The sequence below is a fragment of the Curtobacterium sp. RM9 genome (assembly GCF_054956955.1).
On the sequence record NZ_CM143271.1, the window covers coordinates 1,018,157 to 1,131,603 of the forward strand.

General features: G+C 72.4%; 101 protein-coding genes and 3 tRNA genes (2 of these 104 running past the window's edge). 61 read left to right on the forward strand and 43 right to left on the reverse strand.

Annotated features, from left to right (window positions below; genetic code table 11):
- Positions 1–325: the 5' portion of a mechanosensitive ion channel family protein gene (locus ACY3FI_RS04845; RefSeq protein WP_462549619.1), read on the reverse strand. 752 nt of this gene lie to the left of the window's left edge; 325 of the gene's 1,077 nt are visible here — the first part of the coding sequence; its start codon is at positions 323–325; its stop codon lies off the left edge, out of view.
- A 77-nt stretch (positions 326–402) separates the two neighbouring features.
- Positions 403–2,982, reverse strand: coding sequence for an aminopeptidase N (gene pepN / locus ACY3FI_RS04850; protein ID WP_462549620.1), 2,580 nt, complete (start codon positions 2,980–2,982; stop codon positions 403–405).
- A 119-nt stretch (positions 2,983–3,101) separates the two neighbouring features.
- Here pepN and ACY3FI_RS04855 point away from each other — a divergent pair, with 119 nt between their 5' ends.
- Positions 3,102–3,746: a mycothiol-dependent nitroreductase Rv2466c family protein gene (locus ACY3FI_RS04855; RefSeq protein WP_462549621.1), complete on the forward strand. Its 645-nt coding sequence runs from the start codon at positions 3,102–3,104 to the stop codon at positions 3,744–3,746.
- A 74-nt stretch (positions 3,747–3,820) separates the two neighbouring features.
- Here the strand turns inward: ACY3FI_RS04855 and ACY3FI_RS04860 are convergent, their stop codons facing one another.
- Entirely contained in the window at positions 3,821–4,348 is a 528-nt protein-coding gene (locus ACY3FI_RS04860) for a GNAT family N-acetyltransferase (protein WP_462549622.1), read from the reverse strand.
- Between ACY3FI_RS04860 and ACY3FI_RS04865 the strand changes: the two genes are divergently transcribed.
- From ACY3FI_RS04865 to ACY3FI_RS04875, 3 genes are read left to right on the forward strand one after another with little or no spacing between them, the layout of a single operon-like run.
- Entirely contained in the window at positions 4,347–4,988 is a 642-nt protein-coding gene (locus ACY3FI_RS04865) for a helix-turn-helix domain-containing protein (protein ID WP_462549623.1), read from the forward strand. The genes ACY3FI_RS04860 and ACY3FI_RS04865 overlap by 2 nt on opposite strands.
- A 10-nt stretch (positions 4,989–4,998) precedes the next feature.
- Positions 4,999–5,487: a ribose-5-phosphate isomerase gene (locus ACY3FI_RS04870; RefSeq protein WP_462549624.1), complete on the forward strand. Its 489-nt coding sequence runs from the start codon at positions 4,999–5,001 to the stop codon at positions 5,485–5,487.
- A gap of 18 nt (positions 5,488–5,505) precedes the next feature.
- Positions 5,506–6,435: an Fpg/Nei family DNA glycosylase gene (locus ACY3FI_RS04875; protein ID WP_462549625.1), complete on the forward strand. Its 930-nt coding sequence runs from the start codon at positions 5,506–5,508 to the stop codon at positions 6,433–6,435.
- A gap of 6 nt (positions 6,436–6,441) precedes the next feature.
- Here ACY3FI_RS04875 and ACY3FI_RS04880 read toward each other — a convergent pair whose 3' ends face one another.
- Positions 6,442–7,881: an amidohydrolase gene (locus ACY3FI_RS04880; RefSeq protein ID WP_462549627.1), complete on the reverse strand. Its 1,440-nt coding sequence runs from the start codon at positions 7,879–7,881 to the stop codon at positions 6,442–6,444.
- Between the two features lie 29 nt (positions 7,882–7,910).
- Positions 7,911–8,543 carry an FMN-binding negative transcriptional regulator gene (locus ACY3FI_RS04885; RefSeq protein ID WP_462549628.1) on the reverse strand — a complete coding sequence of 211 codons (633 nt, stop codon included), beginning with the start codon at positions 8,541–8,543 and terminating at the stop codon, positions 7,911–7,913.
- Positions 8,544–8,576: 33 nt separating this feature from the next.
- Here ACY3FI_RS04885 and ACY3FI_RS04890 point away from each other — a divergent pair, with 33 nt between their 5' ends.
- The 4 genes from ACY3FI_RS04890 to ACY3FI_RS04905 all read left to right on the forward strand — a co-directional run bounded on the left by ACY3FI_RS04890 (position 8,577) and on the right by ACY3FI_RS04905 (position 13,210).
- Complete coding sequence (locus ACY3FI_RS04890) at positions 8,577–9,983, forward strand: serine hydrolase domain-containing protein (protein ID WP_462549629.1); 1,407 nt, start codon at positions 8,577–8,579, stop codon at positions 9,981–9,983.
- Positions 9,984–10,066: 83 nt separating this feature from the next.
- A complete protein-coding gene (locus tag ACY3FI_RS04895; RefSeq protein WP_462549630.1) occupies positions 10,067–11,584 on the forward strand; it encodes a sensor histidine kinase in 1,518 nt (505 codons plus the stop codon).
- A gap of 65 nt (positions 11,585–11,649) precedes the next feature.
- Complete coding sequence (locus ACY3FI_RS04900; RefSeq protein WP_462549631.1) at positions 11,650–12,312, forward strand: response regulator transcription factor; 663 nt, start codon at positions 11,650–11,652, stop codon at positions 12,310–12,312.
- Positions 12,313–12,322: 10 nt separating this feature from the next.
- Positions 12,323–13,210 (forward strand): EamA family transporter, encoded by an 888-nt coding sequence (locus ACY3FI_RS04905; RefSeq protein WP_462549632.1) that lies wholly within the window; start codon positions 12,323–12,325, stop codon positions 13,208–13,210.
- Between the two features lie 35 nt (positions 13,211–13,245).
- Here the strand turns inward: ACY3FI_RS04905 and ACY3FI_RS04910 are convergent, their stop codons facing one another.
- Together ACY3FI_RS04910 and ACY3FI_RS04915 are read right to left on the reverse strand one after the other, a co-directional pair.
- Positions 13,246–13,398, reverse strand: a complete 153-nt coding sequence (locus ACY3FI_RS04910) for a hypothetical protein (RefSeq protein ID WP_462549633.1) — start codon at positions 13,396–13,398, stop codon at positions 13,246–13,248.
- A 104-nt stretch (positions 13,399–13,502) separates the two neighbouring features.
- On the reverse strand, positions 13,503–13,853 hold the full coding sequence (locus ACY3FI_RS04915) for a hypothetical protein (protein WP_462549634.1): 351 nt from the start codon (positions 13,851–13,853) through the stop codon (positions 13,503–13,505).
- Positions 13,854–14,070: 217 nt separating this feature from the next.
- Here ACY3FI_RS04915 and ACY3FI_RS04920 point away from each other — a divergent pair, with 217 nt between their 5' ends.
- Both ACY3FI_RS04920 and ACY3FI_RS04925 read left to right on the forward strand, forming a co-directional pair.
- Positions 14,071–15,240 (forward strand): hypothetical protein, encoded by a 1,170-nt coding sequence (locus tag ACY3FI_RS04920; RefSeq protein WP_462549635.1) that lies wholly within the window; start codon positions 14,071–14,073, stop codon positions 15,238–15,240.
- 107 nt (positions 15,241–15,347) lie between these two features.
- Positions 15,348–16,946 carry a glycosyltransferase gene (locus tag ACY3FI_RS04925; RefSeq protein WP_462549636.1) on the forward strand — a complete coding sequence of 533 codons (1,599 nt, stop codon included), beginning with the start codon at positions 15,348–15,350 and terminating at the stop codon, positions 16,944–16,946.
- Between the two features lie 158 nt (positions 16,947–17,104).
- On the opposite strand, the gene ACY3FI_RS04930 is transcribed toward ACY3FI_RS04925, so the two are convergent.
- Positions 17,105–17,175: transfer RNA gene (locus tag ACY3FI_RS04930), tRNA-Gly, on the reverse strand.
- A gap of 57 nt (positions 17,176–17,232) precedes the next feature.
- On the opposite strand from ACY3FI_RS04930, the gene ACY3FI_RS04935 reads away from it, so the two are divergent.
- The 5 genes from ACY3FI_RS04935 to ACY3FI_RS04955 all read left to right on the forward strand — a co-directional run bounded on the left by ACY3FI_RS04935 (position 17,233) and on the right by ACY3FI_RS04955 (position 20,619).
- Positions 17,233–17,589, forward strand: a complete 357-nt coding sequence (locus ACY3FI_RS04935; RefSeq protein WP_462549637.1) for a hypothetical protein — start codon at positions 17,233–17,235, stop codon at positions 17,587–17,589.
- 57 nt (positions 17,590–17,646) lie between these two features.
- Positions 17,647–17,723, forward strand: a tRNA-Pro gene (locus ACY3FI_RS04940).
- A 51-nt stretch (positions 17,724–17,774) separates the two neighbouring features.
- Positions 17,775–19,082: a trigger factor gene (gene tig, locus ACY3FI_RS04945; protein ID WP_462549638.1), complete on the forward strand. Its 1,308-nt coding sequence runs from the start codon at positions 17,775–17,777 to the stop codon at positions 19,080–19,082.
- Between the two features lie 224 nt (positions 19,083–19,306).
- The gene (locus ACY3FI_RS04950) at positions 19,307–19,933 is read left to right on the forward strand and encodes an ATP-dependent Clp protease proteolytic subunit (RefSeq protein ID WP_462549639.1); all 627 of its coding nucleotides are present in this window, start codon (positions 19,307–19,309) and stop codon (positions 19,931–19,933) included.
- A gap of 26 nt (positions 19,934–19,959) precedes the next feature.
- Positions 19,960–20,619, forward strand: coding sequence for an ATP-dependent Clp protease proteolytic subunit (locus ACY3FI_RS04955; protein ID WP_144711004.1), 660 nt, complete (start codon positions 19,960–19,962; stop codon positions 20,617–20,619).
- A gap of 89 nt (positions 20,620–20,708) precedes the next feature.
- Here the strand turns inward: ACY3FI_RS04955 and ACY3FI_RS04960 are convergent, their stop codons facing one another.
- Both ACY3FI_RS04960 and ACY3FI_RS04965 read right to left on the reverse strand, forming a co-directional pair.
- On the reverse strand, positions 20,709–21,323 hold the full coding sequence (locus ACY3FI_RS04960; protein WP_462549640.1) for a copper resistance CopC family protein: 615 nt from the start codon (positions 21,321–21,323) through the stop codon (positions 20,709–20,711).
- Positions 21,324–21,373: 50 nt separating this feature from the next.
- Positions 21,374–22,096 carry a YcnI family copper-binding membrane protein gene (locus ACY3FI_RS04965; RefSeq protein ID WP_462549641.1) on the reverse strand — a complete coding sequence of 241 codons (723 nt, stop codon included), beginning with the start codon at positions 22,094–22,096 and terminating at the stop codon, positions 21,374–21,376.
- A 202-nt stretch (positions 22,097–22,298) separates the two neighbouring features.
- Between ACY3FI_RS04965 and clpX the strand changes: the two genes are divergently transcribed.
- Positions 22,299–23,579, forward strand: coding sequence for an ATP-dependent Clp protease ATP-binding subunit ClpX (gene clpX, locus ACY3FI_RS04970; RefSeq protein ID WP_462549642.1), 1,281 nt, complete (start codon positions 22,299–22,301; stop codon positions 23,577–23,579).
- A 108-nt stretch (positions 23,580–23,687) separates the two neighbouring features.
- On the opposite strand, the gene ACY3FI_RS04975 is transcribed toward clpX, so the two are convergent.
- From ACY3FI_RS04975 to valS, 4 genes are all read right to left on the reverse strand, one after another.
- Positions 23,688–25,715 (reverse strand): M3 family metallopeptidase, encoded by a 2,028-nt coding sequence (locus ACY3FI_RS04975; RefSeq protein ID WP_462549643.1) that lies wholly within the window; start codon positions 25,713–25,715, stop codon positions 23,688–23,690.
- A gap of 38 nt (positions 25,716–25,753) precedes the next feature.
- Positions 25,754–26,335 (reverse strand): TetR/AcrR family transcriptional regulator, encoded by a 582-nt coding sequence (locus ACY3FI_RS04980; protein WP_462549644.1) that lies wholly within the window; start codon positions 26,333–26,335, stop codon positions 25,754–25,756.
- Between the two features lie 6 nt (positions 26,336–26,341).
- Positions 26,342–26,590, reverse strand: coding sequence for a hypothetical protein (locus ACY3FI_RS04985; RefSeq protein ID WP_462549645.1), 249 nt, complete (start codon positions 26,588–26,590; stop codon positions 26,342–26,344).
- Positions 26,591–26,665: 75 nt separating this feature from the next.
- On the reverse strand, positions 26,666–29,257 hold the full coding sequence (valS, locus tag ACY3FI_RS04990; RefSeq protein ID WP_462549646.1) for a valine--tRNA ligase: 2,592 nt from the start codon (positions 29,255–29,257) through the stop codon (positions 26,666–26,668).
- Between the two features lie 225 nt (positions 29,258–29,482).
- On the opposite strand from valS, the gene proP reads away from it, so the two are divergent.
- Positions 29,483–31,057, forward strand: coding sequence for a glycine betaine/L-proline transporter ProP (proP, locus tag ACY3FI_RS04995; RefSeq protein ID WP_462549647.1), 1,575 nt, complete (start codon positions 29,483–29,485; stop codon positions 31,055–31,057).
- Positions 31,058–31,219: 162 nt separating this feature from the next.
- On the opposite strand, the gene ACY3FI_RS05000 is transcribed toward proP, so the two are convergent.
- The 4 genes from ACY3FI_RS05000 to ACY3FI_RS05015 are packed head-to-tail and all read right to left on the reverse strand — an operon-like array spanning position 31,220 to position 36,643.
- On the reverse strand, positions 31,220–33,067 hold the full coding sequence (locus ACY3FI_RS05000) for an ATP-binding cassette domain-containing protein (protein WP_462549648.1): 1,848 nt from the start codon (positions 33,065–33,067) through the stop codon (positions 31,220–31,222).
- On the reverse strand, positions 33,064–33,945 hold the full coding sequence (locus ACY3FI_RS05005; protein WP_462549649.1) for an ABC transporter permease: 882 nt from the start codon (positions 33,943–33,945) through the stop codon (positions 33,064–33,066). The genes ACY3FI_RS05000 and ACY3FI_RS05005 overlap by 4 nt, the downstream gene beginning before the upstream one ends.
- Positions 33,942–34,970, reverse strand: a complete 1,029-nt coding sequence (locus ACY3FI_RS05010; protein WP_462549650.1) for an ABC transporter permease — start codon at positions 34,968–34,970, stop codon at positions 33,942–33,944. Before ACY3FI_RS05010 ends, ACY3FI_RS05005 begins: the two co-directional genes overlap by 4 nt.
- A gap of 29 nt (positions 34,971–34,999) precedes the next feature.
- Positions 35,000–36,643 (reverse strand): ABC transporter substrate-binding protein, encoded by a 1,644-nt coding sequence (locus tag ACY3FI_RS05015; RefSeq protein ID WP_462549651.1) that lies wholly within the window; start codon positions 36,641–36,643, stop codon positions 35,000–35,002.
- Positions 36,644–36,675: 32 nt separating this feature from the next.
- On the opposite strand from ACY3FI_RS05015, the gene ACY3FI_RS05020 reads away from it, so the two are divergent.
- Entirely contained in the window at positions 36,676–37,275 is a 600-nt protein-coding gene (locus ACY3FI_RS05020; protein WP_462549652.1) for a TetR/AcrR family transcriptional regulator, read from the forward strand.
- 85 nt (positions 37,276–37,360) lie between these two features.
- Positions 37,361–38,941, forward strand: a complete 1,581-nt coding sequence (locus ACY3FI_RS05025; protein ID WP_462549653.1) for an ArnT family glycosyltransferase — start codon at positions 37,361–37,363, stop codon at positions 38,939–38,941.
- Here the strand turns inward: ACY3FI_RS05025 and ACY3FI_RS05030 are convergent.
- Entirely contained in the window at positions 38,927–39,985 is a 1,059-nt protein-coding gene (locus ACY3FI_RS05030; protein WP_462549654.1) for a cation diffusion facilitator family transporter, read from the reverse strand. The genes ACY3FI_RS05025 and ACY3FI_RS05030 overlap by 15 nt on opposite strands.
- A 238-nt stretch (positions 39,986–40,223) precedes the next feature.
- Here ACY3FI_RS05030 and ileS point away from each other — a divergent pair, with 238 nt between their 5' ends.
- The 5 genes from ileS to ACY3FI_RS05055 are packed head-to-tail and all read left to right on the forward strand — an operon-like array spanning position 40,224 to position 46,687.
- The gene (gene ileS, locus ACY3FI_RS05035; protein ID WP_462549655.1) at positions 40,224–43,511 is read left to right on the forward strand and encodes an isoleucine--tRNA ligase; all 3,288 of its coding nucleotides are present in this window, start codon (positions 40,224–40,226) and stop codon (positions 43,509–43,511) included.
- Complete coding sequence (locus ACY3FI_RS05040) at positions 43,508–44,962, forward strand: bifunctional folylpolyglutamate synthase/dihydrofolate synthase (RefSeq protein WP_462549656.1); 1,455 nt, start codon at positions 43,508–43,510, stop codon at positions 44,960–44,962. The genes ileS and ACY3FI_RS05040 overlap by 4 nt, the downstream gene beginning before the upstream one ends.
- The gene (locus ACY3FI_RS05045) at positions 44,959–45,375 is read left to right on the forward strand and encodes a DUF4233 domain-containing protein (RefSeq protein WP_462549658.1); all 417 of its coding nucleotides are present in this window, start codon (positions 44,959–44,961) and stop codon (positions 45,373–45,375) included. The genes ACY3FI_RS05040 and ACY3FI_RS05045 overlap by 4 nt, the downstream gene beginning before the upstream one ends.
- Before the next feature lie 26 nt (positions 45,376–45,401).
- Positions 45,402–45,821: a nucleoside-diphosphate kinase gene (gene ndk / locus ACY3FI_RS05050; protein WP_462549659.1), complete on the forward strand. Its 420-nt coding sequence runs from the start codon at positions 45,402–45,404 to the stop codon at positions 45,819–45,821.
- Positions 45,822–45,838: 17 nt separating this feature from the next.
- Entirely contained in the window at positions 45,839–46,687 is an 849-nt protein-coding gene (locus tag ACY3FI_RS05055) for a DsbA family protein (protein ID WP_462549660.1), read from the forward strand.
- A gap of 83 nt (positions 46,688–46,770) precedes the next feature.
- Here the strand turns inward: ACY3FI_RS05055 and ACY3FI_RS05060 are convergent, their stop codons facing one another.
- Positions 46,771–47,598 carry a DsbA family protein gene (locus ACY3FI_RS05060; protein ID WP_462549662.1) on the reverse strand — a complete coding sequence of 276 codons (828 nt, stop codon included), beginning with the start codon at positions 47,596–47,598 and terminating at the stop codon, positions 46,771–46,773.
- Positions 47,598–48,200 (reverse strand): vitamin K epoxide reductase family protein, encoded by a 603-nt coding sequence (locus ACY3FI_RS05065; protein WP_462549663.1) that lies wholly within the window; start codon positions 48,198–48,200, stop codon positions 47,598–47,600. The genes ACY3FI_RS05060 and ACY3FI_RS05065 overlap by 1 nt, the downstream gene beginning before the upstream one ends.
- A 250-nt stretch (positions 48,201–48,450) precedes the next feature.
- Here ACY3FI_RS05065 and ACY3FI_RS05070 point away from each other — a divergent pair, with 250 nt between their 5' ends.
- Positions 48,451–51,297, forward strand: coding sequence for an Rne/Rng family ribonuclease (locus tag ACY3FI_RS05070; RefSeq protein ID WP_462549665.1), 2,847 nt, complete (start codon positions 48,451–48,453; stop codon positions 51,295–51,297).
- Between the two features lie 2 nt (positions 51,298–51,299).
- Complete coding sequence (locus tag ACY3FI_RS05075; RefSeq protein WP_462549667.1) at positions 51,300–52,130, forward strand: hypothetical protein; 831 nt, start codon at positions 51,300–51,302, stop codon at positions 52,128–52,130.
- Between the two features lie 218 nt (positions 52,131–52,348).
- Here the strand turns inward: ACY3FI_RS05075 and ACY3FI_RS05080 are convergent, their stop codons facing one another.
- Positions 52,349–52,621 (reverse strand): DUF4031 domain-containing protein, encoded by a 273-nt coding sequence (locus tag ACY3FI_RS05080; protein ID WP_462549668.1) that lies wholly within the window; start codon positions 52,619–52,621, stop codon positions 52,349–52,351.
- 178 nt (positions 52,622–52,799) lie between these two features.
- On the opposite strand from ACY3FI_RS05080, the gene rplU reads away from it, so the two are divergent.
- The 15 genes from rplU (at position 52,800) to ACY3FI_RS05155 (ending at position 69,282) form a co-directional block, all read left to right on the forward strand.
- A complete protein-coding gene (gene rplU / locus ACY3FI_RS05085; RefSeq protein ID WP_066653169.1) occupies positions 52,800–53,108 on the forward strand; it encodes a 50S ribosomal protein L21 in 309 nt (102 codons plus the stop codon).
- Positions 53,109–53,122: 14 nt separating this feature from the next.
- Entirely contained in the window at positions 53,123–53,374 is a 252-nt protein-coding gene (gene rpmA / locus ACY3FI_RS05090; RefSeq protein ID WP_022905368.1) for a 50S ribosomal protein L27, read from the forward strand.
- Positions 53,375–53,467: 93 nt separating this feature from the next.
- Positions 53,468–55,018 (forward strand): GTPase ObgE, encoded by a 1,551-nt coding sequence (obgE, locus tag ACY3FI_RS05095; RefSeq protein ID WP_462549670.1) that lies wholly within the window; start codon positions 53,468–53,470, stop codon positions 55,016–55,018.
- A gap of 43 nt (positions 55,019–55,061) precedes the next feature.
- A complete protein-coding gene (gene proB / locus ACY3FI_RS05100; RefSeq protein ID WP_462549672.1) occupies positions 55,062–55,880 on the forward strand; it encodes a glutamate 5-kinase in 819 nt (272 codons plus the stop codon).
- Positions 55,881–56,124: 244 nt separating this feature from the next.
- Positions 56,125–57,390, forward strand: a complete 1,266-nt coding sequence (locus ACY3FI_RS05105) for a glutamate-5-semialdehyde dehydrogenase (RefSeq protein WP_462549673.1) — start codon at positions 56,125–56,127, stop codon at positions 57,388–57,390.
- A gap of 41 nt (positions 57,391–57,431) precedes the next feature.
- Positions 57,432–57,632, forward strand: coding sequence for a hypothetical protein (locus tag ACY3FI_RS05110; RefSeq protein WP_462549674.1), 201 nt, complete (start codon positions 57,432–57,434; stop codon positions 57,630–57,632).
- Positions 57,633–57,643: 11 nt separating this feature from the next.
- Positions 57,644–58,243 (forward strand): nicotinate-nucleotide adenylyltransferase, encoded by a 600-nt coding sequence (gene nadD / locus ACY3FI_RS05115; RefSeq protein ID WP_462549676.1) that lies wholly within the window; start codon positions 57,644–57,646, stop codon positions 58,241–58,243.
- On the forward strand, positions 58,240–59,826 hold the full coding sequence (locus ACY3FI_RS05120; RefSeq protein WP_462549678.1) for a hypothetical protein: 1,587 nt from the start codon (positions 58,240–58,242) through the stop codon (positions 59,824–59,826). Before nadD ends, ACY3FI_RS05120 begins: the two co-directional genes overlap by 4 nt.
- 188 nt (positions 59,827–60,014) lie before the next feature.
- Complete coding sequence (gene rsfS, locus ACY3FI_RS05125; protein ID WP_462549679.1) at positions 60,015–60,389, forward strand: ribosome silencing factor; 375 nt, start codon at positions 60,015–60,017, stop codon at positions 60,387–60,389.
- A gap of 112 nt (positions 60,390–60,501) precedes the next feature.
- Positions 60,502–60,574: transfer RNA gene (locus ACY3FI_RS05130), tRNA-Ala, on the forward strand.
- 102 nt (positions 60,575–60,676) lie between these two features.
- A complete protein-coding gene (locus tag ACY3FI_RS05135) occupies positions 60,677–61,600 on the forward strand; it encodes an aldose 1-epimerase family protein (RefSeq protein ID WP_462549680.1) in 924 nt (307 codons plus the stop codon).
- On the forward strand, positions 61,579–63,129 hold the full coding sequence (locus ACY3FI_RS05140; protein WP_462549682.1) for an anthranilate synthase component I family protein: 1,551 nt from the start codon (positions 61,579–61,581) through the stop codon (positions 63,127–63,129). Before ACY3FI_RS05135 ends, ACY3FI_RS05140 begins: the two co-directional genes overlap by 22 nt.
- A gap of 93 nt (positions 63,130–63,222) precedes the next feature.
- On the forward strand, positions 63,223–64,122 hold the full coding sequence (gene imuA' / locus ACY3FI_RS05145) for a DnaE2-dependent mutagenesis accessory factor ImuA' (RefSeq protein WP_462549684.1): 900 nt from the start codon (positions 63,223–63,225) through the stop codon (positions 64,120–64,122).
- A gap of 116 nt (positions 64,123–64,238) precedes the next feature.
- Positions 64,239–65,849 (forward strand): DNA polymerase Y family protein, encoded by a 1,611-nt coding sequence (locus tag ACY3FI_RS05150; protein ID WP_462549685.1) that lies wholly within the window; start codon positions 64,239–64,241, stop codon positions 65,847–65,849.
- A 10-nt stretch (positions 65,850–65,859) separates the two neighbouring features.
- Positions 65,860–69,282 carry an error-prone DNA polymerase gene (locus tag ACY3FI_RS05155; protein WP_462549687.1) on the forward strand — a complete coding sequence of 1,141 codons (3,423 nt, stop codon included), beginning with the start codon at positions 65,860–65,862 and terminating at the stop codon, positions 69,280–69,282.
- Between the two features lie 69 nt (positions 69,283–69,351).
- Here ACY3FI_RS05155 and ACY3FI_RS05160 read toward each other — a convergent pair whose 3' ends face one another.
- Together ACY3FI_RS05160 and ACY3FI_RS05165 are read right to left on the reverse strand one after the other, a co-directional pair.
- Positions 69,352–70,839: a sensor histidine kinase gene (locus tag ACY3FI_RS05160; RefSeq protein WP_462549689.1), complete on the reverse strand. Its 1,488-nt coding sequence runs from the start codon at positions 70,837–70,839 to the stop codon at positions 69,352–69,354.
- The gene (locus ACY3FI_RS05165) at positions 70,836–71,513 is read right to left on the reverse strand and encodes a response regulator transcription factor (RefSeq protein ID WP_462549691.1); all 678 of its coding nucleotides are present in this window, start codon (positions 71,511–71,513) and stop codon (positions 70,836–70,838) included. The genes ACY3FI_RS05160 and ACY3FI_RS05165 overlap by 4 nt, the downstream gene beginning before the upstream one ends.
- A gap of 251 nt (positions 71,514–71,764) precedes the next feature.
- Here ACY3FI_RS05165 and ACY3FI_RS05170 point away from each other — a divergent pair, with 251 nt between their 5' ends.
- Positions 71,765–72,073, forward strand: coding sequence for a hypothetical protein (locus tag ACY3FI_RS05170; RefSeq protein WP_462549693.1), 309 nt, complete (start codon positions 71,765–71,767; stop codon positions 72,071–72,073).
- Positions 72,074–72,179: 106 nt separating this feature from the next.
- Here ACY3FI_RS05170 and ACY3FI_RS05175 read toward each other — a convergent pair whose 3' ends face one another.
- Complete coding sequence (locus tag ACY3FI_RS05175; protein ID WP_462549695.1) at positions 72,180–73,247, reverse strand: FUSC family protein; 1,068 nt, start codon at positions 73,245–73,247, stop codon at positions 72,180–72,182.
- A gap of 101 nt (positions 73,248–73,348) precedes the next feature.
- On the opposite strand from ACY3FI_RS05175, the gene ACY3FI_RS05180 reads away from it, so the two are divergent.
- Together ACY3FI_RS05180 and ACY3FI_RS05185 are read left to right on the forward strand one after the other, a co-directional pair.
- Positions 73,349–74,572 (forward strand): phosphotransferase enzyme family protein, encoded by a 1,224-nt coding sequence (locus ACY3FI_RS05180; protein ID WP_462549697.1) that lies wholly within the window; start codon positions 73,349–73,351, stop codon positions 74,570–74,572.
- Between the two features lie 637 nt (positions 74,573–75,209).
- The gene (locus tag ACY3FI_RS05185) at positions 75,210–77,336 is read left to right on the forward strand and encodes a DEAD/DEAH box helicase (RefSeq protein WP_462549699.1); all 2,127 of its coding nucleotides are present in this window, start codon (positions 75,210–75,212) and stop codon (positions 77,334–77,336) included.
- Between the two features lie 101 nt (positions 77,337–77,437).
- Here ACY3FI_RS05185 and ACY3FI_RS05190 read toward each other — a convergent pair whose 3' ends face one another.
- Positions 77,438–77,710, reverse strand: a complete 273-nt coding sequence (locus ACY3FI_RS05190; RefSeq protein ID WP_462549701.1) for a mycoredoxin — start codon at positions 77,708–77,710, stop codon at positions 77,438–77,440.
- A 61-nt stretch (positions 77,711–77,771) separates the two neighbouring features.
- On the opposite strand from ACY3FI_RS05190, the gene ACY3FI_RS05195 reads away from it, so the two are divergent.
- On the forward strand, positions 77,772–79,304 hold the full coding sequence (locus tag ACY3FI_RS05195; RefSeq protein WP_462549703.1) for a CYTH domain-containing protein: 1,533 nt from the start codon (positions 77,772–77,774) through the stop codon (positions 79,302–79,304).
- A gap of 155 nt (positions 79,305–79,459) precedes the next feature.
- Here the strand turns inward: ACY3FI_RS05195 and ACY3FI_RS05200 are convergent, their stop codons facing one another.
- Both ACY3FI_RS05200 and ACY3FI_RS05205 read right to left on the reverse strand, forming a co-directional pair.
- On the reverse strand, positions 79,460–81,631 hold the full coding sequence (locus tag ACY3FI_RS05200) for a S9 family peptidase (protein WP_462549705.1): 2,172 nt from the start codon (positions 81,629–81,631) through the stop codon (positions 79,460–79,462).
- A complete protein-coding gene (locus tag ACY3FI_RS05205) occupies positions 81,628–82,836 on the reverse strand; it encodes a Fic family protein (RefSeq protein WP_462549706.1) in 1,209 nt (402 codons plus the stop codon). Before ACY3FI_RS05205 ends, ACY3FI_RS05200 begins: the two co-directional genes overlap by 4 nt.
- Before the next feature lie 95 nt (positions 82,837–82,931).
- Here ACY3FI_RS05205 and ACY3FI_RS05210 point away from each other — a divergent pair, with 95 nt between their 5' ends.
- Positions 82,932–84,128 (forward strand): amidohydrolase, encoded by a 1,197-nt coding sequence (locus ACY3FI_RS05210; RefSeq protein ID WP_462549707.1) that lies wholly within the window; start codon positions 82,932–82,934, stop codon positions 84,126–84,128.
- A gap of 210 nt (positions 84,129–84,338) precedes the next feature.
- Here ACY3FI_RS05210 and ACY3FI_RS05215 read toward each other — a convergent pair whose 3' ends face one another.
- Both ACY3FI_RS05215 and ACY3FI_RS05220 read right to left on the reverse strand, forming a co-directional pair.
- Positions 84,339–85,229 carry an aminodeoxychorismate lyase gene (locus tag ACY3FI_RS05215; RefSeq protein WP_462549709.1) on the reverse strand — a complete coding sequence of 297 codons (891 nt, stop codon included), beginning with the start codon at positions 85,227–85,229 and terminating at the stop codon, positions 84,339–84,341.
- Positions 85,230–85,248: 19 nt separating this feature from the next.
- Positions 85,249–85,599: a tryptophan synthase subunit alpha gene (locus ACY3FI_RS05220; RefSeq protein ID WP_462549711.1), complete on the reverse strand. Its 351-nt coding sequence runs from the start codon at positions 85,597–85,599 to the stop codon at positions 85,249–85,251.
- Between the two features lie 64 nt (positions 85,600–85,663).
- Between ACY3FI_RS05220 and ACY3FI_RS05225 the strand changes: the two genes are divergently transcribed.
- Positions 85,664–86,188, forward strand: coding sequence for an 8-oxo-dGTP diphosphatase (locus tag ACY3FI_RS05225; protein WP_462549713.1), 525 nt, complete (start codon positions 85,664–85,666; stop codon positions 86,186–86,188).
- On the opposite strand, the gene ACY3FI_RS05230 is transcribed toward ACY3FI_RS05225, so the two are convergent.
- From ACY3FI_RS05230 to ACY3FI_RS05240, 3 genes are all read right to left on the reverse strand, one after another.
- Positions 86,185–86,469, reverse strand: coding sequence for a hypothetical protein (locus ACY3FI_RS05230; RefSeq protein ID WP_462549715.1), 285 nt, complete (start codon positions 86,467–86,469; stop codon positions 86,185–86,187). The genes ACY3FI_RS05225 and ACY3FI_RS05230 overlap by 4 nt on opposite strands.
- A 23-nt stretch (positions 86,470–86,492) precedes the next feature.
- Complete coding sequence (locus ACY3FI_RS05235) at positions 86,493–87,899, reverse strand: ABC transporter permease (RefSeq protein WP_462549717.1); 1,407 nt, start codon at positions 87,897–87,899, stop codon at positions 86,493–86,495.
- 294 nt (positions 87,900–88,193) lie between these two features.
- Positions 88,194–89,882: a cation:proton antiporter gene (locus tag ACY3FI_RS05240; protein WP_462549719.1), complete on the reverse strand. Its 1,689-nt coding sequence runs from the start codon at positions 89,880–89,882 to the stop codon at positions 88,194–88,196.
- A 116-nt stretch (positions 89,883–89,998) separates the two neighbouring features.
- On the opposite strand from ACY3FI_RS05240, the gene ACY3FI_RS05245 reads away from it, so the two are divergent.
- From ACY3FI_RS05245 to ACY3FI_RS05255, 3 genes are all read left to right on the forward strand, one after another.
- On the forward strand, positions 89,999–91,255 hold the full coding sequence (locus ACY3FI_RS05245) for an inorganic phosphate transporter (protein ID WP_462549720.1): 1,257 nt from the start codon (positions 89,999–90,001) through the stop codon (positions 91,253–91,255).
- Complete coding sequence (locus ACY3FI_RS05250; protein ID WP_462549722.1) at positions 91,255–91,551, forward strand: hypothetical protein; 297 nt, start codon at positions 91,255–91,257, stop codon at positions 91,549–91,551. Before ACY3FI_RS05245 ends, ACY3FI_RS05250 begins: the two co-directional genes overlap by 1 nt.
- Before the next feature lie 168 nt (positions 91,552–91,719).
- Positions 91,720–93,204 carry an aspartate ammonia-lyase gene (locus ACY3FI_RS05255; protein ID WP_462549724.1) on the forward strand — a complete coding sequence of 495 codons (1,485 nt, stop codon included), beginning with the start codon at positions 91,720–91,722 and terminating at the stop codon, positions 93,202–93,204.
- A gap of 52 nt (positions 93,205–93,256) precedes the next feature.
- On the opposite strand, the gene ACY3FI_RS05260 is transcribed toward ACY3FI_RS05255, so the two are convergent.
- Together ACY3FI_RS05260 and ACY3FI_RS05265 are read right to left on the reverse strand one after the other, a co-directional pair.
- Positions 93,257–94,381: a YihY/virulence factor BrkB family protein gene (locus ACY3FI_RS05260; RefSeq protein WP_462549726.1), complete on the reverse strand. Its 1,125-nt coding sequence runs from the start codon at positions 94,379–94,381 to the stop codon at positions 93,257–93,259.
- A gap of 192 nt (positions 94,382–94,573) precedes the next feature.
- Positions 94,574–95,890 (reverse strand): MFS transporter, encoded by a 1,317-nt coding sequence (locus ACY3FI_RS05265; RefSeq protein WP_462549728.1) that lies wholly within the window; start codon positions 95,888–95,890, stop codon positions 94,574–94,576.
- Between the two features lie 103 nt (positions 95,891–95,993).
- Between ACY3FI_RS05265 and ACY3FI_RS05270 the strand changes: the two genes are divergently transcribed.
- The 3 genes from ACY3FI_RS05270 (at position 95,994) to ACY3FI_RS05280 (ending at position 99,562) form a co-directional block, all read left to right on the forward strand.
- Complete coding sequence (locus ACY3FI_RS05270) at positions 95,994–96,365, forward strand: FKBP-type peptidyl-prolyl cis-trans isomerase (protein ID WP_069711463.1); 372 nt, start codon at positions 95,994–95,996, stop codon at positions 96,363–96,365.
- Positions 96,365–97,201, forward strand: coding sequence for an aldo/keto reductase (locus tag ACY3FI_RS05275; protein ID WP_462549730.1), 837 nt, complete (start codon positions 96,365–96,367; stop codon positions 97,199–97,201). The genes ACY3FI_RS05270 and ACY3FI_RS05275 overlap by 1 nt, the downstream gene beginning before the upstream one ends.
- A gap of 117 nt (positions 97,202–97,318) precedes the next feature.
- Positions 97,319–99,562, forward strand: coding sequence for a HelD family protein (locus ACY3FI_RS05280; RefSeq protein WP_462549732.1), 2,244 nt, complete (start codon positions 97,319–97,321; stop codon positions 99,560–99,562).
- A gap of 119 nt (positions 99,563–99,681) precedes the next feature.
- Here the strand turns inward: ACY3FI_RS05280 and ACY3FI_RS05285 are convergent, their stop codons facing one another.
- Genes ACY3FI_RS05285 through ACY3FI_RS05295 form a run of 3 tightly spaced genes read right to left on the reverse strand, consistent with a single transcriptional unit; the run spans position 99,682 to position 102,119 of the window.
- Positions 99,682–99,954, reverse strand: a complete 273-nt coding sequence (locus ACY3FI_RS05285; RefSeq protein ID WP_462549734.1) for a protealysin inhibitor emfourin — start codon at positions 99,952–99,954, stop codon at positions 99,682–99,684.
- A gap of 28 nt (positions 99,955–99,982) precedes the next feature.
- Positions 99,983–101,032: a M4 family metallopeptidase gene (locus tag ACY3FI_RS05290; protein ID WP_462549735.1), complete on the reverse strand. Its 1,050-nt coding sequence runs from the start codon at positions 101,030–101,032 to the stop codon at positions 99,983–99,985.
- 40 nt (positions 101,033–101,072) lie between these two features.
- The gene (locus ACY3FI_RS05295) at positions 101,073–102,119 is read right to left on the reverse strand and encodes a glycoside hydrolase family 6 protein (RefSeq protein WP_462549737.1); all 1,047 of its coding nucleotides are present in this window, start codon (positions 102,117–102,119) and stop codon (positions 101,073–101,075) included.
- 76 nt (positions 102,120–102,195) lie between these two features.
- Here ACY3FI_RS05295 and ACY3FI_RS05300 point away from each other — a divergent pair, with 76 nt between their 5' ends.
- The 3 genes from ACY3FI_RS05300 to ACY3FI_RS05310 all read left to right on the forward strand — a co-directional run bounded on the left by ACY3FI_RS05300 (position 102,196) and on the right by ACY3FI_RS05310 (position 103,808).
- Positions 102,196–102,642 carry a VanZ family protein gene (locus ACY3FI_RS05300; protein ID WP_462549738.1) on the forward strand — a complete coding sequence of 149 codons (447 nt, stop codon included), beginning with the start codon at positions 102,196–102,198 and terminating at the stop codon, positions 102,640–102,642.
- A gap of 100 nt (positions 102,643–102,742) precedes the next feature.
- A complete protein-coding gene (gene rpsO, locus ACY3FI_RS05305; protein ID WP_070416523.1) occupies positions 102,743–103,012 on the forward strand; it encodes a 30S ribosomal protein S15 in 270 nt (89 codons plus the stop codon).
- A 169-nt stretch (positions 103,013–103,181) separates the two neighbouring features.
- Complete coding sequence (locus ACY3FI_RS05310) at positions 103,182–103,808, forward strand: CE1759 family FMN reductase (RefSeq protein ID WP_462549739.1); 627 nt, start codon at positions 103,182–103,184, stop codon at positions 103,806–103,808.
- Between the two features lie 129 nt (positions 103,809–103,937).
- On the opposite strand, the gene ACY3FI_RS05315 is transcribed toward ACY3FI_RS05310, so the two are convergent.
- Entirely contained in the window at positions 103,938–105,131 is a 1,194-nt protein-coding gene (locus tag ACY3FI_RS05315) for a coiled-coil domain-containing protein (RefSeq protein ID WP_462549741.1), read from the reverse strand.
- A 278-nt stretch (positions 105,132–105,409) separates the two neighbouring features.
- On the opposite strand from ACY3FI_RS05315, the gene ACY3FI_RS05320 reads away from it, so the two are divergent.
- Positions 105,410–107,683, forward strand: coding sequence for a polyribonucleotide nucleotidyltransferase (locus ACY3FI_RS05320; protein WP_462549742.1), 2,274 nt, complete (start codon positions 105,410–105,412; stop codon positions 107,681–107,683).
- A gap of 67 nt (positions 107,684–107,750) precedes the next feature.
- Here ACY3FI_RS05320 and ACY3FI_RS05325 read toward each other — a convergent pair whose 3' ends face one another.
- Entirely contained in the window at positions 107,751–108,278 is a 528-nt protein-coding gene (locus ACY3FI_RS05325; protein ID WP_462549743.1) for a YbhB/YbcL family Raf kinase inhibitor-like protein, read from the reverse strand.
- 144 nt (positions 108,279–108,422) lie between these two features.
- Positions 108,423–109,070: a TetR/AcrR family transcriptional regulator gene (locus ACY3FI_RS05330; protein ID WP_462549744.1), complete on the reverse strand. Its 648-nt coding sequence runs from the start codon at positions 109,068–109,070 to the stop codon at positions 108,423–108,425.
- A 246-nt stretch (positions 109,071–109,316) separates the two neighbouring features.
- Here ACY3FI_RS05330 and ACY3FI_RS05335 point away from each other — a divergent pair, with 246 nt between their 5' ends.
- Entirely contained in the window at positions 109,317–110,651 is a 1,335-nt protein-coding gene (locus ACY3FI_RS05335) for a M16 family metallopeptidase (RefSeq protein WP_462549746.1), read from the forward strand.
- Between the two features lie 8 nt (positions 110,652–110,659).
- Positions 110,660–111,262 (forward strand): histidine phosphatase family protein, encoded by a 603-nt coding sequence (locus ACY3FI_RS05340; RefSeq protein ID WP_462550312.1) that lies wholly within the window; start codon positions 110,660–110,662, stop codon positions 111,260–111,262.
- Positions 111,263–111,305: 43 nt separating this feature from the next.
- Here the strand turns inward: ACY3FI_RS05340 and ACY3FI_RS05345 are convergent, their stop codons facing one another.
- Positions 111,306–111,782 carry a GNAT family N-acetyltransferase gene (locus ACY3FI_RS05345; protein WP_462549748.1) on the reverse strand — a complete coding sequence of 159 codons (477 nt, stop codon included), beginning with the start codon at positions 111,780–111,782 and terminating at the stop codon, positions 111,306–111,308.
- Positions 111,783–111,805: 23 nt separating this feature from the next.
- On the opposite strand from ACY3FI_RS05345, the gene ACY3FI_RS05350 reads away from it, so the two are divergent.
- Both ACY3FI_RS05350 and ACY3FI_RS05355 read left to right on the forward strand, forming a co-directional pair.
- Positions 111,806–112,552: a 4-hydroxy-tetrahydrodipicolinate reductase gene (locus ACY3FI_RS05350; RefSeq protein ID WP_462549750.1), complete on the forward strand. Its 747-nt coding sequence runs from the start codon at positions 111,806–111,808 to the stop codon at positions 112,550–112,552.
- 4 nt (positions 112,553–112,556) lie between these two features.
- Positions 112,557–113,006 carry a tetratricopeptide repeat protein gene (locus tag ACY3FI_RS05355; RefSeq protein ID WP_462549751.1) on the forward strand — a complete coding sequence of 150 codons (450 nt, stop codon included), beginning with the start codon at positions 112,557–112,559 and terminating at the stop codon, positions 113,004–113,006.
- Positions 113,007–113,069: 63 nt separating this feature from the next.
- On the opposite strand, the gene ACY3FI_RS05360 is transcribed toward ACY3FI_RS05355, so the two are convergent.
- Positions 113,070–113,447, reverse strand: partial view of a TIGR01777 family oxidoreductase gene (locus tag ACY3FI_RS05360; RefSeq protein WP_462549753.1) — the final stretch only. 534 nt of this gene lie beyond the right edge of the window; only the last 378 of its 912 coding nucleotides appear in the window; its start codon lies beyond the right edge, outside the window — the gene reads right to left on this strand; it ends in the stop codon at positions 113,070–113,072.

Consider the following 113,447-nt stretch of genomic DNA (forward strand, 5'->3'; position numbering starts at 1 on the left):
CGAGGACGACGACGATGACCGTCGCGAGGTTCTCGAGCACGCTCCCGAGGGTCCGGGTGCGCTGCACGACGCGGGCGGTCTGGATCGGTGAGGCCACGAGCGCCTGGGTGTCCGTGGCGCCCTGTCGCTTCTTCACGCCGAGGACGACGCGGTCCACGACGCCCTTGATGCTGTGCCGCAGGATGAGGCGCAGCACCACGGCGGCGAGCAGGGTGATGACGATGGTGATCGGGACGTGCCACGTGTCGACGAACTCACCGAACGTCTGCGACACCGCCTGGGCGGCGTCGGTCGGGGTCGGGGACGGAGTTGCAGCCAGTTCCATGATCCGGTCGATGCTAGAGGGCGGGGCCGGGGCGTCCCTGGAGGAACGCCCAGACCCCGCCGTCGGTCATCGTCGACTCAGGCGTCCGCCGCCTGGACCCGCAGCGCGCGCTCCGTGCCTGCGACGTTCTCCGTCACGATGCGGCGCAGGGCCGGGGTCTCCGGGTGCGCCTCGAGCCAGGCGTGTGCGGCGTCGCGGAGCTCGGCGGACGCCAGCGGCGCCGGGTAGAGGCCCGTGACGATCGTGTCGGCCATGTGGTAGCTGCGCTCGGCCCAGATCCGGGTGAGCACGTCGAAGTACCGCGACACGAGGCCCTCGAGCACGACGGGGCTGTTCGTGTGCTGGAACCCGACGGTGGTCTGCCGGACGATGGCGTTCGGCAGGGCGTCCGAGTCGACGAGGGACGAGAACGCCGCGAGCTTGCCCTCGGCCGTCGGGATCGTCGCACGGGCGCGGGCAGCGGCCTGCTCGCCCGAGGCGGTCTTGTCGGCGGCGAGCTCGGCATCGACCTCGGCGTCGCCGGCGGCTCCCGCGAGCACCAGGCCCTCGAGCAGCTCCCAGCGGAGGTCGGTGTCGATCTCGAGCCCGCTCAGCGTGACCGAGCCGTCGCGGAGGCCGGTCAGGGTGGCGACGTGCTCGGGCGTCGAGGCGATCTGCGCGAAGAACTTCACGAACTGGAACTGCGCGTCCGAGCCGGACTCGGCCGAGGACGCGAGCTGCCAGAGCGTGTCGCCGACCGTGCGGACCGTGGCGTCGACCTTCGCTGGCGCCACGTAGTTGCGCGCCGCCAGCAGGAGCTGCGAGAGCGTCGTGCGGATGGTCGTCGACTCGGTCTCGGTCGCGATGTTGCCGAGCACCAGGCGGACGTAGTCGCTGGCGGGGGACTCGGCGTCGCGGGTGGCGTCCCACATGGCGCCCCACACGATGGAGCGGGCGAGGGGGTTCGCGATCGAGGCGAGGTGCTCGATCGCGGTGCGCCGCGACTGCTCGTCGAGGCGGATCTTCGCGTAGGCGAGGTCGTCGTCGTTGAGGAGCACGAGGTCGCCGCGGTGCACGCCGACGAGCTCGGGGACCTCGGTCCGGGCGCCGTCGACGTCGATCTCGACACGGTGGGCGCGCTCGAGCTTGCCGCCGGCGGAGGCGGTGTCCGCGCCGAAGGGAGCCTCGGCGTCCTGCTGGAACGCGTAGACGCCGATCGCGAGGCGGTGCGGGCGGAGCGTCGGGTGGTCGGCCGGGGCCTCCTGCAGCACGGCGAACGACGTGATGACGCCGGACTCGTCGACCTCGATCTCGGGGCGGAGCGTGTTCACGCCGGCCGTCTCGAGCCAGAGCTGCGACCACTCGGACAGGTCGCGGCCGCTGGTGGCCTCGAGCTCGACGAGCAGGTCGCGCAGCTCGGTGTTGCCGTGGTGGTGCTTCTTGAAGTACTGCGAGACGCCAGCGAAGAAGGCGTCGATGCCGACCCACGCGACGAGCTGCTTCAGGACGGAGCCGCCCTTCGCGTAGGTGATGCCGTCGAAGTTGACCTGGACGTCCTCGAGGTCGTTGATCGTCGCGACGATCGGGTGCGTCGAGGGGAGCTGGTCCTGGCGGTAGGCCCAGGACTTCTCCATGGCCTGGAACGTGGTCCACGCCTCGGTCCACTCGGTGGCCTCGGCCGTGGCGATCGTGGAGGCCCACTCGGCGAACGACTCGTTCAGCCAGAGGTCGTTCCACCACTTCATCGTCACGAGGTCGCCGAACCACATGTGCGCGAGCTCGTGCAGGATCGTGACGACCCGGCGCTCCTTGATGGCGTCGGTCACCTTCGAGCGGAACACGTAGGTCTCGGTGAAGGTGACGGCGCCCGCGTTCTCCATCGCGCCGGCGTTGAACTCCGGCACGAAGAGCTGGTCGTACTTCTCGAACGGGTAGGCGACGTCGAACTTCTCCTCGAAGTACGCGAAGCCCTTCCTGGTGGTCTCGAAGACGTACTCGGGGTCGAGGTACTCGGCGAGCGACCTGCGGGCGAAGACGCCGAGCGGGATCGTGCGGCCGTCGCGGCTCGTCAGCTCGTCGCGCACGACCTCGTACGGGCCGGCGATGAGCGCCGTGATGTAGCTGGAGATGCGCGCGGTGGGCGGGAACGCCCAGGTCGCGTGCTCACCGTCGACGTGCGGCTCGGGCGTCGGTGCGTTCGAGACGACCTGCCAGCGCGCCGGTGCGGTGACCGTGAAGGAGAACTCGGCCTTGAGGTCGGGCTGCTCGAACACCGCGAACATGCGGCGCGAGTCCGGCACCTCGAACTGCGAGTAGAGGTAGACCTCGCCGTCGACCGGGTCGACGAAGCGGTGCAGGCCCTCGCCGGTGTTCGTGTAGCGCGCGTCGGCGACGACGACGAGCTCGTTCTGCTCCTGCAGCCCGTCGAGCTGGATGCGGACGCCGTCGTTCACCGCGGCGACGTCGAGCGCGGTGCCGTTCAGCGTGACCGAGTGCACGGTCGCCGTGATCGCGTCGATGAACGTCGACGCCCCGGGCGTCGCCGTGAACCGGACGCGCGTGGTGCTGCCGAAGGTCTCGGCGCCGCGGGTGAGGTCGAGCTCGACGTCGTACGTCTGCACGTCGACGACCGCGGCGCGTTCCTGGGCTTCGATTCGGGTGAGGTTCTCTCCGGGCACGGACGCTCCATCTTCGCTGGCGGCGCGGACGATCGATGTCCGCGGTGAGGGTTCCCGGCTGGCGTCGTGGGCCGTCGGGACGATGGGATCAGCCTAGCGAGCGCGCGTACGCTCGCAGCGTGACCGAGACGACTGTGGACGACACCGAGACCGCCCGTACCGCTGTGGAGTTCTGGTTCGACCCGAACTGCCCGTGGGCCTGGATGACCAGCCGCTGGGTCGGCGAGGTCGAGCGTCAGCGCCCGATCGACGTGACCTGGAGGGTGATGAGCCTGTTCGTCCTCAACGAGGACCAGGACGTCCCCGAGGAGTACCGCGAACGCCTGCACACGGGCCAGGTCTACCCGCGCATCGTGACCGCCGCGCTGCTCCGGCACGGGCAGGGGATCGTCAAGCCGCTGTACGACGCGTTGGGCGAGCACGTCCACCACCGCCAGGAGTCCGACCCCGACCAGGTCGTGCCCGCCGTGCTGCGCGAGCTGGACCTCGACCAGGACCTGATCGAGTACGCCTGGACCGACGAGGTCGACCAGGCCGTGCGCGCCAGCCACCGCGACGGCATCGAGCGCGTCGGACAGGACGTCGGCACGCCCGTCATCGCGGTGGAGGGCACCGCGTTCTTCGGCCCGGTCATCTCGCCGGCGCCGAAGGGGCAGGAGGCGCTCGACCTCTGGGACGGCGTCGTGGCCGTCGCCAAGGTCCCCGGCTTCTTCGAGCTGAAGCGCTCGCGCACCGTCGGTCCGATCTTCGACACGGTCGCGTAGGAGCAACGAGCGTCCACCGTCTGGAGGCGCGTGGCGGGCCCGCCACGCGCCTCCAGACCGGTGGGCGCGCGCCGCTAGGACAGCGGCAACCGCATCAGGGTCAGGTCCAGCCAGCGGTCGAACTTCCGGCCGACCTCGGGGAGGACCCCGACGGTCGTGAAGCCGAGCCGCTCGTGGAGCGCGATCGACCCGGTGTTCGTCGAGCAGATCCCCGCCATCATGACGTGCATCCCCGCCGCACGGGCATGGGTGACGAGCGCGTCCATCAGCACGCGGGCGATGCCGCGCCCGCGGAACGCGGGGACGACGTAGACGCTGTGCTCGACGGTGTGCCGGTACCCCTGGTGCGGTCGGAACGCGCTGTAGGTGACGTAGCCGGCGACCGTGCCGTCGACCTCCGCCACGAGGACGGGGAGCCCGGCGTCCTGCCGTTCTGCGAGCCAGCCGTCGAACCACGAGCGGGGGTGCGGCTCGTCCTGCCAGATGGCGGTCGAGTGCAGGACGGCGTCGACGTGCAGGGTGTGCACGACGTCGAGGTCGCGCGGCTCGCAGTCCCGCACGGTGACCCGGCCGGCCGAGTCCGTCGCATATGCTGTCGCCATGTCTCAGATCGTAGACGACGCGAGCGCGCCGCACGACACCGAGGACGACGCCGACCAGCGACGACTCGGGGAGCGGCTGCAGCGCCTCCGCACCGAGCGCCGGTGGAGCCTCACCGAGCTCGCCGAGGAGTCCGGCGTCTCCCGCGCGATGATCAACCGCGTCGAACGCGGGGTGTCGAGCCCGACCGCGACGATCCTCGGACGGCTCTCCGGCGCGTTCGGACTGACGGTGTCGCAGCTCCTCGACGAGTCCCTCGAGCACGACGTCCCGCGGACCGCCGACCCGGACGAGGCGCGTGGTGTCCAGCGTGGTTCGACCGCGGACTCGTGGACCGACCCGGAGACCGGGTACCGCCGCCGACCGGTGTCGAGCGCCGCGTTCCCCGCCGACGTCACCGAGGTGCGCCTGCCCGCAGGGCGCGAGGTCGCCTACCCGGCGAGCGCCTACGCCTTCCTCCGGCACTGCATCTGGGTGGTCGACGGGGTGCTCGAAGTGGTGTCCGGCGGGGACGCCGTCCGGCTCGGCGCGGGGGACCGGATCGAGCTCGGGGAGCCCGCGGACGTGGTCTACCGGAACCCCGGCGAGGAGCCCGTCCGATACGTCGTGGTCGTGGTCCGGGGGTCTGCGCCGCGGGAATAGGATCGGGTCCATGCGCATCCACCTCGGAACGGACCACGCCGGCCTCGAGTTCACCAAGACCCTCGCCTCGCACCTGACCGAGGCCGGGCACGAGGTGGTGGACCACGGTCCGACCGAGTACGACGCGCTCGACGACTACCCCTCGTTCTGCATCAACGCGGCGCACGCGGTCGTGCAGGACCAGCGTGCGGGTGTCCAGGCCCTCGGCGTGGTCTTCGGCGGTTCGGGCAACGGCGAGCAGATCGCCGCGAACAAGGTCGAGGGCATCCGTGCCGCGCTCGTGTGGAACGAGTCGACCGCGCTCCTCGCCCGCCAGCACAACGACGCCAACGTCATCTCGATCGGCGCGCGCCAGCACACCGAGGACGAGGCGATCCGCTTCGTGGACCTCTTCATCGCCGAGCCGTTCTCCGGTGAGGAGCGTCACGCCCGCCGCATCGCACAGCTGGCCGAGTACGAGACGACGGGGCACATCGCCGGTCGGCAGATCGACGAGTAGCCCGGGTAGACAGGACCGATGCCAGAAGGTCACTCCGTCCACCGCATCGCGAACCAGTTCTCCCGGCACTTCGTCGGCAAGGTCTGCGAGGTGTCGAGCCCGCAGGGGCGGTTCGCCGCGGGTGCGGCGCAGCTCGACGGCAAGCGCATGGTCGCAGCGCGTGCGGTGGCGAAGCAGCTGTTCCTCGAGTTCGAGGACGACCTGTTCCTGCGCGTGCACCTCGGGCTGTACGGCGCGTGGGACTTCGCGGGGGTGATCTCCTCGGCCGAGGCGCTGTCGGAGGACGGTGACGGCGAGGAGTCCCTGGCGTCGATCGGCGCCCCGCGCCTGGCCCGCTACCGGATGGCCGAGCAGGAGAAGGCCGAGGACCCGATCGAGTCCTTCCCGCCGGACCCGGTCGGCCAGGTGCGCGTGCGGCTGCTCACCGAGGACACCGTGGCCGACCTCCGCGGGCCGACCGCGTGCGTCGTCGAGGACCCGGCCGGTGTGCAGCGGGCGCTCGACAAGCTCGGGCCGGACCCGATCAACGACGACGGCCCCGACGCCGAGAAGACCTTCGTCGACAACGTCCGGAAGCGCAACGTCGCGATCGGGCAGCTCCTGATGGACCAGTCGGTGGTCGCGGGCATCGGCAACATCTACCGCGCCGAGCTGTTGTTCCGGCAGCGCATCGACCCGTACAAGCCCGGCAAGAAGATCACCGTCAAGCAGGCGAAGGCGCTCTGGCAGGACTGGTCGAAGCTGCTGCACGCGGGCGTCCGCGACGGGCTGATGCTGACGATGGACGACCTGTCCGAGGCCGACCACGCGAAGGCCGTGCGGTCGAGGAAGGACCGGCACTGGGTGTACCACCGGCAGGGCGAGCCCTGTCGGGTGTGTGGCACGGAGATCCGGATGGCCGACATGGCCGGGCGGAAGCTGTACTGGTGCCCGAAGGACCAGAAGTAGCGCCGCTCAGACCTCCCGGTGCGTGAACCGTCCGGCGACCGCCGTGGCGAGGACCCGCATGCCGCGCAGACCCGCCGAGGACGCCTTCAGCGGGTCGTCGGCCAGCAGCACGAGGTCCGCGACGTCCCCGACGGACGGCGCGACGGCCCGGCCGGTCGTTGAGGCACGCCAGGCGGCGAGCGCGGACAGCCGCTCCTCGGGGTGCCACGGTGCACGGCCGTCGCGGTCGCGTCCGACGGCCGCGGCCATCGACACCCAGGGGTCGAGCGGTGCGACCGGGGCGTCGGACCCCAGTCGGAGTTCGGCCCCGGCCCGCTGCAGCGACGCGAACGGGAACGCCCGCTCGGTCATGCCCGCCCAGTGCAGGTCGGCGATGTCGCGGTCGTCCATGGCGTGCTCGGGCTGGACGGACGCCGCGACCCCGAGCCGCGCGAACCGTTCGACGTCGGTGTCGACGAGGAGCTGCGCGTGCTCGATGCTGCCCCGGACCCCGACGGTCTCGAAGAGGTCGAGCGCGAGGGTGTTCGCCCGGTCGCCGATGGCGTGCACCGCGGGGACGAGTCCGGCGTCGGCGGCACGGCGCACCATCGCCACGAGGTCGTCGAACGCGTACGCGACGACACCCTCACCCGAGGCCATCGCGGCCGTGCGGGTGCCGAGTGACCCGTCGGTGATGACCTTGAACGGGCCCATCGACACCAGTCCGCGCGTGCCCTCGACCACGTCGCCGGTGCGGAGCCCGCGGGCCGTGACGGTCTCGAGCTCGCCGGGGTACACCCCGGACGACACCCGCAGTCCGTCCGTCCCCGCCCGGACCCGTCGGGTCCAGCGGTCGAGTCCGAACACCATCTCGAGGTCGACGACGCGCGTCACGCCCCTGGCGGACGCCGCCTCGACGGCGTCCGCGACCCAGCCGTCCAGCACGTCGTCCGCGACGGCCGACAGGGCGCCGGTGACGTCGAACGCGTCCTGCTCGCGCAGGACGCCGTCCTCGCCGGCCGGCAGCGGCCGGCCGAGCACCCGGGAGAAGTGGTCGAGGGCGAGCGCGTTGCACCACACGGCGTGCAGGTCGCCGGCGATGACGACGGCCGGGAGGCGCGGGGCGGCCCGGTCGAGCAGCTCGCGTCGTGCGGGGCGCGGCCACAACCCGTCGCGGTAGCCATGGCCGACCAGGATCCGCTCCGGCGCGTCGGTCCGTGCCACGGCCGCGAGCAGGTCGGCGGTCGCCTCCGCCGAGTCGCAGCCGGACACGTCGACGCGGCGACGGACGAGTGCCCACTGGTCGAAGTGGACGTGGTGGTCGACGAGTCCCGGGCCGAGCCAGGCGCCGCCGGTCTCGACGACGTCGGTGTCGGGGCCGGTGGCGTCGAGCGTGCCGGCGGGGGCGACCGCCTCGATCCGGCCACCGGCGATGCGGACGTCGCACGGGGCGCCGGAGGTGCCCACGCGCCGAACGGTGCGGAGCAGGACGTCCCTCACCGCGCCTCCCGACCGTGTGCCCTGGCCATCTCGTCGGCGAGCGCCGGCGACGCGTACGGGCCGTCCCCGCGGAGGCCGGCGACGATGCGCTCGACGACCTCGGGCGCCTTGTTCTGCGAGAGCTTCGCGCGCGCGTCGAACCGGGTGACCCGGATCCGGATGCCCACGGTGCCCTTCGCGATCCGGCGTGCGGTGGCCTCGTCCACGTCGAGCGACACCGGCTCCGGCATCACCCGCTCGAAGTGGTCCACGAGCTCCCCGAGCACGCGGAAGTTCTGATCGTCGGACAGGATCTCCGGCGTGCCCCAGCAGTGCGCCGTCACGTGGTTCCAGGTCGGCACGAACTGCTCCGGCGGGTACCAGGCGGGGGAGACGTAGCCGTGCGGCCCCTGGAAGACGACGAGCACCTCGTGCCGACCGAGCTCGTGCGCGACCTCGTCGGGACGGCCGACGTGCGAGACGAGGACGAGCTCGTCCCCGGTGCTCGCCGTCTCGTCGAGCAGGACGGGGTAGTGCGAGGCGACGAGGCCCGCGGCGGTGTGCGACACGATCGTCGCCCACGGGGCCGAGCGGACGAGCCGCTTCACCTCGTCGACGTCGGTCATCAGGAAGTGGGGTGTGTGCCGCATGCGTCGAGCGTCGCACATGCGAGGCTGGTCGGCATGGAGAAGCGCGCCGCGTACGAGTCCGTCCTGCCCTACGTCCGTGAGTGGATCGGCTACAAGGTGTGGCAGCTCCGGCTCCCCGGGGTGCAGGTCGCCGTCGGGTTCGAGGGCGAGGAACTGTTCTCCGAGGCGTGGGGGTACGCGGACGTCGAGGCGGGGCGGCGTCTCACCACGTCGGACCGCTTCCGGATCGCGTCGCACTCGAAGACCGTCACCGCGACGGCCCTGCTGCAGCTCGCGGACGCCGGGGCGCTCCGCCTCGACGACACCGTCGGTTCCTTCGTGCCCGCGCTCGCCGAGGCCGGGTCCCCGATCGCCGACGCCACGGTCCGCGAGCTCATGGAGATGGGCGGCGGGGTCGTCCGCGACGGTTCCGACGGCGACCACTGGGCACTCGCGCACCCGTTCCCGGACGCCGAGCAGCTCGTCGCGATGGTGGTCGAGGGCGGCGCGAAGGTGCCGGTCGGGTCGGCGTTCAACTACACGAACCTCGGCTACGGGCTGCTCGGACTCGTCATCGAGGCGGTGACCGGCACGTCCTACGCCGAGCACGTCCGCACGGCGGTCGTCGAGCCGCTCGGGCTGACCGGCACCGGGCCGGAGTACGACCCGGCGCACGAGGATGCCTTCGTCGTCGGCTACACCGGCCTGCACACCGCTCGGACCCGGCAGCGCGTGCCACACGTGACGACGGGGGCGCTCGCCGCGGCCACCGGCTTCCACGGCACGGCGTCCGACCTCGTCCGCTACTTCTCGGCGCACGTGCCCGGCCGCGGGACCCTGCTGTCGGACCACGCCAAGCGCCTCGCGCAGCGGAAGGCGTGGAGTGCGCTCGACAGCGACCCGTCGGCGCGTGGCTACGGTGCGGGCTTCATCGCCGACCGGATCAACGGCCGCGACGTCCGCGGGCACTCCGGCGGGTTCCCCGGGCAGATCACCCAGTCGGTGTTCGACCCCGCCTCGTCGCTCGTCGTGTCCGTGCTGACGAGCAGCGCGACCGGCCCCGCGACGATGCTCGCGTACGGCATCGTCCACCTGCTCGACGCGGCCGCCGACGAGCAGGCGCCGGGCCCGGTGCTCCCCGCCGACGTCGACGCCGCTCGGTACACCGGACGCTTCACGACGTTCGAGGGCATCACCGACGTCGCCCGGGTGGGGGACCGGCTGCTCGCGATCGACCCGACCCAGCCGGTGCCGACCGAGTCCCCGGTGCGGCTCGAGGTCGTCGACGAGGACACCCTGCGGATGGCGTCCGGCAACCGGTTCGCGTCGATCGACGAGCTGATGGTCTACACGCGTGACGAGGCCGGCGCGGTCGTCTCGGTGCGCGGCGACAGCGGCATGACCCACCGGCCGTGGTCGGTGCCGGAGGAGTCGCCGGAGGTCGCCGCCGCGCTCGTCTGAGCCGCCGGGGTGGGGGTAGCCCCACCCCCGGTCCGGGAGACGGCAGGATGGGAGAACGGCCGCGCGGTCGCGAGGCTGGTCTCATGACCGACACCGCCCGCCTCGACCAGGCCGAGACCGTCCCGCTGCACGACTCCGTCCCGCCAGGAGCCACCGAAACCATGCCGAGCCAGCCGAAGAGCACGCCGCCGTCGTGGTCGTCGACCCCGCCGCCGACGAACGGGTCCGGTGGCCCCGACGTGCCGGGCGGCGCCGCCGTCGGGTCCGGGGCGGGTTCCGGTTCGGGGATGACCGCCGGGGCGTTCTACCGGGACGCCTGGCGGCGGCTCCCGCGGGACTTCGGGTACATGGCGCTGACGGCGGTGCTGCTCTGCACGCTCTACGTCGCGTTCCCCTCGGCGATCTTCAGCGGCGGCTTCCGGGACCTCTTCAACCCGTTCGTCCTGCTCATGTTCTTCGTCGCGCTGTTCATCGCGCGGTGGCTCGGCGCGTTCGAGAAGCTCCGCATCGGCTGGGCCGACCCCCGGCCGATCCGCCCGGTGGACTGGACACCCCGCTGGCAGCAGAACTGGTGGACCCGCACCGGGTCCGCGGTCGCCAACCCGCACTACTGGCTCTACCTGCTGCACGCGGCCGTGGTCTACCCGCTCGTCGCGCTGTTCACCGTCGGCGCGGGTGCGCTCCTGCTCGCCGGGTTCCTCTGGCCGCTCGTGCTCGGGGCGACCTTCCTCCTCAACGAGGTCCGGGTCGGCTACTACGGGTCGACCGAAGCGGCCTACGTCCTGGGTGTCGCCGCCGTCGGGCTGCTCTCGATGGCCGCGTCGGTCGTGCTCCTGCCGCTCTGGGCGCGCGGGTCGGTGCTCGCGCACTACTGGGTCGACTTCGGTCTGCTCGGGGGCTTCCGGGCGGAGCAGCTCGAGCAGCGCGTGGCCGGACTCCAGGCGTCGCGGGCCGGTGCGGTCACGGCCGAGGGGCAGGCACTCCGACAGATCGAGCGCGACCTGCACGACGGCCCGCAGCAGCGCCTGGTCCGGCTCCGCATGGACCTCTCGGCTGCGGAGCGCGCCCTCGAGCGGGACCCGGAGAAGGCCCGGAAGCTCATCGGCGAGGCCTCGGAGCACGCCCAGGACGCCCTCGACGAACTGCGCGCCCTGTCCCGCGGGTTCGCGCCGCCGATCCTGCTCGACCGCGGGCTCGTCGCCGCGCTCGAGGCACTCGTCGCCCGCACGCCGATCCCGGTCGGCCTCGACGTCCGGCTGCCCGAGGGGCTCGAGCTCGCGACCGAGATCCAGCGCAACGTGTACTTCACGGTGAGCGAGCTGCTCACGAACACGATGAAGCACGCCGGTGCCGCCACCGCCGGGGTGTACCTCGGCCTCGTGGTCGACGCGTCGGGCCTCTGGTACCTGACGGTCAGCGTCACCGACGACGGGCGCGGCGGGGCCCGTCCCCAGGCGGGCCACGGCATCGAGGGGCTGATGGGCCGGATGCGTGCCCTCGACGGCGAACTGACGGTGTCGAGCCCCGAGGGCGGCCCCACCGAGGCGACCGCGCGGATCCCGCTCGGGGCGCTCAACGGGGTCCCGACGAACCGGTACTGAGCCGCCCGGGCGCACCGCGCGCCCACGGCCCGGGAGCAGCGGTCGGTCCCGCTAGGCTGGTCGGCATGAGCGACGGCCCGGATGCAGCACGCATCCGGGCCGTCGTCGTCGACGACGCCGTGCTCCTGCGCGAGGGCCTCGCCCGAGTGCTCGACGAGGCCGGCATCGAGGTGACCGGGCAGTACGCCGACGCGGACTCCTTCCTCGCGACGCTGCCGGACCGTGCGCCCGACGTCGTCGTGATGGACGTCCGGATGCCGCCGACCTACTCCGACGAGGGGGTCCGGGCCGCCGTCGAGACCCGCCGGGTGTCCCCGTCCACGGGCGTCCTGCTGCTGTCCCAGTACGTCGAGGCCACCTACGCCGAGGACGTCCTCGCCGCGGGTGCGACGGGCATCGGGTACCTGCTCAAGGACCGTGTGACCCGGCTCGAGGAGATCGACGACGCCGTACGCCGTGTGGCCGCCGGCGGGACCGTCCTCGACCCCGAGGTCGTGACGCAGCTGATGAGCCGTCGCCGTGACCCGCTCGCCGCCCTGACGCCCCGGGAGCGTGACGTCCTCGGGTTGATGGCCGAGGGCCGCACCAACGCCGCCATCGCTCGCGCCCTGGTCATCGGGACCGGCGCCGTCGAGAAGCACGTGTCGAGCATCTTCGGCAAGCTCGCGCTCGAGGACACCGGCGAGGACCACCGCCGCGTCCTCGCCGTCCTCGCCTACCTCGGCTGACGGCCGACACGTGGCCCGGGTCCCCGCACCGCTGCTCGCGCTCGCCGCGATGGTGTCCGTGCAGCTCGGTGCCGCGATCGCGAAGACCCGCTTCGACGAGGTCGGCTCCGTCGGCGCCGCCACCCTCCGGCTCGTGATCGGCGCGGTCGTGCTCGTCCTCGTCGTCCGTCCACGCGTGCGGCACTGGACCCGTGCGCAGTGGACGGCGGCGGTGCTGCTCGGGCTGGCGCTCGGCGGCATGAACGTCTTCATCTACGTCGCCTTCGCCAGCATCCCGATCGGCGTCGCGGTGACCATCGAGTTCCTCGGCCCGCTCGTGCTGTCGCTCGCGCACACCCGACGCTGGCGGGACGTGTCGTGGGCGGCGCTCGCACTCGCCGGCGTCGTGCTGCTCGGCGTCGGGCCGACCGCGGTGACGGCTGTCGGCGGGGTGCTCGCCGCGATCGCGGCCGCCGCGTGCTGGGCGGGCTACATCGTGATGAACCGCCGGGTCGGCGCCGCGATCCCGGGGATCGACGGGCTCGCCGTGTCGATGGTCGTCGCGATGCTCGTCTCCCTGCCGTTCGGGCTGCGCACGGCGGCAGCCGGGGTGACGACCGACCCGTCGCTGCTGCTCGTGTTCGGCGGCGTCGCGCTGTTGTCGAGCGTGCTGCCGTACGCGCTCGAGATGGCGGCGCTCCGCCGGATGGTCACGCGGGTGTTCGGCGTGCTGCAGAGCCTCGGTCCGGCGATCGCTGCACTCGCGGGGCTCGTCGTGCTGCGCGAAGCGCTGGCGCCGCTGGAGGTCGTGGCGCTCGCCTGCGTGACCGCGGCGAGCGTGGGCGTCACGCTGTCCGCGCGGCGGACGCGGCCGCCGGGGACCGGCGGTCATGACGGAGGCGCGGACACCGTCCCCTGACCGGGGAGGTGATCCGCGCCTCCGGGAAGACCCGCCTACTCGCCGCGGAGGAAGTCCGCGTACGTGGGCTCGGACTGCTCGCCCGTCAGCAGCGCCGGGTCGTTGATCCGACGTTCGACGTAGGCCGCGATGACCTCTGGCGGGGTGAGCAGATGCGCGACCCAGGACGGCACCTCGTTCTTCTTCATGGTGCCTCCTCCCGGTACGTTGCTCGAAGCGATCGAAAGTCTCGATCATCGAGTTACTTGCTGTACCGGTGTGCCGTAAACGATCCTCGCCATGTCGGGGGAAGTCAACGTGGTGCGTTCTGTGGACTCCCCAGGAACGGATCGCCCCGTCCGGACCGCCGTTCGGCATCCACCCGGAGGGTCCGGTGCTTCACCGCCGAGCGCCAGACCCAGGCCTCGGCCTGCTGTCCGAACTGGGCCCACTCGACGAGGACGGCGTCGCGCGTCCAGCTCGTCGCGAAGGCCTTCACGCGGACGTGGAAGGTGGGGAACTGGATCCAGGCCCAGACGGGGATCGGGGTCACCGCGTGGCAGACGTCGGGGCCGCGGGCGTCCTCCGACACGGAGTAGGCGCGCGGGCGTTCGACCTCCGGGTGCTCCGGGGGCTGCCACCGGTTCTCGCGACGCCGTCCCACGGGGACATTCGAACGTGTGTTCGAACGTGCGTCAAGTCGGCCGCGCCGCCGGGATGCACCGGCGCGGTGTCCTGGGCGTGTCGGATCACACCGGGATCGGGCTGTCCACAACGAGGGGGACCGGTTTGTACCCCGTTCGTGGGCTGGTGCCGCCGTCCGGCACCGAGTGGGATGGACCATGCAGGACACCCCTGTGCGCTTCACCCGGAGGAGCCGCATGACCGTCACGCTCGCCCGTTCCGTCCCGACCACCGCCGGGGCCGAGACGGCTGCCCGCCCATCGTCACCCGTGCTCACACCGCTGGCAGCACGCTGGCTGCTCCGTGCGGCGTTCGCGCTGCCCTACGTCGCCCTCGCGCTCGTCGCGTCACGGATCACCTCGACGCCCCTGCTCGGACTCACCGGCAACCAGGCGACGCTCGCACGGGCGACCGCCGCGCTCGACGGTGGCGTCGTCCCGGCGATCGGGCAGCTCTACCCGCTGCTGTCCGGTGTCCTGCTGCGGTTCATGCCGTTCGGCGCACAGGGCGCTGCGGTGCTCGGCGGTGTCGTCGCCGGCATCCTGCTCCAGCTCCTCGCGCAGGCGATGCTCCGCCGAGGGCTCCGGATGCGCGAGGTCGTCGCATTCACGATCGCACTCGGCGCGAACCCGCTGTACGCGTTCGTCGCCCTGAACGACCTACAGGCGTTCCTCGGGATCGCGCTCTTCGCCCTGGCGGTCGTCGACATGGTGCGGTTCTTCGCGTGGGGCGACACCCAGGCCGGCTTCCGCGCCGGTCTCGCGCTCATGCTCTCCACGCTGCTCGACCCGATGGGCTTCGTCTACGTCGGCATCGCCGCGCTCGCCGCACCGCTGCTCGACCTCGCGCGGCACGACCAGCGCGGGATCCGACGGGCGAACGTGCTCGTCCTCGTGTTCCCGAGCGTCGCGGTCGCGCTCGCCACCGCCGTGCTCGACGCGATGGTGCTCCACGACCCGTTCGCCGCACTCCGGGGGACGATCACCGTGTCCGAGGAACGGCTCGTCGGTCTCCAGCGCCTGTTCGCCAGCGCGGACGGGGTGCTCCTCGTGGCGATGCTCGTCGCCGGGGCGACCCTCGCCCTGCTCGTCCGCCGTCCGGGTGCGATCGCGCTCGTCGCCGCCCTCTTCGGCGGGATCATCGGCGGCTACGCGATCGGGCTCATCCCGGTCGCGGCGGCCGGCAACGTCTTCGTCACGATGCTCGGCGTCGCCATCGCGATCCTGCCGCCGGTCGAGGGTCGGGTGACGAGCACGCTCGTCGTCGTGCTCGCCGTCCTGCAGGTACCGCTCGCCTGGGCCGACGCGTTCCAGCGCGAGGTCGTCGTCGAGTGGATGCACGCCCTGGCCGCGGTGGTCCTCCGATGACCGCGGTCGCACCTCGTCCCGCAGCGGACACCGCCACCGTCCCGTCGCTCTCGGCGGGCCGGCACCGCGGTGCAGAGACCGACTGGCGGCCGCCGCACCGCTGCTCCGTGTCCCGGCACGTCGAGGAGGGCTGGGTCGCCTCCGCCCGCATCCGCGAGGGCGTGCTCGTCCTGACGAGCGGCCGGTCCGACCCGGACGTGCTCCGCGCCGCGCTGACCGAGGAGTTCGGCGAGCCGGTCGTGCTCCGGACCGCGTCCGAGGCCGACGTCCGCCAGCGCATCGCGTACGAGCTCGAGGAGGAGGTCGCCGACCTCGCCGCGCACGGTCTCGCCCGCACCAACCCGGCGCTGTCCGCCCGCACCGTCCTGTCCCGCGGGCAGCAGATCGGCGGCGCCGTCGCCCTGCTCGTCGCCGCGGCCTGCCTCGTCCTGACGCCCGGTACGACGGTCGCCGTCGCGACGGCCGTGCTCTCCCTCGGCTTCCTCGCCGGCATCGTCTTCAAGTTCTGGGTGTCCATGGTCGGCGCCCGCTTCGACCTGGTCGAACAGGTCTCGCCCGACGACGTCGCGGCTCTCGACGACGACGCGCTGCCCACCTACACGGTCCTCGTCCCGGTGTTCCGCGAGGCGAACATCGTGCACGACCTCGTCCGCAACCTCGAGGTCCTCGACTGGCCGAAGGACCGCCTCGAGGTCCTCGTGCTCGTGGAGGCCGAGGACCACGAGACCCGCGAGGCCGTCCTCGATGCCGCCCCGCCGGACTGGATGCGGATCGTCATCGTGCCGCCCGGCTCGCCCCAGACGAAGCCGCGCGCGTGCAACGTCGGCCTGGCGATCGCGCAGGGGGAGTACGTCGTCATCTACGACGCCGAGGACCGACCGGACCCCGACCAGCTGAAGAAGGTGTTCCTGACCTTCGACCGGGCCGGCGACGACACCGTCTGCGTCCAGGCCGCCCTGAGCTACTTCAACGCCGACGAGAACGCGCTCACCCGCATGTTCACGCTCGAGTACTCGTACTGGTTCGACTACATGCTCGCCGGGCTCGACGCCCGGAAGCTGCCGATCCCGCTCGGCGGGACGTCGAACCACTTCCGGACCGACCTGCTCCGCGAACTCGGCGGCTGGGACCCGTACAACGTCACCGAGGACGCCGACCTCGGCATCCGGGCGTCCGCCGTCGGCTACCGCGTCGCCGTCGTGAACTCGACGACGATGGAGGAGGCCAACACCTCCGTCCCGAACTTCGTCCGGCAGCGGTCCCGCTGGATCAAGGGCTACATGCAGACCGCCCTGGTCCACGCCCGTCGGCCGCGGGCCCTCGTCGCCGAGATCGGGCTCCGCCGTGCCGCCGCGTTCGCCCTGCTCATCGCCGGGACCCCGCTGACCTTCCTCGGGATGCTGCCCGGTGTCGTCGTGACGATCGCGACGCTCGTGCTGCCGACCGCCTGGACCGCGCCGATGTTCCCCGCGCCGGTGCTCTGGCTCTGCGTGCTCGACTTCCTGATCGGCAACGCCACGATGATCTACCTGACGATGATGGGGCCGTACAAGCGGGGGTGGTTCGACCTGATGGGGTGGGCGCTGCTCAACCCGCTGTACTGGATCCTGCACTCCGTCGCCGCGTACAAGGGCCTCTGGCAGCTCATCACCCGGCCGCACTACTGGGAGAAGACGGAGCACGGCCTGACGAAGACGACCGCCTAGCGGCCGCCGCGCGGAGCGCTCGAACGCGTACACCCCACCGCCCAGCGACCCCAGGACGAGCAGCCGACGAGCGCGCGGAGCGCTCGAACGCGTACACCCCACCACCCAGCGACCCCAGGACGAGGAACCGACGACCGCGCGAAGCGCTGCAGACACGGAGGGGATGACGGGAATCGAACCCGCGTGGCCAGTTTGGAAGACTGGGGCTCTACCATTGAGCTACATCCCCGCGGCCGCACCCACCGGTGCGACGCCTCATCATCGTAGCGGACGTACACCCCCCGACATGCCATCGACCGTCGTGCCGAACCCGGACCCGTCCGACATGCGCCGCATCAAGCGCTCCCGGGTGCTCTCGTTCGCGTTGGTCTTCGTCGCCGCCGTGGTGTTCTCGCTGCGTCCGGAGGTGTTCGGCGACCCGCAGGCCCAGCCGGCGCACGCGCTCCTGCACAGCTGGCGGATCGTCCTCGGCATCCTCCTGGCGCTCGCCGCAGCGGCCGTGCAGGTCGTCGTCGGGGTCCGTTGGCGGAGCGGTCTCCGGCGCGCGGCGGACCCCGACGACACCCCGGGCGGGAACGGTCTCCGGCGCGCCGCGCAACACGGGGACGCCCCTCCCGGGAACGGCCCACCGGCAGACCGCTAGACTCGTCGGCGTCGCGTGCGCCTGTGGGCGTGGGCGCACCCGCCTGGCCCAGTCGAACGGGGCGTAGCTCAGCTTGGTAGAGCGCCCGCTTTGGGAGCGGGAGGTCGCAGGTTCGAATCCTGTCGCCCCGACCAGGTCCGCCAGAACACTGACCACACGAACGCCAACCAACAGGAGTCATCCCCTTGGCAACCAGCACCGTCGACAAGGTGAGCGACACCCGCGTCAAGCTCACCGTGAACGTGACGCCGGAAGATCTCAAGCCGAGCATCGACCACGCCTACAAGCACATCGCCGAGCAGATCAACATCCCCGGCTTCCGCAAGGGCAAGGTCCCGCCGGCGATCGTCGACCAGCGTGTCGGCCGCGGCGAGGTCCTGAACCACGCCGTCGGCGACGCGATCGACACCTTCTACCGTCAGGCGGTGGAGGAGCAGGAGCTGCGCATCCTCGGTCGTGCCGAGGCCGACGTCGCCGAGCTGCCGAACGTCAGCGACTTCTCCGGCGACCTCGTCCTGACCTTCGAGGTCGACGTCCGCCCCGAGTTCGACCTGCCGAAGTACGACGAGTACGAGCTGACGGTCGACGCGGTCGAGGTCTCCGACGAGGAGATCGAGGAGGAGCTGCAGAACCTCCGCACCCGCTTCGGCACGCTCGTGACGGTCGACCGTCCGGCGACGACGGGTGACTTCGCCCAGATCGACCTCACCGCCACGATCGGCGACGACGAGGTCGACTCGGCCACGGGTGTCTCCTACGAGATCGGTTCGGGCGACCTGCTCGAGGGCATCGACGAGGCGCTCGAGTCCCTCACCGCCGGTGAGTCGACGACCTTCGAGTCGACGCTCGTCGGTGGCGACCGCGAGGGCGAGACCGCGCAGATCGCCGTCACCGTCACCGCCGTCAAGGAGCGCGAGCTCCCCGAGGCCGACGACGAGTTCGCCCAGATCGCGAGCCAGTTCGACACGATCGACGAGCTCAAGGCGGACCTCAAGGAGCAGATCGCGAAGTCCAAGACCTTCGGTCAGGGCGCCGCGGCTCGCGACAAGCTCGTCGAGAAGCTCATCGAGGACGTCGACATCCCGATCTCGGCGCAGCTCATCGAGGACGAGGTGCACCGTCACCTCGAGCAGGAGAACCGCCTCGAGGACGAGGAGCACCGCAAGGAGGTCTCCGAGTCCAGCGAGAAGGCCTTCCGCTCGCAGATCCTCCTCGACGCGATCGCCGAGAAGGAGGAGATCCAGGTCTCCCAGGAGGAGCTGACCCAGTACCTCATCCAGGCCGCCGCGCAGTACGGCATGGAGCCGGCCGAGTTCATCAAGGTGATCGACCAGAACGGCCAGATCCCCGGCATGGTCGGCGAGGTCGCCCGCTCCAAGGCGGTCGCCACGGTCCTGTCCAAGGTGACCGTCAAGGACACCAACGGCGGCGACGTCGACCTGTCCGCCTTCACGGCGGGCGTGGCGCAGACCCCCGCGGAGGACGCGGAGTAGTCCGCGCTGGCGCCGAACCGCCCTCGCAGGCTCGGTCGGCGCTGGCTCCGCGCGACGCTTCGCGTCGCAACATGCGAAGAGCGCGCTGGAGGCGCGGTGCCAGCTGGCACCGCGCCTCCTGTCTGTCGTGGGGGCACCGGAACCGCCCACAGCGAACAGACGCGAAGTGGTGCGTTGCACCCGATAAGTTCGACATCAAGCGACAACTGAACGGGAGCTTTTCCATGGCCGAAGCAACACTGAACCCCAGTGTTTTTGACCGCCTTCTGAGAGACCGGATCGTGTGGCTCGGCTCCGAGGTCCGCGACGACAACTCGAACGAGATCGCAGCCAAGCTGCTGATGCTCGCCGCCGAGGACCCTGAGAAGGACATCTACCTCTACATCAACTCGCCCGGTGGCTCGATCACCGCGGGCATGGCGATCTACGACACGATGCAGTTCGTGCCGAACGACATCGTCACCGTGGGCATCGGCCTCGCCGCCTCGATGGGGCAGTTCCTGCTCTCGTCGGGCACCCCGGGCAAGCGCTACATCACCCCGAACGCCCGCGTGCTCCTGCACCAGCCGTCCGGTGGCTTCGGCGGCACCGCTGCCGACATCCAGACGCAGGCGAAGGTCATCCTCGACATGAAGCAGCGGATGGCCGAGCTCACCGCCGAGCAGACCGGCAAGTCGATCGAGCAGATCCTCAAGGACAACGACCGCGACAACTGGTTCACGGCGCAGGAAGCCCTCGAGTACGGCTTCGTCGACCACCTCCGTGCGTCCTCGAGCGAGGTCATCGGCGGCGGTGGAACCGTCGGGGACGGCGAGACGCCGACCGCGGCAGCCGAGCCCGAGTCCAACTGACCACCACCGAAGAGAAGGAAACGAGAATGCACCTCCCCATGCTCGGTGGCGCGCAGAACGTCCCGGCTCCGTCCGATCGCTACATCCTCCCCAGCTTCGAGGAGCGCACGGCCTACGGCTACAAGCGCCAGGACCCGTACGCGAAGCTCTTCGAGGACCGCATCGTGTTCCTCGGCGTCCAGGTCGACGACGCGTCGGCCGACGACGTCATGGCCCAGCTGCTCGTGCTCGAGTCGATGGACCCCGACCGCGACATCGTCATGTACATCAACTCGCCCGGTGGTTCGTTCACCGCGATGACGGCGATCTACGACACGATGCAGTACATCCGTCCGCAGATCCAGACGGTCTGCCTCGGCCAGGCTGCCTCGGCCGCGTCGGTGCTCCTCGCTGCCGGCACCCCCGGCAAGCGTCTGGCGCTCCCGAACGCCCGCGTGCTCATCCACCAGCCCGCCGTGCAGCAGGGTGGCGGTCAGGCGTCCGACATCGAGATCCAGGCGGCGGAGATCCTCCGCATGCGGACCTGGCTCGAGGAGACCCTGTCGAAGCACTCGAACCGCACGCCGGAGCAGGTCAACAACGACATCGAGCGCGACAAGATCATGTCCGCCGAAGAGGCGCTCGAGTACGGCCTGATCGACCAGGTCCTCACGAGCCGCAAGAACCTGCCGGCGCTCGTCAAGTAGCACCGCACGCACGAAGGCCCCGCACCGATCGGTGCGGGGCCTTCGTCGTGTCCGGTCTGGAGGCGCGGTGCGCGTCCGGCGGGTCGGTGTCAGTCCTCGTCAGCGTCGTCGGCCGCGGGGGCGGGACGACGGCGCAGCAGCAGGAGGAGCGCGACGACGACGCCGACCACGACGACGCCTCCGGCGCCGACGAAGAGCGCGTCGGTGGCCGCGGAGTCCCCACCGCCCGACGCGGTGCCGTCGGTCGCAGCCGTCGTGCTCGACCCGGAGGAGCGGTCGGTCGCGCAGGTCGGCGGGGTGGTCGAACCCGTCGCGGGGGAGAACCCCGCGGGGGCCTGCCATGTGAAGTCGTAGCGGTCGGAGACGGTGTGCCCGTCCGCCGAGACGATCTGCCACTCGACCGTGTACTTGCCCGAGGGGCCGATCGCGGCCTTCGTGGTCATCGAGGGGCCGTCCACGGCGACGCAGCCGTCCTCGTAGTACTCCCCGTCGGCACCGAGCACCCGGAAGGCGAAGCCCGAGTCGCTGCCGCCGATCGCGAGCAGCTTGTCGTTCGTGGTGATCTCGAACGAGGCGGGCAGCTCGGTCAGCGTCCCGCCGACGCGGGGCGTCGAGGACACCAGGTAGTTGTGGGCGCTGGCGGGGGCGGCGAGCCCGAGGACCGCACCGCCCGCCAGCGCGACGGCCGCGGCGGTGCCGGCCACGCGCCTCCAGACGGAGGACCGGGCGCCTGCCGGACGCGCGACGCGACGGGTCACTTCGATGCGCTCCGACGGCGCGTGCCGGCGACCGCGACGACGAGCGCGACAGCACCGAGGACGAGGCCGCCGAGGCCGAGGAAACGGCCGACGAGGTCGGGGTCGGAGGGCGCGGCGTCCGTCGACGCGGCGGCGGTGGTGGCCGCCGGCGCGTCGTCGTCGTCGCCGGCGGCGGCGTCCGCTGCGGTCAGCACGATGGAGGGGGCGGGGTGTGCGGGCTCGGCCTTGCCGGTCTCCTGCTCCTGGTCCCACTCGACCGAGCCGCGCTCGCAGGTCTGCAGGACGGGGAACTCGACGCGGTCGCCCGCCTTGCCGTCCGGGAGCGAGAACGAGAGCTGGAAGGTGTCGCGCTCGTCCGCGGGGAGCGGGGTCTTGGCCGTGTAGGTGACGCTCGTGACGCGCTGGGCGGCGTCCTCGGACTCCTCGCCGGCGGCGGCAGTGGCGCTCGTGTACGACTCGGTCGCCTTCGTGATGGTCCAGTTCGGGTTCACGGTGGGCGTCACCTCGATCACCGACTCCGGCACCTGGAAGCGGAGCGCCGTCGTGGGGGAGCCGTCGCAGCCGTGCGGGACCGAGAAGGTGGCCGTCGTGTAGGAGTCGGCGGCGGTCGAGGTCGCGGTCGCCTCGACGTGGGCGCTGGCCGCCGTGGCGGAGGCGAGGACGATCGCGGCGGTGACGCCGAGGGTCGCGGTGCCGACGACGGCGAGGCGCTTGGACATGGTGTTCCTTCCAGGGTTCTCTACAACTTGTAGAGGCAGCGGGGACACGTTACCAGGGTCGAACGCCCTGGGCGAACGCGGGCGCGGATCCCGGCCCGGCGTCCCGGTGGGTGTCGCCGGTTGCGGTTAGGCTCGGGACAGTCGCGACGGCCGCCGGTCGCGCGACGGACGACTGCATCGGTCAACCAGGGAGGGCACCGACATGGCACGCATCGGGGAGAGCGCGGACCTGCTCAAGTGCTCCTTCTGCGGCAAGAGCCAGAAGCAGGTGCAACAGCTGATCGCAGGCCCGGGTGTCTACATCTGTGACGAGTGCGTCGAGCTGTGCAACGAGATCATCGAGGAGCGTCTCGCCGAGGCCGGCGAGGACACCGGCGGCGGCGAGTTCGAGCTCCCGAAGCCGCGTGAGATCTTCGACTTCCTGCAGGAGTACGTCATCGGGCAGGACCCGGCGAAGCGCTCCCTCGCCGTGGCGGTCTACAACCACTACAAGCGCATCCGTGCCCAGGGGCAGATCACCGCTGCCGAGGACCGCGACGACGTCGAGATCGCGAAGTCGAACATCCTGCTCATCGGCCCGACCGGCTGCGGCAAGACCTACCTCGCCCAGACCCTCGCGAAGCGCCTCAACGTGCCGTTCGCCGTGGCCGACGCCACCGCCCTGACCGAGGCCGGCTACGTGGGCGAGGACGTCGAGAACATCCTCCTCAAGCTCATCCAGGCCGCCGACTACGACGTCAAGCGCGCCGAGACCGGCATCATCTACATCGACGAGGTCGACAAGATCGCGCGCAAGGCGGAGAACCCGTCGATCACGCGCGACGTCTCCGGCGAGGGTGTGCAGCAGGCGCTCCTCAAGATCCTCGAGGGCACCGTCGCGTCGGTGCCGCCGCAGGGTGGCCGGAAGCACCCGCACCAGGAGTTCATCCAGATCGACACGACGAACGTGCTGTTCATCGTGGCGGGGGCGTTCGCCGGGCTCGAGGACATCGTGTCCTCGCGCGTCGGCAAGCGCGGCATCGGGTTCGGGGCGCCGCTGCACAGCCCGCTCGACCAGCAGGACCTGTACGCCGACGTCCTGCCGGAAGACCTCCACAAGTTCGGGCTGATCCCCGAGTTCATCGGGCGCCTGCCCGTCGTGACCACGGTGTCGCAGCTCGACCAGGAAGCCCTGATGCGGATCCTGACCGAGCCGAAGAACGCCCTCGTGAAGCAGTACCAGCGGATGTTCGCGATCGACGGCGTCGAGCTCGAGTTCGACCGCGGTGCGCTCGAGGCGATCGCGGACCTCGCGGTGCTGCGCCAGACGGGTGCCCGCGGGCTCCGCGCGATCCTCGAAGAGGTGCTCGGGCCGGTGATGTTCGACGTCCCCTCCGACGACGACGTCGCCCGCGTGGTGATCACCCGCGAGTCGGTGCTCGAGAACGCCGCGCCGACGATCGTGCCGCGTCCGCGGGCGAAGCGCGTCGAGAAGTCCGCGTAGCGCTTCCCTCCCGCCGGAACCAGGTTCCGGACACAACACCGTGCAGTTCTGCGGTGCTGTGTCCGGAACCTGGTTCCTCGCGTCGGCGCCCGCGCGCCCGCCGGCGCCCTACTCGAGCCCGCGGCGGCGGAGCAGCGGCCCGACCTCGGCGTCGCGCCCGCGGAAGTCGCGGTACGCCTCGAGCGGGTCCTTCGCGCCGCCGACGCCGAGCAGCTTCTCCGCGAAGCGGCCCCCGGCCTCGCGGGAGAGCCCGCCGTGGTCGCGGAACCACTCCACCGTGTCCGCGTCGAGCACCTCGGACCAGATGTACCCGTAGTACCCGGCGTCGTACCCGCCCGAGAAGGTGTGGGCGAAGTACGTCGACGAGTACCGCGGCGGCACCGCGTGGACGTCCACCCCGGCGTCCGCCAGGGCTTGCTGCTCGAAGTCCTCCACCGAGGTGACCGCGGCGGCGGCCTCGGCGGAGAGCCGGTGCCACGCCTGGTCGAGCAGCGCGGCCGCGAGGTACTCCGTGGTCGAGAACCCCTCGTTGAAGCCCGCCGAGTCGCTCAGCCCGAGGACGAGTTCCGGCGGCAGCGGCGCACCGGTCTCGTGGTGCTTGGCGTAGTTCGCCAGGACGGAGGGCCACGTCACCCACATCTCGTTCACCTGGGACGGGAACTCCACGAAGTCCCGCTCGACGTTCGTGCCGGAGAACCGCGGGTACGTCGTCCGCGCGATGAGCCCGTGCAGCGCGTGTCCGAACTCGTGGAACAGCGTCTCGACCTCGTCCTGCACGAGCAGCGTCGGGGAGCCGGGTGCGGGCTTGGCGACGTTGAGGTTGTTCACGACGACGGGCAGCGTGCCGAGCAGGTGCGACTGCTCGACGACGGGGTTCATCCAGGCTCCGCCGCGCTTGCCGTCCCGCGTGAAGAGGTCGAGCAGGTAGAGGCCGACCGGCTCGTCGTCCGCAGACCGGACCTCGAACACCCGGACCTCGTCGTTGTACCCGTGCAGGTCGGGCCGCTCGGTGAAGGTCAGGCCGTACAGGGCGGTCGCGGCGTGGAACACCCCGTCGCGGAGCACGCGGTCCGCCTCGAAGTACGGGCGGAGCGCGGAGCCGTCAGCGGCGAACTGCTCGCCGCGCAGGACCTCGGTGGCGTACGCCCAGTCCCACGACTCGACGTCGAACCCGACGGTGCGGGAGCGGACGGCCCGCTCGTCCTCGGCGTTCGCGGCGGCCGCCGGCACGAGCGAAGACAGCAGCCCCTCGACGGCCTCGGGGGTCCGGGCGGTCTCGTCGGCGGTGACCACGGCGGCGTGGTTCGGGAAGCCCAGGAGCTCGGCGCGTTCGGCCCGGAGCCGGACGATGCGGAGCAGGACGTCGCGGTTGTCGTGCTCGTTGCCACGACGACCGCGGGACAGCGACGCGCGCATGATGCGCTCGCGCAGGCCGCGGTGGCTGAGCGAGGCGAGCCACGGGTGGCCCGTGTAGAGCGGCAGCGTGACGAGCCAGCCGTCCAGGCCGCGGTCGGCTGCGGCAGCGGCGGCGGCGGACTTCGAACCGTCGTCGAGACCGGCGAGTTCGGCCTCGTCGGTCACGGGCACCGCGAGGTCGTTGGTGTCCTCGAGGAGGTTCCGCTCGAAGGTGGTCGTGAGGGTCGAGAGCTCCTGGTTGATCGCCGTGAGACGCTCCTTGCCCGGGTCGTCGAGGGCGGCGCCCGCCAGCGTCATCTCCGTGTGCGTCCGCTCGACGAGCCGGCGGTCCTCGTCGCTGAGCCCCTCGGCGTCGGCCAGGGCGTCGCGCACGGCCGAGACCCGGGCGTACAGGCGGGAGTCCAGCGTGATCGCGTCACGGTGCGCGGCGAGCAGCGGGGAGACCTCGGCCTCGAGGTCGTGCAGCTCCGGCGTCGAGTCGGCGGACGACAGGGTGGAGAACACGAACGAGACGCGGGCGAGCAGCTGGCCTGAGCGCTCGAGCGCCACGAGGGTGTTCTCGAACGTCGGCGGCTCGTCGGAGCCGGCGATCGCCTCGACCTCGGCGCGCTGTTCGGCCGTGCCGGCGTCGAACGCGGGCCGGAAGTGCTCCAGCCGGACGTCGCGGAACGGCGGCAGTGCGTAGGGGAGGGTGCTCGGGTCGTCGAACGGGGTTGCCATGCCCCCACCCTACGGACGGGTGCCCTCGCGGTGCGCGGTCAGCGCATCGCCGCGTCGACCAGCGTCTCCGCCGCCCGGCGGGCATGCGCCGCTGGCGCGGTGGTCCCGGCGATGGCGGCCGTCGTCTGCGCCCCCTCGGCCAGCAGGGCGAGCTGTGCTGCGAGCTCCTCGGCGCGGTCCGCGTCGTCGACCACCGAGGCGGCCAGTGACGCGACGAACCGTTGGAACGAGTCCTTGTGCTCGCGGGCGATCGTCGCGACCGCGGGCGAGGTCGCGCCGAGTTCCCCGAAGGCGTTGATGAAGCCGCACCCGCGGAAGGTCTCGTCACCGAACCACTGCTCGAGGAAGTCGTACATCGCCAGCAGCTTCGCCCGCGGGTCGGCGACGGCGTCGACGGCGCCGTGCACGCCGCGCTCCCACAGCTCGTGGCGGCCCGAGAGCACCGCCGCGATGAGCTGCTCCTTGCCCGGGAACGCCGCGTAGAGCTTCTTGAGGGAGACCCCGGCGCCGGTGCGGATCTCGTCCATCCCGACGGCCTGGATGCCGCGGGCGTAGAACAGCCGGTCGGCGACGTCGACGATGTGCGCCCGGACGGCGGGTTCGACGGGACTCGTGGTCATGTCCGGTCAGTCCTCTTCGGGGTCGTCCGGGTCGGTCACCTGCGCGTGGCCGGCGTCGTCGAGGTGGATCGCCGTGCCGTCGTCGAGCTCGACGAGCGGCTTGCCCTCGAGGTACGTCAGCGTCCACCGCCAGGTCGTCGCGTCGACGGAGGCCGCGGCGAGCTCGTCCTCGACACCGCGCACGGCGACGACCATCGCCTCGGGCAGTCGCGCAGGTGGTTCCCCACCGACGTTCCATCGTGTGCCCAACTGCATCCGTGCCTCCAGTCCGTGCCGGGCCGTGTCGTGACGCAGGCCGGACCGCGGGACGGTCCGGCCTGCGATCCGACGCTACGCCTGCTGCTCGGTGAGCTCGATCTCGATGACGGCGAGCTCGTCGCCGTCCGTGAACGACAGGTTCTCGATGCGGCCGACGGCCGCCAGGTCGACCGCCGCCTGCTCCAGCAGCGCACGCTGCTCGGCGGGCGCGGCGACGACCGCGCGGGTGACGGGCGTCTTCTGGGACGCCTTCGCCGCGGTCTTCGCACCGCGGACACCGATGAGCGCCTGACCGACCACGCCGAGCAGTCCGGAGGGCTCGGCCTGGGTGGGCAGCTCGGCCGTCGTCGGCCAGGAGGCGCGGTGCACGCTGGTCTCGTGGGTCCAGGCCCACACCTCCTCCGTCGCGAACGGGAGGAACGGTGCCAGCAGGCGGAGCAGGGCGTCGATCGCGGCGCGCAGCGCCAGGACCGCACTCGCCTGGGTCTCGTGCGTCGCGTCCGCCGCGGTGCCGTAGGCGCGCTCCTTGACGAGCTCGAGGTAGTCGTCGCAGAAGGTCCAGAAGAACCGCTCGGTCACCTCGAGCGCGCGGGCGTGGTCGAAGCCGTCGAAGGCGGTGGTGGCCTGGTCGATCACGGCGCCGAGCTCGGCGAGCATGTCGACGTCGAGCGGCTCGGTGACGCTCGTCGCACCGGTCGGCAGCTCGAAGCCGTAGACGAACTTCGCGGCGTTGAGCACCTTGATCGCGAGACGGCGACCGACCTTGATCTGCTTCGGGTTCTGCGGGTCGAACGCCGCGTCCGTGCCGAGCTTCGACGAGGCCGCCCAGTACCGGACCGCGTCGGCGCCGTGCTGCTCGAGGATCGACAGCGGCGTGACGACGTTGCCCTTCGACTTCGACATCTTCTTGCGGTCGGGGTCGACGATGAAGCCGGAGATCGACGCGTGCTTCCACGGCACCGTGTCGGCCTCGAGCTGGCTGCGCAGCACCGTGGTGAAGAGCCAGGTCCGGATGATGTCCTGCGCCTGCGGGCGGACGTCGTACGGGTACACCAGGTCGTACAGCGCCGGGTCGGTCTCCCACTTGCCCGCGAGCTGCGGGGTCAGGGACGAGGTCGCCCAGGTGTCCATCACGTCGAGCTCGCCCTGGAAGCCGCCGGCGACGCCGCGCTGGGACTCCTCGTAGCCGGGGGCCGGCTCGGACGCGGGGTCGACGGGCAGCTGGTCCTCGGTCGGGACGATCGGCTGGTCGTACACCGGGTTGCCGTCGGCGTCGAGGGGGTACCAGACCGGCAGCGGCACGCCGAAGAAGCGCTGGCGCGAGATGAGCCAGTCGCCGGACAGGCCACCGACCCAGTTGTCGTACCGGACGCGCATGAAGTCCGGGTGGAACGCGATCTCCTCGCCGCGCTGGCGGAGCGTGGCCTTGAGCTGCTCGTCGCGGGCGCCGTTGACGATGTACCACTGGCGGGTGGAGACGATCTCGAGCGGCTTGTCGCCCTTCTCGAAGAACTTCACCGGGTGGTTGATCGTCTTCACGTCGCCGACCAGTTCGCCGGACTCGGTGAGCGCGTCCACGACGACCTTCTTGGCGGAGAACACCGTCTTGCCGGCCATCTCGGCGTAGAGGGCCTTGCCCTGCTCGGACTCGATCCACGTCGGCTCGTCGGAGCGCACGCGGCCGTCGAAGCCGATGATCGCGCGGTTCGGCAGCTGCAGCTCGCGCCACCAGACGACGTCGGTGGTGTCGCCGAAGGTGCAGACCATGGCGATGCCGGCGCCCTTGTCCTGCTGCGCGAGGTGGTGCGCGAGCACGGGGACCTCGACGTCGAACAGGGGGGAGCGCACCGTGGTGCCGAAGAGGTCCTGGAAGCGCTCGTCGTCCGGGTGCGCGACGAGGGCGACGCACGCGGCGAGCAGCTCCGGACGGGTGGTCTGGATGACGACGTCGCCGCTGCCGTCGGTCTTGTGGAAGGCGATGCCGTGGTAGGCGCCCGGCATCTCCTTGTCCTCGAGCTCGGCCTGCGCGACGGCCGTGCGGAAGGTCACGTCCCACAGCGTCGGGGCGTCGGCCTGGTAGGCCTCGCCGCGCTCGAGGTTGCGGAGGAAGGCGCGCTGCGCGATCGCCCGCGAGGTGTCGTCGATGGTCCGGTACGACTGGGTCCAGTCGACGGACAGGCCGAGCGTGCGGAAGAGGTGCTCGAACTGCTGCTCGTCCTGCACGGTGAGGCGCTCGCACAGCTCGATGAAGTTGCGGCGGGACACCGGGATCTGGTCGGCGGCCTTGCTCGACTTGTTGTCGCCGCCCTCGAACGGCGGCACGAAGGTCGCGTCGTAGGGGAGCTGCGGGTCGCAGCGGACGCCGTAGTAGTTCTGCACGCGACGCTCGGTCGGCAGGCCGTTGTCGTCCCAGCCCATCGGGTAGAAGACGTGCTTGCCGCGCATGCGCTCGTACCGGGCCTTGAGGTCGGTGTGCGTGTACGAGAACACGTGGCCGATGTGCAGCGAACCGGAGGCCGTCGGCGGCGGGGTGTCGATCGAGTAGACCGCGTCCTTCGTGGCGCTGTCGCGGTCGAAGCGGTAGGTGCCGTCCTGCTCCCAGACCGGACCCCAGACGTCTTCGAGGCCGTCCACCGTGGGCTTGTCGGGCATGGGCTTCGTCATGGCGGGGCCTTTCGATCGATGTGTGCGGCACCGAGTCGGTGGTGAGGTGCCTGAGTGTCGCGCGAGGGGTGCGCAGTGACCACATCGTAGCGGGCCGCCGCGTGGGAGCGCTCCATCTGCTAGGCTGTCGGAGTTTGTCCGGCGAGCGCGGTGTTCGCGAGGACTGCACAGTCGCTCTCCGCCGGATGCCCGAAGGCAAGACTCAGCACTACCGGAGGAACGAAGTTGGCACCGAACGAAGCCCAGGAGCACGGCAACCGGCCGCTGCGCACGAAGGCCGCCGCGAAGCGCGCGCGTCGCAAGCTGACCGAGGACGACGTCACCGTCGTCGAGGAGTCGCTGCTCAAGCGTGCCGTCGCCGCCGCCGCGCTCGGCAACGCGATGGAGTGGTTCGACTTCGGCATCTTCGCGTACCTGACGGTCACCATCTCGAAGGTGTTCCTCCCCGCGGGTGACCCGACGTCGAACCTCGTCGCGACCTTCGGCTTCTTCGCCGCGGCCTTCATCGTGCGGCCGATCGGCGGCGCGGTGTTCGGTCCGATCGGCGACAAGATCGGCCGCCAGAAGGTCCTCGCGCTGACGATGATCCTGATGGCCGCCGGCACGCTGATGATCGGCCTCATCCCGTCGTACGACACGATCGGCTTCTGGGCGCCCGTGCTGCTGCTCGTCGCCCGGTTCGTGCAGGGCTTCTCGACCGGTGGTGAGTACGGCGGCGCCGCGACCTTCATCGCCGAGTACTCGCCGGACAAGCGCCGCGGGTTCATGGGCTCCTGGCTCGAGTTCGGCACGCTCGCCGGCTACGTCCTCGGCGCCTCGATCGTCACGGTCCTGCAGTACGCGATGCCCGAGGACGCCCTGCTCAGCTGGGGCTGGCGCATCCCGTTCATGATCGCGGGCCCGCTCGGCCTCATCGGTCTCTACCTGCGCCTCAAGCTGGAGGAGACCCCGGCGTTCCAGAAGCAGCAGGAGCAGGCCGCCGAGCGCGAGTCGCAGAAGACGCCGTTCCTCCGGCTCTTCGCCGAGAACTGGCGCTCGCTGCTCATCTGCATCGGCCTGGTCCTCGTCTTCAACGTGACCGACTACATGCTGCTGTCGTACATGCCGACCTACCTCGAGACGAACCTCGGGCAGAACGCCACGTTCGGCCTGATCCTCATCGTCATCGTGATGATCCTGATGATGGTCGTCATCACGTTCGGCGGGCGGCTGTCCGACCGGTTCGGCCGGCGTCCGGTCCTCGCCGCGGGCTGCATCGGTTTCATCGTGCTGTCCTGGCCGGCGCTCAAGCTCGTGCAGACCGGTACCGGCCCGGGGGTCTTCATCGGCCTGCTCGTGCTCGGCCTCGTGCTCGTGACCTTCACCTCGACGATGCCCTCGACGCTGCCGGCCCTGTTCCCGACGATCATCCGGTACGGCGCCCTCGCGATCGCGTTCAACGTCTCCGTCTCGCTGTTCGGCGGCACCACGCCCCTCGCCACCCAGGCCCTCATCGCCGGGGCGAAGGACGCCGGGCTGTCGTGGGCCGAGGACATCCCCGCCTTCTACCTGATGGCGGCTGCCGTGATCGGCCTCGTCGCCGTGTACTTCACCAAGGAGACGGCCGCGACGCCGCTCATGGGCTCGGGCCCGACCGTCGCGCACGAGGACGAGGTCGCCGGCGTGATCGAGGACTACAACGACCCGACGTCGGAGCTCGCGCAGTCCGACTGGGCGAAGGACTTCTCGACGAGCGAGATCCCGATCATCTCGGGTGACGCCCCGGTCGGCGGCCAGGACAAGGCCTCCGCGGGCTCGTAGCCACCGGGGTCCCTCCGACACCCCCACGAGAGCGACAGATCGCGCCCGGACATCGGGCGCGATCTGTCGCTCTCGCGTGCAGGTCCCGGCAGGGTAGGACCCATCGCGGCAGGGGAGACCGGACGGGGCAGGGGACGGCTCTCGCGACCCCGTCGGGTCAGGTCAGGCAGCGCCGGCGTCGGCGCCCGGACCCGCGGCGAGCCGCCCGGCGGCGTCGAGCAGTCGCGCGGTCACCTGGTGCGAGGGCCGGGCGAAGACCTCGGCTGCGGGGCCGTGCTCCACGACGCGCCCCTCGTGCACGACGAGCACGTCGTCGGCCATCCGCCGGACCGCGCGGAGGTCGTGCGACACGAAGACCATCGCGACGCCCGTGGTGTCCCGCAGTCGTTCGAGCAGCGCGAGCACCGCGTCCTGCACGGTCGCGTCGAGGGCCGTGACCGGCTCGTCGAGCACGATCACCTCGGGCGACGTCGCGAGCGCGCGGGCGATCGCGAGGCGCTGCCGTTGGCCGCCCGAGAGCGTGCGGGGGGAGCGGCGCCGGAGGGCTGGGTCGAGGCCCACCTGCTGCAGGGACGCGTCGATCCGAGGGCCGAGGGCGCCGCGGCCCGACCGCTCGGCGCCGCCGGAGAACGCGTCCGCGAGCACCCGGTCGACGCTCCAGCGCTCGTCGAAGGTGGCGCCGGGGTCCTGCACGACGGCGGCGATGCGGTGCCGGCGGGCGCGGCGGTCGCGCTCGGGCAGCGGTGCCCAGGGCGCGCAGTCGAGGGCGACCGTGCCGGTGTCGGGGGCCTCGAGGCCGAGCAGGACGCGGGCGAGCGTGGTCTTGCCCGAGCCGGAGGCGCCGATCACACCGAGCACCTCGCCCCGGTGGAGCGTGAACGACACGTCGCGCAGCGCGGGCACACCGTCGAACGACCGCCCGACGTCGTCCGCCACGAGGACGGGTGCCGTGCCGTGGCCGGACGGACCGCCGCCCGCGGCACCCGCGGCACCCGCGGCACCCGCGGCACCCGCGGCACCCGCGGCGCCCGCGGCACCCGCGGCGCCCGCGGCACCCGCGGCGCCCGCGGCACCCGCGGCGCCCGCGGCACCCGCGGCGCCCGCGGCACCCGCGGCACCCGCGGGACCTCCGACGGCACCGACGGCACCTGCGGCACCGGCACCGGCGCCGTCGCCCGCGGCACCCGCGCTGTCACCCGTGTCGCCCCCGGTCCCCACGCCGACGGCACCGTCCTGACGTCCCGCGCCCCCACCCGCCGCGCGCACCAACGCCCGCGTCACCCGGTGCGACGGCGCCGCGAACACTCGGGCCACCGGCCCCTCCTCGACGACCCGCCCCGCGTCGAGCACCACCACCCGGTCCGCCCACCCCGCCACGAGCCCGAGGTCGTGCGTGATCACGAGCAGTCCCGCGCCACGCTCCTGCGCCGCCTGGAGCTGCTCCATCACCGTGACGGCGACGCCCGCGTCGAGCGCCGTCGTCGGTTCGTCGGCGACGACCAACGACGGCGATCCGACGGTCGCCGCGGCGATGAGCGCGCGCTGCCGCATCCCACCCGACAGGGTGCCCGCGAGCCGGCGGTCGGTCGCGAGGTCCGGGTCGAGCCCCACCCCGGCGAGCGCGTCGCGCACGGCGCGTACGCGGTCCGCAGCGGACAGGTCGGTGTGGAGCCGGAGGGCGTCGGCGACCTCACGCCCGACGGGACGCAACGGGTCCAACGCGCCCAGCGCCTCCTGGCCGACGTAGCCGATCCGCGACCCGCGGAGGCTGCGCCAGCGGCGTTCGGAGGCGCTCGCGACGTCGGTGCCGGCCACCTCGAGCCGGTCGACACCCACGGTCGCGCCGGGCGCGGAGAGGCCGAGCGCGGCGCGCGCGGTGACGGTCTTGCCGGAGCCGGAGGAGCCGACGAGGGCGACGCACTCACCAGCCGCGACGTGCAGGGCGACGTCGTGCACGACGGGCACGCCGCCGATCGTCACCGACAGGCCGGCGAGGTCGAGCACGTTCACCGCACCGCTCCCGTCCGGCGGATCGCGCGGCCGAGCACGGTGACGGCGGTGGCGAGGACCACGATCGCGAGGCCGGGGAAGGTGCTCATCCACGGCGCGGTCTGCAGGTAGGTGCGGCCGTCGGCGAGCATGGCACCCCACTCCGGTGCCGGCGGCGGGGTCCCGACGCCCAGGTAGCTCAGCGCCGACGCCCAGACGATCGCCTGTCCCACACCGAGCGTCGCGACGGCCACGACGGGCCAGAGCGCCGCGGGCAGCACGTGCCGGACCACGATCCGCGCGGGGGAGCGGCCGAGCAGGACAGCGGTCTCGACGACCTGCGACCGCTGGGCACTCCGCACGAGCCCGCGCACGATGCGGGCGTAGCCGGGGGCGGTCGCGGCGCCGACCGCGAGCGTGGCGGGCACCGGCCCCGGCCCCGTCACCGCGATCACGACGAGCGCGACGAGCAGCAGCGGGAGGGCGAACGCGACCTCGGTCACCCGTCCGACGACGGCGTCGACGACCCGTCCGCCGAGGCCCGCGACCACGCCGAGCACGATGCCCGCGAGGCCGCCGACGAGCGTCGCGACGACCCCGACGACGAGTGACGCCTTGGTGCCCGCGACGACCCTGGCGAGGACGTCCCGCCCGGACTCGTCGGTGCCGAACGGCGCACCCCAGCCCGGCGCCTGCAGCGCGCGGTCCGGGTGCACGGCCAGCGGGTCGCCACCGCCGAGCAGCGCCGGCCAGACCGCGGCCAGCACCGCGAGCACCACCACTCCGGCAGCGACGAGACCGGCCGGCCCGAGCGTCCCCCCACGGAACCGCTCGGACCGCCCGTCCGCCGTCGCACCGGACGCACCGGCCTGGAGGCGCGGCGGGGCGATGCCGCTCACCGCGCGCCCGCCACGTGCCGGTCGGGGCGCGCGGCGCCGACTCGCCCACCTCGCGCGGACCGGCCCGCGGTGCGCGGGTCGACCACCCGCTCGACCAGGTCGGCCACCGCGAGCACCACGACGTAGGCCGCCGCGGAGACGAGGGCGATCCCTGCGACGAGGGGCATGTCCCGCTGCGTCACCGCGGTCACGAGCGCCCGCCCGATGCCCGGCAGCGCGAACACCGACTCGACGACCACGGCCCCCGACACCAGCGATCCGAAGGCCCAGGCGGACAGGGCGATCCCCGGCAGCGCCGCGTGCCGGAGCAGGTGGCGACCGAACAGGCCGGCGCGGGTCTCGCCACGACTGCGGGCGGCGAGGGCGAAGGCCGATCGCTGCGCGTCGACGACGCCGTCGCGCACGGTCTCGGCGAGGTACCCGGCGACCGGGACGGCGACCGTCAGCACCGGGAGGACCCAACCCCGCGGGGTGCCGTCGCTGACCGCGGGCACCCAGCCGAGGGCGCTCGCGAACACCACGATGAGGACGCTGCCCAGCCAGAAGTGCGGGGTGACGCTCGCGGTGACGGTGAGCGCGCCGGTGAGGGCCGCGGCGACCCGACCGCGCTGCGTCGACCACCACGCCGCGAGGACGGCGAGGACCCAGGCCACGACGAGCCCGAGGACCGCGAGCGTCAGCGTGACCGGCAGCTGCTGGCCGAGGAGCGTCGCGACGGGGGTGCGGAAGGCGTAGGAGTCGCCGAGGTGCCCGGTGGCGAGCCGGCCGAGGAACACCGCGTACTGCACGAGCACCGGACGGTCGAGGCCGTACTCGTGCCGCACCTGCGCGACGGCCTCGGCGGAGGCCTGCGAGCCCGGCCCGCCGAGGATCGCGAGGGCCGGGTCGCCGGGGATGAGCCGGATCGCGACGAACACGATGGTCGCGACGGCCCAGAGCACGCCGATCCCGCCGACGACGCGGCGGAGTCCCCACAGGGTCCAGCCGCGCCACGCGGCGGACGCGTGCCGGTGCTCGCGACGCACGCCGTGCCTCCCGTCCGGGTCGTGCTGGGTCAGCGGTCGATCCAGGCGACCCCGAACCAGGGCGTGGACACCGCGGTGGTGTGCACGTCGTGGACGGAGGACCGGATCAGGAAGTGGTTCTGCTGGTCGTACAGCGGCAGGACCGTCCCGCTCGCGAGGATCGTCTCCTGGGCCTGCTGGTAGAGCTTGCCGCGCTCCGAGGAGTCCGAGGTGCGTGCGGCCTGCTGGAGCAGGGCGTCCAGCGCGGGGTCGTCCAGCTGTGCGAGGTTCGCGAAGTACCCGGACGGTGCCGGCTCGATGCTCGCGCTGTCGTAGAGGATGCGCAGGACGTCCGCGCCGACCTTCGTGTACGGGGCGCTGACGACGTCGTACTGGTTCGCCGCGAGGGCCGCGTACCAGCTCGACAGGTCGAGCTCCTTGATCTGCACGTCGAAGCCGACGGCCTTCTCGGACGCCTGGACCTGCTGGAACAGCGAGCGTTCGGCGGGGACCGACTGGTTCGTCGAGACGGGGAAGGTGACCGTGAGCCGCTGGCCGTCCTTCACCCGGACACCATCGCTGCCCTTCTTCCAACCGGCGGCGTCGAGCAACTCCTCCGCCTTCGTCGGGGAGTACCGGAACAGGCTCCTGTCGGAGTACGCGTACGGCTCCACGCTCGAGAGCACCGAGTACGAGCGCTTCGCGGTACCGAGGAACAGCGACTCGATGCCCGGGTCGATCTGCGCACCGGCGATGAAGGCCTTGCGGACGGACTCGTCGCGGAAGACGCCGTGCCCGGAGTTCAGCTCGAGACGGTTCGACGCACCGGGGCGCGGGGCGTCGAGGTCACGGATGGTGCCCTTCGACGAGGCGGCCTTCAGCTGGTCGGGCTGGGCGTTGTCGATGACGTCGACCTGACCGGACTGCAGCGCCGCGTAGCGCGAGGTCGAGTCGGGCAGGAAGCGCCACGAGATGCCGGACAGGCGCGGCTTCGTCGTGCCGTCGAGCGGCGTGTACCGGTCGTTCTTCGCCAGCGTGACGCGGTCGCCGTGCTCCCAGCCGGTGATCGTGAAGGGGCCGGTGCCGACGGGGGACTCGCAGTTCTGCTCCTGCGAGCGCTGCAGGGCCTTCGGGGACTCCATGCCGACCCAGGGCTGCGAGAACGACTCGAGCAGGGCGCTGTCCGGACGGCTCAGCGTCAGCGTGACGGTGTGGTCGTCGGTCGCCGTGGCCTTCGCGATCGACTGCAGCGCGAGGTAGCCCGTGCTGGACGCCGTCGCCGGGTCCTGCACGTGCTCGATGTTCGCGACGACCGCGGCGGCGTCGAACGGGGTGCCGTCGCTGAACGTGACGTCGTCGCGGAGCGTGAAGGTCATCGTCGTGCCGTCGTCGCTCGTCGTCCACGACTCGGCGAGCGCGGGGACCGGCTTGCCGTCGTCGAGGGCGGTGAGCTCCTCGATGTACTGGCTCGAGAGCAGCGCCTGGGGGTAGTTGCCGCCGACGTGCGGGTCGAGGCAGGTGGGCTCGGCGTCGCCGGAGGCGTAGGTGAGCGTGCCGCCGGCGACGGGCGTGCTGCTCGTGCTCGCCTGGCCGCCGGTGCAGGCGGTGAGGGCGAGGAGGGTCGCGGCGGCTCCGGCGACGGCAGCGGCCGTGCGGGCGCGGCGGCGGGTTTTCTGTACTCGGTCCAAGATCATGGCGGACCGAGTCTAGCGGTTTACTGGACGGCATGGACGAACCGATCCGCCGCGGCGGCAGGCCCCGACGGTCGAGCGCGGAGGTCCTGGCGGACGCGGCCGCGGAGCTGTTCCTCGAGCAGGGCTACGCCCGGACGACGGTCGACCAGATCGCCGCTCGTGCCGGGGTGAGCCGGGCCACGTTCTTCAACTACTTCACCGCGAAGTCCGACGTCATGTGGCTCGAACTCGACGCCGCCGTCGCGTCGCTGCCCGGTCACCTCGCCGCCTCGACCGAACCCTCCGCGGTGCGCGCGGTCGAGGCCGCGCTGCTCGCCGCCGCCCGCGGGCACGACCCCGAGCGGGTGCCCTGGGCGATCGCGCAGGCCGAGGTGATGGGCATCGGGCCCGAACTCGTGGCGAGCGTCGCCGCGCGGGTGACCGCGCAACACGCGGCGGTCGCGGGCTTCGTGGCCGCGCGGACGGGGGAGCGTGCGGCGTCACTGTGGCCGCAGACCGTCGCCGGCGCGATGCTCGGCGCCGCTGCCGCAGCCTTCGGTGTGTGGGTGCAGGACGGTGTCGGGCGTCGGCCCCTCGTCGAGTACGTCGGCGCGGCCCTCGCCCCGGTGGTCGCCGGCCTCGACGCCCGCTGACGCGCGACGGACGACCGACGCGGCGGACGGTGGCGCGACCCGCCTGCGCCCGCTGCCGCGTGACGGGCGTGAGAGGATCGTCGGCATGCTGGCGTGGGAGAGACCGGGACGGTGGCCCGTCTTCGTCGTCGTCGCCGCGTTGGGGCTGTTCGTCTGCACCTGGCACATCGGGCGACAGGTCCTCGACGGTGACGAGCTCATCTACACGCAGGCCGGCTGGCAGTACGTGCACGGGATCGTCACCTTCAACCTCGAGCACCCGCCGACGGCGAAGTACCTCTACGGTCTGGCGCAGCTCGTCGTCGGGCAGGGGGTCCTCGGTCCGCGGCTGGTCGCGGCGGCCGCGGTCTTCGGCACGGGTCTCGTGCTGTTCGCGTGGCTGCGTGGGCCACTCGGGCACTGGGGTGGTCTGGCCGCCGCCGCACTCTGGTGGCTGACCCCGCGCGCGAGCGGACCCGATCCGTTCGACCCGGGTTCCGGCACCCCGGTGCGGATCGACCGGATCGCGCTCCTCGAACCCGTCATGGTGTTCTTCGTCGTCGTGGCGCTCGCCGCCGGGTGGGCCTGGATGACGACCAGCAGTCGCTGGCGCTGGGTGTGGGCGGGCGCAGCGGGGGCGGCCCTCGCGCTCGCCGTCACGTCGAAGGTGACGGCTGCGCTCTTCGTCGTCGCGCTCATCGTCCTGCCGGTCCTGTTCCGGCGGTGGTGGGACCTGCTCGTCGGCGGCGCGATCGCCGCCGCGGCCTTCGTCGTCACGTTCGTGGCGCTCTACGCCCCGGTCGGCATGGTCCGTGCGATCCGGTACATGCTCGAGTTCCAGAGCGCGCACGACGTGAACGGCCACCTGGTCGAGATCGCCGGGCACACCTACCGGTTCGCCCCGTGGTGGGCGCAGTACTGGTACATGGCGCGTGGCGTGACCCCGCTGATGGTCGTCGTGCTCGTGGTCGGGGTGCTCGCCGCGCTCGCCGTCCGGCCGGGGCGTCTCGTGGGCTACCTGCTCGCCGCGACCGTCCCCGTCATGGTGTTCTTCGCCTCGTCCGTGGTCGCGCTGGGGCACTACTACGACGCCTGGATGCCGGTGGTGATCGCGCTCGCCGTCGTCGGCTACGTGCGGCTGGCACAGGTCGCGCTCGCCGGTCGTCGCCCGTGGATCGACCGGGCCGGGGCGTCCGACGCGCCCGTGGCACCGGCTCGGCGGGCGGCGTCCGGTCGGCGTGCCCTGCCCGCACGGTCCCGGGCGGCGGTGACGATGCGGGTCGCAGCCGCCGCGCTCGTCGTGCTGGGCGTGGGCGGAGCGGTCGTCCCGGCGGTCCAGGTCACCGCGGCGGTCGCACGGGTCCGGCCCTCGGGGCTCGGCCTGCTCGACCAGGAGCTCCGCGCGCACGGCGTCGACGGCGGCCGCATCCTGTTCACCTCGTACGGGGCGCCCGGCTGGCGGCCCTACTTCGCCGACCGCGGGATCGACGTCCCCGTCGACGGGCAGTACGGAGCGATCGTGCAGGGGCAGGACGCGCGCTTCCCGGTCCCCGCCCAGGTGCGCTCGTTCCTCGCCGCAGAGCGGTCGCGGCTGGTCTTCTTCCGCGTCGACGACCTGCAGGTGTGGGTCCCACGCGGTGGGGGCGAGATCGTGGTGCGCGGGGAGACCGTGTCACTCGGTCGCTGACGCGTCCTGTCGCTGGTCCACCCGGAGCGTGCCGGCCCCGCCCGCGGCGACGTCCTCGACCGTGCCGTCCCGCACCACCTCGGGCACCTCGCGGTCGGTCGGCGTGAGCGACCGGTCCTGCGGGTAGCTCAGGGTGAGGACGGCCTCCTCGATGTACTGGCTGTCCTCGAGCGACGCCTCGACGTTGCGCAGCCGCACCGCCACGTGCTCCTCGTCCTCGTTGCCGACCAGGTCCACCGCGGCGACGAGGTACACCCGCGACGGTCCGACGAACTCCAGGTGCAGGTACGTCACGCGCTCGATCTGCTCGCGGGCGAGCAGTTCGACGAGCACGGCGTTCTCGAGCTCCGGCGAGGTGCTCTCGCCGAGCAGGAACCGACGGTTGCGGTCGATGAGCACGATCGCGACGACGCCGAGCAGCAGTCCGACGGCGATCGACCCGATCGCGTCGAAGACCGCGAGCCCGGTCAGCTGGTGCAGGAGCACGCCGAGGAACGCGATGACGAGGCCGACCAGCGCGGCGGCGTCCTCGGCGAAGACGGCGCGGAGCGTGGGGTTCGACGACTGCAGGACGTGTCGCAGCACCGGGACGCGCCGCTTCGACGCGGCACCGTGGGCCTGGCGGTAGGCCTGCAGGAAGCTCGTCCCCTCGAGGCAGAACGACAGCCCGAGGACGACGTAGTTGAGCACGACGTCCTCGGCAGGTCCGGTCTCGCCGAGTTCCGAGATGCCGTGGGTGATCGACACGATGGCACCCGCGGTGAACAGCCCGAAGGCGGCGAACATCGACCAGATGTACGTCTCCCGCCCGTACCCGAGCGGGTGCTTCGCGTCGCGCTTCCGGGCACCGCGCCGTTCGGCGACGAGCAGGAAGATCTCGTTCCCGGTGTCGGCCCACGAGTGGGCGGCCTCGGCGACCATCGAGGCGGAACCGGACAGGAGGGCGGCGATCGACTTCGCGACGGCGACGAGGAGGTTCGCCGCGAACGCGATGACGACGGTGAGCAGGGACTCGGGACGGTCCTGCTTGTCGGACGAGGGCATCGCTCCAGCATGCTCCGACTCTTGTAGACTCGTCCCATCAGGCGTCGATCCGGCCATCACCGGTGAGCCTCCGGAAGAACGCGGCAGCACCACCGCCGTCAGTAGAACCGGGCGGACCGGACCGCACCCTCTCCGGCAACGAGCGGTCGTCGGCAGCACCAGCGCCGACGGCAAGCGAGGTGGTACCGCGGAGCACGCTCCGTCCTCGTGGAGATGACCGAACCCACGAGGAGCCCCGGTGCGCTACCCCCTGAACCGTCCCGACGCCGACGACACCGCTGCCGGCGTCTCCCCGTCGCCGTCGTTCCCCGCCGTCGAGCGGGGCATCCTCGCCTTCTGGAAGGGCGACGACACCTTCCAGGCGTCCATCGACCAGCGCGAGGGCTGCCCGGAGTGGACGTTCTACGACGGCCCGCCCTTCGCCAACGGCCTGCCGCACTACGGGCACCTGCTGACCGGGTACGCGAAGGACGTCTTCCCGCGGTACCAGACCATGCGCGGCAAGCAGGTGCACCGCCGCTTCGGCTGGGACACCCACGGTCTGCCCGCCGAGCTCGAGGCGATGCGCCAGCTCGGCATCACCGAGAAGCACCAGATCGACGACATGGGTGTCGACGTGTTCAACGCTGCTGCGAAGGCGTCCGTGCTGCAGTACACCGACGAGTGGCAGGCGTACGTCACCCGCCAGGCGCGCTGGGTCGACTTCGAGGACGACTACAAGACCCTCGACGTCACCTTCATGGAGAGCGTCCTGTGGGCGTGGAAGCAGCTCTGGGACAAGGGCCTGGCGTACGAGGGCTTCCGGGTCCTGCCGTACTGCTGGAACGACCAGACGCCGCTGTCGAACCACGAGCTCCGCATGGACGACGACGTCTACAAGATGCGCCAGGACCAGTCGGTGACCGTGGCCTTCCCGCTGCGGGGTGCCCGCGCCGCCGAGCTCGGGCTCGAGGGCGTCCGTGCGCTCGCGTGGACGACGACCCCCTGGACGCTGCCGACGAACGCGGCGCTCGCCGTCGGACCGGCGATCGCCTACGCGGTCGTCCCGGCCGGCCCTGGAGGCGCGGCTGACGGTGGCGACGCCGGCTCGGCTCGCTACCTCCTGGCTTCGGACACCGTGGCGGCCCACGCGAAGGACCTCGGCTACGAGTCGGCCGACGACGCGCTCGCCGCCGTGCTCCGCACGGTCGCCGGCGCCGAGCTCGACGGCGTCGAGTACCACCGCCTGTTCGACTTCCTGGCGGACCAGGAGGGCTACGAGCGCGCCTGGCGCATCCTCGTCGCCGAGTACGTCGAGACGGGCGAGGGCACGGGCATCGTGCACCAGGCCCCGGCGTACGGCGCCGACGACCAGGAGGTCTGCGCAGCCGCCGGCATCCCGGTCGTGCTCTCCCTCGACGAGGGGGGCGTCTTCACCGCGCAGTTCGGCGAGGTCGCCGGCATGCTCTGGTCGGACGCCAACAAGCCGCTCACCAAGGCCGTGCGCGAGTCGGGCCGACTGCTCCGGCAGGCGTCCTACGAGCACAGCTACCCGCACTGCTGGCGCTGCCGCAAGCCGCTCATCTACAAGGCGGTCTCGTCGTGGTTCGTCCGCGTCACGGAGTTCCGTGACCGCATGGGCGAGCTCAACCAGGACATCAACTGGGTGCCGGACAACGTCAAGGACGGCCAGTTCGGCAAGTGGGTCGGCAACGCGATCGACTGGTCGGTCTCCCGCAACCGCTACTTCGGCACGCCGATCCCGGTGTGGGTCTCGGACGACCCGGCGTACCCGCGTCAGGACGTCTACGGCTCGCTCGAGGAGCTCGAGCGCGACTTCGGTCGGCTGCCGTTGAACGCCGACGGCGAGGTCGACCTGCACCGTCCGTTCATCGACGAGCTGACCCGACCGAACCCGGACGACCCGACCGGGAAGTCGACCATGCGCCGCATCTCGGACGTGTTCGACGTCTGGTTCGACTCCGGCTCGATGCCGTACGCGCAGGTGCACTACCCCTTCGAGAACCGCGAGTGGTTCGAGGAGCACAGCCCCGCCGACTTCATCGTCGAGTACATCGGGCAGACCCGCGGTTGGTTCTACGTCATGCACGCGCTGTCGACCGCGCTGTTCGACCGCCCGGCCTTCCGGAACGTCATCAGCCACGGCATCGTGCTCGGCTCGGACGGCCAGAAGATGTCCAAGTCGCTCCGGAACTACCCGGACGTGTCCGAGGTCTTCGACCGCGACGGCGCCGACGCCATGCGCTGGTTCCTGATGTCGTCGTCGGTGATCCGCGGCGGCAACCTCGTCGTGACCGAGGAGGGCATCCGCCAGGGCGTGCGCGAGTTCCTGCTCCCGCTGTGGTCGACGTACTACTTCTTCACTCTCTACGCCAACGCCTCCGGCGAGAACGGGGCTGGGACATCCGAGGGGTACGGGGCCGCACGCCGCACCGACAGCACCGACGTGCTCGACCGGTACCTGCTCGCGAAGACCCGCGTGCTCGTGGCGGACGTGACGACGCACCTCGACGCGCTGGACACCCCGCTCGCGGCGCAGGCCGTGCGTGACTTCGCCGACGTGCTGACGAACTGGTACGTCCGCCGGTCGCGCGACAAGTTCTGGCTCGGTGCGGGGTCCTCGCCCGAGGCGCAGGCCGCGTTCGACACGCTGTACACCGTGCTCGAGACCCTCACCCGGGTCGCCGCGCCGCTCGCACCGCTCGTCACGGAGGAGATCTGGAAGGGCCTCACCGGCGGGCGCAGCGTGCACCTGGAGGACTTCCCGCAGCCTGACGAGTTCCCCGCCGACGACGCCCTCGTCGCCGCGATGGACCGCGTGCGCGACGTCGCCTCGAAGGGCCTCGCGCTCCGCAAGGCGACGGGGCGTCGCGTCCGGCTGCCCCTCGCGACACTGACGCTGGTCGTGCCGGACCCGACGGCGATCGAGCCGTTCGCGGACATCCTCCGCGACGAGCTCAACGTCAAGCGGGTCGTGCTCGAGCAGCAGGAGGAGTCCTCGCTCGGTCGGTACGGCATCGAGCGGAAGCTCACCGTCAACGCCCGTGCCGCCGGCCCGCGCATCGGCAAGCAGGTGCAGCAGGTGATCCCGGCCGCCAAGAAGGGCGACTGGGTCGCGACCGAGACCGGTGTGACCGTCGGCGGCGTGGACCTCGTCGAGGGCGAGTACACGCTCGACCTCACCGTGGCGGACGACTCCGTCGCGGTGGCGTTCCTCGACGGCGGCGGCTTCGCGGTGCTCGACACCGTGACCACGCCCGAGCTCGAGGCCGAGGGGCTCGCCCGCGACGTCGTCCGCGCCGTCCAGCAGGCCCGCCGCGATGCGGACCTCGACGTGAGCGACCGGATCGTCCTGACGCTGCGGGTGTCGGAGGGCGCCGACGGGCCGGTCCGCGAGCACGAGCAGCTCATCGCGGGGGAGACCCTGTCGACGAGCGTCGAGATCACCACCGCCACGTTCGCTCCCGGCGAGGGCTCGGACGTCGGCGACGGTGCCAAGGTGTCCGTGGAGGTGGCACGCGCATGAGCGACTACGACGACGACCACGAGACCCCGTCCGAGGACGGCATCGAGATCCCCGTCGGCCCCGCGGCCGACGGCACCCCGGCCGAGGCCGTCCCCTTCGGCGGCGACGACGACGAGGTGCGGCGGGTCGAGGCGGCGCTGTACGCCCGGATCGGCGAGCAGTCGCCCGAGCACCGACTCGGGGCCACGCGCCGCGCGGTCGAGCTGCTCGCCGACCCGCACCTGGCGTACCCGGTGATCCACCTCACCGGCACGAACGGCAAGACCTCGACCGCGCGGATGACCGAGAGCATCGTCCGGGCGCACGGCCTCCGGACCGGACTGATGACGAGTCCGCACCTCGTGTCGATCCGGGAGCGCATCGTCATCGACGGCGCCCCGATCGCACCGGACCGCTTCGTCGAGAACTGGGACGACATCGCGCCCGTGCTCGACATCACCGACCAGGAGCTCGCCGCGAAGGGCGAGCTGCCGCTGACCTTCTTCGAGGCGCTCACCGTCCTCGCCCTGGCGTGCTTCGCCGAGGCACCGGTCGACGTCGCCGTGATCGAGGTCGGCATGGGCGGCGAGTGGGACTCCACCAACGTCGTGCAGAGCCAGGTGCAGGTCTTCACGCCGATCGCGATCGACCACGCCAAGCAGCTCGGCAACACCGTCGCCGAGATCGCCCGCACGAAGTCCGGCATCGTGAAGCCGTCCTCGTCGGTCGTGTCGAGCGCGCAGGCGCCCGAGGCGCTCGCCGAACTGCAGCGCGCCGCGGAGCTCACCGAGTCGACCCTCGCGGTCGAGGGTGACGGCTTCCGGCTGCTCGACGTGACGCCGGCGGTCGGCGGGCAGCTCGTCACCGTGCAGGGCCTCGCCGGTCGCTACGACGACCTGTTCCTGCCGCTCTTCGGCGCGCACCAGGCGCACAACGCCGCCGTCGCGATCGCCGCGGTCGAGTCGTTCATCGGCCGGGCCGCGCAGCCGCTCGACGAGGACGTCCTCTCCGAGGGCCTCGCCGGCGCGACGAGCCCTGGCCGCCTGCAGCCGATCGCGCAGGAGCCGACCGTCGTGGTCGACGCCGCACACAACCCGCACGGGGCCCGTGCCCTCGCCGAGGCGCTGCCGGTCGCCTTCCCGGCCGAGCACGTCGTCGGCGTGGTCGGGATCCTCGGCGACAAGGACGCCCGTGGCTTCGTCCGCGCCCTGAAGGACACGGTGCAGACGTTCGTCGTCACGCAGCCACCCGGTGACCGGGCCCTCGACGCGGACGCCTTCGCCCGGATCGTCGTCGACGAGGTCGGCGAGGACCGCGTGGTCGTCGAGCCCGACCTCGCCGCTGCGCTGCAGGAGGCGCGTGACCTCGCGGACGAGGCGGACGCCGAGGACGCCCTCGTGCTCGTCGCGGGCTCGATCGTGATGGTGGGCCGGGTCATGGACCTGGTGCACGCGGAAGGCGGGGCGGCATGACGGACGCGCCCCGCGCCTCCCGTCCGGGCCGCGCTCCCCGGACCCGGGGACCGCGCCGCCAGCGCGGTGCCCGCGAGAGCCTGCTGTCGATCGCGCTCGTCCTCGAGGCGATCATGTTCTTCTTCCCGATGCTCGTCGTCTACGGCAAGGGGACGCTGCCGCCGGCGCTGGCCTTCGGCGGGGGCATCGCGGCGATCATCGTCCTCGCAGCCGCCTCACGCCTGACGGGCAACCCGGCCGGTGTATGGTTCGGGTGGCTGCTGCAGGCGGCCATCCTCGCCACCGGCTTCATCGAGCCGTTCATGTTCGCGGTGGCCGTGGTGTTCCTGGCGCTGTGGGTGTTCTGCTTCGTCAAGGGCGGTCAGCTCGACCGGCAGAACGCCGCGCGACGAGCCGCGCTGGGCGAGGACTGACCACCACCGAACCACAGGAGAACTGCGTGTCCGATCTCGAAGAGACCCTCGTCCTCGTCAAGCCCGACGGCGTCGCCCGCCAGCTCACCGGTGAGATCCTCCGGCGGATCGAGGCCAAGGGCTACGAGATCGTCGACCTGAAGATGCTGACCGCGCCGCGTGAGCTGCTCGACCAGCACTACGAAGAGCACCAGGGCAAGCCGTTCTTCGAGCCGCTCGTCGAGTTCATGCAGTCCGGCCCCGTCGTCGCCGTGCGCGTCGCGGGCAACGCCGCGATCCAGGGCTTCCGCTCGCTCGCCGGCACCACCGACCCGACGACCGCCGCGCCCGGCACCATCCGCGGCGACCTCGGCCGCGACTGGGGGCTCAAGGTCCAGCAGAACCTCGTGCACGGGTCGGACAGCCCCGAGTCGGCGGCGCGCGAGCTCGCGCTCTGGTTCGCCTGAGCGAGGAGCGCACGAGCATGACGAACAACGACCGTCCCACCAAGAACGAACGTCGCCAGCACGCCCGTGACGTCGCCCGGCAGCGTGCCGAGGCCGAGAAGCGTCGGAAGCGCCGCAACCGCTGGTTCCTGCAGGGCGGCATCGGCCTGGGCATCATCGCGATCGCGGCCATCGTCACGATCGTCATCGTGAACGTGAACAGCGCGGGCACGGTCTCGGCGGCCGGGCCGGCGAACATGTCCACCGGCGCGATCCAGTTCACCGGCTCGGACGGCAAGGTCACCCCGGTCACCTCGAAGGCCGTCGGCGCGAGCGCCACCGAGTCGCCCGTCCCGACCGCCGCTGCCGACGGCAAGGTCCAGGTCACCGAGTACGTCGACTGGGCCTGCCCGATCTGCAAGCAGTTCGAGGCCGCCTACGCGGACCAGATCCTCGACAAGGTGAAGAACGGCGACGTGACGCTGGCGATCCACCCGGTGTCGATCCTCGACCGCAACTACGCCGGCTCCCGGTACGCCAGTCGTGCCGCGAACGCCGCCATGTGCGTCGCGAACTACGCGCCCGACAAGTTCCTCGACGTGCAGACGCAGTTCTTCGACAACCAGCCGGAGGAGGGCACGAAGGGCCTGACGAACGCCGAGATCGAGAAGCTCGTCGAGGCCGGCGGTGCGACCGGTTCCGACGTCGCCGACTGCGTGTCGAAGGAGTCCTACCGCGGCTGGGTGACGAAGACGACCAACGTGGTGCTCGGCGAGAAGGCGCTCGAGGGCCCGCAGGGCTTCGGGACGCCGACCATCGTGGTCGACGGCAAGCGCCTCGACACCCTGACCGACGTGATCCCCGCGATCGAGGCCGCTGCGAAGTAGCCTCCCGCACGTCGACGGCCCCCGCTCCGGATCAGGAGCGGGGGCCGTCGTCGTGCTCGGGTCGCGGAGGACGACGCCGCGTCCTACGCCGCGCCGCCGTGCTCCTGCACGAACGAGGCGAACGCCGTGGTGTCGGTGAGCGAGCCGGTGTACTGCGCGCCGTCCACGAGGACCGTCGGCGTGCTCGTGATCCTCGGCAGCGACGAGTTCGGCACCGCCTTCGTCAGTGCCCGGTCCGTCGCGTCGGCGACCCAGCCGGCGAAGCGCTGGTCGGTGATGCACGCTGCGACCTCGTCGCCGGTCGCCCCGGCCTCCGCGGCGAGGGAGACGAGCTGGTCGTTCGTCAGTCCGCGGGTCTTCTCGGACGGCTGGTTCGTGTACAGCGCGGTGTGGAACGCCAGGAAGTCCGCGGGGTCGCGATCCGCCACGCACGCGGCCGCAGCAGCTGACCGCGTGGAGTACCTCGAGCCGAGCGAGACCCGGTCGAGCAGGGTCACCGGGTGCAGCTCGAGCGTCGCCGAGCCGTCCTCGACCATCTGCCGGATCTGGGGCATCTGACTCGTCTCGAACTGGTTGCAGTACGGGCACATGTAGTCCGTGTACACGGTGATGTCCGCCACCGAGTCGTCCTGCTCCGTCGCCGTGGGCTCTCCGCCGTCGGGGACCGCCGCTGTCTCGACGGGCCTGATCTCCCCTGCGGAGCCCCGCAGCAGGATGCCGTCGCTCGCCATGTTCCGCGGTCCGGGGCCCGCCGGCCGCACCGAGTTCGCGATCACGAGGGTCACGAGCGTGCTCGCTGCCAGCGCCCCCACGACGATCCCGCTGACGGCGAGGGTGCGCCCGCGCTTCCGACGTACCTGCTCCTTCGCACGCGTCGCACGCGCACGTTCCCGCGCGGCGTCGCGGGTCATCAGAACGAGGACAGCAGCGTCGGGAACTTGATCAGGATCGTGGCGATGACGAAGAGGTAGTTCGCGAGCGGGAACGCCCAGCAGAACGGCAGGAGCGTCCGGCCGACACGCTGCGCACCGGCGCCGAACCGGCCCTGCGCGGCGTTCCAGATCGTGAACACCCAGAAGAGCGGGATCGTCATCGACCACACGAGCATGCACCACGGGCAGAGGGCCCCGATGAACCAGACGGTCTGGGTGAACAGCCACGTCACGAACACCCAGGCGAGGAAGACGCCCGCGTTGAACGCGATCCAGAACCAGCGCGATCCGTTCCGGAACCCGGCGAGGAGCATCACGGCGACGGCGATCGGCGCGACGAAGCCCATCACACCGAGCAACGGGTTCGGGAAGCCGAACAGGTGCCCCTGCCAGCTGGCCATCACGTCCGAGCAGCTGATGAACGGGTTGACGTCGCAGGACAGCACCTTCTTGGGGTCCGCGTACTTCGCGAACTCGTCGAGGACGAGCGAGAACGAGCCGTAGAGACCCACCACTCCGGTGATGAGCAGGAAGATCCCGATGGCGATCGGACGGCGTACGGCAGGGGCTGACGTGCTCACGCCGTCATCATCGCATGCTCGTTCCGGACCTTTCCGGGAGCGGCATGCGATGATGGTCCCAGCTCCGCGGCCACGCCGCGGTGCGAGAGACCTCCCGGGCCCGGCCCGGACGACCAGACGTGGTGAGAGCACCGGTCACGAGAAGCAGTACCGACACGGACACAGCGCGGGGGCGTGGTCGCCACCCGCACGACGAGAATTCCCGCCGCCCTGCACAGGGCGCGAGCGGGCCGAGGAGTGCACCAGATCCATGGTGGAGCAGAACAACGACAACCAGAACACCGAAGACGCCGCACCGAAGCGCCGCGGCCGCCTGTTCGGCGGCCGTCGCGCCCGGTCGACCGGCCAGGAGGCGCGGGGCGAGGACACGCAGACCGGTCCCGTCGACGTCGTGGCCGGTGCTGACGCGCCGGTCGACGCCGACGAGACCGTCGCGGTGACCGAGGAGCAGCCGGACGCGCCTGCCGAGCCGGAGTCGCCCGCCGCGCCGGACGCGTCCGCCGTGCCGGTCGAGGTCGAGTCCGTCGCCGGACCGGCCGACGAGCCGCACGACGTGAGCACCCTGACCGGCGACCTGCCGGTGGTGGACCCGGCCACGACGACGGACGCGAGCGACGAGACCGCGGCGAGCAGCGCCTCCCGTCCGGAGCCCGAGGCAGCGGCCGCAGCGCCCACCGGCGAGGCAGACGCCGCGCCCGCGACCCCGGCCGAGCCCGAGGCCTTCGTCCCGCGCGCGACGAGCACGCTGAGCCTGATCTTCCACGCCCCGGTCCTGCCGGAGCTCCCGGACCACGCACCGCGCAGCAGCAGCGACGAGGACGACGAGGACCAGGGCGGCCGTCGCCGGTCGCGTCGCCGCGGCACCAGCGCCGACCGCGAGGCCCGTGAGCCGCGCGAGGCCCGCGAGCCCCGCGAGCCGCGCGACCACCAGGAGCCCCGCCGCCGCGAGGTCGAGTACATCACCGAGCCGCAGCGCATCAAGGGCTCGACCCGGCTCGAGGCGAAGAAGCAGCGCCGCCGCGACGGCCGTGACGCCGGTCGTCGTCGCACGGTGATCACCGAGGACGAGTTCCTCGCCCGCCGCGAGAGCGTCGACCGCCAGATGATCGTGCGGTCGAGCTCGTCGAAGATCGAGATCGGCGTGCTCGAGGACAACGTCCTCGCCGAGCACTACGTCACCAAGTCGCACAACGTGTCGCTCATCGGCAACGTCTACCTCGGCAAGGTGCAGAACGTCCTGCCCTCGATGGAGGCGGCGTTCGTCGACATCGGACGCGGCCGCAACGCGGTGCTGTACGCCGGCGAGGTCGACTGGAACTCGGTCGACACCGGCAACCACGGCCGTCGCATCGAGGCCGCCCTCAAGCCCGGCGACAAGGTGCTCGTGCAGGTCACGAAGGACCCGGTGGGCCACAAGGGCGCCCGCCTGACGTCGCAGATCTCGCTGCCCGGCCGCTACCTCGTGTACGTGCCGAACGGCTCGATGAACGGCATCTCCCGCAAGCTCCCCGACACCGAGCGGGCGCGCCTGAAGAAGATCCTCAAGGAGGTGCTGCCGGAGCACGCGGGCGTCATCGTCCGCACCGCCGCGGAGGGCGCCACCGAGGAGCAGCTCACCCGCGACGTCCAGCGGCTCACCAGCCAGTGGGAGGCGATCCAGAAGAAGGTGCAGAACGGGCACGCCCCGGTCATGCTGCACTCGGAGCCGGACCTGCTCGTGAAGATCGTCCGTGACGTCTTCAACGAGGACTTCACGAAGCTGATCATCGACGGCGACGCCGCGCGCGGCACGATCGAGGAGTACCTCGACGCCGTCGCGCCCGACCTCAAGGACCGCGTCGAGGTCTACGACGGCCCGGACTCGTTCGAGGAGTACCGCCTCAACGAGCAGATCGAGAAGGCGCTGGACCGCAAGGTGTGGCTGCCCTCCGGTGGTTCGCTCGTCATCGACCGCACCGAGGCCATGACGGTCGTCGACGTCAACACGGGGAAGTTCGTCGGTTCCGGCGGCAACCTCGAGGAGACGGTCACGAAGAACAACCTCGAGGCCGCCGAGGAGCTCGTCCGTCAGCTCCGCCTGCGCGACATCGGCGGCATCATCGTCGTCGACTTCATCGACATGGTGCTCGAGTCGAACCGTGACCTCGTGCTGCGCCGTCTCGTGGAGTGCCTGAGCCGCGACCGGACGAAGCACCAGGTCGCCGAGGTCACCTCGCTCGGCCTCGTGCAGATGACCCGCAAGAAGATCGGCGTCGGGCTCCGCGAGTCCCTCGACGAGGCGAACGCGAAGATCAACGACAACAACGCCGACCCGGGCCCCTCGAAGGGCCGTCGCAAGGGCCGTGGCGCCAGCGGCAACGGCGGCAACGGCAGCAACGGCAACGGGAACGGCGGCAACGGGAACGGCGGTGGCTCGCAGGAGCAGAAGTCGTCCTCGGCGCACGCGATCACGGACGACGTCAAGAACGCGCTGTCCCGCATCGCCGCCTCGACGATCCCGCACGACGAGCACGGCACGCCGGCCACCCCGACGTCCGCGCCCGAGGCCGCTGCGGCCCCCGAGGCGTCCGTCGCGTCGCCGGAGAGCGCTCCGGAGGCCCCTGCAGCAGGCGACCAGCCCTCGGGCAAGCGTCGTCGTCGTCGCGGTGGTCGCGGCAACGGCGAGCAGTCGCAGTCGCAGTCGCAGGACAGCGGTGTCGCGGACACGTCGAGCGCCGCGTCGTCCGAGGGGGCACCGGCCGCAGCTGCGGCGCCGGCAGAGACCGGGACGGAGTCCGCTCCGGCTGCCTCGACCGCTCCGGCTCCCTCGTCCGACCGGCCGGCCGCCAAGGCGCCCCGTCGCCGGGTGAGCTCGGCCGCGCCGGTCACGCCGACGGAGACCTCGGTGGCGATCCTCGACATCCCGATCGCCGCCGCCAAGCGCGAGCCGCGCCCGGTCCGCGAGGACACCGAGTCCCTGCTCGACTCCGTGCTGCAGGCGCTGCCGGAGCCGAAGCAGCCGGGGCAGGGCCGTTCACGGTCGCGTCGCGTCTCCTCGCCGAGCATCAGCGCTCCCGCGTCGGAGTCCGGTGACGGCGCCGTGATCACGGGCGACTGACGATGTCGCTCCCCGGCGACCCGCAGCGGCCGCAGCAGGACCGCGGCCACTACGGTGCGGGCTGGCCCCAGCCCGCACCGCCCGCGGCGGGGCAGCAGGGCGGCGGGCAGCCGTACGCACCGCCGCAGTACGCACCGCCGCAGTACGGCGGTGGGCGGGACGACGCGCGACGTCCGGAGCGCCAGGCGGACCCACGACGGGCCTTCGCCCCCGGTGCCTCCGTGCAGAACACCACGGGGGCGCTCATCGCGGTGGTCTCGGTGGTGCTCGTCGAGTTCTTCTCGGGCCTCATCGGGTTCCTCGGGACCGCGCTCGTGGTGCACCCGTTCTCGACCTCCGGCGCGGGCGACAGCCTCGTCGGGGGCTTCGTGACCGGCGTGTTCGCCGCGCCGTTCCCGTACTACGCCGGGGCGTTCCTCGCGCTCGCGTTCCTCACGCCGATCGCGCGCCGCAGCCCCCTGCCCACCGTGCTGCTCCGGGCGCTCCTGGCGGGCGCAGCGGGCACGGTCGCCCTCGCCCTCGTCGGGATGGTCACCGGGGTGCTCGCCGGAGCACGGTACGGCGGGGGAGCGCGCCTCGTGCTCGACGCCGTCACGAGCCCGCTGCAGAACGGGCTGCCCTTCACGCTGATGCTCCTCGCGTCGTCCACGGCCGCCTGGCTGTGGCTCGGTCGGCCCCGTGCCGGACGTCGTGCCGCGGGCACCCCCGGCACCCCGGGCACCGTCCGTCCGGCCGACGCCGTGCCGCCCCCGACGGTGCAGTACGCCCCGCAGCGGCCCGCACCGGGTGCGGAGCAGCCGCCCGCCGGGTGGGGCGGTCCTGCGCCGCGCTGACGCGCGCTCGCGCGCCCTCCGCGCGGCCGGGAGCAGCCCGCACCACGCGATGCCGTGGCGCGGACTGCTCCCGGCCGTGCGGCGTCACCGGCCGGGCCGGGCGGACGTGTGGAGCCGCACCGTGCCTCCTGGCCGGCCCGCGTGGACTGCCGAGCGTGCGCCGAGGAGCAGCACCGCGCCTCCCGGCCGGGTGCAGACAGCGCGGCGGCGACTGCGCGTCAGGTGAGGCGCTTGTCGCGCTGCGCCACGCGCAGCCCGCTCCGGATGAGCCGGAGGACGAGCTCGCGACCCGACACCGCCGTGGCCCCCGCGGCGATCAACTCGTCGTAGCGGGCGAGCGGCACGTCGTAGTGGTCGTGGTCGAACGCGCGGCGCGGGATCCCGGCGCGTTCGGCGAACGCGTGCAGCTCGTCGTAGGATGCATCACTGACGAGGTGCGACCAGACGGTGTCGTGGGCGGGCCACGTCGGCGGGTCGATCAACACGGTCACACGAGCATCGTACGTGTGTCGCCGTTTGACCGGACCCGGGGGCATCGAGTATTCTCGATCCCTGGTGTCAGCGGGCCGTTCTGCCTGCGTCGCCGATCGGGCCCGGCCTCCGGGAGCCGCTCGTGCAGAAGTGGGCACCCGAGACTTCCCTCAAGCAGAGTTACGTAAGGAATTCCACGTGGTTTACGCAGTAGTGCGCGCCGGCGGCCGTCAGGAGAAGGTCGAGGTCGGTACGATCCTCACGATCGACCGCGCCAAGGCCGACGACAAGGGCAACATCGACCTGGCCCCCGTGCTCCTCGTGGACGGTGACAAGATCACCTCTGCGGCCTCCGAGCTCGCGAACGTGACCGTCACCGCCCAGGTGCTCGAGGACCTCCGTGGCCCGAAGGTCGTCATCCAGAAGTTCAAGAACAAGACCGGGTACAAGAAGCGTCAGGGTTTCCGCGCTGAGCTGACCCGCGTCAAGATCACCTCGATCGCGTAAGGCGGGAGTAGAAGATGGCACACAAGAAGGGTGCGAGCTCCACTCGCAACGGTCGTGACTCGAACGCACAGCGCCTCGGCGTGAAGCGCTTCGGTGGCGAGGTCGTCAACGCCGGCGAGATCATCCTCCGCCAGCGCGGCACGCACTTCCACCCGGGCGCCAACGTCGGCCGCGGTGGCGACGACACGCTGTTCGCCCTCTCGGCCGGTTCGGTCGAGTTCGGCACCAAGGGCGGCCGCAAGGTCGTCAACATCGTCAACGCGTAACACCAGCGACGACAGACTCTGCGGGAGGGGCGGGCCACGTGCCTGCCCCTCCCGTTCTTTCGTGCAACACCAGCAACACCTAGGAGTGGACCCATGGCGACCTTCGTCGACCGCGTGACCCTGCACCTCACCGCGGGACACGGCGGCAACGGCTGCGTGTCGGTCCGCCGTGAGAAGTTCAAGCCCCTCGCCGGCCCGGACGGCGGCAACGGCGGCGACGGCGGGGACATCGTCCTCGTCGCTGACCCGCAGGTGACGACCCTGCTCGGGTACCACCGCTCGCCGCACCGCACGTCGAAGAACGGGCAGCCCGGCATGGGCGACCACCGCAGCGGCGTGAGCGGGGAGACCCTCGAGCTCCCCGTGCCGATCGGCACCGTCGTGCACGACGAGCAGGGCGAGGTCCTCGCCGACATGACCGAGCCGGGCATGCGCGTCGTCGTCGCCCCCGGCGGCCAGGGCGGCCTCGGCAACGCGTCGCTCGCCACCACGAAGCGCAAGGCCCCCGGCTTCGCGCTCCTGGGCACCGAGGGCTGGACGGGGGACGTCAGCCTCGAGCTGAAGACGATCGCCGACGTCGCCCTCGTCGGGTTCCCGAGCGCGGGCAAGTCCTCGCTCATCGCCGCGATCTCCGCCGCGAAGCCGAAGATCGCCGACTACCCGTTCACGACCCTCACCCCGAACCTCGGGGTGGTCGAGTCCGGCGAGACCCGCTTCACCGTCGCGGACGTCCCCGGTCTCATCGAGGGCGCGTCGGAGGGCAAGGGCCTCGGGCTCGAGTTCCTCCGCCACGTCGAGCGCTGCGAGGCGCTCCTGCACGTCATCGACTGCGCCACCATGGACCCGGGCCGCGACCCGATCAGCGACCTCGACGTGATCCTCGGCGAGCTCGAGCGCTACCCGGTCCCCGAGGGCCAGGTGCCGCTGCTCGAGCGCCCGCAGCTCATCGCGCTCAACAAGGTCGACGTGCCCGAGGCGGCGGAGCTCGCCGAGTTCGTCACCGCCGAGCTCCAGGAGCGCGGCTACCGCGTCTTCCCGATCTCGACCGCGTCCCGCAAGGGCCTGCGCGAGCTGACGTTCGCGCTGGCCGAGGTCGTGGAGCAGGCACGCGCCTCCCGTGCGGCGGAGCCGGTGGCGGAGCGCATCGTGCTCCGCCCGAAGGCCGTCGACGACAAGCCGTTCACGGTGCGCGCCGAAGGCGGCGAGGAGCACCGCTTCTACCGCATCCGCGGCGCGAAGCCGGAGCGCTGGGTGCAGCAGACCGACTTCACGAACGAAGAGGCCATCGGCTACCTCGCCGACCGGCTGGCCAAGCTCGGCGTCGAGGACGGCCTGTTCAAGGCCGGCGCCGTCGCCGGGTCCACGGTCGTCATCGGCGGTGACGGTGGCACGGTCTTCGACTGGGAGCCCACGCTCACCTCGACCGCGGAGCTCATCACGAGCGCCCGCGGCACCGACGCCCGCGTCGGCGGCAGCTCGCGCCCGACCCGCAACGAGCGCCGCGAGGAGTACTTCGAGCGCATGGACGCCAAGGCCGCCGCGCGCGCCGAGCTGGAGCAGGAGCGCAAGGCCGGCCTCTGGGTGGACGACGACGAGACCGACGGCACCGTCGTCACCGACGCGTCGCTCGGCGACCGGGACTGACGACCGACCGACTCCGACCGGCAGAGACAGGGACCGACCGAGCATGACCGACACGAGCACGCGCACCGACCTCGGCCCCGTCAGCGAGCGGTCGGACATCCCGCGTGCACGACGGATCGTGGTCAAGGTCGGGTCGTCGTCGGTCAGCGGTGACAACACCGGGCAGATCGCGCCGCTCGTCGACGCCATCGCGGCGGCGCACGCCCGGGGGACCGAGGTCGTGCTGGTGTCCTCCGGGGCGATCGCGACGGGCTTCCCGTTCCTCGGGCTCGAGGGCCGGCCGGACGACCTCGCGACGCAGCAGGCCGCGGCGGCCACGGGGCAGAACGTCCTGATGTTCCGGTACCAGAAGGAACTCGACCGGCACGGCGTCGTCGCGGCGCAGATCCTGCTCACCGCCGGAGACCTGCAGAACCCCACGCACCGGGTGAACGCGCAGCGGGCGGTGGACCGACTGCTCGCGCTCCGGGTGCTGCCGATCGTGAACGAGAACGACACGGTCGCGACGCACGAGATCCGCTTCGGCGACAACGACCGGCTCGCGGCCCTCGTCGCGCGGCTGCTCCGTGCCGACGCGCTCGTGCTGCTCTCCGACGTCGAGTCGCTCTACACGCGGCCGCCGGAGCAGCCCGGCGCCGAGCCGATCGACCGCGTGCCCTTCGGCGACGAGCTCGCGGGCGTGCGCTTCGGGTCGGTCGGCGCAGCCGGTGTGGGGACCGGTGGGGCGGGCACGAAGGTCGCTGCCGCGCGGTTGGCGGCGGAGGCGGGTACCTCGGTCCTCGTGACGGCGACGGCGCTGGTGGCGCGGGCGTTGGCGGGGGAGCACGTGGGGACCTGGTTCGAGGCGGCGCCCCGGGCCTGAGGGCCGGCTGCGGCGCCGGCTGCGGCTGTGGCCTGCGGCGCCGGTCTGGAGGCGCGGTGCGGCTCCGGCGCGCCCGACTGCGGCCGGCGAGTGGGCACGTTCCGTCACGCTCGGTCGCGGCCGGCAACCGTTCGTGATCGCGCCGCGGACGCGAGCGGCATGTCGTGCCCAGTCGTCGGCGACCGGAACGGCGCCGGTCCGTCGTGCCACGTCACGCGGGGGAGGCCACGGCTACGATCGAGCCATGTCGCTGACCGCACCCGCACCGACCCTCACCGGCAAGCTCGTCGCCGCACGCGAGGCCTCCTCGGCCCTCGCGACCGCCACGACCGCGGTGAAGGACGCTGCGCTCCGGGCGATCGCCACGGCCGTGCGTGCCGCGACGGACGACATCGTCGCCGCGAACCACGGCGACCTCGTGGCCGGTGAGGAGTCCGGCCTCGCCTCGGGCCTGCTCGACCGGCTCCGGCTCGACGCCGCGCGGATCGACGCCCTGGCCGCCGCGGTCGAGCACGTCGTCGGCCTGACCGACCCGGTGGGGGAGCACGTCCGGGGCTCCCGGCTGGCGAACGGCCTGCAGCTCAGTCAGGTCCGGGTGCCGTTCGGGGTCGTCGGCGCGATCTACGAGGCGCGACCGAACGTCACGGTCGACATCGCCAGCCTCGCGCTGAAGAGCGGCAACGCCGTCGTCCTGCGCGGCGGGACCGCGGCCGAGCGCACCAATGCCGTGCTCGTCGCGACCATCCAGGACGCCGTCGCCTCGGTGGGGCTGCCGCGCGACCTCGTGCAGACCATCGACGAGTTCGGCCGTGCCGGCGCGACCGAGCTGATGCGTGCCCGCGGCCTGGTGGACGTGCTCATCCCGCGCGGCAGCGCCTCCCTGATCCAGACCGTCGTGACCGAGTCCCAGGTCCCGGTGATCGAGACCGGTGCGGGCGTGGTGCACGTCTTCCTCGACGCCTCGGCACCGCTCGACCGCGCCGTCGACATCGTGCTGAACAGCAAGGTCCAGCGTCCGAGCGTGTGCAACGCCCTCGAGACACTGCTCGTGCACGAGGCGGCTGCCGAGCGACTCCTGCCCGTCCTCGCCGACCGGCTCCGTGGCGCGGGCGTGACCCTCCGCGGCGACGAGGCGACCCGTGCCGTCGTGCCCGGCGTGCTCCGCGCGACGGACGAGGACTGGGCGACCGAGTCGATGGACCTCGACCTCTCGATCCGCGTCGTGCCGGACGTCGACGCCGCCATGGCGCACATAGCGCGCTGGTCGACCCACCACACCGAGTCCATCGTGACGAACGACGTCGACACCGCCGAGCGGTTCCTCGCCCGGGTCGACTCGGCGGTCGTGATGGTCAACGCGTCGACGCGCTTCACCGACGGCGGGGAGTTCGGGTTCGGAGCCGAGGTCGGCATCTCGACCCAGAAGCTGCACGCGCGCGGCCCGATGGGGCTGCCGGAACTCACGAGCACCAAGTGGATCGTGCGCGGCCAGGGCCAGATCCGCGGCTAGACTGAGCGGCGACTTCCCCCGACCGAACGGAGCACCGACCGATGACCTTCCTCGCCGAAGCCGCTGAGCACGCCTCCGGGGTCCCCGCGTTCGTCTTCCCGATGTGCGGAGCGCTGTTCTTCACCTTCCTCGGGTTCGTGACCTGGAGCTTCCGCGACGTCGCGTACCGTCACTCGCACAAGTTCGAGGCCACCCGCCACCACGAGACGGGTGTCGACGAGTTCGGTCACACCAAGATCTGACCCGCTCCTCCATGCTCGAGAGCACGGGCCGCCCTCGTATCGGGGTGATGGGCGGCACGTTCGACCCGATCCACCACGGACACCTCGTCGCGGCGTCCGAGGTCGCTCGGGCGTTCGACCTCGACGAGGTCGTCTTCGTCCCGACCGGTCAGCCGTACATGAAGTCGGACGTGACCGACGCCGAACACCGCTACCTCATGACCGTGGTGGCGACGGCGTCCAACCCGATGTTCACGGTGAGTCGCGTCGACATCGACCGTCCGGGGCCGACCTACACCGTGGACACGCTCCGCGACCTCCACGAGCAGCGGCCGGACGCCCAGCTGGTCTTCATCTCGGGCGCGGACGCCGTTCAGCAGATCCTCGACTGGAAAGACCATGATGGGCTCTGGGACCTCGCGCACTTCGTCGCTGTCACCCGACCCGGACACGACCTCAGCATCACCGGTCTTCCCGAACGCGACGTAAGCTTGCTCGAAGTCCCCGCGCTGGCCATATCGTCGACCGACTGCCGCGACCGGGTGAAACGCGGTTTCCCCGTGTGGTACTTGGTCCCCGACGGTGTCGTCCAGTACATCTCCAAGCACCATCTGTATCGGAGCGTTGCATGAGTTCGTCCGACGCGCAGCCGCCCCTGTCGCGGCGCCAGGCGCGCGAGCGGGAGCGTGCCGCCGCGGCCGGTGCGCAGCCGGTCACGCCGCCACCCACCGTCGCCGCCCCCGCGGAGCAGTCCGAGTCCCGTCGCCGACCGGGCTCCCACGTCGCGCCCGCGCCGAGCGGTCCGGCGCAGAACGGGTCGGCACAGAACGGGTCGTCCCAGCCTGGAGGCGCGGCTCCGGCCCGCCCCGCATCGGCCGCCCCGGCGCAGACCCCGGACTCCGCCGCCATCCCGGTGTCCGCAGCCACCCCGGTCTCTGCCGCCACCCCGGCATCGGCGCCCACCTCCGCCGCGACGCCGGCCCCTGCTCCGGCCGCATTGGCCGCGCAGGTGCCCGTGTCGGCAGCTCCGGCCAGCAGCTTCCCGACGCTGCCGCCGACCAGCGTCGGCGAGTACGCCCCGGCCTCGGCGACCGAGATCGTGCCGGGCTCCGGCGGTCTGACGCGTCGGCAGCTCCGGCAGCTGCGTGAGGCGCAGGGCCAGGCTGCGCAGCCCGTCCCGCTCCAGGACCCGAGCCCGCAGTCGTCCGACCGCACGGTGCAGGACGTCATCGGCTCGGTCGACGCGCTCCAGGTGCCCGGGTCCGCCACACGCCCGACCTCGGCGGACGCGCAGCCCGAGCGGGAGCCCGGAGCGCCGGTCCTCGACGAGGCGGCCGTCGCGCAGGCGACCGAGGCAGACGGCTCCCCGGACGCCATCGAGCCGATCGAGGAGGCCGCCGCCCACGCGGAGGAACCCCGCCGGCACCGGTCGACGTGGGCGCCGCACGACGCGTCGACGGACGAGGTCCCCGCGGTCGACGCGGGCACCGCGTCCCGCTCGGACGGCGAGGTCGACGCCCCCACGGTCACGCCGGACGAGCAGCCCGCTGCGTCGACCTCGGCCGTCGCAGCGTCGACGCCGGGTGTCTTCCCGCTCTCGCTCGACGGCGACACGAACGAGGTCCCGGTCCGGCCGTCGGCTCCGGCCGCCGCCGCGCCGGACGACGCCGACGCACCCCGGGTGCCCGCCGGCTTCCAGCGTCAGCCGGAGCCGAAGCCGATCACCACGGCGTTCGAGCCGCCGGTGGGGCACTGGTCGCAGCAGGCGCACGACTCGAACGACGCCGAGGTGCACGACGAGCAGACCGGCGCACGCCGCGTCGCCGTCACCAACACGAACGCGATCATCCTGCCGAACTCGGCGCTGGCCGACCCGACCGGTGCGCTGAACGCCACGGGCGAGGTCATCCTCACCGGCTCGATCGACCTGCCGGCGTCGCTCTCCTCGACCGGCTCGCACCGTCCGCTCGACGGCGCCGAGGTCGACCGGCTCCTCGAGCAGCACGACGAGCAGCCGGAGACCGACGCCAGCCCCGTCCGGGCGAGCCGGGCGATCTCGAGCCACACCTCCACCCGACAGGTCGTCCTCGCGGCCGCGAAGCCGAAGGAGTCGCGCACGCCGCTCATCCTCGGTGTGACCGTCGGCGCGGTCGGCGTGGCCGCCGCTGCGGTGATCATCGTGGCGCTCGTCACGACGCACGCGTTCGGCGGCTGACCCGCCCGGATCAGGACCACCCCGTCGCCCGCGGCCTGGCCGCTGTCGGCGGGGTGGCTTATGATCGGGGTCCGTGATCCGGCATCCTGCCGGAACCACCCGGACCGGCACACCGTCGGCCCACCCGGACCGGCACCCCGCCGGCCCACCCGGACCGGCACATGCCGGACCGCAACCGGAAGGAATCCGTGACCGCCTCTCCCCGCGCACTGGAACTCGTGCAGATCGCCGCCCAGGCGGCCGACGCCAAGCAGGCCGAGGACCTCGTCGCCCTCGACGTGACCGGGCCGCTCCAGCTCACCGACGTGTTCCTGCTCGCGACCGGTCGGAACGAGCGCAACGTGCTCGCCATCGCCGACGAGATCGAGGAGCGCCTGCTCGAGGCCGGGGCCAAGCCGCTCCGCCGCGAAGGCCGCTCCGAGGGGCGCTGGGTCCTCATCGACTTCGGCGACATCGTGGTGCACGTCTTCCACGAGGAAGACCGTCAGTACTACTCGCTCGAGCGCCTCTGGTCGGACTGCCCGACCATCCCGCTCGAGCTGCCGGTCGACCACACCGCGTAGTGCGACGCGCCCGGGTGGCGACGACGATTTCGTCACCCGGCGTCCACGTGGTGTACGCTTCCATGGTGCCTCCGGATGACGGATGCGCGAGCAAGACCGAAGCAACACCCACGGGTCTGTGGCGCAGCTGGTAGCGCACCTGCATGGCATGCAGGGGGTCAGGGGTTCGAGTCCCCTCAGATCCACCCGAGCTCCATCACGAGCACGAACAACACGACGAACACCCCCGCGGCCATCGGCCACGGGGGTGTTCTCGTCGGTGCCCGTGGCCCCGATACGCTGAGCGCATGAGCAACGACGCCCCGCTGTCCGGTTCCGCCCTGACGATCACCGCAGCCGGCTACACGGCCGAGATCGCCTCCGTGGGGGCATCGCTCCGGACCCTCCGGCACGGAGGCCGCGACCTCGTCGTGCCGTTCGACGCCGACGAGGTCCGTCCCGCCTTCCGCGGGGCCGTCCTCGCCCCGTGGCCGAACCGCGTCGTCGACGGCACCTACTCCTTCGGGGGCACCGACCACGAGCTCGCACTGACCGAGCCGAAGCGGCACCACGCCCTGCACGGCCTCGTGGCCTGGACGGACTTCCGCGTCGTGCGGCACGAGCCGGACCGTGCGGTGCTCGGCACGACCATCGCCGCGCAGGAGGGCTACCCGTACCGCGTCGAGGTCCTCGTCGAGTACCGCGTCGACGCCGACGGTCTGCACACCACCGTCACGGGCACGAACACCGGGTCGGAGGCCGCGCCGTGGGGGACCGGGCCGCACCCGTACCTCGTCGGCGGCGAGGGCCGTGTCGATGACTGGACGCTCACGCTCCCGGCGGCGCAGGTGCTCGAGGTCACCGAGGACCGGCTGGTCCCGACCGGTCTCGCCGCCGTGCACGACGAGTTCGACCTCCGCACGGCGACGCCGATCGGCGAGCGGTTCATCGACCACGCCTACACCGGTTTCGACCGCGACGAGCAGGGCATCGCCACGATCGTGCTCACCGCCCAGGACGGCCACGGCGTGCGGGTCGCCTTCGGCCCGGAGTGCCCCTGGGTGCAGGTGCACACGGCCGACCACGTCGTGCGCGAGTACCACCGGGTCGGCCTCGCGGTCGAGCCGATGACCTGCGCGCCGGACGCGTTCAACACCGGTGCCGAGTCCGGTCTCGTCGTGCTCGAGCCGGGCGCCGCGCACGCCGCCTCGTGGACGATCACCGCGGTCTGAGGGGCGAGGACGGCGCCGCACGGATCGTCGTCCGGCGGTTCCCGTCCGCTCCCGACCTGGGAGCCCTGGCGTCGAGGATCGACGGCGACCTCGTCTGGCTCGACTCCTCGCTGCCGGACGGCTCCCCGTCCGAGGCGCACGAGCGTGCCCGGTGGTCGGTGCTGGCCTGGACGGACGGCCCGTTCGGGGTGCGGTTCCGCCACGAGGACCGGCTGGCGCACCTGACGCCCACCCCCGCGTCGGTCGCCTGGTTCGGCCCCGCCCGGGTCGAGGAGCGGCCGGCCTTCGCGGTGCTCGCCGACCTGCTCGCTCGCACGCCGGTCCTGACCGAGCCGGTCCCGGGGTGCGGGTTCGCGCTCGGCTGGGTCGGCTTCCTCGGGTACGAGCTCGGCCGCGAGTCCGGTGGTGTCGACCGCACCGCCACCGACCACGCGGACGCCGACCTCCGGTTCGCGGACCGAGCGGTCGTGGCGGACGCGTCGGGCGCCGCCTGGGCGCTCGCCCTGGTCGCCGACCACGAGCCCGCGGCCAGCGCGGAGAACCGCGCGTGGGTGCACGCGGTGACCGCCCCGGAAGTGACGGAGTGGGCCTTGGCTGATCCGTCGGCGGACGGAGCCGACGTCGGGGACGCAGCCCCGCGCCTCCAGGCCGCCAGCGGACGCGTCGCTCGCGACGCCTACGAGGGCGCCGTCGAGGCGTGCCGCGCCGAGATCCGAGACGGCAACGCGTTCCAGGTCTGCCTCACCACCGTCTTCCGGCTGCCGGTCGACGGCCTGGAGGCGCGTCCTGCCTCCGGCGCGGACCCGCACCTCGACGAGTACCTGCGCCTCCGCGCGGCGGACCCCGTCCCGTTCGGTGCGTACCTGCGGCTCGGGCCGCTGCGGGTGGCGAGCCGGTCGCCGGAGCGGTTCCTGCGCATCGACGCGGCGGGGACCGTGTCGGCGGAACCGATCAAGGGGACCAGGCGGCGGACGGCCGACCCCGAGGCGGACCGTGCGGTCCGCGCGGAGCTGACGGCGAGCGCGAAGGACCGTGCGGAGAACGTCATGATCGTGGACCTGCTGCGGAACGACCTGCTGCGCACGGCGCTGCCCGGTTCGGTGCGGGTGGAGCGGCTCTGCGACGTCGAGACGTACGCGAGCGTGCACCAGCTGGTGTCGACGATCTCGGCGGTGGTGCCGGCGGGGACCTCGCGGGCGGACGTCGTGCGCGCCGCGTTCCCGCCGGGGTCGATGACGGGCGCGCCGAAGATCAGCGCGATGGCGATCGCGGACCGTCTCGAGGGTGCGCCTCGTGGGGTGTACTCGGGGGTGCTCGGGTACTGCTCGGCGAGCGGCGCGGTCGATCTGTCGGTGGCGATCCGCACACTGGTGACGGTGGTCGACGAGGGCACCGGCACGGTCCGGTCGCGGTCGTTCGGGGCCGGTGGCGCCGTGACGTGGTCCTCGGTCCCCACGGACGAGGCGGACGAGGTCGAGACGAAGACGCGCTCGGTGCTCACCGGGGTGGGGGCCGTCGCGACCTGGTGACCGCGGTTCGCCGTGGGCGGTCACCGGCGTGTCGAACGCCCGTTCGAGGGCGGTGTCCACAGAATGTCGGTCCCGATTGACATCATCGAACACATGTTCGAATATGAGGGCATGCAGACGGCGGCGGCACTCCGGTCGCCCGGCGCTCCGGGGGAGTCGGTCGGGTGGTCCGACGCTGCGCGGGACGGTGCCGGGCCAGACGGTGCCGGGCGGGACGGCGCCTGGCCAGACGGTGCCGGGCGGGACGGTTCGGTGCGTGCGGTGCGCCGGGTGGACCACCTCGGCGACGCGCGGGCGGCGCTCGAACGGATCACGGCGCTGCGCTCCCGGGTCTCCGAGATGGAGAGCACCCGCGTCGACACCGAGGGGCTGCCCACGGCCGAGGCGCTCGCGCCGCTGCTGCCGGGCGGGGCGATCCGCGTCGGCGGGACCTACGCGGTGCAGGAGTCGGTGCTGTTGGCGATGACGATGCTGCAGGCCGCCTCGGCCGCGGGTGCCTGGTGTGCGGTCGTGGGCGTGCCGTCCTTCGGGGTCGAAGCCGCCGCCGCCGCGGGCATCGACCTCGAACGACTCGTGCTCGTGCCCGACCCGGGCGACCAGTGGCTCACCGTGACGGCAGCGCTGGCCGACGTCGCGCAGATCGTCCTCACCCGGCCGCTCGGTCGCGTGGTGCCCGGTGACGTCTCCCGGCTGTCCGCTCGGCTCCGGCAGCGGGGCGGGGCGCTCGTCGCGCTGGGCTCGTGGCCGGGGGCGGACGTCACGCTCCGGGTGACGCACTCGGCGTGGAGCGGCATCGGGGACGGCCACGGCCACCTGACCGAGCGCCGGGTCACGGTGTCGGCATCGGGTCGCGCCGGAGCGGGGCGTCCGGTCGACGCCGAACTGCTGCTGCCGGCGGCCGACGGCTCGGTCCGTCCGGTCGCGCCGGTGGCGGTGCCGGTCGCGGTGCCCACCGCGCCCGCGGTGCTGCGCCCCGTGGCGGTGGCCTCGTGAGTCCGCGCGGCCGTCGCTCGCGTGGTTCGGGTCCCCGCGCCGGGTCCCGGGTCACGGGCGCCCTGACCAGCGCCGGAGCGGGCGGCGCTGGGGCGGGGGTACCCGACGCCCGCACGGTGCGCGCCGACGCGGTCGCCCGGGGCGGGGCGCTGCCCGAGCCGCCCCCGACCCGGACCATCGTGCTGTGGTGCCCGGACTGGCCGGTCATCGCCGCAGCCCGGGCCGCCGGCGAGCCACCGGAGCAGCCCTTCGCCCTCGTCGTGAAGGGGCTGGTGTACGCCAGCTCCGCCAGCGCCCGGCAGCACGGCGTCGTGCGGGGCATCCGCGTGCGCGAGGCCCAGGCACGCTGCACGGGGCTCGTCGTGCAGCCCTACGACGACGCGCTCGACCACCGGGCCTTCGAGCCGGTCATCCGCGCGGTCGAGGCCGCCGTCCCCGGGGTCGAGGTCCTGCGTCCCGGCACGCTCGCGCTGCGCTCCCGCGGCCCGGCGCGGTACTACGGCGGGGAGCGGGCCGCGGCGGCCACCCTCGCGGGCATCGCAGCCGACCACGGGGCACCCGCGGTGCGTGCCGGCGTCGCGGACACCCCGTTCGCCGCCGAGCAGGCCGCCCGCGCCCGCCCGGTCCGACCGGGGGAGCGGGTGCGGATCGTCCCCGTCGGTGGTTCGGCGGACTTCCTGGCCGCGCTCCCGCTCACGGTCCTCGGCGACGCGGACCTCGCGATGCTGCTCGGTCGGCTCGGCATGCAGACCCTCGGCGAGTTCGCCGCGCTGGGCGACGAGCAGGTGCGCGACCGCTTCGGCGTCCCCGGGGCGTTCCTGCACCGGCTCGCGGGCGGGCGCGACCCGCGCGAGGTCGCGGCGCGCGAGATCCCGCCCGAGCTCCGGGTCGAGGCCGCCTTCGAGCCCCCGCTGGACCGCGCCGACCAGATCGCGTTCGCGTTCCGCCGGTCCGCCGACGACTTCGCGGCGCGGCTCCGGGCCGCCGGGCTCGTCGCGACGACCATCCGCGTCGGCATCGTCGACGAGCGCGACATCCTGCTCGAACGCACCTGGGTGCACCCGCGCTGGTTCGACGCGGCGGACGTGGTCGACCGGGTCCGGTGGCAGCTCGCCGGCGGGGTCGACCCGACCGGGCTCGAGGCGCCGGTCGTCTCGGTGGTGCTCGAGCCCGTCGCGGTGGACGACATGGCGAACCACGAACGCGGGCTCTGGGGCACCGGACCGGACGAGCGGGTGCACCACGCCCTCGCCCGCGTGCAGGGGCTCGTCGGGCACGACGGCGTCGTCACGCCCCGGGTCGGCGGCGGCCGGACCCTCGCCGAGCGCGTCGTGCTCGTGCCGTGGGGTGACGCCCCGGTCGGCGGCGAGCGTGCCCTCGCGACCGTGCGGGACCGCCCGTGGCCGGGCAGGCTGCCCGGACCGCCCCCGGCGACCGTGCTCGAACGTCCGCGCCCGGTGGACGTCGTCGCGGCCGACGGCGGCACGGTGGACGTCGACGACCGCGGCGTCCTGACCGGGGTGCCCGGCCGGTTCCGTGCCGAGGGGGAGCGCGGCGGACGCTTCGCCCCGGTGACCGCCTGGGCCGGACCCTGGCCGCTCGTCGTCCGCTGGTGGGAGTCCGGCGGCCGACGACTGCACCGCCTGCAGCTCGTCGACGACGCCGGCCGCGCCTGGTACCTCGTGCTCGCCGACCACCGCTGGTGGGCCGAGGCGGTCGCCACGTGAGGAGCACCTGATGGGCTACAGCAACCCGCCGATCCCGTGGTCGCAGTTCGAACGCGCGCTGTCCGACGAGCGGAACCCGGGCAGCGGGCACGCCGGCGACGGCGGGGACAGCCCGGCCTGGTCGCGGAAGCGCGAGCCGTACGCGCCGGCGGACCGTCCGACGGCCGATGCGGGCAACGTCCCGGTCGTGCCGTACGCCGAGCTGCACGCGCACTCGACCTTCAGCTTCCTCGACGGGGCGAGCGGGCCGGAGCACCTCTTCGAGGAGGCCGCCCGGCTGCACCTGCACGGTCTCGCGCTGACCGACCACGACGGCTTCTACGGCGCCGCCCGGATGGCCGAGGTCGCCGAGGCGTACCCGACCGTCTCGACCGTGTACGGCACCGAGCTGTCCCTCGGCCTCACCGAGCCGCAGAACGGCGTCCCCGACCCCGAGGGCACGCACCTGCTGCTGCTCGCGGACGGGCAGGACGGCTACCACCGGCTCGCCGGGGCGGTGACCCGGGCGCACCTCACCGCAGGCGCCGAGAAGGGCAGCCCGCGCTACGACCTCGACGAGCTCGCCGCCCAGGGCGACGGCCACTGGACCGTCCTGACCGGCTGCCGGAAGGGCGCCGTCCGGCAGGCCCTCGAACGCGGCGGCGAATCAGCGGCGGAGCACGCCCTCCGTGCGCTGCTCGACCGCTTCGGCACCTCGCGGGTCGTCGTCGAGCTCATCGACCAGGGCGACCCGATGGACACCGCCCGCAACGACGCGCTGGCCGCCCTCGCGGCGAAGCACGCGCTGCCGGTCGTCGCGACGGGCAACGTGCACTACGCCACCCCCGACCGCTTCCCGGTGGCGACGGCCCTCGCCGCGGTCCGGGCACGGCGCAGCCTCGACGAGATCGACGGCTGGCTGCCCGCCGCGCCCACCGCCCACCTCCGGTCGGGCAGGGAGATGGCCCGCCGGTTCGCCCGGTACCCCGGCGCGGTCGAGCACAGCGTCGAGCTCGCCGACGCGCTCGGCTTCCGGCTGAAGACGGTCAAGCCCGGGCTGCCGCACATCGACGTCCCCGAGGGACACACCACGATGTCGTGGCTGCGCGAGCTCACCTGGCGCGGTGCCCGGCGGTTCTACCCGGGCAGCGCCGACGGGGTCGACCCCGTGAAGCGGGAGCGCATCGAGCGCGAGCTCTCCGTGATCGAGGACAAGGACTTCCCCGGGTACTTCCTCATCGTGCGGGACATGGTGCAGTACGCCCGCGACCGGGGGATCCTCTGCCAGGGCCGGGGTTCCGCCGCGAACTCGGCGGTCTGCTACCTGCTCGAGATCACCGCGGTCGACTCGATCCGGTACGGCCTGCCGTTCGAACGGTTCCTGTCGGCGATGCGCGACGAGGAGCCCGACATCGACGTCGACTTCGACTCGGACCGGCGCGAAGAGGTGATCCAGTACGTCTACGACAAGTACGGCCGGTTCAACGCCGCGCAGGTCGCCAACGTGATCACCTACCGGCCGAAGGGCGCCGTGCGGGACATGGCGAAGGCACTCGGGCACAGCCCCGGGCAGCAGGACGCCTGGTCGAAGCAGGTCGAACGGTGGGGGTCGGTCACCGAGAGCCAGGACCACGACATCCCGGACACCGTGGTCGACATGGCGCAGCAGGTCCTCGGCTTCCCCCGGCACCTCGGCATCCACTCGGGCGGCATGGTGCTCACCGACCGGCCGGTGGGCGAGGTGGTGCCGATCGAGCACGCCCGCATGGACGGCCGGACGGTGCTGCAGTGGGACAAGGACGACTGCGCGTACATGGGGCTCGTGAAGTTCGACATGCTCGGCCTCGGCATGCTCGCCGCGCTGCAGTACTCGTTCGACCTCGCCGACGAGCACTGCGGGGAGCGCTGGGACATGCACTCCATCCCGAAGGAGGAGCAGGGCGTCTACGACCAGCTCTGCCGCGCCGACACGATCGGGGTCTTCCAGGTGGAGTCGCGGGCGCAGATGGGGACCCTGCCGCGCCTGCTCCCGCGCCGGTTCTACGACCTCGTGATCGAGGTGGCCCTCGTCCGTCCTGGGCCGATCCAGGGCGGCGCCGTGCACCCGTACATCCGGCGGCGCACGGGCGAGGAGCCCATCACGTACATCCACCCCTCGCTCGAACCGGTGCTCGAACGCACCCTCGGTGTACCGCTGTTCCAGGAGCAGCTCATGCAGATGGCGATCGCGGTCGGCGGGTGCTCGGGCGACGACGCCGACCTGCTCCGCCGTGCGATGGGGTCGAAGCGCGGGCACGAGAAGATCGAGCGGCTGCGCGAGAAGCTCTACCTGGGGATGGCGGCGAACGACATCCACGGTGCGGACGCCGACGCCATCTACGCCAAGATCCAGGCGTTCGCGAACTTCGGCTTCGCGGAGAGCCACTCGATCAGCTTCGCGCTCATCGTCTACGCGAGCGCGTGGATGCGGCTGCACTACCCGGGGGCGTTCCTCGCGGCGCTGCTGCGGGCGCAGCCGATGGGGTTCTACTCACCGCAGACCCTCGTCGCCGACGCCCGGCGGCACGGGGTGCGGGTGCTCCGGCCGGACATCCTGCGATCGAGCGTGGACGCCACGCTGGAGCCCCTCGACGCCGCGTCGGTCGGCGACCCCGGGCTCGACGCGTGCCTGGCCGAGGAACAGCCCCCGGTGCTGCCCTTCGACGCCGGCCACCCCGACGACACCGCCCGGCACCGCCGCGACGGTGCCTTCGCCGTCCGTCTCGGGCTGGCCGAGGTGGCCTCCCTCGGCCGACGGAGCGCCGAGCGCATCGTCGCCGAGCGTGACGCCCACGGGGACTTCACCGACATGTCCGACCTCGCCCGGCGCGTCGGCCTGACGACGGCGCAGCTCGAGGCGCTCGCCGCCGCGGACGCCTTCGAGTCGCTCGGCGTCGACCGGCGCAGCGGCATGTGGTCAGCGGCACAGGCCGCGGCGGAGCGCCCGGACCAGCTGCCGGACACGCAGGTGACGGTGCAGCCGCCGCTGTTCGGGCAGATGACGAGCGGGGACGTCCTCATCGCCGACATGTGGTCGACGGGCATGAGCACCGACGACCACCCGGTGCGGCACGTCCGCGGACGACTCGACGCCCGGCGGGTGCTCAGCGTGCTGGACACCCAGACGGCCGAGACCGGGCGGCGGGTCGAGGTCGGCGGCATCGTCACGCACCGGCAGCGACCGGCGACGGCGTCGGGGATCACGTTCCTCAACGTCGAGGACGAGACCGGGCTCGTGAACGTCATCTGCAGCGTCGGGGTGTGGGGACGCTACCGACGGGTGGCGCGGGAGTCGCCGGCGGTGATCGTGCGGGGGATCCTGGAGCGGTCGCCGGACGGGGTGGTGAACCTCGTGGCGGACCGGATCGAGCACCTGCCCCTGGCGGTCCGGACGCGGTCGCGGGACTTCCAGTGACCGCGGCGACGGCGCGCAGCGACGGGCGCGCAGCGACGGGCGCGAAGCGCAGCGCAGCCCGTACCCGCGTCAGGCGCGGTCGCCGGCCTCCGGGATCCGGACGGTGACCTCGAGGCCACCGGAACGGACGTTGCGGAGGGAAGCCGTGCCTCCCGAGCGTTCCGCGACCGCGCGCACGATCGCGAGCCCGAGTCCCGAGCCGCCCGGCAGCGGGATGGCGCCGGTCGCCGGGTCCGGGTTCGGCCGGGACTTCCTCGCCTCGTCCGGGCGGGTGAAGCGGTCGAAGGCGACCGGGATGAACGACTCGGGCACGCCCGGGCCGTCGTCGGTGACCTGCAGGATGCCCTCGCCCCCGGCGCTGCGCCACGTCACGAAGACGCCGCCGCCGCGGGGGAGTGCCGCGACCGCATTGCCGGCGATGTTCGTGACGAGCTGCGCCATGCCGCCCGTGTCGAGCCGGTACTGCGGGTCGGCGTCGCCCTCCGGCGGTTCGAGCTCGAAGTCGACCGTGACGTCCTTGGCCGACGCGATGAGCCGCACCCGGTCGACGGCGGCCATCACCTCGTCGCCGAGGTCGGTCCACCCGGTCGTGGGCTGTTGCTGGCCGTCCTGCTCCAGGCGCTCGGACTCCTCGATGCGGGACAGCGCGAGCAGGTCGTTCGCCAGGCGGGACAACCGCGCGACGCTGAGCTTCGCCCGCTCGATGTGCGCGGCGAGGGCGGTCGCGTCCTCGCCGTCGAGCGAGGCGAGGTCGAGCTGGGTGGTGAGGATCGCGAGCGGCGTCCGGAGCTCGTGGCTCGCGTCGGAGACCATCTGGCGCTCCCGCTCGGTGGCCTGGCGCGTGCGGGCGAGGAAGGCGTTGAGGGTCGTCGCGAGCGAGGCGAGTTCGTCCTGCGCGGGTCCGACCGGCAGCTCGGCGCGTTCCGGCGCGACGGAGAGCCGTTCGGCCTCGCGGCGCATCCGGTTGACGGGCCGCAACGCCGCGGTCGCGAGTACCCACGACGCGATGCCGAACGCCACCAGGATCGCGAGACCGGTGAGCGACAGGGTGGTGGTGAGGTCGTCGACGACGATCGCCTCGGCCTGCGAGTTGCGCGCAGCGACCACCGTCCACCGACCGGCCTGGTTGACCGGGTGCTCGACGACCACGCGGTACTCCGAACCGGCGACCTCGATGACCGAGGTCCCGGACTTCGTCGTGGTGAGGCTGCCGAGCGCTCGTTCCACGCGCGGGGGCATGGTGGACAGCGCGATCGCCCCGGTCGGGGACACGACCGCGACGAGCTGCAGGTTGCCGGGCGAGGACAGGTCGGGGTCGCTGTCCACTTCGAGCGTCGCCACGTACGGGTCGGCGTCGGCGTCGAGCAGGGTCCGCGTCGCGCTGGCGACGACGCTCACCACCTGGAACCGCATGACCAGCACGAGCAGCACGATGACCACGGCGGCGATCGCCGTCGACCCGATCGTGATCCGGGCGCGAAGCGAGAGCATCCGCAGCGGGCGGAGGACGCCGCGCTTCCGGCCGCCCGGTCCGGGAGTGGGAGCGGTGTCGGTCACGCCCCGAGCAGGTCGAGCCGGTAGCCGCGCCCGCGGACCGTCGCGATGGCGACCGTCGCCTCGTGGGAGACGAGCTTCTTGCGGAGGTACGAGATGTACTGCTCGACGACGTTCGGGTCGACGTGCTGCGAACCGTCCCAGACCTCCTCGAGGATCTTCGGCCGGTCGACGACGGTGCCGACCGAACGGGCCAGCAGACGAAGGAGTGCGAACTCGGTCGGGCTGACGGCGACGCGCTGCCCCTTGATGGAGACGCGGCGGGCCTCGGAGTCGATGGCGACGTCGCCGACCTCGATCGTGCGCGGTGCACCGGCGGTCTCGCGGCGACCGAGGGCGCGGAGCCGGGCGGTGAGCTCGGCGAAGGCGAAGGGCTTCGTCAGGTAGTCGTCGGCGCCGGCGTCGAGGCCGAACACTCGGTCGTCGACGGCGTCGCGGGCGGTGACGAGCAGGATGCGGACCGGGTCCTCGCGCTCGCGGATGCGGCGGGCCAGCTCGAAGCCGGACATGCCGGGCATCATCACGTCGACCACGGCGAGGTCGAAGGCCTGGTCGCCCAGGGCGATGAGCGCCTCCACGCCGTTCTCGACCGCGGTGACGCGGTACCCCTCCGCTGCGAGTCCGCGCTCCATGAGCGCACGCATCTCGTCGTCGTCCTCGACCACCAACAGGCGCATGTCCGACCTCCTTCGGCACCATCGTGGCATCGAAGGGGTCGCGGAGGCCGGTTCTCGGGGCCGACTCGCTGAATCTCGTCACAGCGGGCGATCCGCGACGGCCCCGCGCACGGCGGACACGGGGCCGTGGACGAGCGTCGGGACGGGCAGAACGGTCTGTCCCCATTTCGTGGGACGTGAGGAGTCGAGTACTCGTCGGTAGGCTCGGGGCCGGAACGGCGTACCCGACGCTGTTCCACAGTGGGGGAACCATGAACGACTCGCCGGAGCATCCGGCCCTCGTCCGTCTGCGCGCCGAACTCGACGCCGCCCGTCAGGGCATCGTCGCGCTCGACGAACTGGAGGACGTCCGCCGCGACCGAGTGGTCGCCGAACTCCGGTCCGCCGTGCCGGACGTCGCCGGCCGTGCCGCGCGCGAGGCCGGGCCGGACGCCGTGGTCGCGGAGATCAGTCGGTACGCCGTGACGGTGGACGGCATCGCTGACGGCGACGTGCCGCGGTCGCCGGTCTGGCGCGACATCGTCCGTGCGGCGACGGAGGCGGCGGCAGCGGCACGCTGACCGCCGCGCCCCGCTCACCGCGCGCAGCGGCCCCCGGTCCGGCGCCCGCGCGCAGCGGCCCTGGGACCGGCGCCTGACGCCCCGCGCGCAGCGGTCGGTCGGCGCGTCAGTCGTCCTCGCCGAGCAGTTCCTCGCGCACGCGGCGGATGTCCTCGAGCAACGCCCCGATCAGGATCCAGTGCCGGGAGTTCGGCCGGAGCACCTCGAGCGGCGCCGTCAGCGCCGGCTCGGCCGCGACCGCCGGGTCGGCCAGACCGTCGTCCGGCCCGACCGGCTCGAGCGCCGTCGCCTCGACCCGCGCGCTGAGCGCCCGGACGTCGGCTCCGATGCGGGCGACCTCCGTCGCGATGCTCCCCACCACGGGGTCGTCGCGCAGGTCCTCGGCGGTGTTGTCACGGATCGCCCGCGTCATGCCGGTGACCCGGGTGACGAGCACGCGCAGGTGCTCGGTGACCTGGACGTCCCGGTCGAGCACGGTGCGGTGTCGCCCGCTCCGCGGGTTCATCGTGAGCGACTCCTGCGCCGACACGAGCGACGCCTCGGCACGGGCGTGCTGCTGTCGGAGCGCCCGCGCCTGCACGAGTGCGGTGTGCCACCGGTCGTGGTCCCAGCCCTCGGTGAGGCCGATCGCGATCCGCTCGAACGCGGCCGCGGTGTCCCGGGCGAGCCGGGCGACCGCGAGGTGCGCCGGCCCGAGCAGCACCGGCGGCACGATGAGCGCGTTCACCACGAGGGCGACGACCGCCCCGATGACGGTCTCGAGGATCCGGTCCGCCGAGTAGTTCGGCGTCACGACCCCGGCGGTGAGCACGAGCATCCCGCTGATGCCGACCTGCGTCGCCGACGTCGGGGTGAGCCGCAGTGCCCAGGCGAGCAGGATCGCGAGGACGATGACGAGCAGCACGACCCACACGGTGTCGCCGAGCAGCAGGTGGAACGCGGTGGCGAGCACGACCCCGAGCACGACCCCGGCGCTCCGCTCGAGGCCCTTCACGAACGACTGGTTGATGCTGGGCTGCACGACGAGCAGGGCGGCGATCGCGGCGAAGGTCGGGAACGGCCCCTGGATGAGCAGCCGGCACAGGAGCACCGCGGCGACCACCGCGACGGCGGTCTTCACGACCTGCAGGAACGGCGTCCGACTGGAGCTGCGGAGGCGCGCGACCGGGTTCACGACGTCCACGGTAGCCACGGCCCGCACGCCGAGCCGTGCACGTGCGCGACGAATCGCCGCCGGTCCGGTTGACTGGTCTCGTGTGGCCCAACCATGAGCGCGTGATCCCGCAGGCCTTCGCCGGCTCCGGGACCTCCGTGGTGGCTGCACGCGCGCACTCGGTCGAGCCGTCCGGCAACGGGTACCTCTACGGGTACGAGGTCGACACCGTCGACCGGGCCGGTCAACGCGCCACCGTGCTCACCTACGTCGACACCGGCGGCGCGCACGACCAGAACAGCGCGATCGTGACGGACCCCACGACGGGCGAGCCGGTGTCGGTCTGGGCGTACCCGAACGACCCCGGGCTGCCCGTGCTGCCGCAGGTCACCTACCGCGACGCCGTCGCCGAGCTCCTCACGACGCTCGGCATGCCGGTGACCGATCCGACGCTGACCGTGGCCGCGTACCGGCCGGGCAAGCGCGCAGTCGTGCGGGTCGACGCAGCCGAGGGCACGGTGTTCCTCAAGGTCGTCCGTCCGCACCGTGTCGCGCCGATCGTGAAGACCCACGAACAGTTCGTCGCCGCCGGGCTGCCCGTGCCGCGGGTGCTGTCCAGCCGTGGTGACGGCCTCCTCGTCCTCGAACGCATCCGCGGCGTGCCCGCCGGCAGCCGCATCCTCGACATCGCCGACGATCCCCGCTTCGTCGCCTCCCTCGCCGCGCTGACCGGCCGGATCGCCACCGTGCCGATGACGCAGCAGGCGCGGGCCGACGCGATGGACCACGCTGACTGGCACCGCCGCACGCTCGTCGCCGCGCTGCCGCAGGACGCCGCCGAGATCGACGCCCTGTACGACGCGATCGGCCGGCGGTCCATCGGCTGGGCGTCCGCGACGAAGCAGGTCGTGCACGGCGACCTCCACCTCGAGCAGGTGTTCGTCGACGAGGACGAGCCCTGGCGCATCTCCGGTCTGCTCGACATCGACACCGCGGGATGGGGGCACCCCGTCCGCGACATCGGCGCGGTGGTCGCACACCTCGTGGTGACGGGGCTCTGGCACCGCTCACGGGGCGACGCCGAGCGCGGGGCCGCTGCCGAGCGGCTCGCGGACGCCGTCGCCCGCGACTGGGTGGGACGGAACCCGGACCAGGCGGACCGCATCGGCCCTGCGATCGGCGCGCAGCTCCTCGCGCACGCCGGCGGGCAGGCGACGACCGGGTCGGCGAACGGCATCCAGACCGCCGAGCAGCTCCTCGCCGCGACGCAGGCCGCGCTCACCGAGGCGTCGCCCGTCCTGCCGCGCGACGGCCTGCTCCGGCCGCGGTCCGCTCCGCAGGCCTGACCGACCCGCGACGCCGCCGGAGCTGTTCGCGCGCGTCCGCCTCGCGCGCCCGCCGGGCTGGCCCCCGTCCGCTCCGCGGAAGCGACGGTCTGCTGTCGGATGTCCGCCGCGACCTGTCGCGTTCGCGGGGGAACAGCGCGAGGCAGGGGGCGGGCGGTGCCACGGAGGGCGGGACGGACGACGGTGCGGACGCCAGGCGCATGGCGGCGCCGCCACGCGCCTCCAGTCCGACAGGGGCGACCGTCGGGAGGCGCGACGCGCGCGGACGACGCCGACTCGCCTCCGTCGGCGGTGGGGGAGTAAACTACTCGTGCACGCACCGCGTTCCCGCGTGCCGCGTCAATTCCGGACGCAGCGGTCGGTCACTTGACCGACGCGGGGACCGGGCCGTGACCGCCCCGAGGGGGCGTCACGTGCGTGTGACGGCGCCGGATCCCGGCGCGGACCGGAAGCACCCGACGCCCTGGCGCTCGCGTGGCACGGCCCGCGGGACTCCACCGGACGTCCCGAGCGGGGGACCGGCGAAACGGCGGGCCACGGTGGCCCGCGGACGAACCGGAGCCGTGCGCGGCACCGGTGCACGACTTCCGCCCGAGGGGCGGCTCGCCCGCGACGTGCGGGCGGAACAGGAGGAGCGTTGGCTCGATCAGGTACCCGGCGAGCAGCCGGCGGGACGCGGACCGCGTCGCGCCGCACCCGGCCGCTGGACAACGACGGCGTGATCCCCGTCCTCGCCCGCGCCGTGCGCGAGGTCGAGGCGGCGGCGCAGCGCGGACCGCTCAAGGCGTCGAACCGTTCCAAGTTCCAGGCGGTGGCCCTGCTCATGCGCGAGGAGCGCGCGCGGGTGAAGGCCGACCAGGAGCTCACGGACGCGCAGCGCGCCGAGCAGTTGAAGCGGCTCGACGGCGTCGCCACGATCCTCGCGAAGACGGCGGCGCGGGACACCAGCGTGATCCAGCTCCTCACCGAAGAGGCGTCGGTCAGCGAGGCGACCCGGACCGTCAAGCGCGACATGATGATCGCGGGCGGCATGGAGCTGCAGCCCGAAGAGCTGGTCATCGCCGCCGAGCCGTCGCCGGTCGTCGAGACCCCGGTGCGCTCGGTCGTGCCGCAGGCGGTCGTGCAGCGTCAGCTCGCGAACCCGTTCCTCGCGCCGGACTTCGCGCTCGCCGACCAGCCCGTGGCGCACCCGCGTCGCCTGGCGAACTGGGAGCTCTTCGGTCCGCTGTTCAAGTCGTTCGAGTACGGCGCCGGCGGTGGCGCGGCCACGATGCCGCTGCCCGAGCCGAGTTCGTTGCACTCGAAGTCGGGCACCACGCTGATGAAGCACCAGGCGGAGCTCGTCGCCGCCGCGTCGGAGGGGCACCGCACGTTCCTGCTCGCCGACGAGCCGGGCCTCGGCAAGACCGCGCAGTCGCTGCTCGCAGCCGACGCAGCCGGTGCCTTCCCGCTGCTCGTCGTCGTGCCGAACGTCGTGAAGACGAACTGGGCGCGCGAGGCCGCACGCTGGGTGCCGAACCGCCGTGCGACGGTCATCCACGGTGACGGCGGCGACCTCGACGGGTTCGCCGACATCGTCATCGTGAACTACGAGATCCTCGACCGGCACGCCGGCTGGCTCGGCGCCTTCGGGTTCAAGGGCATGGTCGTCGACGAGGCGCACTTCATCAAGAACAAGGACTCGCAGCGGTCGCGCTTCGTGCTGCAGATCGCTGAGAAGATCCGCGAGCGGACGGCCGCGCCGCTGCTCATGGCGCTGACGGGGACGCCGCTCATCAACTCCGTCGAGGACTTCCGCACCATCTGGGAGTACCTCGGCTGGATCGACGACAAGAAGCCCCGCGCGAAGCTCATGAACGAGCTCGAGGACATCGGCCTCACCCCGGCCGACCCGGGCTTCTTCGTCGAGGCGCGGAAGGCCGTGATCGACCAGGGCATCGTCCGGCGTCGCAAGGTCGACGTCGCGGCGGACATCCCGGCCCGACGGATCGCCGACATCCCCGTCGAGCTCGACGGCGAAGAGGGCCGCTCGATCCGCGACGCCGAGCGCGAGCTCACGGCGAAGCTGGTCAGGCGCTACCACCAGGCGCTCGACGCCCGCACCGGGCAGGACCCGGTGGTCGGGATCGACCACAAGCTCGTGCGCCAGGTCGCGCGCTGGGAGCTCGAGGACCAGGACGCCTCGTCGACCGGCGAGAACGTGTTCTCGATGGTCCGTCGGATCGGCCGTGCGAAGGCCCAGCTCGCAGCGGACTACGCGGCGCAGCTCGCGTCGAACGTCGGCAAGGTCGTGTTCTTCGCGAAGCACCTCGACGTGATGGACCAGGCGGAGGAGGTCTTCGCCCGACGGCACCTGAAGACCGCGACGATCCGCGGCGACCAGACCCCGGCGCAGCGCACGGCGGAGATCGACTCGTTCGTGAACGACCCCGACGTGGCCGTCATCGTCTGCTCGCTCACCGCGGCGGGCGTCGGCCTGAACCTGCAGGTCGCGTCGAACGTCGTGCTCGCCGAGCTGTCGTGGACGAGCGCCGAGCAGACGCAGGCGATCGACCGTGTGCACCGCATCGGGCAAGAGGAACCGGTCACCGCGTGGCGCATCATCGCCGCGCAGACGATCGACACCAAGATCGCCGAGCTCATCGACTCGAAGGCTTCCCTGGCCGCCCGAGCGCTCGACGGTTCGGACGAAGAGGTCGTCGACTCCGGGGACATCCAGCTCGACGCCATGGCGGCACTGCTCACCGAGGCGCTCTCGCGCTGACGCGGGCGGCGCTGCTGAAGGCGTCGCTCGGGTACGCACCCCGCAACGAACGACGCGCCCCGCAGTGACGGGGCGCGTCGTCCGTTGCGGGGTGCGGTGCGTCAGACGCGGGACTGCACCTCGGCGAGCGACGGGTTCGTCGCCGTGCTGCCGTCCGGGAACACGAGCGTCGGCACGGTCTGGTTGCCGCCGTTCACCTCGGCGACCAGCTCGGCCGTGCCCGGAGTCTGCTCGATGTCGACCTCGCGGAACGGCACGCCCGCCTTCGACATCTGGTTCTTCAGGCGCGCGCAGTAGCCGCACCAGCTCGTCGTGAACATCGTGACGCCGCCGGCCTCCGGCACGAACGCGTCACGGGTGATCGTCTCGCTCATGCGCTCAGGCTAACCCCGCCCGGTTCCCGGAACACCGGGAGCGGCTGGTAGACAAGACCGCGTGAGTGACACGCACCTCGAGATCGAGCGCACCTACGACCTGCCCGAGGGCGGCGACCTCCCCGACCTCGTCGGCGCGGGCGGCATCCTCCGCACCGAGCACCAGGACCCCTCCACCCTCGATGCCACCTACTGGGACACCGAACGCTACGACCTCGTCGCGTCCCGTGTGACCGTCCGCCGTCGGACCGGGGGCCCGGACGCCGGCTGGCACATCAAGCGCGCCGCGTCCGACACGGTCCGGCACGAGGAACACTTCCCGCTCACCGAGGACGCCGACGCCGTGCCCGACGAGGTCCTCGCGGCGCTGTCCACGGAGCGCCGGGGTCGGTCGCTCCGGCCGGTCGTGCACATCGTGACCACCCGCACCGTGACGCTGCTGCTCGACGAGGACGGCGACCAGGTCGCGGAGCTCGCCGACGACCAGGTCACCGCCCAGCGTCTCGACGACGAGGCCCCCTCCACCCCGCTCACCTGGCGCGAGGTCGAGGTCGAGACCCTCGAGGGCACGGACGAGCAGGTCGCGCACGAGCTGTTCGCGGCGCTGGACGGACGCTTCGCGGCCGTCGGGGGCGGCCCCGCCGCCGTGACGAGCAAGCTTGCGCGTGGGCTGGCAGGAGCACCGGCACCGCGCCTCCAGACCGGCGACAAGCCGGAGAAGGGGACCGCAGCCCGCGCGCTGCACAAGCGCCTGCGGAAGCTGCGCAGTACGCTCCTCGCCCAGGAGGCGCAGCTCCGGTCCGGCGCGTCGGCCGACCTCCGCGAGACCGCTGCGACCGCACTCGGCATCGCGGCCGTCCTCGGTCCGTACCGTCCGGCGTTCGCCGCGACCGACGCGGTCGACCGCGCCGCGGTCGCCGCCGAGGACCTCGCACAGGTCACCGCACGCGCCGCGCTCGCCGACCACCTCGTCGACCGGCTGCCGCGTGCGTCGTCCCCGGCGCAGGACGCACTGGTCGATGGGACGACCCGCGAGCGTATCCTCGCGGCCACCCGTGAGCGCCGGAGCGTCGCCGTGCGCGAGGTGGCCGCGTTCCTGCGTACCGAGCCCTACCTCGGACTGCTCGACGTCCTCGACGACGCCGTCGAGCGTCCGGAGCCGACCACGTGGGCGCTCCGCTCGCCGAAGAAGGTCGCGCAGGACGTCTCCGCCGTGGAGAAGCCGCGCATCCGGGAGCTCGTGCAGGACGCGGTCGGGGACGACGACGACGCGACGGCGCTCCTCGACCGCGAGACGACGGCGCGCCAGGCGACCGAGGCCGCGTGGCTCGCGGCGACCCGGGCACGGATGGCGATGGACGTGCTCGGCGACGACGCGTTCCCGCACGCGCTGTGGAAGCGGATCGGCGACGCGGCGGACGTGCTCACCGAGCGGGTCCGGTCGCTGCACGCGCTCGACGTGCTGCGGTTGCACTCGGGGATCGCGGAGCGTGACGGCGAGGGGACGTTCGGCTACGGGGTGCTGGCCGGCGATCGGGTGCGGCTGGCCGAGGAGTCGTACGACGAGGCGGTGCACGCGCTCAACCGTGTGTGAGGTGCGGCGCCGACGGGTGCGACTGTCGCGAGTTTTCGCGCTGAGCGACACTTCACGGGCTGATCGCCGCGTGAAGTGTCGCTGGGCGCGAAACCCCGGTCGCGAGTCCGGCCGCGGGGCGCGGCCCGACGTGCCCGCGCCCCCGCGCCCGCGGGTCAGCCGGCCGCGATGGGGCCGGCCGTGGCCGCGGCGGGCGTCACCTCGGCGAGCCCGAGGACGTCGAGCAGCCAGGCGAGCTCGAACGCCCGCTCCTTCCACGAGTCGTAGCGCCCGCTCACCCCACCGTGCCCGGCCGCCATCTCGGTCTTCAGCAGGACGGGGGCTCCGACCTCGCGGAGCTTCGCGGTCCACTTGGCGGGCTCGACGTACAGCACCCGGGTGTCGTTGATGCTCGTCACCGCGAGGATCCGCGGGTACTGCACGTCGTCGCGGACGTTCTCGTACGGCGAGTACTCGCTCATGTAGCGGTAGACCTCGGGGTCGTGCAGCGGGTCGCCCCACTCGTCCCACTCGATCACGGTGAGGGGGAGATCCGGGTCGAGGATGCTCGTCAGCGCGTCCACGAAGGGCACCGCCGCGAGGATGCCGGCGAACCGCTCCGGCGCGAGGTTCGCGACGGCGCCCATCAGCAGGCCACCCGCGCTGCCGCCCTCGGCGACGAGCTGGTCGGCGGTGGTCCGTCCGGAGTCGATGAGGTGCCCGGCGACCGCGACGAAGTCCGTGAAGGTGTTCTTCTTCGTGAGCGTCTTGCCGGTCTCGTACCAGTGCCGACCCATCTCGCCGCCGCCGCGCACGTGGGCGACCGCGAACACCACACCGCGGTCGAGCATCGACAGGCGCATGACGCTGAAGCCCGGGTCGATCGAGTGCTCGTACGAGCCGTAGCCGTAGAGGTGCAGCGGGGCGGGGGCATCCGGGTCGACGGCGTCGCGGCGCCAGACGAGCGAGATCGGGACCCGCGTGCCGTCCTCGGCCTCGGCCCAGTCGCGCTCCTGCACGTAGTCCGCAGGGTCGTAGCCGCCCAGGACCGGCTGCCGCTTCAGGACGGTGACCTCGCCGGTCGCCAGGTCGAGGTCGCTCACCTCGGAGGGGGTGACGAACGAGGTGAACCCGATGCGGAGCGTCGGCTGGTCCCACTCGGGGTTGCCGCCGAGACCGGCGGAGAACAGCGCCTCGTCGAAGGGGACCTCGTGCGCGTCGCCGTAACCATCGCCCTCGATCGGGATGACGGCGATGCGGGGGAGTGCCTCGGACCGGTACTCGATCGCGATGTGTCCGGCGAAGGCATCGACGGACTCGATGCGCCGTTCCGGGTGGTGGGCGACGACCACGCGGCGGTCGCGCTCGGTTGTGGGGTGGTCGGCCGGCACGTCGACGAGCTCGAAGTTCTCGGCGCCGTCGTTGTGCAGGACGAGGAAGCGGTCACTGCCGCCGACGATCGCGTGCTCGATCTCGTACTCGACGCCGTCGCGGCGCGGCCACACGACCTGGAACTCCCCGGTCGGGTCGGATGCGTCGAGGACGAGTGCTTCGGACGTGATCTTCGAGCCGAGCTCGATCACGATGTACTGGGACGAACGGGTGACACCGACGCCGACCCAGTAGCGGTCGTCCGGCTCCTCGAACACCACGACGTCGTCGGTCGCGGGGGTACCGACGGTGTGGCGCCAGATGCGGTCCGGCCGCCAGGAGTCGTCCACCGTCGGGTAGAACACGTAGCGGCCGCTCGGGTCGAAGGTCGCTCCGGCCCCGGTGTTCGGGATCTCGTCGCTGATGTCGGTGCCGGACTCGAGGTCGCGGACGTGCAGCGTGTACCGCTCGTCGCCCTCGACGTCGACGCCGTAGACGAGTCGGGTGCCGTCGTCGCTGATGTCGTAGGTGCCGAGCGAGAAGAAGTCGTGGCCGTCGGCGAGTGCGTTGCCGTCGAGGACGACCTGCTCGCCGGGCAGGCTGCTCGCGCCTTCCTCGACCGCGGGCGGGGTCCAGTCGTCCGGACCGTTGATCGGTGCGCGGCAGTGCACGCCGTACTGGCTGCCCTCGGAGGTGCGGGTGAAGTACCACCAGGAGCCCATCCGGACCGGGACCGAGAGGTCGGTCTCCTGCACGCGGCTCTTCACCTCGTCGAAGATCCGGTCGCGCAGTGCGTCGAGGTGCGCGGTCTGCTCCGCCGTGTGGGCGTTCTCGGCTTCGAGGTAGGCGAGGGTGTCCGGCGACTCCTTGTCACGCAGCCACTCGTAGTCGTCGACGAAGTCGATGCCGTGGTGCGTCCGGGTGACCGGACGCTTGTCGGCGGTGGGCGGGGTGACCTGGGTGTGCTCGCTGCTCACGCCACCACCCTATGCGCCCGCTCCCGCACGGCGGCGTGCACCCGGTCGCCGAACGCGGTGAGTTCGTCGACGGCCGCTGCCGCGACCCACGCCCGGTCGCGACGTCGCGCGGTGACCGGCCGGAGGACCCCTGTCCGGCACAGGTCCACGACGACGGTCTCCAGCAGGTCGTCGCGCCCTCGGAGCATGCCGTGCAGCCGGTCCTCGGTCAGGAACGGGTCGCGCGCGAGGGCGCGTCCGACCACGGCGTGCGGCCCGGCGGAACATGGACCCGCCGCCAGGTCCGCGGTCACCTCGTCGAGCAGGAGCGCGGTGAGCGTCGCCTCGTCGCAGACCGTGCCGATCGCGATCGCCAGGTCGCGGATCCACTCGTCGACGGCCCCGTCGCGGTAGCGGCCGAGGTGCCGGAAGTAGCGGTCGCGTTCGGCGACGAGGGCGGTGGCGACCGGCAGCGTCACGCGCGAGGTGACCCCGCGCCGGCGGAGCACGGCCGCGACGAGGGCCCGACCGATGCGGCCGTTGCCGTCGGTGAACGGGTGGATCGACTCGAACTGCGCGTGCCCGATCGCCGCCTGGGCGATCGGGTGCAGGTCGTCGCGGTCGAGGAACGCGAAGAGGTCCGCCATGAGCTCCGGGACGAGCTCCGGCGGCGGCGGGACGTGGTCGGCCGTGCGCGGGGTCGCGCCGCCGCCGATCCAGTTCTGCACGTCCCGCCATCGACCGGCGGAGCGGCCGTCGACCGGGTCGTGGCGCATCAGGCGTGCGTGGGCGGCGAGCACGGCGCGCTCGGTCAGGTCGCCGGCGCCGGCTGCGCGGACGAGCCCGTCGAGTGCTCCGGCGGCCTGCACCATCGCGGTCGCGCTCGTGTTCGCCCGGATCCCCACGAGGGCCCGCGCCACGTCGTCGACGGTCGCGGACTCGTGCTCGATGCGGGAGGACGCGACCGCCTCGGTCCGGTCGAGGACCGTGGCGAGCGGCGCGAGGTCGTCGCCGTGACCGGTGTCGAGCGCCACGAGGGCCGCGGTGGCCGCGTCGAGCAGCATGGCGGTGTCGGCGTCCGGGGACCACCGGACGGCGGCGATGCGCGGCGGGACCGACACCACGATCGACGTCGTCTCGCGGTCGGCGCGGGGACCGCGGCGGGTGCTCCGCCACGGTCGGACGGCGGTGGCGTGGGGCGGCCAGTCGGTTCCGGGGTGCGGCACGCTTCCTCCTCCTGCGGATCGGTCCGGTGACGCTACCGACCGCAGGTCCCGCGCCCCGAACATGTCGTACGCACGGCGCTGGGTAGCGTGGAGCCGTGCACACCTCCTTCGCCGTCACCGGCGCCCACGTCGTCCCCGTCAGCGCCCCCGAGTTCGACGGCACCGTCGTCGTCGAGGACGGCCGGATCACCGCGCTCGGTCCGGCCGTCGCCGTGCCCGAGGGCATCGACGTCGTGGACGCCGCCGGCGCGTGGCTCCTGCCGGGCTTCGTCGAGGCACACGGCCACGTGGGCATCCACGAGGAGGCGAACGGCGAGGCCGGCAACGACACCAACGAGATGACCGGCCCGAACATGGCCGGCGTCCGCGCGATCGACGCCGTCGACATCGACGACGAGGGCTTCCGCGACGCCCTCTCCGGCGGCATCACGGCGATCGTCGTCAAGCCGGGCTCGGGCAACCCGATCGGCGGCCAGACCGTCGCGATCAAGACCTGGGGCGGCCGCACCATCGACGAGCAGCTCATCTCGGACGCCGTCAGCGTGAAGAGCGCGCTCGGGGAGAACCCGAAGCGGGTGTACGGCGGCAAGGGGCAGACGCCCTCGACCCGCCTCGGCGTCGCGAAGGTCATCCGTGACGCGTTCGTCGACGCCCAGAACTACCGTGCCGCCCGCGACGCCGCCGCCGCGAAGGGGGAGCCGTTCGCCCGCGACCTCGGCAAGGAGACCCTCGTGCGCGTGCTCGACGGCGAGCTCGCCTGGGACCAGCACACCCACCGCCACGACGACATCGCCACCGCGATCCGGCTCGCCGAGGAGTTCGGCTACCGCCTCGTGGTGAACCACGGCACCGAAGCGCACAAGATCGCGGGGCTGCTCGCCGAGAAGGACATCCCGGTGGTCTACGGGCCGCTGTTCACCAGCCGCTCGAAGGTCGAGCTGCGCGACCGCGGGATCCCGAACCTCGCGACCATCGCCGCCGCCGGGGTCCGCGTCGCGATCACGACCGACGCCCCGGTCGTGCCGATCGCGATGCTCGTCGACCAGGCCACCGCCGCGGTGAAGGAGGGGCTGCCGCGCCAGACCGCGCTCGAGGCGCTCACCGTGAACCCGGCGGACATCCTCGGGTTCGGGGACCGCGTCGGTCGGCTGGCCCCCGGGTACGACGCGGACCTCGTGCTGTGGGACAGCGACCCGCTCGACGCGACCAGCCGCGCGACGCGCGTCTGGATCGACGGCGCGACCGTCTACGAGTGGGCCGACGGGACGGGCGTCACCACGCCGCGCTGGTAGCGACGCACCGGCAGACCGCACCGCCGATCGCACCCCGTCGCGGACGTCGCACCTCGGAGCGCCGGGGTGCGACGTCCGCAGCGGGGTGCGATCGGCGACGGTCCCGTGACGGTGCCATCGTCGACGGACGGACGGACGGACGGACGGACGGACGGACGGGAGGCGCGGTGCGGGCCCGCCCCGCGCCTCCCGTCCGTCAGGGGTCCGGTCTCAGACCTCGCGCGCGAGCAGGAAGTCGTTGATGCGCGCAGTCAGCTCGCCGTCGACCGTCCAGGGCGTGCCGTTCACCGATCGGATCGGGGCCGCCTGCCGGACGCTCGACACCAGCCATCCGGCGTCCGCCGCGTGCAGGTCGGCGAGCGTCACGAGTTCGTACGCGGTCTCGATGCCCTCCTGCTCGGCGAACCGGAAGACGTCCGCCTGCGTCGTGCCGGCGAGGATCCCGATGTCGGTGCGCGGCGTGACGAGCCGGCCCCCGACGAGCAGGACCAGGTTCGCGCGGGTGCCCTCGAGCACGTAGCCGTCGCTCGACACGAACACGGCGTCGTCGGCCCCGCGGCGGACGGCCTCGCGCAGCGCCGCCATGTTCACCCCGTAGGAGAGCGTCTTCGCACCCTGCAGCAGCCACGGCGAGGTGCGCTCGACGTCGTGCCGGTAGCCGCGGTCGAGCGTCACCACGGCGATGCCCTCGGTCCGCGCCGCGGTCGAGTCGGGCGACGGAGCCGCGTACGCCCAGCCGGTCGGCCGGTCGGTGCCCTCGACGCCGCGGGTCAGCACGGTCTTCACGAACGCCTCGCGCACCGGGTCGAGCCGTGCACAGACCGCCTCGATCGTCTGCCGCCAGGCGTCGACGTCCGGCTCGGGCAGGTCGAGCATCGCCGCGGACCGCACGAAGCGTGCCAGGTGCGCCTCGAGTGCCTGGGGACGTCCGTCGACCACCGTGACGGTCTCGAAGACGCCGTCCCCGCGGGTGGCGCCGAGGTCCTGCACCTGGAGGTGCTCCTCGAGCGGCTTCTCCCACGTGTACGTGTCGGCCGAGGGGTCGTGCGGCTCCGCGTGGCGCGAGGGGCGGTTCAGGACGGCGAGGACGGTTTCGGTCATGCGCCCATCCAACCCCAGCTCAGCCGAGGTCGGGCAGCGCGCCGAGCAGCTTCCAGACGGCGGAGGTCAGCTCGGGGTGCTGCAGCGCGATCCGGCGGAGACGGTGGTACTCCTCGCCGAGCTGCGTGCCCTGACCGGACGCCGGGTGCGCCGCCCACTGCGTGCTGCGCCGCGCCATCGCCGCGTCCATCTCGACCGCCTCGGCCCGCAGGATGAGCACGACCTGCTCGTCGACGGTCGGGAGCGTCGGCATGAAGTCCCAGGGGTCCTCGCCCTGTCGGCTGCGGTGCTCGACGAGCATCGAGATCTCCTCGGCGGCCTCGGCACGCAGCACTTCGAGGCTGCGCCCCGTCCTGCGGGACTCAGCCATGATGCCCCCGCAGCACGCCTGCCATGAGGAGAGCGTACGCCACGTCGTCGGCCACACTGGACCCATGACCCCGCGCGACGAGTCGAAGACCCAGCACGCCCCCGTCGTGGTCATCTACCTCGTCCGGGACGGCGTGCGCGGTCCCGAGGTGCTGCTCGGCGAGAAGCGACGGGGCCTCGGCGCGGGGCGCCTCGTCGGCCCCGGCGGCAAGCGGGAACCGGGGGAGCTTGCGGTCGAGACCGCCGTGCGCGAGACGCGTGAGGAGGTCGGCCTGCGGATCGACCCGGCCGACCTGGAGGCGCGTGGCACGCTGGACTACCGGTTCCCGTTCCGCCCGTCCTGGTCCCAGGTCTCGGACGTCTTCGTCTGCCGCCGCTGGCAGGGCAGCCCGTCGGGCAGCGACGAACTCGAACCCCGGTGGATCCCGGTCGACGCCGTGCCGTACGAGGCGATGTGGGACGACGCGCGCTACTGGTTGCCGGGTGTCCTGGCGGGCGGGACCGTGCAGGCCCGCTTCACCTTCGCCGAGGACAACGCGACGGTCGCGGGGTGGACCAGCACCGACCGGTCGGCGGACGGACGGCGTTAGCGGGTCTGCGTGCGCGTGCTGCCGGTCCGCGCTTCCTCGGCCGCGGCGATGACGTCCGCGTCCCCGCTCCGGCCGCCGAGGGGCCGCACGAAGAAGTCGACGATCCCCGAGACGATCGCCCCGACCATCGCGAACATCGCCCAGCCGACGAACAGGCCGGCGGTGTTCCGGCCGTCGGCGGGTGCGAGCAGCACGCTCGCCGCGTAGAGCACGACCGTCAGCACCAGGAACACGACGACGACGGTGACGAGGACGCGGTGCCAGACGATGCGGTGATCCATGCCGACCACGATACCGGGGCGACTCAGCGGTCCGCGTGCCGACCGTGCGGGCGCTCGGCGGGGCCGGCGGACGTCCCGGGGCCCGGCCTGCCGGAGCCGACCGACGCCCTGGTGCCGTCCGCCCGCGGGACGGGACGGGTGCGCGGTCCGGTGGGTGCGCCTCCAGGCCGACCGGGACCGGACCGGTCCTGCTGCCGTACCACGGGGATGCGGCCGGTCGTGGTGTCGGTCTCGAGGCCGTCGCGACCGCCGGTGAAGACGTCGCCGCCAGCGCGGTCGTCCTCCCAGTCCTCGTCGCGCAGGACGCTCAGCGTGCCGGTCTCCGTCGAGGTCAGTCCGTGCCGCTCGAGCTCGGCGTCGCGCTCCTTGCCGAGGAACTCGCGGTTCGCGGTCTGGGCGTCCTGGAACATCGTCGTCCGCCCGGTGAGGATCGCGCGGATGCGCCGGCGCTCCCACCACTGCTTGCCGAAGACCATCAGCACGAGGCCGGCGGCGGCGTAGCAGGCCATCGTGACGAGGCCGCGCGCCAGGCCCGGGCCGACGCCGTAGACCTCGTGCTTGATCATGTCGACCATGCTCGACCCGACGACCACGTGGTTGAGCCAGGCGAACGGCTCGGGCATGAACCACTTCGGGTAGGCGCCGCCGGACGACGGCATGGACAGGAAGACGAAGCAGATCATCGCGGGCGCGGCGATGAAGCGGCCGACGAAGTAGCTCAGGCCGTTGACCGCGAGACCGATCGCCACGATCCAGCCCCAGGCGATGAGGACGAGCTCGATCCAGTGCCCGCGGATCGCGCCGAGCACGGGGCCCGCGAGGGTGTTGGTGATGAGGGAGATCACCAGGCCGCCGACGACGATGACCGTCATGCGGGTCCGGTGCCGCAGGGGGCCGCCCATGATGCCGATGAACATCGCGACCATGTAGCCGCCGATGCACCAGGCGAGCATGACGTACATGGCGACGGTGCCGTACTCGTCCCAGGCGGGCAGGGGAGCGAGCTCGGTGACGGTCGGGGCCGCGACACCCACGGCGACCAGGACGCTGCTCAGGGTCGCGGGCACGAGCGAGGCCACCTGGAACTGGTGCGCGCTGGCCTTGAACACCTCGTTCTGCGCCGGGTCGTACGCGACGGCCACCGTGCCGGCGAGGACGTCCCGCTTGGCCTGCGCGAGGGAGTCGTAGAGGTGGAAGACGTACTCACCGGGCAGCGCCTTGTCCACCGCGGCGACGAGCGTCGGGTCGCTGCCGACCAGGGCGACGGGGACGTCGTGCGGGTGCGGGGCGTGGAAGGCGAAGACGTAGCAGAGGCAGAAGCCGACGATGAAGAACAGCGGCATCCAGAGCTGCAGGCCGATCAGCTGCAGCGACGGGTGCAGCGTGCCGTACCAGCGGCGGTAGCGGCTGATCCGCTGCGGTTCCGGCACGGGGGCCTGGCGGACGCGGGGGACTCGGCTGCCGGCGACGGGTGCGCCGCGTCGGGGCTTCGACCCACCACGGGTCGAGGGGCGCGTCTGGCGCGCCTTCGGGGCGGGTGGCTGTCGCGGCGCTCCGTCTCGATCCGGGAGGTCGTTGTTCCTGGGGACGTCGTTCCGCGGCGTGCTCACTCGGCGCTGTGCTCCTGTTCTCGTAGGAGCGTCAGGATACGCCCGGGTTCCGGACGGCGGCCGGGTGCCCGCGGCGGTGCCCGCCGGCACGGTGCGCGCGCCGGTCCCCGTGCGCTACGACCTGCTGCGGGACGCCTGTGCGGAGTCCATCGCCAGCTCCTCGGCGTCGAGCGTCACGAGCACGCGGCGCATGACCTCCTCGTCGAGGTTGCCCTTCTCGCGCTCCTCGAGCACGATCTCCCGCCGCCGGTCGAGCAACTCGCGCCGGATGTCCTGGATCTGCGCACCGCGCAGACGCATCGGGGCGTTGCGCTCCTCGTCCTCCTCTTCCTCGGCGTCGCGGCGGAAGGTCTCGGCCTGTCGTTCGAGTCGTGCCTTCAGCCGGTTCAGCACCGAGTCGACGGCCTCGACGCCGTACTGCCGACCCCAGTCCGGCCGACGACGTTCGAGCAGGGCGATCGCCGCCTCGGTGGTCCGCTGGTTGAGGCGCATCTCGCTGCGGACGTCCTCCTCGCCCTCGGCCGGGTCCTGCACCTTGAGCGCCCGGATCACGAAGGGGAGCGTGAGGCCCTGCAGCAGGAGCGTGCCGACCGTGACGACGAACGCGATGATGAAGATGGTGTCCTGCGCCTTGATGTCCACCGGGTCCGCGACGACGGCGACGGCGGCGGCCAGGGTCACCACGCCGCGCATGCCGGTCCACGAGATGACCGTGAGTTCGCGCCAGTTCAGCTTCGGCTCGGCCGAGCCGCGGAGCCACCGGAGTGACGGATGCCCGCGGGACAGCCGGATCCGCAGCGGCCGGAGCCAGCGGCCGTTGATCCGGTTGCGCACGTACGACTCGAACACGAAGAGGGGGCGGACGAGGATCACGACGACGAGCACCACCGCGGCGGCGGTCAGTGTCTGTCCGAGGCTGCGCTTGCTGTCGATGAGGTCCTCCACCACGGTGCTGAGCTGGAGGCCGATGAGCGCGAAGACGAACCCCTCGAGGATCACGTCGATGCTCGTCCACAGGGGGCGCTCCTGCAGGCGGGTGGCGTAGCCCTCCTTCGGTGAGTTGTAGCCGATGTAGAGCCCGGCGGTGACGACCGCGATGACGCCGGAGCCGGACAGGTGCTCCGCGAGGACGTAGGCGACGAACGGGAGCAGGATGCTCATGATCGTCTCGACGACCGGGTCGTTCAGGCGCATCCGGATCCAGTGCACCGCGACGCCGAGCACGATGCCGACCACGAAGCCGACCCCGATCGCGAGCCCGAAGATCCCGAGGTCCTGCCAGACGGTCAGCGACGTGCCCGCGGCGATGAGGGTGAAGACGCGGACCAGGGTGAGCGACGCGGCGTCGTTGATGAGGCTCTCGCCGGAGAGCACCGTCATCACGCGCCGGGGGAGGCCGAGCTTCCGACCGATGGCGGCAGCGGACACGGCGTCCGGCGGGGCGACCACGGCGCCGAGCAGGATCGCGGCGGGCCAGTCCATGTCCGGGATGAGGATGTACGCCGCGAGGCCGACCGCGAGCGCGGTGACGATCACGAGGAAGATCCCGAGTCGTCGGATCTGCTTGATGGACTGCCGGAAGCTCTGCCACGACACGTCGAGCGCCGCCGAGTAGAGCAGCGGCGGCAGGATCAGCGTGAGGACGACCTCGGAGTCGATCTCGATCGGCGGCAGCCCGGGCACGAACGACACCGCCAGGGCCACGGCCGTGACGAGCAGCGGGGCGGGGAGCCCCTTCGCCCGCGCGAAGCCGGTCACCGCGAGCGATCCGATCAGCAGGATGAGGAGCTCGACGGTGTCCATGGCACCCATTCTCCCATCGGCATGGTTCCGTTGCTGAACGATCGCGCAGGAGAGATGAACGCGACATGAACGGCAGGGTTTGCCAGCAGGCCGGTTCGCTGGGACACTTGCCCGCGGTGGACATCACACTCATAGTCGTCCTGGTCATCGCGTTGGCCCTCTTCTTCGACTTCACAAACGGTTTTCACGACACCGCCAACGCGATGGCGACCCCGATCGCAACCGGTGCGATGAAGCCCAAGGTGGCCGTCACGGTCGCCGCGGTGCTCAACCTCGTCGGTGCGTTCCTCAGCACCGCGGTCGCGACGTCGATCTCGCACGGGCTGATCAACGAGGGGCCGGGCGGCGTGGCGATCACGCCCGAGATGATCTTCGCCGGGCTCATCGGCGCGGTCGTGTGGAACATGATCACGTGGCTGCGCGGCCTGCCGTCGTCGTCCTCGCACGCGCTGTTCGGCGGGCTGATCGGCGCGGCGATCGTCGGGGCGGGCTTCCAGTCCGTGAACTACGCGGCGCTGCTGACGGTCGTCATCATCCCGGCCTTCCTGTCCCCGGTCATCGCGGCGCTCGTGTCGTTCCTGTCGACGCGCATCGCGTACCGGATCACGCGGCGCCCGGTGTTCCCGAACGAGCGCGGTGGCTTCCGCTTCGGCCAGATCTTCACCAGCTCGATGGTGTCGCTCGCGCACGGCACGAACGACGCGCAGAAGACGATGGGCGTCATCACGCTGACCCTGATCGCGGCCGGTGCCCAGTCGACGAACGACGGCGTGCAGTTCTGGGTCATCGTGGCGTGTGCCCTCGCGATCGCCCTCGGCACGTACACCGGCGGCTGGCGGATCATCCGCACGCTCGGCTCCGGCATCACCGAGATCCGCGCGACGCAGGGCTTCGCCGCCGAGGCGTCCACCGCTGCGACGATCCTGGCGTCGAGCCACCTCGGGTTCGCACTGTCCACCACGCAGGTGTCGTCCGGGTCGATCATCGGCGCCGGTCTCGGTCGGCGCGGCTCGAAGATCCAGTGGTCGACCGCGGGCAAGATCGTCATCGCCTGGTTCATCACGCTCCCCGCTGCCGCCGCGGTCGGCGCGATCGCCTCGGGCATCGCCCGGTTCGGTGTCGTCGGACTTGTGATCGACGCCGTGATCGGCGCCGCGGTGATCCTCGGGCTCTACCTCTGGTCGCTCCGCAAGCCGCACGAGCAGGCATCCGCGATCGAGGTGGACGTCGCCGCGAACGCGGTCTTCACCCGGAAGGAGCTGCGGGACATGCAGCGCAAGAAGCGAGCAGACGCCGTCGCCGCCCGTCGCGCCGAGCTGAGCCGGGAGCGCACGCTCCGTCGCATGGCCGGCCGTAAGGGAGGTCGTCGCTGATGGACATCGACTGGCTGGCGTTCGTCACCGTGGCACTGGTCTCCGTCGTGAGCGCGTGCTTCGTGGTCACCGTCTACTCCATCGGCCTCCGCTTCTGGAGTGCCGCCGACACCCGCGCCGGCAAGTACAGCGTGAAGGACGACGGCACCGTCGGCCCGGCCACGGCCGGGTTCCCGCTGCCCGGGAGCACGCCGCCGGGCGTCCGCCTGTACCGCTCGCTCGCGGTCGCCTGCTTCGCCGTTTCCGGCGCCGCGGTGCTGTACGGCATCTACCTGATCGTCCCGCAGTTCCACTGACGGACTCGACCGCCTGAGGACTGGAGGCGCGGTGCCGGCTGGCACCGCGCCTCCCGTCCGTCCCGGTGCGTCTCCACGGCCGTGCGCCGCCCGACGGACCGGTCCCGACGGCGGCGACGCGCCAACCGGTCCCGAGCCCGGACCGGCCGGACGGGATAGCCTCGGGGCGTGACCGGCAACGAAGCAGCACGCACCCGTACCGAGACCGACTCCCTGGGCGAACGGGAGGTGCCGGTCGACGCGTACTGGGGGATCAACACCCTGCGGGCCCTCGAGAACTTCCCGATCACCTCGGTGCCGATCGCGGTCTACCCGGACCTCATCGAGGCGCTCGCGACCGTGAAGCAGGCCGCCGCCCGGGCGAACAAGGCGATCGGCGTGCTCGACGCGGAGCGGGCGGACGCGATCGACGCCGCGGCGCAGGAGGTCCGCGACGGACGCCTGCGCGACCAGTTCGTCGTCGACGTCGTGCAGGGCGGCGCGGGCACGAGCACGAACATGAACACGAACGAGGTGCTCGCGAACCGGGCCCTCGAACTGCTCGGCCGCGAGAAGGGCGACCACGGGTACCTGCACCCGATCGACCACGTCAACCGCAGCCAGTCCACGAACGACACGTACCCGACGAGCATCAAGCTCGCGATGATCCTCGGCGTTCGGCGGCTCACCGTGGAGCTCGAACTGCTCTCCGACGCCTTCGCCGAGCGAGGTCGGGCGTTCGCCGACGTGCTCAAGGTCGGGCGCACGCAGCTGCAGGACGCCGTGCCGATGACGCTCGGGCAGGAGTTCACCGGCTTCGCCCACACCATCCAGGAGGACGTGGCCCTGCTCCGCACGGTCATGCCGCTGCTCGCCGAGACGAACCTCGGCGCGACGGCGATCGGCACCGGCATCACCGCCGACCCGCAGTACCGCGACGAGGTCCGGCGGCAGCTGCAGCTCGCGACCGGGCTCGACATCGTCACCGCGCCGGACCTCATCGAGGCCACGAGCGACGCCGGCGCGTTCATGACCCTGTCCGGCACCGTGAAGCGCAGCGCCGCGAAGCTCTCGAAGATCTGCAACGACCTGCGGCTGCTCGCCTCCGGACCGCAAGCGGGCCTCGGCGAGATCACCCTGCCGGCACGGCAAGCGGGATCGTCGATCATGCCCGGCAAGGTGAACCCGGTCATCCCCGAGGTCGTCAACCAGATCGCGTTCGCCGTCGCCGGCGCGGACACCACCGTCACGATGGCGGCCGAGGGCGGGCAGCTCCAGCTCAACGCCTTCGAACCGATCATCGCGCACTCGATCCTGCAGTCCCTGCAGTGGATGGCCCGGGGGTGTGCCACGCTCCGGGAGCACTGCGTCGTGGGCATCGAGGCGAACGAGGCGCGGCTCGCGGCCCAGGTGGACACGAACGTCGGCGTCGTGACGGCCCTGACGCCCTACATCGGGTACGCGGCGGCGGCGTCGATCGCGCACACGGCGCTGACGACCTCGACGCCGATCGCGACGCTCGTGATCGCGGCCGGACTGATGGACGAGGACCAGGTGCAGCGGGTCCTGTCGCCGGCGCGGTTGTCGGGGATCGAGCTCGCGACGGGGGCGATCCCGGTGATCACCGAGGAGATGCTCGACGCCGAGGCGGCCCGCGTGGCGCGGGAGCGCTGACGCGGCGGGTGGCAGGGCCGCACTCGTGCCGATCGACACGCGGCGTCGTGCGCTACGGCATCGGGCGCTCGCCGACGCGCACCTGGCGCGCGAGCGCACGGAGGTGCTCCGCCGTCGTGTCCGGCCCGGCCACACCGCCCGGCTCGGCGGCGCCGTCCGGCCCGGCCGACGACTCCTCCTCGGCGAGCTGCGCCGACAGCGTCCTGACCCGGTGTGCTGCCTGGATGTCGGCGTCCCGCCAGCGGGCCAGCGTGAAGTTCCGCGTGACGTCCCGCAGCGGGAGCCGGATCGACTCGTCGGCCTCGATGCCCGCGAGCAGCTGCCGCATCCGGATCACCTCGGAGTCGAGCTCGCCGCCGACGACGAGCACGAAGTTCGAGATGTACAGGTACACGAGCAGCAGGATCCCGCCGCCGAGCCACCCGTACGCGCGGTTGCTCCCGCCGAGGGTCTCGACGTAGACGGTGAAGCCGACCGTCGCGAGCGCCCACGTCACGATCGCGAACCCGGCGCCCGCCGACACCCAGCGCAGCTGCGGCGTCTTCACGTTCGGCGTCGCGTAGTACAGCACCGCGACCATCACGACGAGGTCCGCGGCGAGGACCGGCCACTTCGCCACGTTCCACAGGTCGTCGGTCCACGGCGCCCACCCGAGCTGCCGGATCACCGCAGCCGAGATCGTGGGGGTGCCGAGCAGGATGACGATCGCGATCGCGCCGCCGACCATGACGAGCAGCGTGACGAGGAGCATCATGCTGCGGAACTTCCAGATGCGGCGCCCCTCCTCGACCTCGTACGCGGTGTTCATCGCCCGGCCGAACGCGGTGGCGTAGCCGGACAGCGACCACATGGTCAGGACGACACCGATCGTGAACCCGAGCCACGGGTTGTCGAGCGTGAGCAGCTGCCGGAGCGGTCCTTCGAGGTGCTGCGCGGTCTCCGGCCGCACGATGAAGCCGAGCACCTCCACGACGTCGGAGACGCTGTCGCCCTGCCGGTCGATCACGGACAGCGCCGACACGACGGTGAGCGTCGTCGGGAACACCGTCAGGAGCGCGAAGAACGTCAGCGACGCGGCCGCGTCGACGACGCGGTGCCGGATCACGGAGTGGTAGGTGCGCCGGACCACGGCGCGGACTCCCGTCCGCTGGAGGTCGCGCGATGCGCTGTCCGGCATGTGTCGTACGGTACCCGACCGCTCGCCGGACGGGAGGCGCGGGGCCCGGCTGCCACGCGCCTCCCGTCCGTCCGTGGTCACCGCCACCGCCCGACTGGGCCGACCTCTCGCGCTCAGCGACACCTCACGGACGCGCCGAGCCGTGAGCTGTCGCTCAGCGCGTGAGGTCGTGACCGGCGCGCACGCGCCCGCTCAGTTCGCGTGCGGGTGCAGCGCGTCGTACCGGCGGAAGGACGGCACGAGGCGGAGGAGCAGCGCGACGAGGCCGATGATGAGCACGCCGCCGATGACCGGCGGGTAGGCGATGCCGGCCGCGACGACGAGACCGGCGTACAGGTCCCCGAGCCGCGGACCGCCGGTGACGACGACGATGAAGATGCCCTGCAGCCGCCCGCGCATGCCGTCCGGCGACGCCGCCTGCAGGATCGTGTTGCGGAACACCGAGCTGACGTTGTCCGCACCGCCGGCCAGGGCGAGGAACAGCGCGGCGAGCCCGAGCGCCGGCAGGATCTCGACGCCGAACGCCTCGCCCGACCGCCCGCCGAGCGCGTGCGCCAGCGCGATGACGACGCCGAACGCCGCGATCGCCCCGCCGTACGCCGTGATCGCCCAGCCGACCGCCTCGCCCTGCCGCCGGACGTGCCCGAGGGGACCGGAGAACACGCTGGAGAGCAGCGCGCCGATGGCGTACGCGGCGGTCAGCGTGCCGACGGTGATCGACCCGCCGCCGATGACGAGCGCGCCGATCGCGGGGAAGAGCACGCGGGGCTGCCCGAAGGTCATCGCGACGATGTCGAGCACGAACGTCATGGTGATGTTGCGGGACCGCCGGAGGAACCGGGCGCCCTCGATCAGCGAGCCGAGTCCGGGGCGCAGTGCGTCGTGGTCGGCGGCCATCCGGGGGAGGGTGAAGACCCCGAGGAACGCGAACGTGAAGAGCACCACGTCGATCGTGTACGTCGGCGCGAAGCCCACGCTCGCGATGAGCACACCGGCGATCGCCGGGCCGACGGTGACCTGGAACCCGGACGCGATGCCGCCGAGGGCGCTCGCCGCGGGGAGCAGGTCGGTGCCGACCAGGCGCGGGACGATCGCCGACCGGGAGGCGTTGCTCACCGTCGCGGCCACGGCGTTCACCGTGGCGAGCACGTACAGCAGGGCGACGCTGTGCAGGCCGAGCCACGCGTGTGTCGCGATCAGGGCGACGGCGGCCCAGGCGATGATCGACGACACCAGGGCGACGAGCCGCCGGTCGAACGCGTCCGCGAGCATGCCGCCGTACAGGCCCGCGACGATCATCGGCACGAGGGCGATGACCCCGACGAGTGCGACGGCGAAGGTCGAGCGGGTGATCTCGTACACCTCGAGGCCGACCGCGACGGTGGTCATCTGCGTGCCGATGCCGGCGATCGCGGTGCCCGCCCAGAGCCGGGCGAACGCGGGGGAGCGGCGGAGCGGGGTGAGGTCGGCGAGCAGGCGGCGGCGCGGGGCGGTGTCAGGTCGTGTCACGGTGGAACCATTCTGCTGCCTGGCGCGCGGATCCCGTTCGCGGGCAGCGTGACGGGCGGCGTCCCGCGGATGACGGAGACGGCCACCTGGTTGACTGGCCGACATGACTGACCTCAACAGCAAGCCCGAGTTCGACGCCCCCGAGGGCCCGGCCCCCACCGAGCTCGAGATCACCGACATCGTCGAGGGCTCCGGTGACGAAGCCACCGCCGGGTCGACGGTCAAGGTGCACTACGCCGGCGTCGAGTACGAGACCGGCGACGAGTTCGACAGCTCCTGGAACCGCGGCGAGCCGATCGACTTCCCGCTCGCTGCGCTCGTGCGCGGCTGGCAGGAGGGCATCCCCGGCATGAAGGTCGGCGGCCGCCGCAAGCTCGTCGTCCCGCCGGAGCTCGCCTACGGCCCGGCCGGGGGCGGTCACTTCCTGTCCGGCAAGACCCTCATCTTCATCATCGACCTGCTCGGGGTCCGCTGATGCAGGTCGGCGCCCCGACCATCGAGCTGAACGACGGACACCGCTTCCCGGAGCTCGGCCTCGGCACCTACGGGCTGAACGGCGACGAGGGAGCCGCAGCCGTCGGTTCGGCGATCTCGAGTGGCTACCGGCTGCTCGACACCGCGCTGAACTACGGCAACGAGGACGCCGTCGGGAAGGCCGTGCGCGAGTCGTCGGTCGCCCGCGAGGACCTCGTCGTCACGTCGAAGCTCCCGGGGCGCCACCACGGCTACGACGAGGCACACCGGTCGATCGACGAGACCCTCGGCAACCTGGGCCTCGACCACGTCGACCTGTACCTCATCCACTGGCCGAACCCGTCGGTGGACAGGTTCGTCGACACCTGGAAGGCGTTCGTCGACCTCCGCGACAGCGGCAAGGTCCGCTCGATCGGCGTCTCGAACTTCACGCCGGAGCACCTCCGCCGCATCGTCGACGCGACCGGTGTCGCCCCGGCCGTGAACCAGGTCGAGCTGCACCCGTACTTCCCGCAGGCTGACCTCCGGGCGGTGCACCGCGAGCTCGGCATCGTGACCGAGAGCTGGAGCCCGCTGGCGAAGCGGTCGGAGCTGCTCACCGAGCAGCCGATCGTCGACGCGGCGGCGGCGCACGGTGTCACGCCGAGCCAGGTCGTGCTGCGCTGGCACGTCCAGCTCGGGGCGGTCCCCGTTCCGAAGTCCGGCGACCCGGACCGACAGCGCGAGAACCTCGACGTCTTCGGGTTCGAGCTCACCGAGGACGAGGTCGCCGCGATCTCCGGCCTCGAGCGCGGGCGCCTTTGGGACGGCGACCCGGACACGCACGAGGAGATGTAGGACCGCTCCCCGGACGGACGGGAGGCGCGTGGCTGGGATCGCCGCGCGCCTCCCGTCGTTCTCGGTGTCGGTCCGGCGGGACTACACTGGACACCCCTCTTTCCCGAAGGGTTGTGTGTGTCCGAACCGACCGAGATCGACCGTGAGCGCAGCTACGTCGACGGGCTCTTCGCCCGGCTCGACGAGCTGACCGCCGAGGCCGAGCAGCGACTCGCCGAGGTCCGCCGTCAGGCGGTCGGCGGGAACCACCAGAGCCGCAGCGAGCGCGACGCCTACGCCCGGCTCTACGAGGACACCATCGCGACGCTCGACCGTGTCGGCGACCGGCTGGTGTTCGGCCGCCTCGAGGTCTCCGAGCCCGACGACGCGGAGGACACGTTCCGCTACATCGGTCGTGTCGGCCTGCGCGACCACGAGCACCGACCGCTCCTGCTCGACTGGCGCGTCCCCGGGGCGAGCGCGTTCTACCAGGCGACGGCGGCGCACCCGATGGGGATGCGCGCCCGCCGGCACCTGACGCTCGACGGCCGGAGCGTCGTCGGGGTCGAGGACGAGGTCTTCGACGCCACGCTCTACGACGACGAGCGCACGCACCTGCAGGGCGAGGGCGCGCTGCTCGCGGCGGTCACCGCGGAGCGCACCGGCCGGATGACCGACATCGTCGCCACGATCCAGGGCGAGCAGGACCGGATCATCCGCTCGCCGCTCGAGGGCGTGCTCATCGTGCAGGGCGGCCCCGGCACGGGCAAGACCGCCGTGGCGCTGCACCGCGCCGCGTACCTGCTCTACTCCTACCGCGAGCGGCTCCGGGGCTCCGGCGTGCTCATGGTCGGGCCGTCGTCGGCGTTCCTGACCTACATCGAGCAGGTGCTGCCCTCGCTCGGCGAGACCGGCGTGGTGATGGCCTCGCTCGGGTCGCTCTACCCCGGCGTGCACGCCACTGCCCACGACACCCGCGACGTCGCCGCCGTGAAGGGCTCGGCCGAGATGGCCGCGCTGCTCCGTCGCGCCGTGCGGTCGCGGCAGGTGCCGCCGACCGCCCCCGTGACCCTCGACGTCGAGGGCGAGCGCCTGACCGTCCCGCCGCAGCTCGTCGCCGACGCGATGAAGCGCGCGCAGGACCGCGGCAAGCCGCACAACGCCGCCCGGGTCACCTTCAACAAGATCGCCCTCGACGCGATGACGCGACTGCTCGCCGACCAGCTCCGGGAGCGCGGCACGACCGTCGACGAGGCCGACGAGAAGGTCCTGCGCGAGGACATCCGCTCGTCGTACGACGCCCGCGTCCTGCTGAACACCGCGTGGCTGCCGCTGCCGCCCGAGAAGTTCCTCGAGGACCTCTACGCCCGTCCCGGCTGGCTCGAGACCCTGACCCCGCACTGGACCCCGCAGCGTCGGGCGCTCCTGCAGCGCGCCCGTGGTGCCGGCTTCACGGTCGAGGACGTCCCGCTCCTCGACGAGGCCGCCGAGCTCCTCGGTCCGTTCGACCCGACCGGTGGTGCGGCGAAGCGTGCCGCGAAGGCGAGCCGGAACCGCGACATCGAGAACGCCCGCCAGGCGATCGAGAACATGGGCGTCGAGGGCATCGTCACCGCGGAGCAGGTCGCCGGGTCCTTCGCCGAGGGCGGCGACCCCCGCACCACGGCCGAGCGCGCCGCCGAGGACCGCGAGTGGACCTACGGCCACATCGTGGTCGACGAGGCGCAGGAACTGTCGCCGATGCAGTGGCGCGTGCTCGCCCGCCGGAACCCGCTGCGCTCCTTCACGATCGTGGGGGACATGGCGCAGGGCTCCTCACCGGGGGCCGCGCGCACCTGGGACGACGTCGTCGGTGCGCTCGCCCGTCGTCGCCGTGGCCGCGCCCCGCAGGTGCCGATCGAGCACCGCGTCGAGGAACTCACCGTCAACTACCGGACACCGCGATCGATCGTCGACGCCGCCGGGGCCTTCGCCGACGCCGCCGGCCTGCAGGTCACGCCGACCCGCGCGGTCCGCGACGGCGACCCGGTGGAGCGCCGCAGCGTGCCGCGCGCGGCCGTGCTCGACGCCGTCGCGGCGGTCGTCCGCGACGAGCGTGAGCGGATCGGCAGCGGCACCATCGGCGTCATCGTGCCGGAGGCCGACGTCGACGCCGTGCGGCGGCACCTCGCGGGCACCGAGGCCGACGTCCGGTCGCTCGGTTCGCCCCGTCCCGGATCCGTCACGGTGCTCACCGGCGCGGACGCGAAGGGCCTCGAGTTCGACGGCGTGCTGCTCGTCGACCCGGAGCGGGTGGGCGCCGACGCGGCGCGGGCCGCCGCGGCGGTGTACGTCGCGATGACGCGCCCGACGCGTCGACTGACGGTCCTCGACGTCACCTGACCCGGCGCCGTTCTGGAGGCGCGGGGCGGGCCCTCCCCGCGCCTCCAGACCGCTTTCGCGGAGGAGAACGGACCCGACGACTGCCCCGTACCCGCGTGCCGGCGGCTGCGCGACGCCCGTCAGGCGCGCGAGCCCTCGTCGCGGGCCCGCGCGACGAGCGCGGCCCACGGTCCGTCCAGTCGGCTGCCGGCGATCCGCACCGTGCGCTGCTCGACGCTCACGGTCCACTCGAAGTCGTCGCGGGCGGCGTCGGCGGGCACGTCCGGGTCGTCCGCCGGCAGCGCGCGCACCAGCTCCGACCACGCGGCGGGGTCCGGACACGCGTCGGTGTCCACCCGCCAGGTGCGGGTCGTGCCGGCGATGCCCCCGGTGCGGCGGACGTCGATGTGCATGCCCCGACCGTACGCCGCCAGGAGCGGCTCAGGGGAGCACGCCCACCGTCCGCCAGGCGGCGTGCACCGCGTCCTGCTCGGTGGAGCCGGAGCCGAAACGGGCCCCCGCGCGGTCGACCGTCACGGTGGCGAAGCCCGCGAAGTCGATCGTCGTGCCGACGGCGTCCGAGGTCAGTGCGTCCCACCACACGGCACCGGCGCCCTCCCATGCCCGGCCGCCGATCGCGGTCGCGGCGAGCTGGAAGGCGTGGTTGGGGATGCCCGAGTTCGTGTGCACCCCGCCGGCGTCGTCCTCGGTCTTGACGTACCCGGCCATCGTCGCGGGCTGCGGGTCCCTGCCGAGCACCGGGTCGTCGTACGCGGTGCCCGGCGCCCGCATCGACCGGAGAGCCACGCCGTGCACGGCGTCGGTGAAGAGGCCCTCGCCGATGAGCCAGCTCGCCTGGTCGGCGGTCTGCCCCGCGGCGTACTGCGCCACGAGCGAGCCGAACACGTCGCTGATCGACTCGTTGAGCGCTCCGGACTGCCCCTGGTACGCCAGGTCCGCCGTGTACTGCGTCACGCCGTGGGCGAGCTCGTGCCCGATGACGTCGAGCGCGATCGTGAAACGCCGGAAGACCTCGCCGTCCCCGTCGCCGAAGACCATCCGCGAGCCGTCCCAGTAAGCGTTGTCGTAGTCCTGCCCGTAGTGGACCGTGGCGTCGAGCGGGAGGCCGGCGCCGTCGATGGACACCCGTCCGAAGACGTCGAGCCAGAACGCGTGCGTCGCGCCGAGGCCCGCGTACGCCTCGTCGGTCGCGGCGTCGTCGGTCGCGGGGTCGCCCTCACGGCGGACGACGGCCCCGGGCAGCGTCGTCGAGCCGTGCGCGTCGGCGATCGTGCGCTGCGGCGAGCGGTCGAGGGTGGTGATCCCACGGCGTGCCGGCTGCGGGGCCTCCTTCGGTGCGCGCACGGTGTCGAGCGACGCGAGGGCGGTGCGTGCTGCGGAGGCGGCGCGGGGGAACCGGTCCGCGTCGGCGACGGCGCGGAGCAGGTACGGCGGGACGACGGAACGGAGGCGGTCGGTCGCGGGGGTCATGCGGTCATGCAACCACCGGGGACCGACAGCGCGACCGGCCTCAGTCGCGCTTGCGGTTCTCGACCAGCGCGAGCGCGTAGGACTCCCACCACTGCCCGGCGGCCGGCCCGCCGTTGCAGGTGCCGTCGCTCAAGCCGGGCGTCTTCACCCAGAGCAGTGCGTCGAGCCGCGTCGACCCCCGCGTGACGTGCGGCGCCTGCCCGAGCCCCGCGCCCGCCGGGTTGCACCACGTGCCGCGCCACCCCTGCCCGTTCCGGGACACGTCGATCACGAAGTGCGGGTCCCCGCCGATGCGGTCGGCGAGCTCGTCGGCGTACGCGCGCTCCTGGTCCACCCGGTAGAAGTTCGACACGTTCGTGAAGAAGCCCTGCACCCGGTCCACCCCCGCCTGCCGGAGCCACGACGCCATCCGCTCGACCGGCACCCGGTTCTCGTTGCCGCCGTCGAGGTAGACCGTCAGCCCGTGGCCGCTGAGCTCGCCGACGGCCTTCCGCAGCAGCGGCAGGCGGTCCCGTTCCAGCCGCTTGCAGACCTCGATCTGGGCGATGGCATCGGGTTCGACGAGCACGACGGCGTGCGAGCCGGCCATCGCCCGGACGGCCGCGCGGACCCAGGGGAGGTAGGCGTCCGCCGCGGTGCCGCCCTTCGAGTAGCTGCCGCAGTCGCGGTCGGGCACGTTGTAGAGCACGAACACCGGGGTCTGGTGCTGCCGCTCGGCGTTCCGCACGACGTCGCGGACCGTGGCCTGCGTCTCCGGGATCGAGGTGTTCGTCAACCACGTGGCGATCGGCTGGTCGGCGATGACCGCGATCTTCCGGGCGGTGGCGTCGTCGCCGGTGGCGCGTGCCTCGGTCTCGCGGCGACGCGCCTGGTTCTCGTCGGACGGCTGTCGTGCGAGGCCGCCGGGGAAGGCCTCGGCGGCGGACTTCCGCTCGACCACGTGGCGACCGTCGGGCGTGGACCCGTGGGGGAGCACGACGACGAGGGCGGTGACGAGCGCCGCGACGACGACCGCCGCGACGCCGAGCGACAGCCACTGGCGGCGCGTCGACGTGCGACGTGCGGGCGTCCCCTCGTGGTCCGACATGGCTCCATGCTGGCAGGTGCCGGGCCGCTCGCACAGTCCGGCGTGTTCTTCCAGGGTCGTGCACGAGACTGCCCGGATGTTCCGGAAGCTCCTCCTCCTCGCCCTGACCGCGGCGTACGCCTGGGTGATCTGGCGGATGACCCTCACCCCGCAGGTGTTCACGCACGCGCAGAACTCGCTGGTCCTGCACGCGATCGCGTGGGTGCAGCAGCTCCCGCACGGGGCGTGGTTCACCTACGAGCGCACCGAGTTCCTCGCGAACATCGCGATGTTCGTCCCGGTCGGGATGCTCGCCGCGCTCTGGCTGCCCCGCCGGTGGTGGTTGCTCGGTGCGGTGGTCGCCGTCGGGCTGTCCGTCGGCATCGAGGCGGCCCAGGCCGCGTTCCTGCCGTACCGCGTTGCCGACCCCCGCGACGTGCTGTCGAACGGCCTCGGCGGCCTGCTCGGCGCGACGCTCGTCGGGTTCTTCCGGAGCCTCCTGCCGGCTCCGCGGCGCCGTCGGCTGCGCGCCCGCACCGTCTGAACTCTGGTAGTCTATCCAGGTTGCCGTCGAACGGCCGCGGACAAAGAGCGCTCGTGCATCAGGTACGGGCACCGCGCAACGGACAGAGAGGGGATCATCCATGGCACTTGACGCGAAGGTCAAGCAGGAGATCATCGAAGAGTACGCGACCCACCCGGGCGACACCGGATCCCCCGAGGTCCAGGTCGCCGTTCTGACGCGTCGTATCAACGACCTGAACGAGCACCTCAAGGAGCACAAGCACGACCACCACTCGCGTCGTGGTCTGCTGCTCATGGTCGGTCAGCGTCGCCGTCTCCTCGGTTACCTCTCCGACGTCGACATCGCCCGCTACCGTGCGCTCATCGAGCGTCTCGGCCTGCGCCGCTAGTCGTCTCGCAGACACTGCTCGGCCGAACGCCCCGCGTCTTCTCCGGAAGACGCGGGGCGTTCTCCGTTCCCGGGGCAGAGTCGTCAGGCCGGAGTCATCGGGAATGCTCGCGTCCCGCGTCGGGTTCGGTACCATGTTCATGCAAACGCATCGAAAGTCGGGACCCACCATGACCACCATCGCCGTCGTCTCCGCCGGACTCTCCGAGCCCAGCTCCACCCGCCTGCTCGCCGACCGGCTCGGTGACGCCACCGTCGCAGCCCTCGCCGAGCCGGACGCCTCCGGCCTGCCGGGAGGCGCGGCACACGTCGTGCACGTCGAGCTCCGTCCGCTGGCGCACGAGATCACCGACGCGATGCTCACCGGGTTCGCGGCGCCCGCCCTCGCGGCCGCGGAGGCCGCCGTGGTCGAGGCCGACGCCGTCGTCTTCGTCACCCCGATCTTCACCGCCGGGGTGAGCGGTCTGGCGAAGTCCTTCCTCGACGTCCTCGACAAGGACTCTCTCGCGGACATGCCCGTGCTCCTCGGGGCCACCGGCGGGACGTCGCGCCACTCCCTCGCCATCGACCACGCCCTCCGTCCGGTGTTCGCCTACCTCCGCGCGGCGGTCGTGCCGACCGGCGTGTTCGCGGCGACCGACGACTGGGGGACCGAGGCGGCCCTGGACGGACGCATCCGCCGGGCCGGCGCCGACCTCGCCTGGGCGGTGCGCGCCTCCCGACGGGCTCCGCAGCAGGCGGATGCCCTGCCGGAGACCCCCGACTTCGCGTCGCTCCTCGGCGGCCTCGGCCACTGACGCCGGGAGCGCCGGCGCCAGGCCGGGCCACGCGGACCGGCGCTCGGCCGGGCTACCCGCCCGGCGCCCGACCGGTCCGGCCGCCCGGGGCGGCGTCGGGCCGCACCGCCCGTCCGGCAGGCGGCCCGCTCAGTACCAGTGCGGGTTCTCGCTCATCTCGTGGTTCCAGGCCGCGCAGGGCGAGCCGTACGCGTCGTGGATGTAGGCGAGCCCCCAGTCGACCTGGGTCGCCGCGTTCGTGCGCCAGTCGGCACCGGCGACCGACATCTTCCTCGCCGGCAGTGACTGCGGGATGCCGTACGCGCCGCTCGAGACGTTGAGCGCGTCCGCGCGCCAACCGGACTCCTGCGTCCACAGCGACACCAGGCACGAGAACTGGTCCGAGCCCCAGCCGTAGGCGCCGATCGCGCCCCGCGCGTACGCCTGTGCGCCCGCAGGGTCGACCACCACACCCGCCGTGCTCGGGTACGACGTGCCGGAGCCGGCAGACGCGACGCTGTCCGACCGTGCGGCGGCGGCCGCGGCCTCCGCGTCGGCGGCGGCCTTCGCCGCGCGGGCCTGCGCGGCCGCCTGTGCCGCGACGGCCTGCCCGACCGCGTAGCGCCGCTCGGTGTCCGCCGTGGTGTCCTTGAGCGACGCGAGCTGTGCGTACAGCTCGTCGCTGTGCTGCTGGGTGTCCGCGACGGCCCGCTGGGCGGTGTCCGACGCTGCCGTGGCCGCGTCCGACTTCTGCTCGGCGGCGGTCGCGAGTGCGGCGCGTTCGTCCTCGGCACGCGTCGCCTGCTCGTGCAGCGAGCCCGCCGTCCGGGCCGCGACCGAGGCGTCGTCGAGCACGTCCGTCCACGTCCCGGTGAGCTGGTCGAGCGCGCCGAGCTGGTAGAGCAGGTCGTCGGGGTCCTGGGTCGTCGCGATCCGCGTCGTCATGGCGTTCTCGCTGCCGTCGCGGTACAGGCTCGCGGCGAGCTGGCCGGCCCGCGCCTGGGCGCGGTCCGCGGTGCGCCGGGCGTCGTCCGCCTGGGCCTGGAGGCGCGTGGCGGCCTGGGCGGCCGCCGCCAGGTCGGCTTCGGCGGCGTCGGCGGCCGCGGTCGCGTCGAGCGCGGTCTGCGACTTGGCCGCGGCGTCGGCCTGGGCCGCGTGCAGCGCGTCCTGCACGGTGCCGATCTCGGCGCGCTTCGACTGCTCGTTCCCCTCCGCGCGCTGGACGTCCTGCCACGACGGGTAGGTGGTCGCGCTCGCCGGGGCCGCGGTGAGGACGGGGGCGACGAGCGCGCCGACGACCAGGGCCGTCGCGGCGAGCACGCCCCGGGTGGGGGTCAGGCGCATGGCGGCAGGTTACCGAGCGGACACGCCCGTTCGCGGAGAGCAACGCCGCCGACTGCCTGTCAACTGGTAAAGTCCATCGCGTCCGGGGACCGTTTCTCCGGGCGTCACACCAACACTGCAGGCCGGGCACGGAGCTGGTCATCGGTGGTGGCTCGCGGGCCGGACGGTTTCCCGAGTGCTTCTACTGCTGGCCAGACATGCGTCCCGATCACCTCGGCGCGCACGCACCACCGGGTGCCGTCGCCCCAGCCTGCCGAACACATCAAGGAGGCACCCTTTTGGAGGGTCCCGAGATCAAGTTCGCCGAAGCCGTCATCGACAACGGCAAGTTCGGCAAGCGCGTCGTCCGGTTCGAGACCGGCCGCCTCGCACAGCAGGCCCAGGGCGCGGTCGCCGCGTACCTCGACGAGGAGACCATGCTCCTCTCGGCCACCAGCGCCGGCAAGCACCCGCGCGAGGGCTTCGACTTCTTCCCCCTGACGGTCGACGTCGAGGAGCGCTCGTACGCCGCCGGCAAGATCCCCGGCTCGTTCTTCCGTCGTGAAGGCCGTCCGAGCACCGAGGCGATCCTCGTCTGCCGCCTCATCGACCGGCCGCTGCGTCCGTCGTTCGTCGACGGTCTCCGCAACGAGGTCCAGATCGTCATCACCGTCCTGAGCATCGCTCCGGACGAGTTCTACGACGCGCTGGCGATCAACGCCGCGTCCGCGTCGACGCAGATCTCCGGTCTGCCGTTCTCCGGTCCGATCGCCGGTGTGCGCCTCGCGCTCATCGGTGACCAGTGGGTCGCGTTCCCGAAGGCCTCGCAGCTCGAGGAGGCCGTGTTCGACCTCACCGTCGCCGGCCGTGTCGTCACCGACGACCAGGGCAACGAGGACGTCGCGATCATGATGGTCGAGGCCGAGGCGACCGAGCACGCCTGGGGTCTCATCCAGGGCGGCGCCACCAAGCCCGACGAGGCGATCGTCGCGCAGGGCCTCGAGGCGGCGAAGCCGTTCCTCAAGCTCCTCGTCGAGGCGCAGGCGAAGATGGCCGCCCAGTCGGCCAAGGAGATCCAGGACTACCCGGTCTTCCCGCCCTACGCCCCCGAGGTCTACGACGTCGTCGAGGCGATCGCCCTCGACGAGCTCAAGGACGTCTACCAGATCGCCGGCAAGCTCGAGCGTCAGGACAAGGACGACGCCCTGAAGGCCCGCGTCAAGGAGGCCGTCGCGGCCAAGGTCGAGGCCGGGGAGCTCCCCGAGTCCGCCAACGGCCAGGTGAGCGGCGCCTACAAGTCGGTGACGAAGAAGGTCGTCCGCGGCCGCATCCTCACCGAGCAGGTCCGCATGGACGGTCGCGGCCTCGCCGACATCCGTCCGCTCGACGCCGAGGTCGCCGTGATCCCGCGCGTCCACGGTTCGGCGATCTTCCAGCGCGGCGAGACGCAGATCCTCGGCGTCACCACGCTGAACATGCTCAAGATGGAGCAGCAGATCGACTCGCTGTCGCCCGTCACGAAGAAGCGCTACCTGCACCACTACAACTTCCCGCCGTACTCGACGGGTGAGACCGGTCGTGTCGGTTCGCCGAAGCGTCGCGAGATCGGGCACGGCTTCCTCGCCGAGCGCGCCCTCGTGCCGGTGCTGCCGTCGCGCGAGGAGTTCCCCTACGCGATCCGTCAGGTGTCCGAGGCCCTCGGCTCCAACGGCTCGACGTCGATGGGCTCCGTGTGCGCCTCGACCCTGTCGCTCCTCAACGCCGGTGTGCCGCTGCGCGCCCCGGTCGCGGGCATCGCGATGGGCCTCGTCTCCGACACCGTCGACGGCCAGACCCGCTACGCGGCGCTGACCGACATCCTCGGTGCCGAGGACGCCCTCGGCGACATGGACTTCAAGGTCGCCGGTACGTCGGAGTTCGTCACGGCGATCCAGCTCGACACGAAGCTCGACGGCATCCCGTCGTCGGTCCTCGACGCCGCCCTCAAGCAGGCCAAGGAAGCGCGCTCCGCGATCCTCGGCGTGCTGACCGAGGCGATCGACGCTCCCGACGAGATGGCCGACACCGCGCCGCGCGTCATCTCGGTGCAGATCCCCGTCGACAAGATCGGCGAGCTGATCGGCCCGAAGGGCAAGACGATCAACGGCATCCAGGACGAGACCGGTGCCGACATCTCGATCGAGGACGACGGCACCGTCTACATCGGCGCCGTCGACGGTCCCTCGGCCGAGGCCGCCCGTGCGCAGGTCAACGCGATCGCGAACCCGACGAACCCGGAGATCGGGGACCAGTTCCTCGGCACGGTCGTCAAGATCGCGACCTTCGGTGCCTTCGTGTCGCTGCTCCCGGGCCGCGACGGTCTGCTCCACGTCTCCGAGGTCCGCAAGCTCGCCGGTGGCAAGCGTGTGGAGAACGTCGAGGACGTGCTCGGCGTCGGCCAGAAGGTCCTGGTCGAGGTCACCAAGGTGGACGACCGCGGCAAGCTGTCGCTCGCGCCGGTCATCGCCGACGAGGTGGACACCGAGGGCCGCGACGACCACGCGACCCACGCCGAGGCGCCCGCCGAGGGCTGATCCTCCCGGACACCCGAACGGCCGCCGCTCCTGCTGGAGCGGCGGCCGTTCGCCGTTGCACGGGGTGTCAGGACGCGGGGGTCTCCTGCGTGCCCGTCAGCTGCGCGCGCCCGAGCAGGTGCTCCCGGAGCACGAAGCCGACGACGGCCGGGGTGGCGTCCGCGGGAGCCTCGAGCACGGGGACGTCGAGGGCGCTCACCGTGAAGACGTACCGGTGCGGGCCGTGGCCGGCGGGCGGGGCGGCCCCGAGGAACGTGTCGGTGCCGAACTCGTTGCGACGGCGGAGTGCCTCGGCCGGCAACAGCGCGTCGTCGGTGCCGGCGCCCTGCGGGAGCGAGGTCGTCGAGGCGGGGATGTCGGTGAGGCTCCAGTGCCAGAAGCCGGAGCCGGTCGGGGCGTCGGGGTCGTACACGGTCAGGACGTAGCTCTGCGTCCCCTCGGGAGCGCCAGACCACTCGAGCGCGGGGGAGCGGTCCTCGCCGCCGGCGTCGGTGCCGCGAGCCCAGTCAGGCAGGGCGTCGCCGTCGGAGAAGTCCGGGCTGGTGAGGGTGAACGAGGGGACCTCGGGGAGGTTCCAGTTGGGGTCGTTGGCCATGTGTCCAGCCAACACCCGGGTCCTGGTCCGCAGGTGGGACGGACGCCAGGCGCGTGGCAGGCGCGCCGGTGTCGGGCGGCGATCTGTCGCGCTCGCGGAGCCGAAGCGCGCGGCACGCACGCCGTGCAGCGGCTGCGCCGGCGGTCAGCTCGCGATGACGCGCTCGACGACGCGGCCGAGCGCCGCAGTGGCGGCGATCGCGTCGCCCGCGTACGCACCGGCCATGACGCCGTCGCGCGCGAGCATCAGCTCGTCGGCGCCGTCGCCCGGCATCGGGTGCCCGGCGCGCTGCAGCAACTCGAACAGCTGGTCCGTGTACCAGTCGCGGTGCGCGGCGACGACCTGGCGGACCGGGTCGCGGGGATCGTGGTACTCGGCCGCCGCGTTGAGGAACGCGCAACCCCGGAAGTCCGGGCGTCCGACGTCGCTCGACAGCGCGGCGACCCATGCACGCACGGCCTCGACCGGGGTCGGTGCGTCGTCGACGAGCTGCCCGAAGGCCTGCTGCACGCGGCTGTCCTGCTCGCGGATGTACGCGAGGATCAGGTTGTCCTTCGACCCGTAGTGCTTGTAGAACGTCGCCTTCGTGACGCTCGCCTCGGAGATGAGGCGGTCGACACCGACGCTGTGGATGCCCTCCTCGTAGAAGAGCCGGCTCGCGGTGTCGAGGATACGGACCTTCGCGCCGCCGGAGCGGGGAGCCGGGGGGACGCTCGACCCGTCCGGCGACGCGAGGTTCGTGCTCGGGCCAGGGAGACGCTGGACGGTCGGTTGGGGGGAATCGACCGTCACAGCGTGGCTCCTTGGGCTCATCGGCTCGCGGCGGAGTGGGGGGACTCGTGCCGCGTAGGACTGATGTCCCGAGCCACCGGACCGGGATCTGGGGGGAGATCCGATCCGGTACGAGAAGCGTAGCACAGAGGAGGACAGACAGACGAGTCTTTCTATCCTCATTTTCTGTACCCCACTTCGAGTGACGGTCGAGAGCGCCGGGGAGTCTGGGTGGACGGCAGACGAACGTCAGTAGGCTCATGCCCGATGAACCACCCAGTGCCGTTGCCGCTCGAGGCCCCGGACACGTCGTTCCTGACGTCCGGAGGCGCCTTCGTCCGTCGATCCGTCCTGCCCTCGGGCGTGCGGGTCCTGACCGAGGCGGTGCCCGGGTCGAGCTCGACGAGCATCGGCTTCTGGGTCGGTGTCGGGTCCCGGGACGAGCGCGAGGGGCAGTACGGCTCCACGCACTTCCTCGAGCACCTGCTCTTCAAGGGCACGGGCACACGCTCGGCGCTCGACATCGCGATCTCGTTCGACTCGGTCGGCGGCGAGCACAACGCAGCCACGGCCAAGGAGTACACCTGCTACTACTCGCGGGTGCGGGACGCCGACGTCCCGATGGCCGTCGAGGTCATCGGCGACATGGTGACCGGCTCCGTCCTCGAGCCCGAGGCGTTCGACGTCGAGCGCGGCGTGATCCTCGAGGAACTCGCCATGGCCACCGACGACCCGGCCGACGTCGCCGGCGAGGCGTTCTTCGCCGCCGCGTTCGACGGGCACGCCCTCGGCCGACCGATCGGCGGTACGCCGGAGAGCATCCGCGCCGTCGGTCGCGACGAGGTCCTCGCCCACTACCGCGAGCACTACGCCGCGAACGGCATCGTCGTCACCGCTGCCGGTGCCGTCGACCACGACCGCTTCCGCGACCTCGTCGCCGCCGTGTTCCGCGACGCTCCGAAGGCCTCCCCGCTCGCCCGACGCACCCCGCTGCCGGCGGCCGACGCCGTCACGCCGAAGCTCTCGGTGGTGCACCGACCGACCGAGCAGGTCAGCATGCTCCGCGGCTCGCAGGGCCTCGACCTCCGCGACCCCCGTCGCCCCGTGCTCAGCGTCCTGAACGCGGTCCTCGGCGGCGGCATGAGCTCGCGGCTCTTCCAGGAGGTCCGCGAGCGCCGCGGCCTCGCCTACGCGGTGAGCTCCTTCGCCCCTGCCTACCTCGACAACGGCGCCTTCGGGGTCTACGCCGGCTGCGCCCCGGACAACGTCGCAGGGGTCATCGAGATCGTCGACGCCGAGTTCCGCCGGATGGTCGACGACGGCATCACCATCGACGAACTGCGACGCGCCAAGGGCCAGATCGAGGGCGCGCTGACGCTCTCGCTCGAGGACAGCGACGCCCGCATGACCCGGCTCGGGCGCTCCGAGCTCGGCACCGGCGAGTTCACCGACCTCGCGACCGCCCTCGAGCGCGTCGACCGCGTGACCACCGACGACGTCCTCGACCTGGCGCGTGACCTCCTGACCCGGCCCACGATCACCTCGGTCGTCGGCGCGGTGCAGCACGACGAGCTCGCGGCCGCGATCGGGATCGGCGGGTGAGCACGGACATGTCGCACTACCTCTACCTCGTCCGACACGGCGAGCACCAGGACGCCGAACACGGCCTCCGCGACGGCAAGCTGTCGGAACGGGGCAAGCGCCAGGCGATGCTCGTCGCCGACCGCCTCGGCGGTGTGCCGTTCGACGGGGTGTACCACTCGCCGCTCGAGGCCCCGAGCGAGACCGCGTCCTTCCTCGCGCAGCGGCTGCCCGCCATCGAGCCGGAGCCGTCGACGCTGCTGTTCGACTGCATCCCGAGCGGTCCGACGCCGGACATGCCGCACGCGTACCAGGGCTGGTACGGCGGCATCACGGAAGAGGAGATCGTCGCCGGGCAGGCCCAGATGGGCGACGCCGTGGCCGAGTGGTTCACCCCGGCCCGCGAGGACCGGCACGACCTCCTCATCACGCACAACGCCGTGATCGGCTGGTTCGTGCGCGAGGCGTTCCAGGCCCCGGAGTGGCGCTGGATGGGCACGAACGTCGCCCACACCTCGCTCACCATCATCCGCATCCGCTCGGCCAAGCCGGCCGAGGTGGTCGCGCTCAACGACCTGGCGCACCTGCCCGTCGAACTGCGCACCGGTCTGCCGGTCGACCAGCCCGTCTAGCGGCGCGCCGTCGCCACGGTCCGGCCTGGAGGCGCGGTGCCGGTCAGCGCACCGGCCTGCGGTACCAGGCGGTCGCGTTCGGGTTCTCGTTGAACGGCTCGACGCGCTGGTAGCCCCGGCTGCGGTACATCGCTCCTGCGGCGACGAGGGAGTCGTTCGTGTCGAGCACGACCGCGGTCGCTCCGAGGTCCACGGCAGCCGCCTCGAGCGCGTCCATCACCGCCGTGGCCACGCCCTGTCCGCGGCCGGCGGGGGAGACGTACACGTGCTTGACCTCGAAGCGGACGTCGTCGCCGTCGTCGGCGATGCGCCGGAGCCCGCCGCAGCCGACCGCGGTGTCGCCGCGGTACGCGACGACGAACACGCCGTTCCCGTCGCGGAACTCGGCCGCCGGGGTGCGCTTCCGGGAGTACGTGCCCTGGGCGCTCGGGAAGGTGGCCGCACGCTCGTCGAGGTAGGCATCGAGCAGCGCGTCGACCTCCGGCGCGTCGGCGGGCACGGTCCTGACCTCGAGCGACATGCGTCGATCCTAGGATGGGGCGCATGGTCACTCCCGTCGCCGTCGTCGGCGCCACCGGACGTCTCGGGGGCCTCGTCGCCGCCGTGGTCGAGGAACTGCCCGGCTTCGAGCTCGTCGCGAGCCTGACGTCCAAGGACGGCGCGCACGAGGCCCCGCCGTCGGTGTTCGGCGGAGCCGCCGTGGTGGTCGACGTGACCGTCCCGGCGCTGAGCCCCGCGATCGTCGAGAACGCCCTCGCCAGCGGCGCGAACGTGCTCGTCGGCACCTCGGGCTGGTCCGAGGCGCGGCTCGCGACGCTCCGGTCCTCGCTCGATGCCCGTCCCGAGCAGGGCGCCTTCGTCGTGCCGAACTTCTCGGTCGGCTCGGTGCTCGGCACGCACCTCGCCACGCTCGCCGCGCCCTGGTTCCCCTCGATCGAGATCGTCGAGACGCACCACGCGGGCAAGGTCGACTCGCCCTCGGGCACGGCCGTCCGCACCGCTGAACTCATCGCCGCCGCCCGCCGCGAGGTCGGCCCGGTCGAGGCCCCGCACGTCGACCAGCGCGCCCGCGGGCAGCAGGTGGCGAGCGTGCCGATCCACTCGCTCCGCCTGCCGGGCGTGAAGGCCGTCCAGGACGTCGTGCTGAGCGGCCCCGGCGAGACCCTGACGATCCGTCACGACACCACGGACGACGTCGCCTACCGGGCGGGCATCCGCGCGGCGCTGTCCGCGGTGGGCTCGATGCGCGGGCTGACCGTCGGCCTCGGCAGCGTCCTGGGCATCGGCTGACGCGGTGCGTTCCCTCCGCTCGCCGCTGTGGGGCGCGGCGCTCATGGCCGTGCTGCTCGCGCTCTACATCGTCCTCGTCGGGCAGCGGGCGGTGGCGTTCATCGCGACCGGACTGCCCATCGGGATCGCGATCGGCGTCGCGCTGTTCGTCGTCGCGGCGATCGGGGCACTCCTGCTCGTGCTCGAGTTCCGCTTCGGGTTGCGCATCACGCGGCTCGGCGCGCGGCTCGAACGCGAGGGCGGAGCACCCGCCGACGTGGTGCCGGTGCGGCCCTCGGGGCGACCGACCCGCGAGGCAGCGGACGAGCTGTTCCCCGCCTACAAGGCCGCCGTCGAGGCCGACCCCGCCGACTGGCGGGGCTGGTACCGGCTCGGCGTCGTCTACGACGCCGCCGGCGACCGCAAGCGCGCACGTGCGGCGATGCGGACGGCGCTCGCGCAGTCCCGGGGCTGATTCGACGCGGTCTGGAGGAACGGGGCGGCGCCGCCCCGTTCCTCCAGGCCTTCGTCGGTCGGGTCAGAACGCCGCGTCGACCGCGTCCTCGGCGCGCGTGTACCGGAACGTGTAGCCGGACCCGAGGAGCTTCGTCGGGACCATCCGCTGGTTCGACAGGAGCATCTCGTCGGCCGCGTCGCGCAGGAGGAGCCGCAGCGCGAACTCCGGGACGCTGAAGAGGTAGGGCCGGTGCAGGTCCTCGGCGACGCGACGGGTCAGCCGGTCGGCCACGGCCGGCTCCGGCCCGGCCAGGTTGACCGGGCCGCGCACGTCGGCGGCTCCCGGTGCCGTCGCGAGGTGCACGATCGCGCCGACCTCGTCCGCGAGCGCGATCCACGGCCAGAACTGCCCCCCGGTGCCGAGCTTGCCGCCGAGGCCCGCCTTCGTGAGCGGGACGAG

Excerpts from the sequence above, each read along its gene's own strand:
- ACY3FI_RS05105 (WP_462549673.1), top strand. The coding sequence starts at position 56,125 with ATGTCGCTGACCGCACCCGCACCGACCCTCACCGGCAAGCTCGTCGCC.
- ACY3FI_RS04865 (WP_462549623.1), top strand. The coding sequence starts at position 4,347 with ATGTCTCAGATCGTAGACGACGCGAGCGCGCCGCACGACACCGAGGAC.
- ACY3FI_RS05345 (WP_462549748.1), bottom strand. The coding sequence starts at position 111,782 with ATGTCGCTCGAGGTCAGGACCGTGCCCGCCGACGCGCCGGAGGTCGAC.
- ACY3FI_RS04870 (WP_462549624.1), top strand. The coding sequence starts at position 4,999 with ATGCGCATCCACCTCGGAACGGACCACGCCGGCCTCGAGTTCACCAAG.
- ACY3FI_RS04890 (WP_462549629.1), top strand. The coding sequence starts at position 8,577 with ATGGAGAAGCGCGCCGCGTACGAGTCCGTCCTGCCCTACGTCCGTGAG.
- ACY3FI_RS05045 (WP_462549658.1), top strand. The coding sequence starts at position 44,959 with ATGACGGACGCGCCCCGCGCCTCCCGTCCGGGCCGCGCTCCCCGGACC.
- ACY3FI_RS04950 (WP_462549639.1), top strand. The coding sequence starts at position 19,307 with ATGGCCGAAGCAACACTGAACCCCAGTGTTTTTGACCGCCTTCTGAGA.
- ACY3FI_RS04895 (WP_462549630.1), top strand. The coding sequence starts at position 10,067 with ATGACCGACACCGCCCGCCTCGACCAGGCCGAGACCGTCCCGCTGCAC.
- ACY3FI_RS05340 (WP_462550312.1), top strand. The coding sequence starts at position 110,660 with ATGTCGCACTACCTCTACCTCGTCCGACACGGCGAGCACCAGGACGCC.
- ACY3FI_RS05110 (WP_462549674.1), top strand. The coding sequence starts at position 57,432 with ATGACCTTCCTCGCCGAAGCCGCTGAGCACGCCTCCGGGGTCCCCGCG.
- ACY3FI_RS05250 (WP_462549722.1), top strand. The coding sequence starts at position 91,255 with ATGGACATCGACTGGCTGGCGTTCGTCACCGTGGCACTGGTCTCCGTC.
- ACY3FI_RS05055 (WP_462549660.1), top strand. The coding sequence starts at position 45,839 with ATGACGAACAACGACCGTCCCACCAAGAACGAACGTCGCCAGCACGCC.
- ACY3FI_RS05220 (WP_462549711.1), bottom strand. The coding sequence starts at position 85,599 with ATGGCTGAGTCCCGCAGGACGGGGCGCAGCCTCGAAGTGCTGCGTGCC.
- ACY3FI_RS05230 (WP_462549715.1), bottom strand. The coding sequence starts at position 86,469 with ATGGATCACCGCATCGTCTGGCACCGCGTCCTCGTCACCGTCGTCGTC.
- ACY3FI_RS05040 (WP_462549656.1), top strand. The coding sequence starts at position 43,508 with ATGAGCGACTACGACGACGACCACGAGACCCCGTCCGAGGACGGCATC.
- ACY3FI_RS05335 (WP_462549746.1), top strand. The coding sequence starts at position 109,317 with ATGAACCACCCAGTGCCGTTGCCGCTCGAGGCCCCGGACACGTCGTTC.
- ACY3FI_RS04980 (WP_462549644.1), bottom strand. The coding sequence starts at position 26,335 with ATGACCACGAGTCCCGTCGAACCCGCCGTCCGGGCGCACATCGTCGAC.
- ACY3FI_RS05325 (WP_462549743.1), bottom strand. The coding sequence starts at position 108,278 with ATGGCCAACGACCCCAACTGGAACCTCCCCGAGGTCCCCTCGTTCACC.
- ACY3FI_RS05155 (WP_462549687.1), top strand. The coding sequence starts at position 65,860 with ATGGGCTACAGCAACCCGCCGATCCCGTGGTCGCAGTTCGAACGCGCG.
- ACY3FI_RS05135 (WP_462549680.1), top strand. The coding sequence starts at position 60,677 with ATGAGCAACGACGCCCCGCTGTCCGGTTCCGCCCTGACGATCACCGCA.
- ACY3FI_RS05030 (WP_462549654.1), bottom strand. The coding sequence starts at position 39,985 with ATGCCCTCGTCCGACAAGCAGGACCGTCCCGAGTCCCTGCTCACCGTC.
- ACY3FI_RS04900 (WP_462549631.1), top strand. The coding sequence starts at position 11,650 with ATGAGCGACGGCCCGGATGCAGCACGCATCCGGGCCGTCGTCGTCGAC.
- rpsO (WP_070416523.1), top strand. The coding sequence starts at position 102,743 with ATGGCACTTGACGCGAAGGTCAAGCAGGAGATCATCGAAGAGTACGCG.
- ACY3FI_RS05290 (WP_462549735.1), bottom strand. The coding sequence starts at position 101,032 with ATGACCCCCGCGACCGACCGCCTCCGTTCCGTCGTCCCGCCGTACCTG.
- ACY3FI_RS05300 (WP_462549738.1), top strand. The coding sequence starts at position 102,196 with ATGTTCCGGAAGCTCCTCCTCCTCGCCCTGACCGCGGCGTACGCCTGG.
- imuA' (WP_462549684.1), top strand. The coding sequence starts at position 63,223 with ATGTTCGAATATGAGGGCATGCAGACGGCGGCGGCACTCCGGTCGCCC.
- ACY3FI_RS05315 (WP_462549741.1), bottom strand. The coding sequence starts at position 105,131 with ATGCGCCTGACCCCCACCCGGGGCGTGCTCGCCGCGACGGCCCTGGTC.
- valS (WP_462549646.1), bottom strand. The coding sequence starts at position 29,257 with ATGACGAAGCCCATGCCCGACAAGCCCACGGTGGACGGCCTCGAAGAC.
- nadD (WP_462549676.1), top strand. The coding sequence starts at position 57,644 with ATGCTCGAGAGCACGGGCCGCCCTCGTATCGGGGTGATGGGCGGCACG.
- ACY3FI_RS04920 (WP_462549635.1), top strand. The coding sequence starts at position 14,071 with ATGACCGTCACGCTCGCCCGTTCCGTCCCGACCACCGCCGGGGCCGAG.
- obgE (WP_462549670.1), top strand. The coding sequence starts at position 53,468 with ATGGCGACCTTCGTCGACCGCGTGACCCTGCACCTCACCGCGGGACAC.
- ACY3FI_RS05190 (WP_462549701.1), bottom strand. The coding sequence starts at position 77,710 with ATGAGCGAGACGATCACCCGTGACGCGTTCGTGCCGGAGGCCGGCGGC.
- ACY3FI_RS04935 (WP_462549637.1), top strand. The coding sequence starts at position 17,233 with ATGCCATCGACCGTCGTGCCGAACCCGGACCCGTCCGACATGCGCCGC.
- ACY3FI_RS05015 (WP_462549651.1), bottom strand. The coding sequence starts at position 36,643 with ATGATCTTGGACCGAGTACAGAAAACCCGCCGCCGCGCCCGCACGGCC.
- ACY3FI_RS04910 (WP_462549633.1), bottom strand. The coding sequence starts at position 13,398 with ATGAAGAAGAACGAGGTGCCGTCCTGGGTCGCGCATCTGCTCACCCCG.
- ACY3FI_RS04875 (WP_462549625.1), top strand. The coding sequence starts at position 5,506 with ATGCCAGAAGGTCACTCCGTCCACCGCATCGCGAACCAGTTCTCCCGG.
- ACY3FI_RS05165 (WP_462549691.1), bottom strand. The coding sequence starts at position 71,513 with ATGCGCCTGTTGGTGGTCGAGGACGACGACGAGATGCGTGCGCTCATG.
- ACY3FI_RS05260 (WP_462549726.1), bottom strand. The coding sequence starts at position 94,381 with ATGCCGGACAGCGCATCGCGCGACCTCCAGCGGACGGGAGTCCGCGCC.
- ACY3FI_RS04955 (WP_144711004.1), top strand. The coding sequence starts at position 19,960 with ATGCACCTCCCCATGCTCGGTGGCGCGCAGAACGTCCCGGCTCCGTCC.
- rpmA (WP_022905368.1), top strand. The coding sequence starts at position 53,123 with ATGGCACACAAGAAGGGTGCGAGCTCCACTCGCAACGGTCGTGACTCG.
- ACY3FI_RS05285 (WP_462549734.1), bottom strand. The coding sequence starts at position 99,954 with ATGCACATCGACGTCCGCCGCACCGGGGGCATCGCCGGCACGACCCGC.
- ACY3FI_RS05025 (WP_462549653.1), top strand. The coding sequence starts at position 37,361 with ATGCTGGCGTGGGAGAGACCGGGACGGTGGCCCGTCTTCGTCGTCGTC.
- ACY3FI_RS05075 (WP_462549667.1), top strand. The coding sequence starts at position 51,300 with ATGTCGCTCCCCGGCGACCCGCAGCGGCCGCAGCAGGACCGCGGCCAC.
- ACY3FI_RS05060 (WP_462549662.1), bottom strand. The coding sequence starts at position 47,598 with ATGACCCGCGACGCCGCGCGGGAACGTGCGCGTGCGACGCGTGCGAAG.
- ACY3FI_RS04975 (WP_462549643.1), bottom strand. The coding sequence starts at position 25,715 with ATGGCAACCCCGTTCGACGACCCGAGCACCCTCCCCTACGCACTGCCG.
- ACY3FI_RS05350 (WP_462549750.1), top strand. The coding sequence starts at position 111,806 with ATGGTCACTCCCGTCGCCGTCGTCGGCGCCACCGGACGTCTCGGGGGC.
- clpX (WP_462549642.1), top strand. The coding sequence starts at position 22,299 with ATGGCACGCATCGGGGAGAGCGCGGACCTGCTCAAGTGCTCCTTCTGC.
- ACY3FI_RS05170 (WP_462549693.1), top strand. The coding sequence starts at position 71,765 with ATGAACGACTCGCCGGAGCATCCGGCCCTCGTCCGTCTGCGCGCCGAA.
- ACY3FI_RS04985 (WP_462549645.1), bottom strand. The coding sequence starts at position 26,590 with ATGCAGTTGGGCACACGATGGAACGTCGGTGGGGAACCACCTGCGCGA.
- ACY3FI_RS05070 (WP_462549665.1), top strand. The coding sequence starts at position 48,451 with ATGGTGGAGCAGAACAACGACAACCAGAACACCGAAGACGCCGCACCG.
- ACY3FI_RS04860 (WP_462549622.1), bottom strand. The coding sequence starts at position 4,348 with ATGGCGACAGCATATGCGACGGACTCGGCCGGCCGGGTCACCGTGCGG.
- ACY3FI_RS05120 (WP_462549678.1), top strand. The coding sequence starts at position 58,240 with ATGAGTTCGTCCGACGCGCAGCCGCCCCTGTCGCGGCGCCAGGCGCGC.
- ACY3FI_RS04885 (WP_462549628.1), bottom strand. The coding sequence starts at position 8,543 with ATGCGGCACACACCCCACTTCCTGATGACCGACGTCGACGAGGTGAAG.
- ACY3FI_RS05240 (WP_462549719.1), bottom strand. The coding sequence starts at position 89,882 with ATGGACACCGTCGAGCTCCTCATCCTGCTGATCGGATCGCTCGCGGTG.
- ACY3FI_RS05225 (WP_462549713.1), top strand. The coding sequence starts at position 85,664 with ATGACCCCGCGCGACGAGTCGAAGACCCAGCACGCCCCCGTCGTGGTC.
- ACY3FI_RS05215 (WP_462549709.1), bottom strand. The coding sequence starts at position 85,229 with ATGACCGAAACCGTCCTCGCCGTCCTGAACCGCCCCTCGCGCCACGCG.
- ACY3FI_RS05295 (WP_462549737.1), bottom strand. The coding sequence starts at position 102,119 with ATGTCGGACCACGAGGGGACGCCCGCACGTCGCACGTCGACGCGCCGC.
- proB (WP_462549672.1), top strand. The coding sequence starts at position 55,062 with ATGACCGACACGAGCACGCGCACCGACCTCGGCCCCGTCAGCGAGCGG.
- ACY3FI_RS05310 (WP_462549739.1), top strand. The coding sequence starts at position 103,182 with ATGACCACCATCGCCGTCGTCTCCGCCGGACTCTCCGAGCCCAGCTCC.
- ACY3FI_RS05020 (WP_462549652.1), top strand. The coding sequence starts at position 36,676 with ATGGACGAACCGATCCGCCGCGGCGGCAGGCCCCGACGGTCGAGCGCG.
- ACY3FI_RS04965 (WP_462549641.1), bottom strand. The coding sequence starts at position 22,096 with ATGTCCAAGCGCCTCGCCGTCGTCGGCACCGCGACCCTCGGCGTCACC.
- ACY3FI_RS05270 (WP_069711463.1), top strand. The coding sequence starts at position 95,994 with ATGACTGACCTCAACAGCAAGCCCGAGTTCGACGCCCCCGAGGGCCCG.
- ACY3FI_RS05275 (WP_462549730.1), top strand. The coding sequence starts at position 96,365 with ATGCAGGTCGGCGCCCCGACCATCGAGCTGAACGACGGACACCGCTTC.